This window comes from Pseudomonas sp. MT3, assembly GCF_054720805.1.
In genome coordinates this window covers 108221-217415 of record NZ_JBTVPY010000001.1, presented here as the reverse complement: position 1 = coordinate 217415, position 109195 = coordinate 108221, and the positions used below count along the sequence as shown (strand labels likewise).

Genomic DNA, 109195 nt, shown 5'->3' with positions numbered 1-109195 from the left:
AGTCAGCAGGATGCCTTCCTGCCCTATGTGGAAGACGGCACCCTGATCTTCATCGGAGCGACCACCGAGAACCCGTCCTTCGAGCTGAACAACGCGCTGCTCTCCCGCGCCCGCGTCTATGTGCTGAAAAGCCTGGACGAAGCGGCCCTGCGCCGGTTGGTCGAGCGTGCGCTGACCGAAGAGAAGGGCCTGGGCAAGCGCAACCTGAGCCTGCCCGACGACAGCTTCGCCATCCTCATGGCCGCCGCCGACGGCGATGGCCGGCGCCTGCTCAACCTGCTGGAGAACGCCTCCGACCTCGCCGAGGACAATGGCGAGATCAGCGCCGAGCTGCTGCAGAACCTGCTGGGCGACTCGCGCCGGCGCTTCGACAAGGGTGGCGAGGCCTTCTACGACCAGATCAGCGCGCTGCACAAGTCGGTGCGCGGCTCCAGCCCTGATGGCGCGCTGTACTGGTATTCGCGCATGCTCGATGGCGGCTGCGATCCGCTGTACATCGCCCGTCGCGTGGTGCGCATGGCCAGCGAAGACATCGGTAACGCCGATCCGCGTGCCCTGACCCTGTGCCTTCACGCCTGGGATGTGCAGGAGCGCCTGGGCAGTCCGGAAGGCGAACTGGCCATTGCGCAGGCTATCGTCTACCTGGCCTGTGCGCCGAAGAGCAATGCCGTCTACAACGCCTATAACACGGCGCGCCGGGACGTGGCGGAGAGTGGCTCGCTGGAAGTGCCGCTGCACTTGCGCAACGCACCGACCAAATTGATGAAGAACCTGGGCTATGGCGACGAGTATCGTTACGCCCATGATGAGCCGGATGCCTATGCGGCCGGAGAAGACTACTTCCCCGAGTCCATGGAGCCGCGCCAGTATTACCAACCCGTGCCGCGCGGGCTGGAGCTGAAGATCGGCGAGAAGTTGCGCCACCTGGCGAATCTCGACCAGAGCAGTCCGCGCAAGCGCAGAAAATCCTGAAGTGGCGCCCGCGAGCGCCGCCTGACACTAGACACGAGAAGACAGCATGCTCGATTCCAAACTGGTTCGTACCCAGCCGCAGGAAGTGGCCGAACGCCTGGCCACCCGTGGCTTCACCCTGGACGTGGCGCGCATCGAAGCGCTGGAGAGCCAGCGCAAGTCCGTGCAGACCCGCACCGAGACCCTGCAGGCCGAGCGCAACTCGCGTTCCAAGGCCATCGGCCTGGCCATGAAGAATGGCGAAGACGTCGCGCCGCTGAAGGCCGAGGTCAATCGCATGGCCGAGGAGCTGGAATCCGGCAAGCGCGAACTGGACGCCATCCAGGCCGAGCTGGACAGCCTGCTGCTGAACATCCCGAACCTGCCGCACGAATCCGTGCCGGTGGGCGCCGACGAGGAAGAGAACGTCGAAGTCCGTCGCTGGGGCACCCCGCGCACCTTCGATTTCGACATCAAGGACCACGTCGCCCTGGGCGAGCAGCACGGCTGGCTGGACTTCGAGACCGCCGCCCGCCTGTCCGGCGCCCGCTTCGCCCTGATGCGCGGCCCGATCGCCCGCCTGCACCGCGCCCTGGCGCAGTTCATGATCGACCTGCACACCCGCGAGCATGGCTACGAGGAGGCCTACACCCCCTACCTGGTGCAGGCTCCGGCGCTGCAGGGCACCGGCCAGCTGCCGAAGTTCGAGGAAGACCTGTTCAAGATCCAGCGCGAAGACGAAGCCGACCTGTACCTGATCCCCACCGCCGAAGTCTCGCTGACCAACATCGTTGCCGGGCAGATCCTCGACGCGAAGGAGCTGCCGCTGAAGTTCGTCGCCCACACGCCCTGCTTCCGCAGCGAAGCCGGTGCATCGGGCCGCGACACCCGCGGCATGATCCGCCAGCACCAGTTCGACAAGGTCGAGATGGTGCAGATCGTCGAGCCGTCCAAGTCCTGGGAGGCGCTGGAGAGCCTGGTCGGCAACGCCGAGAAGGTCCTCCAGGCCCTGGAGCTGCCATACCGTGCCTTGGCACTGTGCACCGGCGACATGGGCTTCGGCGCCGCCAAGACCTACGACCTCGAAGTCTGGGTGCCGAGCCAGGACAAGTACCGCGAGATTTCCTCCTGCTCCAACTGCGGCGACTTCCAGGCCCGCCGCATGCAGGCGCGCTACCGCAACCCGGAAACCGGCAAGCCGGAGCTGGTGCACACCCTCAACGGCTCGGGTCTGGCCGTGGGCCGCACGCTGGTCGCCGTGCTGGAGAACTACCAGCAGGCCGACGGTTCGATCCGCGTACCGGAGGCGCTCAAGCCGTACATGGCGGGCATCGAGGTCATCGGCTGAGATGGACTTCCTGCCGCTGTTCCACATCCTGCGCGGACGTCGCGCGCTACTGGTCGGCGGCGGTGATGTCGCACTGCGCAAGGCGCGTCTGCTGAGCGACGCCGGCGCAGTGCTGCGAGTCGTGGCTCCGGAAGTGCATTCGGAGCTGCGTGAGCTGATCGAGGAGGGCGCGGGCGAATTGCTCCTGCGCCCCTACGCTCAGGGTGATCTTCAGGATTGCGTTCTGGTCATCGCCGCCACCGACGACGAGCCGCTCAATGCCCAGGTTTCCCGCGACGCCAACGAGCGTGGCGTTCCGGTCAATGTCGTCGATGCGCCGGCCCTGTGCAGTGTGATCTTCCCGGCCATTGTCGACCGATCGCCACTGGTGGTGGCGGTTTCCAGTGGCGGCGATGCGCCGGTGCTGGCTCGCCTGCTGCGCGCCAAGCTGGAAACCTGGATTCCCGCGACCTATGGCCAGTTGGCCGGCCTCGCCAGCCGCTTCCGCGAGCGCGTGAAACAACGCCTGCCGGACCTGCAGCAGCGCCGCAAGTTCTGGGAAGAGGTGTTCCAGGGCCCGGTCGCCGAGCGCATGCTCGCCGGCCAGCCGAGCGAAGCCGAATGCCTGCTAGCGGACAAGCTGGAAGCACCGCAGGCCGAGTCTCGCGGTGAGGTCTATCTGGTCGGCGCCGGTCCGGGCGATCCCGATCTGCTGACCTTCCGCGCCCTGCGCTTGATGCAGCAGGCCGACGTGGTGCTCTACGACCGACTGGTTGCGTCGGCTATTCTCGAGCTGTGCCGTCGCGATGCCGACCGACTCTACGTCGGCAAGCGCCGCGCGGACCACGCCGTGCCGCAGGACGAGATCAATCGCAAGCTGGTCGAGCTGGCCCAGCAGGGCAAGCGCGTGCTGCGCCTGAAGGGCGGCGATCCGTTCATCTTCGGCCGTGGTGGCGAGGAGATCGACGAACTGGCGGCCAATGGCATCCCGTTCCAGGTCGTGCCGGGTATTACGGCGGCCAGCGGTTGCGCGGCCTACGCCGGTATTCCGCTGACTCATCGTGACTACGCGCAGTCCGTGCGCTTCGTGACGGGCCATCTGAAAGACGGCAGCACCGACCTGCCGTGGAACGATCTGGTCGCCCCCGGGCAGACCCTGGTGTTCTACATGGGCCTGGTCGGCTTGCCGGTCATCTGCGAGCAATTGGTGCGTCACGGTCGTTCCGCCGATACGCCGGCGGCGCTCATCCAGCAGGGCACCACGGTGCACCAGCGCGTGTTCACTGGCACCCTGGCGAACCTGCCGCAGCTGGTGGCCGAGCACGAAGTGCATGCGCCGACCCTGGTGATAGTCGGGGAAGTGGTGCAACTGCGCGACAAGCTCGCCTGGTTCGAAGGGCAGCAATGAGGACGGTGCATGGGGTGGCACTGGGCGTCGCTTGCGCCCTGGGTTTCGTCGTGTTGCCGGCCTCCGCCGCCAGCTTCGACTGCCGCAAGGCGAAACAGGCTGATGAGAAGGCCATCTGCGCCGACCGCCAGCTGTCCGAGCTGGATGTGCAGATGGCCACGACCTATCGCCTGCTCAGAGGGCTGTTCGCGATGGGCATGCGCGGCAATCTGGGCGATTCGCAACTCGCGTGGCTGGAGCAGCGTCGCGCCTGTGGTACGAACAAGGCCTGCCTGAAACAACGCTACCAGGAGCGCCTCGACGCGCTGCAGAAGGTCTACGACGGCATCGACAAGCCGATCTGATGCCTGGCGCCGCCCTAGCTGGCTTTTGCAGGAGCGGATTTGCCCGCGATTTCGACACGAGCATCGCGGATGGACTCCGCTCCTACGATTGCGTTCATCCCACACGCAGTGATCAGCGTTTGCGCGCGATGCCCTTGCCCGGCAGATGCTCCCGCCCGTGCGGCCCGGTGAAGTCCTGCTGCGGCCCCAGCGGTACGACGCCGGTGGGGTTGATGGTGCGGTGGCTGGCGTAGTAGTGGTTCTTGATGTGCTGGAAGTCCACGGTTCCGGCAACGCCCTCCAACTGATACAGCTCGTGCAGCCAGCCGGACAGGTTCGGGTAGTCCGCCAGGCGCCGCAGGTTGCACTTGAAGTGGCCGTGGTAGACCGCATCGAAGCGGATCAGCGTGGTGAACAGGCGCACGTCGGCTTCGGTCAGGTACTCGCCGGTCAGGTAACGCTGCTTGCCAAGGCGCTCGTCCAGCCAGTCCAGTTCGCTGAACAGCGTCTTGAAGGCCTCTTCGTAGGCGTCCTGCGTCGTGGCGAAGCCGGCGCGGTACACGCCGTTGTTCACCGCCGGGTAGATGCGCTCGTTCAATTCGTCGATCTGCGTGCGCAGCGGCTCGGGGTAGAGATCCAGGCGGTTGCCGGTGATCCCGTCGAACGCTGAGTTGAACATGCGGATGATCTCCGCCGATTCGTTGCTGACGATGCGCTGCTCGTGCTTGTCCCACAGTACCGGCACGGTGACGCGGCCGGTGTAGTGCGCATCGTCCCTGGTGTAGCGCTGATGCAGGAAGTCCAGGCCGTCCAGCTTGTCGCCGGTGGAGCCGAGGGTCTTGTCGAACGTCCAGCCATTTTCCAGCATCAGCCAACTGACCACCGATACGTCGATCAGCGACTCGAGGCCCTTGAGTTGACGGTAGATCAGCGTGCGGTGCGCCCAGGGGCAGGCCAGGGACACGTAGAGATGATAGCGGCCGGCCTCGGCGCGGAAGCCGCCTTCGCCGCTGGGGCCGGGCTGGCCATCGGCGGTGATCCAGTTGCGGCGCTGCGCGTTTTCGCGCTGGAAACGACCGTCCTTGCTGGTGTCATACCACTGGTCATGCCAGCGGCCATCGATCAACTGTCCCATCTGCGTGCTCCTGAAAGCGGGGGAGATGGGATCAGTCTATCGGCTAAGAGTCGATTGATTGGCGCAAAAACAGGATTCCAGGTATCGATTAAATCGATCTATCGCGCGCGGCCCAGCGTTTATCAGCTTCCGCGAAGGCTTCATCTCGCGAGAGTCCCATCGTGCGCAGGGCGAGTGCCATCGTTGCGCGTACCGCCAGTTCGCCGTAGGCGTCCTCTACTTCATTGCGCCAGAAGGCGACCAGATGGGCAGGGGCGAGGGTTTCGGGCTTGACGTGGCGAAGCGGCGAAAGGGCCGGCCACTCCTCGTCCCAGGCCTCGCCCTCGCGGCAGCCGTACAGATGCGAAGTGGCGTCGGGATTCATCTCGATCTCGCCGCCTTCGCCCTTGATGACGATGGTGTAGTCGCCGAGCAGGCGGCTGCCCTCGCGGTGCACCTCCTGATAGCCGGGGTGGAAGATGCTCTGCAGCACGCAAGTCGCACCCAGCGGGTTGAGCAGGCGCACGGCCGAATGCATTGGCGAGCGCAGGCCGAGGGTGTTGCGCAGGTCGATCATGTGCTGCAGGCGCGGCATCCAGTCGACCAGTGGAGCGAAGGCGATGCCCTTGGCGTCCAGCGCTTCGCTGACCGAGCTCCAGTCGCGGCACAGCGGCAGGCCGAGCTGTTCCAGCAATTGCTCGGTGTAGAGCCGGCCGGCGGTATGGGCGCCGCCACCGTGCAACAGGATGCGAGTGCCGCTGCCGCCGAGGCATTTGGCGGCCAGCAGGAACCAGGGCAGGTGGCGCTTCTTGCCGGCGTAGCTAGGCCAGTCCAGGTCCACGGCGATCTTCGGTGTCTGCAGGCGACTGCGTACGGCTTCGGTGAAGCCGGCCAGTTCCTCGGCGCTTTCCTCCTTATGCCGCAGCAGCATCAGGAAGGCGCCCAGCTGGGCTTCCTCGACCTTGTCGTCGAGGATCATGCCCAGCGCTTCGCGGGCTTCCTCGCGGGTCAGGCTGCGCGCGCCGCGCTTGCCCTTGCCGAGGATGCGAACGAACTGGGCGAACGGATGTTCTTCAGGTGTCTGCAGGACGAGCGGGGAGGCGGTCATAGGCAGTTGGTCGGCTTCGGCAGGCCGGCGAGCTTGGCGGCAAGCTTGGCCGGGGTGCCCTTGAACAGGAGGTTGAGGTGCAGGCTGCTGCCTTTTTCCGTGCCCAGGCGCTGGGCGACGTACTTGATCAGTGGCCGATTGGCCGGGGAGAGCTGGAACTCGCCGTAGAACTCACGCAGCAGTAGGAGGATTTCCCAATGCTCGGGTGTCAGGTGGATGCCTTCGTTGTGCGCCAGGGCCTCGGCGGCGGCGTCGCTCCAGTCGTCCAGCTGCGCCAGGTAGCCGTCCTTGTCCAGCGGCAGGGATTGTCCGTTGACCAATAGGGTGCTCATAGCCAGGCGTTCACCTTGTCGAAGCGGGTGCAGAGTTCGACGAAACCGGGATAGTCGACCGCGATGACGCGGGCGGGAACATCATCCATGCCGCGCGCCTGCAGGTCTTCCAGCAGGGCGAAGAGTCCGTTGGTTGCGGGCATCAGCTCCAGCACCTGGCAGGGCGCGGTGCCGTCGCGCAGGGCGTAGACGGCCTCGCCGCTCAGCAGCAGGCCGTCGTCCGGGCCGAGCAGGTGCAGGCAACTGGCGAGCCGGCCGTCATTGAAGGGGGAGTGCGAGAGCAGGTGGAGAGTAGCCATCAGATCGTGATCACCTGGTCGTGGGTTTGCAGCAGATCGCGCAGGGCGGCGGCGTCCAGCGCTTGCGCGGGGAGTGTCAGGCTGGCGGCGTCCAGGCCGCGCTCACCGAGGCTGAGCTGGCTGACATAGAGGGCTTCCACGCCGAACAGCGGCAGGGCTTGCAGGTTGGCCTGCAGGTCCTTCTGTTCAAGATTGCTAGGGCGTTGGCCGGGGGCGAGCTGGAAGACGCCGTCGTCGAGGAACAGCATCGAGATTGGCAGATCGAAGGCGCCGCCGGCCAGGGCGATGTCCAGTGCTTCGCGGGCGGCGGGGCCGGCCCAGGGAGCCTGGCGGCTGATGATCAGCAGGGACTTGGCCATCAGTCGCCTCCGAAGCAGACCAGGCGGTCCGCCAGTTGCGCCGCTTCATGCAACTGGCCGAGACCGGAAAGGTCCCAGGGCGCCTGCAGGTTGGCGGCGGGGCGGGAATAACGGTTGGCTTCCTCGTTGTTCAGCACGCCACGGCGCAGGGCGGCGGCGATGCAAACTACGCCATCCAGTTGATTGTCGGCGACGAAACGGGACCAGGCAGCGGCTACGTCCAGTTCGTCCTGGCCGGCGACAGCATTGGCCGAAGCGCTGTACACGCCGTCCTGGTAGAAGAACAGCCGGGTGATTTCATGCCCGCCGGCCAGCGCAGCCTCGGCGAAGCGCAGGGCGCGTCGGGCTGCCGGTGAATGCGGCGGGGAGAAGAGGGCGATGACGAACTTCATGGAGCAGGCCTTGGCGGCGGATTTCGCAGGATGATACGGCACTGCGTCGTTTTTTGCCGCGCAGCAGAAACGCAAAGGCTATGTCTTAGTTATGTGTTGTGTCGGGCTGCAGCCCTTTGTAGGAGCGAGCTTGCTCGCGAAAGCCGGCAACGCAAAAGCATCGCCGGCAATCCCGCTGCCACAGGCGCTGCGTTCTTCTGAAGGATTTTCCGCAACAGTTAACTCAGACATAGCCTTTTACAATCACCGTCACCGTCACCGTCACCGTCACCGTCACCGTCACTCGACGCTGGGCTATCTCAGCCCGATGGAGTTCGAGCGACGAAATGCGAGCAGTAGCTCTTAACTACCTGTCCACCAGTTCCGGGGCAGACCGGTGAGGAGGATAGTAGGGTGCCCAGGGCGGGCGAGGGGGGGAGAGGATCTGGCTAAAAGTTGTGGGACCCGTGCCGTTTTATTCTGGGATTCATCAAGAAATCAGCCTTCTGGAGAAGGCCGAATAGCGTTGCCCAGGAATGAAAAAGGCCCTGAAAATCAGGGCCTTGAATAATGGCGGAAGCGCAGAGATTCGAACTCTGGGACAGTTTCCCGTCGACGGTTTTCAAGACCGTTGCCTTAAACCACTCGGCCACACTTCCGCATGAGCGGGGCGCCATAGTACCGGATCGCAACACACTGTCAAACTCTGGTGATTCGAGGTCCATTTGCCTCTGTTATGATGAGTGGCACTACGGTTATGGACCCGTATCCCGCTTAAACAGGAGTGTCTCGACATGCAAGAACGGCAATATCTCGACTCCACAGCCGTGGAGCAGAAAGAGGTCAGCGGCGTCCTGCGCAATACCTACGGCCTGCTCGCGCTGACGCTGGCCTTCAGTGGACTGGTGGCTTTCGCCTCGCAGCAGATGCGTCTGCCGTATCCGAGCATCTTCGTGGTGCTGCTGGGCTTCTACGGCCTGTTCTTCCTCACCGTGAAGCTGCGCAACAGCGCCTGGGGCCTGCTCAGCACCTTCGCCCTCACCGGATTCATGGGCTACACCCTCGGCCCGATCCTCAATCTGTACCTGGGCATGGCCAATGGCGCGAGTGTGATTTCGTCGGCCTTCTTCATGACGGCACTGGTGTTCTTCGGTCTGTCCGCCTATGTACTGACCACTCGCAAGGACATGAGCTTCCTGTCCGGCTTCATCACCGCGGGCTTCTTTGTACTGATGGGTGCCGTACTGGTCTCGCTGTTCTTCCAGATCAGCGGCCTGCAACTGGCGATCAGCGCCGGTTTCGTGCTGTTCTCCTCGGCGATGATTCTGTTCCAGACCAGCGCAATCATCCACGGTGGCGAGCGCAACTACATCATGGCTACCATCAGCCTGTATGTGTCGATCTACAACCTGTTCCTCAGCTTGTTGCAGATATTCGGCATCATGGGTAGCGACGACTGATCGCCACGCAACCCCAAAGAGCCCGTTTCGACGGGCTCTTTTTATTTTGGGTGTAACACGGGCCTCATGAGCTTGCGGCTATGAGTGGGGTCAGGTCCTTATTCGCTGCCATACTGCTCAGTCTCATCGCATGGATGAGGAGGCTGCCCCTTGTTTTTCAGGGCGTTGATATTTGCTGCGGCGTGGATCTGCTTCTGGTATGCCAGTAGCTGGGTTGTCACTCACTACATCACGTCGGCATCCGGGACATACTGGTCGCTGGGGCTGGTGGTGTTTCCCGTTATTTTCCCGTTGTACCTCGCGACCGATTTCCGGATTCAGGACTCCTATGCGGTCACCTGGCCTCGCCTCTCTCTGGCCTTGATTTGCCTCGCAGGGATGCTGCTCTACTATCCGGCGCTGCTGGCACTGCTCTGGCTGATTCGGATGTTGCGGTTGCTCGTTGTCTGAGGAGGTGACCTGGCATTCTGCCAATGCTGCTATCCGTACTGTTCGTCCTCTCGGGGCTGAGCGGGCGGGGCGAGTATTTTGCCCAGGAAGGTTCAGACTCTACGTTGGGATATATCTGCATGGCTGTGCCTTCTTTCGCGAAGAGCCCGTCATAGACGTTCTGGCGCATGTCTGTCAGCATTTGTCGGCGCGTTGGATGCAGTTCTCTGGCGCTTGCATTTTGACGAGCCTGCACCAAGCTAGGTCGAGAGGGGGCTTTCTGTTAAGGTTCGCGAGTTTCAAGAAGCTTTCGCTGGATCTTCACAATTCCATTTCTGTGCAAAGGGGTGCTGTGTGATCAAGGTGCTGGTGGTCGATGACCACGATCTGGTGCGCACCGGAATTACCCGCATGCTGGCCGATATCGACGGCCTGCAGGTCGTCGGTCAGGCTGACTCTGGCGAGCGTGGGCTGCAACTGGCTCGAGAGCTCAAGCCCGATGTCGTGCTGATGGATGTGAAGATGCCCGGTATCGGTGGGCTGGAGGCGACTCGCAAGTTGCTGCGCAGCCAGCCCGATGTGCGCGTGGTGGTGGTGACCGTGTGCGAGGAAGATCCGTTCCCGACACGGCTGATGCAGGCCGGCGCTGCCGGATACCTCACCAAGGGTGCGGCGCTCGAGGAAATGGTCCAGGCCATTCGCCAGGTATTTGCCGGCCAACGCTACATCAGCCCGCAGATCGCCCAGAACCTGGCGCTGAAATCCTTCGAACCCGAGAAAAACGCGTCTCCCTTCGACACGCTGTCCGAGCGGGAAATCCAGATTGCCCTGATGATTGCTAATTGCCACAAGGTACAAAGCATCTCGGACAAGCTCTGCCTGTCGCCCAAAACCGTCAACACCTACCGTTACCGTATCTTCGAGAAGCTCTCGATCACCAGCGACGTGGAACTGGCGCTGCTGGCCGTTCGGCACGGCATGGTCGATACCAACAACTGACGATGGCCGCAGTATTCGATTCGGCGGCGTTCCTGGCCACCTGCAGCGGGCGGCCGGGCGTCTATCGCATGTTCGATGCGGACGCCAAGCTGCTTTATGTCGGCAAGGCGAAGGATCTCAAGAAGCGGCTTTCCAGTTATTTCCGCAAGTCTGGCCTGGCACCGAAGACCGCTGCACTGGTGGCGCGGATCGCTCAGGTCGAAACCACCATCACGGCCAACGAGACCGAGGCGCTGCTGCTGGAGCAGACGCTGATCAAGGAGTGGCGGCCGCCATACAACATCCTGCTGCGGGACGATAAGTCCTATCCCTATGTCTTTCTCTCCAGCGAGGACGCGTTTCCCCGGCTGACGATCCATCGCGGCGCGAAGAAGCAGAAGGGGCGCTACTTCGGTCCGTACCCCAGCGCAGGGGCCATCCGTGAGAGCCTGGCGCTGCTGCAGAAGGCTTTCTTCGTTCGGCAGTGTGAGGACAGCTACTTCCGCAATCGCACGCGCCCCTGCCTGCAATACCAGATCAAGCGCTGCAAGGCGCCCTGTGTCGGGTTGGTCAGCGAAGAGGAATACGCCGAAGACGTGCGCCACTCGATCATGTTCCTCGAAGGACGCAGCAACGTGCTGGCGGATGAACTGTCCACCAGCATGGAGCAGGCGGCCATGCGCCTGGACTTCGAGAAAGCCGCTGAGCTACGTGACCAGGTGGCCATTCTGCGGCGTGTGCAGGACCAGCAGAGCATGGAGGGTGGCAGCGGCGATGTCGATGTGATTGCCGCTATCGTCACGCCGGGTGGCGCCTGTGTGCACCTGATCAGCGTGCGAGGCGGCCGGGTGCTGGGCAGCAAGAATTTCTTCCCGCAGGTGGCGATCGAGGAGGAGGTGGGCGACGTGCTGCTGGCCTTCCTCGGACAGTACTACCTCAGCCATCGCGAGCGCGATCTGCCGACCGAACTTATCGTCAACGCCCTGCACGAGGATTTTCCGGTGCTGGTGTCGGCTATCGAGACGTCTCGTGGAAAGTCGCTGGAAATCAGCCATCGCGTGCGCAGTACCCGCGCGCGCTGGCAGCAACTGGCCGTGACCAACGCCGAGCAGGCCTTGGCGGCGCGTCTTGCCAATCGTCAGCACATGGCTGCGCGCTTCGAGGCGCTGGGCGATGCGCTGGACCTTGCGGAGCCGCCGCAGCGACTGGAGTGCTTCGATATCAGTCACTCCAGTGGCGAGGCCACCGTTGCTTCCTGCGTGGTGTTCGGCCCGGAGGGGGCGTTGAAGTCGGACTACCGTCGCTTCAATATCGAAGGTGTAACGGCTGGCGATGACTATGCCGCCATGCATCAGGCATTGACGCGGCGTTTCAGCCGCCTGAAGGAGGGCGAGGGCAAGATGCCTGACATCCTTCTGGTCGACGGCGGCAAGGGGCAGTTGGCGATGGCGCAGGAGGTGCTCCAGGAACTGGCAGTGGCCGGCCTGACGCTCCTCGGTGTGGCCAAGGGTGTGACACGCAAGCCGGGGTTGGAAACGCTCTACCTGAACGACGCCGAACATGAGTTCACGCTGCCGGCGGATTCCCCGGCGCTACATCTTATCCAGCAGATCCGTGATGAAGCGCACCGCTTCGCAATCACGGGCCATCGTGCTCGACGAGGAAAAGCGCGCCGTACCTCCACGCTCGAGGACGTGCCGGGTGTGGGTCCCAAGCGTCGTCGCGACCTGCTCAAACACTTTGGTGGGTTGCAGGAACTGTCGCGTGCCAGTATTGATGAGATTGCCAAGGCACCCGGTATTAGTAAAAAGCTGGCTGAGCAGATTTATGCGGTTCTTCACAGCGAGTAGAATGCCGGCTCAACTCGAAGACTTCCTGACCCGATGAATATCCCGAACCTGCTCACACTGCTCCGCGTTCTACTTATCCCGATCTTCATCCTGCTGTTCTACTTCCCGTTCCCTGCCAGCCATCTGGCCGCCAGTGCCGTGTTCGCCCTGGCGGCTGCCACCGATTGGCTGGATGGCTACCTGGCGCGCAAGCTCGGGCAGAGCACGCCGTTTGGTGCCTTCCTCGATCCGGTGGCGGACAAGCTGATGGTAGCCACCGCGCTGGTGCTGCTGGTGGAGGAGCATGCGAACCTGTGGCTGACACTGCCGGCGGCGATCATTATCGGTCGCGAAATCGTGGTGTCGGCGCTGCGTGAGTGGATGGCCGAACTGGGGGCGAGGGCGCATGTCGCTGTTTCCAATCTCGGCAAATGGAAGACGGCAGCCCAGATGGTGGCGCTGGTCATCTTGCTGGCCAATCCGCCACTGATGACCTTCTGGGTGATTGTGGGTTATGTACTGCTGATCATTGCCGCCGTACTGACCCTGTGGTCGATGCTGCACTATCTGCTCGCGGCGTGGCCCCATCTCAACACCACCCCGAAAGAGAAATAAGTTTTTTTGAATCAAGGAGTTGACAGGGCTTTTCGAAACGATAGAATGGCGCCCGTCAACACGACGCGGGAATAGCTCAGTTGGTAGAGCACGACCTTGCCAAGGTCGGGGTCGCGAGTTCGAGTCTCGTTTCCCGCTCCAGATTTTGACGGTTCGCGATGCGAGCCGTTTGTTTTGCGGCTGAGTAGCAGAGTGGTTATGCACCGGATTGCAAATCCGTGAACGCCGGTTCGATTCCGACCTCAGCCTCCAATAGAAAAGCCCTGTAAATCCACGATTTACAGGGCTTTTTCTTTAGCAGACAATTGCGCCTGCGATAAGATCCGCAGGTTGCAATTATCGAAGGAGCCAGCGTACAGTCCGGCCCGCTTCCGGCTCGTCAGAGCCTCTCACCGCTGAACAGCGCTACCGCCCGGATGGCGAAATCGGTAGACGCAAGGGACTTAAAATCCCTCGTCCGTAAGGGCGTGCCGGTTCGATCCCGGCTCCGGGCACCATTTCCCTCTCTTCTTTGAACTCTCCGTTCGCTCCTGTCGACCACCGCTCGATGCGCGCGGTCACTTGGCTCATGCGCTGAGGTGCGCCAAGGCTCGCAGTTTTTCCCCGGCGTTCACGATGTAACGCTTGCGTAGCGGCTCGGATGACTCGCGGAAGTTCTGCAGTTGGACCGGATCCTTGAAGTGATCTGCATCGGCCGCCTGCAGCGGGCCTTCTTCGGTCGCAAGATCCCGGCGAATACGGCTGACCAGGCTGTCCAGCAATTGCGCATCGTGCTGCTCATCGATCTGAACGACACGGCAGGCCACTTGCCCGCCTGCAGAATCGTTGAGTGTCATGATGAGGTTGCCATCCGGCCGTGAGCTGAACGCCACCTCGAACTCCGGAAACTGACGACAGAGATAGCGTGTGGCGGGAAGTCGTTCGATCTTCATGGCAGCGTCCTCGGCAATGAGTGATGGAATCCATCCGTACTCTTTGCAGGAGATCGTTGCAGGTGGCGTACCAAGGGTGATGGTCGAGAAAAGCCTTTCAGATCATGGGCCTGAAGGGGCTGATTGAAAAATGCGTCGTGCAGCTTGCAGGAACAACAGTGAATCGCCGGGCAATTTGCACGATCATCGAGATCAATGAGGAATCGGGTTCTGCCGCGTTGTGGTGGCCGGTTTTGCCTTGGGTTTCTGCAATCGAGCCCGTCGCATGGGAACTCGCAGAATCGCCCACAGCGTCACCACTGCCAGCAACAGCCAACCCAGGATCATGAGAGTCACGAACGTGCCCGGATTCATATCGAATGTCCTCGCCCCTTGCTAAGGGTAGACCACCACGGATTACGTCGCGCCCTTTCGATTGAGTGCCTGTGGGGCTCGAGGTTCCGGTAAATGGCTTGAACGTCAGGTTTCTATCTGATATCTGTATGTATATACAGTATTGAGGTGAGCCATGCACCAGGTATCGGAATCCGTCCACAACACCGTACCCACGCACCCGCAGCGGATGCCATCCCACACATACATAGTGCGTGCGCATGGCGATGGCATGACGGGGGCGGGGATTCATCACAACGACCTGCTGCTGGTCGATCGATCGGAGTTGGCAACGGCAGGAGATATCGTTGTTGCGGAGCTCAATGGAGAAGCGTTGATTCGCCGATTGGCAATCATCGAAGGTGCTTTTGTCCTGTTGCCAGCCAGTGATTGCTTTCCGTCCATCAAGGTTCGTGAGGGGGACGAGTTGACGATCTGGGGTGTGGTACGGCGGCGCCTGCCAGTAGAGAGCGCCGGCTGGTGACAGGCATGCCTGTCCGGGAGCTGGGTGCGATACTGACTTTTTGCCATTAGCGGCGAACTCGGGGCCGGGGCTATTGTCAGATCCGCTGCCGCCGGCCTTCGAAGCGGGTTCGCAAATGCTCGTAGGAGCACGCATCGCCGCTTGCCGGGGCATTGTAAGGTGGCTGCAGCCTGATTAGACTGCGCGCAATTCGCACCCCTGTCCCCCTCGAAGGACTCCCATGATCAAGAAATGTCTGTTCCCGGCCGCTGGCTACGGTACCCGCTTCCTCCCGGCCACCAAGGCCATGCCCAAGGAAATGCTGCCGGTGGTGAACAAGCCGCTGATCCAGTATGCAGTGGAGGAGGCCCTGGAAGCCGGCCTCGGTGAAATCGGCATCGTGACTGGCCGTGGCAAACGCTCCCTCGAAGACCACTTCGATATCAGCTATGAGCTGGAACACCAGATTCGCAACACCGACAAGGAAAAGTACCTGGTCGGTATTCGCCGCCTGATTGACGAATGCACCTTCTCCTACACCCGTCAGATCGAGATGAAGGGCCTGGGCCACGCCATCCTGACTGGCCGTCCTCTGATCGGTGACGAACCCTTCGCCGTCGTGCTGGCGGATGACCTGTGTCTGAACCTGGAGGGCGACAGCGTCCTCAAGCAGATGGTCAAGCTGTACAACCAGTTCCGCTGCTCCATCGTGGCGATCCAGGAAGTGCCGCCGGAAGAAACCAACAAGTACGGTGTGATCGCTGGCGAGATGATTCGCGACGATATCTATCGCGTGAACAACATGGTCGAGAAGCCGAAGCCCGAAGAGGCTCCGTCGAACCTGGCGATCATCGGTCGCTACATCCTGACGCCGGACATCTTCGACCTGATCGAGCAGACCGAGCCGGGCAAGGGCGGTGAGATCCAGATCACCGACGCCCTGATGAAGCAGGCCCAGGATGGTTGCGTGCTGGCGTACAAGTTCAAGGGCAAGCGTTTCGACTGCGGTAGCGCCGAGGGTTACATCGAGGCGACCAACTTCTGCTACGAGCACCTCTACAAGACGGGCAAGGCCTGGTAAGTCCAGGGCCCTTTCCGGTTCGTCGAAAAGCCACCTGCGGGTGGCTTTTTCGTTTCCGGGTGTCCGTTACATCGACTGCGGAATCGGCATGGCTTCTGAGCCCGGGCCCAGCGGTTGGCCGTAGCTGAACTCGACGTAGTTGCCGGCTGGGTCGCGCAGGCCACAGTAGTAGCCCACCGGATAAGGCTCTTCCCGCGGGGCCCAGATCAGGCAGCCCGCATCCTGTGCTTCCTTGGCGATCCGGTCCACTTCCGCGTGGCTGTCGACGGCGAAGCCGAAGTGACTGTAGTCATCGCTGGCCAGGTGACGCGCCACGCCGCCTGGCATGATGACGAAGATGAAGCTGTGCTCCTTGCCCGGCTCGGCCATCCAGACGATCCGCGAGCCCTTGCCTTCGCGCTGGTGGATGATGCGCATGCCGCAGAAGTGTTCGTAGAACGCGACACAGGCGTCCAGGTCGGGAACGTGCAGGGCCAGGTGAGTCAGGTTCGGTCGCATGGGATGCCTCCTTCGGTTCCTGGCAGGATAGGTCAGGCTGTATAGGGTATGCTGCCTCGCATATTCACGCGGAGAAGCATGATGTCTTTCGATTTTGACCTGTTCGTCATCGGCGCCGGTTCCGGCGGTGTGCGCGCTGCGCGTTTCGCCGCGGGCTTCGGTGCGCGGGTCGGTGTCGCGGAGAGCCGCTACCTGGGCGGCACCTGCGTCAACGTCGGCTGTGTGCCCAAGAAGCTGCTGGTCTATGGCGCTCACTACCAGGAAGACTTCGAGCAGGCGGCGGGTTTTGGCTGGACGGCCGGGGGCGCGAAATTCGACTGGCCGACCCTGATCGCCAACAAGAACCGCGAAATCCATCGCCTCAATGGCATTTACCGCAACCTTCTGGTCAACAGCGGCGTAACGCTGCTGGAAGGCCATGCCCAGCTGCGCGATGCGCACACGGTTGAAGTCGACGGGCAGCGCTTCACGGCCAAGCATATCCTGCTTGCCACCGGCGGTTGGCCACAGCTGCCGGACATTCCCGGCAAGGAACATGCGATCACCTCCAACGAGGCATTCTTCCTCGAACAGCTGCCGCGTCGCGTGCTGGTGGTGGGTGGCGGTTACATCTCCGTGGAGTTCGCCTCGATCTTCCACGGCCTGGGCGCCCAGACGACCTTGCTGTATCGCCGTGACCTGTTCCTGCGCGGTTTCGACCGCAGCGTGCGCGAGCACCTGCGCGATGAACTGGTCAGGAAGGGGCTGGATCTGCAGTTCAATGCCGATATCGCCCGGATCGACAAGCAGCCCGACGGTACGCTGCTGGCCACTCTCAAGGATGGTCGGGTACTGGAAGCCGACTGCGTGTTCTACGCCACCGGTCGCCGACCTATGCTGGACAATCTCGGCCTGGAGAACGTCGCGGTCGAGCTGGATGATCGCGGCTTCATCAAGGTGGACGAGGCATATCGCACCAGCGAGCCTTCCATCCATGCCATCGGCGATGTCATCGGCAAGGTGCAGTTGACGCCGGTCGCGCTGGCAGAGGGCATGGCAGTGGCGCGGCATCTGTTCCGCCCGGCGGAATACCGTCCGGTGGACTACAAGCTGATTCCGACCGCCGTGTTCAGTCTGCCTAATATCGGCACTGTCGGCCTGACCGAGGATGAGGCGCGCAGCGCCGGCCACAAGGTGAAGCTGTTCGAGAGCCGCTTCCGCCCGATGAAGTCGACGCTGACCGAGAGCCAGGAAAGAACCCTGATGAAGCTGATCGTCGATGCCGACAGCGACAAGGTGCTGGGTTGCCACATGGTTGGTCCGGAGGCCGGAGAAATCCTCCAGGGGATCGCCATTGCGCTGAAGGCCGGGGCGACCAAGCGGGTCTTCGATGAAACCATCGGTATCCATCCGACGGCGGCGGAGGAGTTCGTCACTCTGCGTACGCCGGTCGGGACCTGATCGCCACAGCAGGAACGAAAAAGCCGGTGCACTGCACCGGCTTTTTCGTGGGTGGCGTCTCGCCCCGGACAGGCGCCGTCAGTTGGCGCGCTCCAGTTGGGTGTGAGTGCTTTCCTGGCGCTGGGCATAGCGCTGGGCGAGTACCGCGCAGACCATCAGCTGGATCTGGTGGAACAGCATCAGCGGCAGCAGGATCACCCCGACGGTGCTGCTGGCGAAGAGTACCGAGGCCATCGGTACGCCGGTCGCCAGGCTCTTCTTCGAGCCGCAGAAAACGATGGTGATGCGGTCTTCCAGGGAGAAGCCGAGGTAGCGACCGAGCAGATTGGTGGAGATCAGCGCCAAGGCCAGCAGCACGCAGCAGGCGACCGTCAGGCCGGCCAGCGCGGGCAGCGGGATCTGGTGCCAGAGGCCTTGGATCACGGCAGCGCTGAAGGCGGTGTAGACCACCAGCAGGATCGAGCCCTGGTCGACGTAGCGTAGTACCGGCTTGTTGCGCTCGACCCAGGCGCCAATCCAGGGGCGCAGCAGTTGGCCGGCGATGAAGGGCACCAGCAGTTGCAGGGTGATCTTGCCGATGGCGTCGAGGGTCGACATGCCGGTTTCGCCCTGGGTGCCGAGCAGCAACTGCACCAGCAGCGGAGTGAGGAACACGCCCAGCAGGCTGGACGCCGAGGCGCTGCAGATCGCCGCCGGCACGTTGCCGCGCGCCAGCGAGGTAAAGGCGATCGACGATTGCACGGTGGCGGGCAGGGCGCACAGGTAGAGCATGCCCAGGTACAGGTCGGGCGTGACCAGCGGCGACAGCACGGGCTTGAGGGCCATGCCGAGGATCGGGAAGAGGATGAAGGTGCAGGCGAACACCAGCAGGTGCAGGCGCCAGTGGGTGGCGCCGGCGATGATCGCCTGGCGCGACAGCTTGGCGCCGTGCAGGAAGAACAGCAGTGCGATGCCCAGGTTGGTGACCCAGCCGAAAATCACCGCCACCGTGCCTTCGCAGGGCAGCAGGCTGGCGGCCGTCACGGTGGCGATCAGCGCCAGGGTGAAGTTGTCGGGAAGCAGGCGTGGGCGAGCCATAGGCACATCTCTCATGTTGTTGTGTGACAGACCACCAGGGTCAGGCTCGCACTCTAGCCAGGGAGGGAGGTGCCGGCTAACGCCAGATGGCCAGATTATGTCGCCGAGCGGACAGTTCGCGGTTCATCGACATGAAGGTCGACCGAACACACGCTGACCATCCCGCGCATGCGTTGGGCGATCACCTCGGCGCGATACCGGGGCAGGCTGTTCACTCGTAGCGCGATATCCAGCCACTCCTCCCGCCGCGAGGCCCCGACCTCCACCGGTACATGGCCTTGCAGGGCGAACTGGTTGAGCAGTCGGCAAAGGATGTCGGCGTCGATCTCGGCGCGGATCAGATAGCGGACATCGGCAGCGGCTTCGGTCGGAACCGGGCGATCCTGGGAAACCAGGGAAAAGTCGGGAAGGGTGAGTGCGGGAAGAGTCATGGCAGCCGGTCGCTCGGGTAGGAAGTGTGGAAGATTGTGCAGGGCGCCCGAGGGATTTATTTGCCTGTTTTCTGCTTGCCTGATGAGATTTATGCATTAATGATTCTTTGTATTGATTTTTGGAGAATCATTAATGCTGGTTTCCCTGGATGCCCAAGACAAGAAGATCCTCGCCCTGTTGCAGGAGGAGGCGACGCTTTCCACCGCCGAGATTGCCGAGCGCATCGGGCTGTCGCAGTCGCCGTGCTGGCGCCGGATTCAACGGCTGAAGGATGAAGGCGTGATCCGCAAGCAGGTGACCCTGCTGGATCGCAAGAAAATCGGCCTGAACACTCAGATATTCGCCCAGGTGAAGCTCAACGCCCACGGGCGCAATCACCTGACGGACTTCGCCCGGGCCATCGGCGAGTTCCCCGAGGTGCTCGAGTGCCATGTGCTGATGGGTGCGGTGGACTTCATGCTGCGCATCGTCACCGAGGACGTGGATGCCTACGAGCGCTTCTTCTTCGAGCGGCTGTCCCAGGTGCCGGGCGTCCAGGAAATCAACTCCATCGTGGCACTCTCGGAAATCAAGTCCACCACCAGCCTGCCGCTGCCGCGCGGCTGACGGGCGCCGGGAGGACCGGCGCCCGGACGATCACACGCCGCCGAGGTAATCCATCTTGCCGACTTCCACGCCGTTGTGACGCAGGATGTCGTAGGCGGTCGTGACGTGGAAGTAGAAGTTCGGGTTGGCGAAACCGAGCAGGAAATCGGCGCCCTTGAAGCTGATCTCGCGGGTGCGCAGCTTCAGTTCGATGGTGCGGTTCTCGGCGCCTTCGAATTGCTCGGGCTTGAGGGTCTTGAGGAAGTCGATGGTCCTGGTGATTCGTGCCTGCAACTCTTCGAAGGTGGTTTCCTCGTCGGCAAAGTTCGGCACGTCGACGCCGGCCAGGCGCGCACCGCAGCCCTTGGCGGCATCGCTGGCGATCTGCACCTGGCGCGCCAGGGCGAACATGTCCGGCGCCAGACGGGCGTTGATCAGGACGGAGGGGTCGATGGACTTGGCTTCGGCATGGGCGGCAGCCTTGGCGAGGATAGCCGAGAGATTGCCAAGCATGCGGATGAAGACGGGAACGGAGGCCTGGTAGATCGAGAAGGACATGCTGCGTACTCCAGACAGGAAATAGGGCGCTCGCCACGCGGGACGGCTGTCGGAGTCTAGTGCCGGGCCCGCGTGCTGTCGCCTGGCTTCAGCGCTCGGCGACTCGGGGCGAGGGGCAGCGACTGATGTCGATCTCGCCGACGTAGGGATTGCCCCAGCCCATCACGCAGCCAACCATCTGGTTGCGCTGGCGCTCCCAGGTTTCCACCGGGTACTGCTTGCTCCATGCGGTGTACAGCTGGCGGTCCTGCTTGGACAGCCTCAGGCCGTAGCGGTCGCTCATGTAGAAGTAGGTGCGGGCGATCATCCCGCGAATCTGCGGACGGGGCATCGCCTTGCGCGCCTTGAAATCCACCACCATCGGACAGGCGCCGTACTGCGAGGGTTTCTGCGACAGCCAGCCGAAGCTGTAGTTGGCGCGGTCGCCGTTCACCTCGCCGATGCTGGGCACCAGGTTGTGCAGGTCCGCTTCGGCCTTCTGGTATACGCGGTCGTTACGCGAACAGTTCTTGCGACCGCCACTCTGCCAGCATTGGCGCTGATGGCCGATCGCCCAGGCCGGGACGATGTGCTCCCATTCGATGCGTGATGCGCGATTGGCATTCTTGCGCGGGGTATAGCCGCAGCTCTTGAGGTCGACCTTGGTGCCGCTGTAGCGGCAGCCGCAATAGAACTCCACCGACTGCCGGGCGTAGAGCTTGCGACCGACCTTCTTGGCTTCCTCGAAGGTGCGCGGGGCGGCGGCAAAGGCAACGGCGGGAATGGTGAGAATCAGCAGCAGGGACAGGCAGCGTCGGAACATTAGGTATTCCTTACGAAATTAGCTGCATCTTACTGATTAAGAACGAGTTGCCAATCGTGGCAATCGAATGGCAAGGCTGCGTTGGGCTTGCCGGGCGGAGGTATTGGACGAGTGGTGTGGGTTTGCGGCGCCGGGAGGGTTGCGATCAGCAATGTTTTTTAATTTTAAGGATTAACTATTTGTCATAACTATATGAAATAAAACATATTACTTTCTAGGTGTAGACTGAAAATTGATCTACGCGGTCCCCGGAGGGATTGATATGCTGAAACCTTTCCAGTCATCCCGGAGCATCCCATGAATGGTCCCGCAAGCGTGGCGCTCATTGCCTGCTGCGCCTTGGCGGCACCGGTGCTGGCCCAGCAGCAATTCCCTGGCGAGCAGCCCCGCTACCCGCCACAGTCCTCGTCTCAAACGCAATGGCAGCCATCGCCGCCGACGATTCAACGGATCTATGTCAGTCCGGGGGCCAGTGGCAGCGTGAACAGTTCGTCGAGCTGGCAGCGCTATGACGGATACGGTGGCGTGCAGGTGCCGCGCGGCTATGGTGAGTCGCATTCGGGCACGGTGATCATCGATCAATCCGGAGGGGGCATCCGGCAGAGCGTCGAATACCCCAATGGCGCGGTATACCCGCCCACGCGGCCCTGATGGGTCAGTCGGTCCGGTCGTCGCGGGTCAGGCGGGATTTGCGCAGGCCACCGTGGCTGTAGAACAGCCCGGTGTCGCCGCGCCAGTGGAACAGTGTGGCCAGAAAAGCGGAACTGATGCGGCCGACGTCCCAACTGCGCAGTTTGCGGTAGGCCCAGTGCCAGCTGTCGGCATTCGATGAGTTGCCCATTGAATCGTCCTTGATTCGGGAAGCGGGAATGCAGGGGACATTAGTGCGCGGGACGGGGCTGCGCAAGTTTCCGCTCCCGCGCACAGCCCAGCGGCAGGCTCAGCTGGCCGCAACCTCCTCGACATACTCCTTGAGCCAGCGCAGCACGTCCACGGCCTCCCAGCGGCTGGGGTCGAACATCGCGTACGCCTGCCCCTGGTACCCGACCACATCCAGCGGACGGTGATAGCCGGCGCGTTGCAGCAGCGCCTCGATCTCGGCGAAGCAGGTGTTGAAGTGCGTGCGGCTGAAAGGGGTCTTCCCTTCGGTGACCAAACCTTCGAGGAGCAATTCCTCGACGGCTTCGCGCACGTCATCGATGGCCATGTGGTTCACGGTGTACTTCAGCTGATGGATACTCACCATCGCTCTGCTCCTCAGAGGGCCCGGCCCTCGTTATACGGCGTTCCGCAGTTTCGGCGTGTCGCGCCTTTCGTCGTCGTTGAGTGAATATTCTCAAAATACTGTATGCATGAACAGTATCTTGTGATTACTATTACCTCGCTGTCTGACTGAATCCAAGGAAGCCCTGTGCTGCCGGAGCGCTGGCAAGGGCCCGTCGACGAATGAGGAGGGTGTAGCGATGCTGGGAAAACTGATGGCGTGCTCGATGCTGGCGGTACTGGCTGGCTGCGCGGAACCACCGATGGACGTGCCCAGGGCCAATGGCGCCTATCTGATCATCGAAGGCCGCGAGGCCTGGGCGGTGCTGATCGCCGACGGCAAGCGCATCGAGGAGCGCGGCACGGTACATGACGCCATTCGCCTGCCGAAGGCGCGTTCCAGCATCGCGGCCAGCTACGTGATCGATACGCCCAACTGCGGCCGGCTGCAGTGGCTGACCGAGGCGGAAGGTGATTCGATGGTGCGCCTGACCCCCGGTGCCGATGAGCAGGATCTGTCCGCCTGCCGGATCAGCGGTGGCCTCAGCCGGGTCTGGACGGCGCTGGATTACTCGAGCTGACGACGCTTCGTCGGGCGACGGAATTTGTTGCAATTGGGGCCGAGGTCTTCACGTTTTTTTCACAAGTGCGAGGGGAGTATGGTTCTCAGCTAAAGGATTAGCTCCCCAATGAAAAAGCCCGCGCATACGAGCGGGCTTTTTTATGCCTGTCATTCGGCCCGGCATCACCGCCGGCTGTCGCGGCGATGGATCAGTCCCGCGCAACCTGGAAGGCTTCGCCAGTGGCGAAGAAGGCGCCGCCAGCCTGGTAGTGAATGGTGCGCAGGTCGTCGTTCGGGAAGTGCCAGCGACCGTTGGAGAAGGCGCGTTCGTCAGCATAGGCGGCGATGACTTCGGCGATGAACAGGTCGTACTTCTCCTGGTTGTTCGGTTCGCTGATCACCTTGCATTCCAGATAGGCCACGCAGCCATCGACGATTGGCGCCTCGATCTGCTGCGCCCGCGAGGTGCGGATATCCAGTTGTTCGAACTTGTTCATCTCACCGCCATTGCTGGAGCCGACCGCCAGGGTCAGCTCCGCCTGCCGGCGCGACGGCAGCTGGATGGCGAAGGCCCCGGAGCCTTCCACCAAGTGGCGCGACCAGGTGTTGCGATCGAGTACCAGCAGCAGCTTGGGCGGGTCGAAGTCCAGCGGCATGACCCAGGCCGCGGCCATCACGTTGGCGACACCGTCGTGCTCGCTGGTGACGAGTGTGCTCGGGCCGTGGTTGAGCAACAGGTAGGCCTTGGCCAGCGGCACGTCTTTCAGGTGACTCATCGGTTGTTCCTCGGGGCCGGGATCAGAGCAGCAGGCCGTTCACCGGTTGCAGCGGTTCGGGCAGGGGTGTCTCGCCGAGGATTTCCAGCACGGCGATTTCCAGGTTGCGGCTCATGGCGTCCAGCGGCAGGTCGTTGGGTTGGGTGTCGAACGGATTGGCGATCTGGTCGCCCAGGGCGTCCAGGCCGAAGAAGGTGTAGGCCAGCACGCACACCGCCAGCGGGGTGAACCAGCCAATGCTGTCGACCAGGCAGAACGGCAGCAGGAAGCAGTAGACGTGGACGATGCGGTGCAGCATCAGGATGTAGGGGTAGGGAATCGGTGTGTTGTGGATCCGCTCGCAGCCGCCGAGCACGTAGGAGAGTCGGGTCATCTGCTGGTCGATGGCGGCCAGGGTGATGTCGCCGGCGCCAGTCTCGCGGGCGTGTTCGGCGAAGCGCTGGCCGATGCTGGCCAGCAGCGCGTTGGTCGGGGTGGGAGTGGCGTCCAGGGTGGCGGCTTCGTCGGCGCCGAGCAGGCGGCGCACGTCCTCGCTCTGCGGGTTGCCGCGCAGATGGTCGCGCAGCACATAGGCAAAGGCGATCAGCGGGTTGCACAGGTGGCGGCGGGCCGCCGGATCGAGGTCGGGCAGCAACGAACGGGTCTGCCGGGCCAGGTTGCGGGTCACGATCAGCAACTCGCCCCACAGGGTGCGTGCTTCCCAGAACCGCTGGTAGGCCACGTTGTTGCGAAAGCCCAGGAAGATGGCCAGCGTCAGACCCCAGAGCGTGAAGGGCGTGGAGGTGATGACCACCTTGTAGTGGTACAGCGTGCCGTGGGTGGCTACCACCAGCGAGCTGAGCAGCACGGTGTAGAGTACCTTGCGCCAGATGGCCGGGATGATCGAGCCCTTGAGCGAGAACAGCAGGACCCAGAGCGTCGGGGTTTGCGGGCGGAGGATCATGCGGCGGTTTCCGGTCGGGCGGAGCGCGCATGATAACGGAGATAGGCAGGGGGCTGGGGCCCCTTGTAGGAGCGAGCTTGCTCGCGAACCTCCTCGCTGCGGGGCTGTTCGCGAGCAAGCTCGCTCCTACGAAAAGTGCCCGTTGAGGAGCGGCTCAGCCCTGCTCGTAGAGCTTCACGATGGCTGAGAAATCCAGCTGGCCGTTGCCCTGGTTGCTGAAGGTCTGGAACAGCTGCTGGGCCAGTGCGCCTAGCAGCACTGGCTGGCGCACCTGGCGCGCGGCCTCGCTGGCCAGGCCCAGATCCTTGAGCATCAGGTCGGTGCCGAAGCCGCCGCTGTAGCCCCGCGCCGCCGGGGCGCCGGTGAGCGGGTTGTTCACCTCCGAGCTCCAGCAGCGGCCGCTGGAGGTGTTGATGATGCCGGCCAGCACGTCCGCGTCCATGCCCAGCTTCACGCCCAGGGACATGGCTTCCGCCACGCCGATCATGGAGATGCCCAGCAGCAGGTTGTTCGCTACCTTGGCCACCTGGCCGTTGCCGGCGCCGCCGCAGTGCACGATGTTCTTGCCCATCGCAGCCAGTGCCGGGCGGGCGCGCTCGAAGTCGGCCGGCTCGCCGCCGACCATGAAGGTCAGGGTGCCGGCTGCCGCGCCGGCGGTACCGCCGGAAACCGGTGCGTCGAGCATCGGGTTGCCATGAGCCAGGGCGGCGGCGGATACCTCGCGAGCATTCAGCGGGTCGATGGTGGACGAGTCGATCAGCAGCACGCCCGGCTGCACGTTGGCCAGCAGGCCGTCTTCGCCGAGGAAGACCTGTTTCACGTGGGCGGCGGCAGGCAGCATGGTGATGATCACCTCGACGTCATCGCGGGCCACTTCGGCGGGCGAGGCGAGGGCGCGGGCGCCGAGGGCGACGGCCGCTGCCACGGCCTTGGCGGAGAGGTCGAAGACGCTCAGGTCGAAGCCGGCCTTGAGCAGGTTGGCGGCCATGGGGCCGCCCATGTTGCCGAGTCCGATGAAACCGATGCGCATGGGGTTGTCCTCTTGTTCTGATGGTCGGGCGCGAAAGACGTATCCGCCCAGGCCCGGGCCAGCATCCTTGCTGAGTCCGGGGTGGCTGGGGCGGGTAGGCGGGGGCTTACTTGAGGTGGATGGTGGTGTTCACCGCACCGCCGACTTCGTTCTCGTCGAACCAGCGCTCGGTGACGGTCTTGGTCTGGGTGTAGAACTGCACCACCTGCTTGCCGTACGGCCCGAGGTCGCCCAGCTTGGAGCCGCGCGAACCGGTGAAGGAGAACATCGGCACCGGCACCGGGATCGGCACGTTGATACCGACCTGGCCGACGTCGATTTCTTCCTTGAAGTGCCGTGCGGCGGCGCCGGAACGGGTGAACAGGGCAGTGCCGTTACCGTTGGGGTTGGCGTTGATCAGCTCGATGGCCTCGTCGAAGGTCTTTACCGACACCACGCAGAGCACCGGGCCGAAAATTTCCTCGCGGTAGATAGTCATCTGCGGGGTGACGCCGGAGAACACGGTCGGGCCGACGAAGTTGCCCTTGGCGTAGCCATCCACCTGCGGGTTGCGGCCATCCAGTTCCAGCTTGGCGCCTTCCTGGGCACCACGCTCGATCAGGCCGCTGACGCGGTCCAGGGCCGCGCAGGAAACCAGCGGGCCGACGTCGGTGTTGGCTTCGGTGCCGCCGCTGACCTTGAGGGTCTTGGCCTTGGCTACCAGGTCGGGAATCCACTCGTTGGCCTCGCCCACCAGGATTGCCACCGACAGCGCCATGCAGCGTTGTCCGGCTGCGCCGAAGGCGGCGCCGGCAATGGCGTTGAGGGTCTGTGCCTTGTTGGCGTCGGGTAGCACGATGGCATGGTTCTTCGCGCCCATCATGCACTGCACGCGCTTGCCGGCCTGGGAGGCGCGGTTGTAGACGTGGGTGCCGACGCGGGTCGAGCCGACGAAGGAGACGGCCTTGATGTCCGGGTGATCGCAGATCGCGTTCACCACGTCCGGGCCGCCGTGGATGACGTTGAGCACGCCCGGCGGCACGCCGGCTTCATGGGCCAGCTCGACCAGACGCATGGTCACCATCGGGTCCTGTTCGGACGGCTTGAGGACGAAGGTGTTGCCGGTAGCGATCGCCATCGGGAACATCCACAGCGGGATCATCGCCGGGAAGTTGAAGGGGGTAATGCCGGCGCAGACGCCGATGGGTTGCAGCAGGGTGAAGGTATCCACACCGCCGGCCACGTTGTTGGCCAGCTCGCCCAGCTGCAGGTTGCCGATGCCGGCCGCGTGCTCGACCACTTCCAGGCCGCGGAACACGTCGCCCTCGGCGTCCGGCAGGGTCTTGCCCTGTTCGGCGGTGAGGATCGCCGCCAGCTCCTTCATGTTCTCGCGAATCAGTTGCTGGTACTTGAGGAAGATGCGCGCGCGGGCGCCGATGGGGGTCTTCTTCCAGGTCTTGAACGCGGCCTTGGCGCTGGTCACGGCGCGGTCGACTTCCTCGGCGGTGGCGAAGGGCACGCGGGCGAGGACTTCCTGGGTGGCGGGGTTGATCACATCGCGCCATTCGGAGGTGGTGGACTCGACGGGCTTGCCGTCGAGGAACAGTTTGACGGTCGGGGCAGTTGCGGTCATCGGGATTCTCCCAGCCTGTGGCTTTTTGTTGTCTGGATCGATCCTAACAGTGCATTTTTGATGTACTCAATGCGGTGATGTGCAAGTATGGTCTGCGTTTTTGCACATTCGAGGTGCGCTGAGGCTGACATGGACTGGGACAACCTGCGGTTTTTCCTCGAGCTTTCCCGCGCCGGCAAGCTCACCGTTGCCGCCCGTCGACTGGGCGTGGACCACACCACGGTCGCCCGTCGTCTGCAGGCGCTGGAGAAGAGTATTGGCGCGCAACTGCTGGTGCGCGAGCCGGGCGGCTACCGGTTGACCGAAGCCGGCCACGGCCTGCTGCCCCAGGCCGAGGCGATGGAGAGTGCCTGCAAGGTGATCGAGAAGCGCCTGGCGGGAACCGAGGACAATCTCTCCGGCAAGGTGCGCATCGGCGCCACCGAAGGCTATGGCTCGACCCTGCTGACCTCGCAACTGGTGGAGCTGAACCGGCGCCACCCGCACCTGGGCGTGGATCTGCTGGCGGTGCCGCGCGCGTTGCAGCTGTCGCGCCATGAGGCGGACATCGTGATTACGCTGGAGCGCCCTGGCCGCGGGCCTTACATCATCACCCGGCTGACCGATTACGTGCTGCGCCTGTATGCCTCGAAGGACTATCTGGCCGAGCGCGGACCGATCCGCAATCGCGACGATCTGCGCGAGCATGCGCTGGTCGGATACGTCGATGACCTGCTGTACAGCAAGGAGCTGCAATACCTCGACGAGATCGGCCGGCCGTTGCACATGGCGCTGCGCTGCACCAGCATCCTCGCCCAGCAACGCGCGGTGGCGGAGGGTGCGGGGCTGGCGATCCTGCCGGCATTCGCCGCAGCCGAGGACTCCTCGTTGCAGCCGGTGCTGGCGGGGGAGATCGAGTTCGTGCGGACCTTCTGGATGCTGATGCCGACCGAGCTCAAGGACATCGCGCGGATGCGCACCACCTGGGATTTCCTGCGGGAGAAGGCGGAGGGGAGCCAGGAGGCGTTGATGGGGCGGGGAATGTAGGGCGCATAAATCGGAACGATTTATCCGTCGAAAGGCTGCTGGTAGAGGGGAAATGTTACGACTGCGTGCCGGGACGGCGGATAACGCCTGGGGCGTTATGCGCCCTACGGGGCCACCAAGTGATCGGGTGTGGCTGCCAGATATCCGCCGGGTGCTCTTGTGGGAGCGAGCTCGCTCGCGAACCCGCCTCACGCCCGCCATTACGGGTGACCTTGGTTCGCGAGCGAGCTCGCTCCTACAGTTCATGCACACGCTGAATGAAAACGGGCAGCCCATTGGCCGCCCGTTTCGTTTCGTCTTACGCCAGGCCGACGTAGAGGTTCTGCACGTCGTCGTTGCCGTCCAGGGCATCGAGGAAGGCTTCGACCTCTTCCAGCTCCGCGCCGGACAGGCTGACCGGGTTCTTCGCCTTGTAGCCCAGCTTCGCCGAAGCGACGGTGAAGCCGTGCTCCGGCAGGGCGCGGCAGACGGCGTCCAGGTCGGTGGAGTCGGTGAGGAACAGGGTGTCGCCGTCTTCCTCGCCCGGCTCGAAGTCCTGGGCGCCGGCTTCGATGGCGGCCAGTTCCGGGTCGGCGTCGGCGCTGGCCGGGGTGGCCTCGACCAGACCCAGGTAGTCGAAGTCCCAGGCGACCGAGCCGGAGGCGCCCAACTGGCCCTTGCGGAACAGCACGCGGATTTCCGCGACGGTGCGGTTCACGTTGTCGGTCAGGCACTCGACGATCACCGGCACGCGGTGCGGGGCGAAGCCTTCGTAGACCACGCGCTCGAAGCTGGCGCCACCGTCCAGCAGGCCGGCGCCTTTCTTGATGGCGCGCTCCAGGGTGTCGCGGGGCATCGAGGCCTTCTTGGCCTGCTCGACGACCAGGCGCAGTTTCGGGTTCATGTCCGGATCGGCGCCGTTACGCGCGGCGATCATGATTTCCTTGGACAGTTTGCCGAAGATGCGGCCCTTGGCGTTGGCTGCGGCTTCTTTGTGTTTGGCTTTCCACTGGGCGCCCATAGTGATCTCTAGCTGGCGGTGACTGATGGGCGGCAAGTCTAAGGGCTGGCGCGCCCGCTGGCGATATCTGACAGACCGGCGAGGCTTTTGGTAGGAGCGAGCTTGCTCGCGAACAGGGTTTCAGGCGGCTCCGCTGTTGGGCTGTTCGCGAGCAAGCTCGCTCCTACAGGTAGCCTTCTCCCTGGGCGGAGAGGAATGCGTACAGCCGTTCATCCAGCGAATGTGCAACGTTGAAACGCATCCACGGCACGCTGCGGCCATCGGGCATGAACAACTGGCCGGGGAACAGCAGGATCTTCGCTTCCTTGGCGCGGCCGGCGAGCAGGGTGGCGTCGTCCACCGCGCGGTGCCGGGCCCAGAGGAACAGACCGGCGCGGGGCTCGTGGAAGATTTCCAGGCCGGCGGACTCCAGGCGCCGCGCCACGCTGTCGTGGGCCTCGCTGAGCTGGTCGCGCAACTGCTTCACGTGCTTGCGATGGCGACCCTGCAGGAGGATGTCCAGGGCCAGGGTTTCGGTGAGCTCCGAGCTGGTCAGGCCGCTGACCATCTTCAATGGCACCAGTTCCTCGATCAGCTCCGGGTGGGCGGCGATGAAGCCGGTGCGCAACGCCGGGGCGATGACCTTGGACAGGCTGCCGATGTAGATCACCCGCGCCAACTGGTCGAGGTTGGCCAGCAGCAGTTGGCCGGCGGGGTCGAGGTCGGCATAGATGTCGTTCTCGACGATGAGGAAATCATACTTCTCCGCCAGTTGCAGCAGGCGGTGCGCGGCGGCCAGCGACAGGCTGCCGCCGGTGGGGCTCTGCAGCCGCGCCTGGGTGAAGTAGACCTTGGGGCGATGTTCGCGGGCCAGTTGTTCCAGGCGGTCGAGGTCCAGGCCGTCGGCGCTGCGCGGTACGCCGAGCAGCTGCGCGCCCTGCAGGCGCAGGTTGAGGAACAGGTTGTGGTAGCCGGGCTCGTCCACCAGCACGGGGTCGCCGCGCTGCACCAGGTAGCGCACGGCCAGGTCCAGCGCCTGGCTGGCGCCGGCGGTCAGCAGGATCTGTTCGGGGCTGGCCGCCACACCCGCATCGCCCAGGCGGTCGGCGAGCTTGCCACGCAGCCTGGGGTTGCCCTTGCTGTGGCCGTAGTTGCCGAACTGTGTCGGCTCCTCCCGCGCCAGGCTGCGCAACCCGCGCAGCAGGCCTTCGCCGTCCAGCCAGTGCTCGGGCAGCAGGCCGACGCCGGGGCGCAGCTCCATGCCCAGTGGCTGGAAGACCTTGTGCAGCAGCAGGTGGGCGTCGAAGTCGAACTCCGGCGGCGCCTCGCTGCCGGTGCTGTCCTCGACCAGCGGGCCGCGTACGTAGAAGCCGGCGTTGGGTACGGCGTTCAGGCAGCCGCGCGCCACCAACCGGTCATAGGCCTCGACCACGGTGAAGTGGCTGACACCGTTGGCCTCTGCGAATTTGCGGATCGAAGGCAGCTTGGCGCCGGGGCGCAGGCGTTGCTCGTCGATGGCCTGGGCGATGCCTTCGACGATCTGGGTGACCAGGGGAATGTCCGAGGTGGGGTCGAGCAACAGCATCCGAAGGTCCGATTCTCGTGGGGAAGGATCTGTACAGGTCCGCGGACCATAACAGCACTGCAATTTCTGCGTTGTCCCTGTGCATGGTGCGGGCCGGGCGTGCCCAGCACACTTGGTCCCAGACGGCGGCAAAACGCCGCACAGCCTGAACAAGAACAAGGGACAGCCGTCATGCGTGACACAGCTTACAACATCGATCCATCGAGCATTTCCGCCGAAGAGTGGCAGGCCCGCTGCGACCTCGCCGCTCTGTACCGGCTGATCGCGCACTTCCGCTGGACCGACCACATCGACACCCACATCTCCGCGCGGGTGCCGGGCGAGCCGGGCCATTACCTGATCAACCGCTACGGCGTGCTGTTCCACGAAATGCGCGCCTCCGACCTGGTGAAGGTCGACCACGCCGGCGACGTCATCGACCCGCGCTTTGGCCCGAAAAGCGTCAATCGTGCCGGCTTCAACATCCATTCCGCGGTACACGCCGCCCGCGAGGACGTGGCCTGCGTGATTCACACCCACACCGCCGCCGGCATCGCGGTATCTGCCCAGGAAGAGGGCCTGCTGCCGATCAGCCAGCACGCGCTGAAGTTCCACGACCGCCTGGGCTACCACGACTACGAAGGCATCGCCCTGGACCCGGACGAGCGCTCCCGCCTGGTGCGCGACCTGGGGGGCCACATGGTGATGATCCTGCGCAACCACGGTCTGCTGGCCACCGGCCGCTGCATCGCCGAAGCCTTCAACCAGATCTACTTCCTCGAACGCGCCTGCCAGGCACAGGTCCAGGCCCTGGCCGGCGGCCGCCAGTTGCGCTATCCGCCGCAGGCCGTGTGCGAGCGCGTCGCCGTGCAGGAAGAGGAAGCCCTGGCCGACGGCCTGCACCTGCTGGCCTGGGAGTCGGCCCTGCGCCTCATCGCGGAGGGCGAGGCCGACTATCGAAGTTAAGTGCAACGGGGCGCAACTGCCCCGGTCATCGTGCTCCGGCCCGCAGAGGCCGGGCGCCTGCGTGCGTTAACCATCTGCCAACAACAAAGCCAAGAGGTGGAAATGAAGAACCCGATTCTGGGAGCCCTGCTCATGGGCGTGGCATCCGGCGCCGTGGCCGCCGACCTGACCGTGATCTCCTTCGGCGGTACCAGCAAGAACGTACAGACCGAAGCCTTCTATAAACCCTTCGAGAAAGCCGAGGGGATGAAAGTGATCGCCGGTGAGTACAACGGCGAGATGGGCAAGATCAAGGCGATGGTCGACACCGGCAGCGTCAATTGGGACGTGGTTCAGGTCGAGGGCCCGGAACTGCTGCGCGGCTGCGAGGACGGCCTGTTCGAACAGCTGGACCCGGCGACGCTGGGCAAGGTCGAGGACTACGTGCCGGGCACCGTTTCCGATTGCGGCGCCGGCCTGCTGGTGTGGTCGATGGCGATGGCCTACGACGCCAAGCGCCTGCCCAATGGCCCGACCGGCTGGGCGGATTTCTGGGATACGCGGAAATTCCCCGGCAAGCGCTCGCTGCGCAAGGGCGCCAAGTACACCCTGGAAATCGCCCTGCTGGCCGATGGGGTGAAGAAGGATGACCTGTACAAGGTGCTGGCGACGAAGGAGGGCGTGGACCGCGCTTTCAAGAAGCTCGACCAGATCAAGCCGTCGATCCAGTGGTGGGAGTCCGGCGCGCAGCCGATGCAGTTCCTCGCCAGCGGCGACGTGGTGATGAGCACCGCCTACAATGGCCGCGCGTTCGCCGCCCAGGAAGAAGGCGCGCCGATGAAGGTGGTGTGGAACGGCAGCCTGTACGCCATCGACTCCTGGGCCATTCCCAGGGGCAGCCCGAACAAGAAGGCCGCCGAGGACTTCATCGCCTTCTCGCTCAAGCCCGAGCAGCAGAAGATTCATACCGTGAAGCTGGGGTACGGTTCGGTCAACCTGGGCACTACCCAGCTATTGGATCCGAAGCTGGTGGAGCGCCTGAACACCGCGCCGGCGAACCTGGAACAGGCGGTGCCGGTGAACTTCGCCTTCTGGGTCGATCACGGTGAGGACCTGGAGCAGCGCTTCAACGCCTGGGCGGCGAAGGGCTGATCCTGGAGGGTGGCGCGGGCGGGACGCCCGTGCCATGCCTTGCTGGACCTACTGCGGACAAAGTCCGCTCCTGCAAAACCGTAGGAGTGGACTTTGTCCGCGATCGCCTCATCTGTCGTGCAATTTGCGGGCAGGGCCGGCGTCAGGCGGGTTCGCGAGCAAGCTCGTTCCTGCAGGTATGTGCCGCTGCGTTTTTCGTAGGAGCGAGCTTGCTCGCGAACCACCCCCGCACCACGATCAGACCTTGCGCCAGACACTCGCCAGCCACGGCTGTTGCTCCCGTGGCAGCCCGGCGGGGCGGTAATAGTGTTCCAGCTCGCGGAACCCCGCGTCCTCCAACAGTCGCATCCAGTTCTCCAGGTCGTGGTAGGACCCGTAGCGCCCGCCATTCCAGCCTTCCTGGTTTTCCCCGCGCGGGTTGGAGCTGAACAGCACGCCCCCCGGCTTCAGCGCCGCATGCAACTGGCCCAGCACGCGCGGCAGTTCGCTGCGCGGGACATGGAACAGGCTGGCGTTGGCATAAATGCCATCGAAACGCCCGGCGGGCAGGTCGAGGGCGAGGAAGTCCTGCTGCCAGACCTCGCAGCCGCTGGCCTCGCGAGCCATGTCGACGAAACTGGCACAGCCGTCCAGGCCCACCGGCGCGTGGCCCATGCCCTTGAACACACACAGGTCGCGACCCGGACCGCAGCCGAAGTCGAGCAGCGCGAAAGGCGCCTCGCCCTGGATATGCCGCAGCAACGCAGTGATGTTCTGGGTGACGTCGTGGTCCCAGGTGCCTTCGCGGAAGGACTGGGCGCTGTCCTGATAGTGCTGCAGGGTGACGCGGGAGATGTCGCGCAGGGTCGGATCGGAGGTGCTCATGACGCAGACCGGTGGCAAGTGGATGCCTTCATTCTACGTGGGCTCCCCCCATCCGCCGAGGCGAAAAAAGCGCGGCACAGCCCCTCAGGGCTGGCCACGCAATCACACTCAACAGAATGGTGGGTCCGCCGGCCGTCAGAATTGCTCGGCGCGCAGCTCGAACAGGCTGTCGCTGCCGGCGCGGATCGAACTCGCCAGGGACTCGGTGCGCGGCAGCAGGCGGGCGAAGTAGAAGCGCGCGGTGGCCAGTTTGCCGCCGTGGAAGTCATCGTCCCGACCCAGGCTGGCCTGCGCCATGCGTGCCCAGAGGTAGGCATAGGCGGTGTAGCCGAACAGGTGCAGGTACTCCACCGAGGCGGCGCCGATCTCCTGCGGCGCACTGGCGGCGCGTTCGCGCACGTGGCGGGTGACGGATTCGAGCAGGTCCAGCGCATCCAGCAGCGGCGCGGTGAAGGCGCTCATGGCCACCCCGTCGGCGGCATCGGCGAAGGCGCGGATTTCCCCGGCGAACAGGGCGAGCGCCTGGCCGCCGTCGGCGATCACCTTGCGGCCCAGCAGGTCCAGCGCCTGGATGCCATTGGTGCCTTCGTAGATCTGCGCGATGCGCACGTCGCGCACCAGCTGTTCCTGGCCCCATTCGCGGATGAAACCGTGGCCGCCGAACACCTGCTGGCCGTGGATGCAGCTTTCCAGCCCGGTGTCGGTGAAGAAGGCCTTGGCGACCGGCGTCAGCAGCGCCACCAGCGCCTGGGCGGCGTCGCGTTCGGCGGCGTCTTCGGCGTACTTGGCCACGTCCAGCTGCTGGCCGACGTAGGTGGAGAAGGCCCGGCCGCCTTCGGTCAGGGCCTTCATGGTCAGCAGCATGCGGCGCACGTCGGGGTGCACGATGATCGGGTCGGCGACCTTGTCCTTGGCCACCGGGCCTGTGGCGGCACGGCTCTGCAGGCGCTCGCGGGCGTAGCTGACGGCGCTCTGGTAGGACATCTCGGCGCAACCGATGCCCTGGATGCCGATGGACAGGCGCTCGTAGTTCATCATGGTGAACATCGCCGCCAGCCCCTTGTTCAGTTCGCCCACCAGCCAGCCGGTCGCGCCGTCGAAGTTCATGACGCAGGTGGCGGAGGCCTTGATGCCCATCTTGTGCTCGACCGAGCCGCAGGACACGGCGTTGCGTGCGCCGAGCGAGCCGTCGGCCTGTACCAGGAATTTCGGCACGAGGAACAGAGAGATGCCGCGCGAGCCGGCGGGGGCGTCGGGCAGCTTGGCCAGCACCAGGTGGACGATGTTGTCGGTGAGGTCCTGCTCGCCGCCGGTGATGAAGATCTTGGTGCCGGTGACGCGATAACTGCCATCGGCCTGCGGCTCGGCGCGGGTGCGGATCAGTCCCAGGTCGGTGCCGGCCTGCGGCTCGGTCAGGCACATGGAGCCGGCCCATTTGCCGGCATACATCTTCGGCAGGTAGGAGGTCTTGAGCGCTTCGTCGGCGTGGGCGTCCAGCGCCAGGCAGGCGCCGGCCGAGAGGGTGGAGTACAGGCTGAAGCTGGCGTTGGCGCCGTACATCATTTCCTCGAACTGCACCGAGAGCATCTTCGGCATGCCCATGCCGCCGTACGCGGGGTTGCCCGCCAGGCCGACCCAGCCGCCCTCGGCATAGGTCGCGTAGGCCTCGCGGAAGCCGACGGGCGTGTGCACGGCGCCGTTGGCGAACCGCACGCCTTCCTCATCGCCGCTGCGGTTGAGCGGGGCGAGCAGGCCGCCGGTGATCTTCGCCGCCTCTTCGAGGATGGCGTCGGCGGTGTCGGCGTCGATGCGCTCGGCCAGCGCCGGCAGGCGCGCCCAGAGGGCGGGGGCGTCGAACACTTCGTCGAGCAGGAAGCGCATGTCGCGCAGGGGAGCGTTGTAGTCGGGCATGGCGAACTCCGGCGCTCCCCGCTGCGGGGAGCGCACGATGGCTGGCGGAGGGTGGGGTCAGAGGGCGTTGGCCCAGTCGCGCAGGACGAACTTCTGGATCTTCCCGGTGGAAGTCTTGGGCAGGTCGGTGAATACCACGGTGCGCGGCACCTTGAAGCCGGCCAGGTGCTCGCGGCAGAAGTTCATGATGTCCTGTGGCTCGACCGCCGCGTGTTCGCCCTTGAGGGTGATGAAGGCGCAGGGCGTCTCGCCCCAACGCTCGTCGGCGCGAGCCACCACGGCGGCCTCCATCACGGCCGGGTGGCGATAGAGCACGCCCTCGACCTCGATGGTGGAGATGTTCTCGCCCCCGGAGATGATGATGTCTTTCAGGCGGTCGCGGATTTCCACGTAGCCGTCCGGGTGCCAGACCGCCAGGTCGCCGGTGTGGAACCAGCCGCCGGCGAAGGACTCCTCGGTGGCCGTGGGGTTCTTCAGGTAGCCCTTCATCACGGTGTTGCCGCGCATGAAGATCTCGCCGATGGTCAGACCGTCGCACGGCACCGGCTCCAGGGTCTTCGGGTCGGCGACCATCACGCCTTCCAGGGTCGGGTAGCGCACCCCCTGGCGCGACTTGATGCGGGCGCGCTCGTCCAGCGGCAACGCGTCCCATTCCTCGTGCCAGGCGCAGACCGTCACAGGGCCGTAGACCTCGGTCAGGCCGTAGACGTGGGTGACCTTGATGCCCATTTCCTCCACTGCGCCGATCACCTTGGCCGGCGGCGCCGCACCGGCGACCATCGCGTGCACCGGGTGGTCGATGGCAGCCTTGGCCGATTCGGGCATGTTGATCAGCGCGTTGAGCACGATGGGCGCGCCGCACATGTGGGTGACCTGGTGCTCGCGGATCAGGGTGAGGATCTTCTGCGGATCGACCCGGCGCAGGCACACGTGGGTGCCGGCCAGCGCGGTGACAGTCCAGGGGTAGCACCAGCCGTTGCAGTGGAACATCGGCAGGGTCCAGAGGTAGACCGGGTGCTGGCCCATCGACCAGGTCATCTGGTTGCCCAGCGAGTTCAGGTAGGCACCGCGGTGGTGGTAGACCACGCCCTTGGGATTGCCGGTGGTGCCGGAGGTGTAGTTGAGGGAGATGGCGTCCCACTCGTCCTGCGGCCACTGCCAGGCGAACTCCGGGTCGCCCTCGGCGAGCAGCGCCTCGTAGTCCAGCGGGCTGACCGCCTGGCCTTCGCCGTACTCGGGGTCGTCCACGTCCACCACCAGCGGCGGGTGGTCGAGCATGCCCAGGGCGGCGTGGATCACGTCGTGGAATTCGCGGTCGGTGATCAGCACCTTGGCTTCGCCGTGCTGCAGCATGAAGGCGATGGCCTCGGCGTCCAGGCGCACGTTGAGGGTATTGAGCACCGCGCCGATCATCGGCACGCCGAAGTGCGCCTCGACCATCTGCGGGGTGTTGGGCAGCATCACCGCCACCGTGTCGCCACGGCCGATGCCGCGGGCGGCGAGGGCGGAGGCCAGGCGGCGGCAGCGCTGGTAGGTTTCCTTCCAGGTGCGGCGCAGACTGCCGTGAATGATGGCGGTACGTTCGGGGTAAACGTGGGCGGTGCGTTCGATGAAGCTCAGCGGCGACAGCGCGATGTGGTTGACGGCCGCGCGCGGCAAGCCCTGTTCGAAGATCGACATGTGGACACCCTGTGGCTGATTGTTAGCTCATTGTTCTGTGGTGACCCGTGGAGCACTTGGCGGCAGGCGGGTCGTGACCGGTGCGGCAGGCTGTCGCCCAGTCATTGGGGCGTTTTATAGCAATGTCGTATCTGATATGGAAGTTAAACCTAAGGTGTATGGTATAAATACTATACTCATCAAAGGCCCCATCGAGTCTTTCCCATGCCCCACCTGAATACCCTGGTGCGCCTGGTGCGCGAGCAGGCCCCCGTCGCGGCGCAGGCTGAGGTGCTGCAGCGGCTGTGCCTCGAACGCGACGGCGTGGCGCGTGCGCTCTACGTCGAATGGCAGCCGCGCAGCCACAGCTTCGAAGCGGTTGCCGGCGCCTCGCGTCTGCCGCCGGGTAGCGGCGATCCGCTGCAGGCCAATGACCTGGCCCTGGCGGCGCACCTGGAAGGCCGGCAGCGCCTGCCGCTGGACGAACTGATGAGCGTGCCGTGCTGGCTCGCCGGCCGGTTGCGCCGCGCTGGCTGGGGACAGGGGCTGGCGCTGGTGCTGTCGCTGGATGCGCAGCGTCCTGGATTGCTGTTGGTGCAAAGTCCCGCCGACCAGGCCGGGAGTTGGCTGGACTGGATTGGCGAGCTGCTCGGGGAAGTGCTCGTCCTGGCCCGCCACGCGCATCGCACCGCGCCGCTGCTCAGCGCCGATCCGCAGCCGGCGCTGGTGCTGGACGAGTCGGCGACGCTGGTCGACTGCAACCGGGCCCTGCGCCAGTGGCTTACGGAGTTCGCCGGCGCCGAACCGCGCGACCTGCTGCCCAGCAACCATGCGCAACTGCTGCGCACTTGCCTGGAACAGGGGCGGGCGGTGCACGAGGTGGTCGGTGAGCGCGAAGACCGGCAGTTCCTCTGGACCTTCGTGCCGATGCTCGCGGAGCGGCAGGTGCTGGTCCACGGCCGCGAGGTCACCATGCAACAGCGCGAACAGCGCGAAGCGGCCACGGCCAGCCGGCTGTACCGGCAGATCATCGAGAACACCACCGACCTGATTTCCCGCCGCACCCTCGACGGCCAGTTGCTCGATGTTTCGCCGGCCTCCTGGACGCTGCTCGGCTACTGGCCCGAAGAGCTGCGCGGCAAGGCGCTGCTGCCGATGCTCCACGAGCAGGACCGCCAGCGCGTCGCCGAGCGCACCCGTGACGCGCTGGTGCAGGACGGCTACGTGACCCTGACTTACCGCCTGCGCCACCGTGACGGCCATTACCTGTGGTTCGAAACCGCCAGTCGCGCGATCCGCGAGACCTACACCGGCCAGGTGATGGAGGTGGTCAGCGTGTCCCGCGACATCACCGCGCGGGTACAGGCCGAGGAGGGCCTGCGGCGGCTGGCCGAAGTGGTCGAGGCCAATACCGACCTGGTGCTGTTCGTCGACCCGGCCGGTCGCGTTACCTATCTCAACCCATCGGCGCGCCGTGCCCTCGGGCTGGAGGATGAGGCGTTGCCGGCGTCCGTCGCCGACGTGCTCGACGACGGCCTTGCGGAAAAACTTGAAGGCGAAGGCTGGGACACCGCCCGGCACAGCGGCGTGTGGAGCGCCGAAGGCCGGCTGCGCGCCGGGGCCGGGCGGAGCGCTGCGCCGCTGTCGCTGGTCCTGCTGGCGCACCAGGCGGCTGGTGGCGAGCGCTACTACTCGCTGGTGGCCCGCGACATGACCGAGCGCGAACTGCGCGAAAACCAGCAGCGCCGGCATCAGGAAGAACTGGCCCACACCGCGCGCCTGGTGACCCTGGGCGAGCTGGCCTCGGGCATCGCCCACGAGATGAACCAGCCGCTGGCCGCCGTGATGAACTACGCCAGCGCCAGCCAACGCTACCTGAAGACTCTCGACAGCCAGCCGGAAGCCGCGCATCGCGTGGCCCAGGGGCTGGCGCAGATCGTCGAGCACACCGCCCACGCCTCCGAAGTGATCCGCCGTCTGCGCGCCTTCCTGCGCAAGGGCCAGCGGCGCATGCAGGCGCTGGACATCAACGAAGTGGCGCGCGCTTCGCTGGGCCTGTGCGCCTGGGAAGCCGCCGGCGCGGAGGTGGCGGTCAGCGAAGCGTTGACGGAGAATCTGCCCCCCATCTACGCCGACCGCGTGCTGCTGGAGCAGGTGTTCCTCAACCTGCTGCGCAACGCCATCGAGGCGAATCGCGAGCGCCATGCCGGCGAACCGTCGCACATCCGCCTCGGCAGCCATCGCGAAGAAGACGGGCGGCTCTGCGTCTGGGTGGAGGACGAAGGGCCGGGGGCCAGCGGCGAAGCACTGGAGCAGATGTTCACGCCGTTCTTCACCAGCAAGCCGGACGGGCTGGGGTTGGGGCTGTCGATGAGCCGTGGCATCGTCGAAGGTTTTGGCGGCACGCTGGATGCCCGTGCGGTGGCCACCGGCGGTCTGCGCCTGGCGTGCCGGCTACCGGCGGGAGGAAGAGGGCAATGACGGAGACAACGATGGAACGGGCAGTGGTGTACGTGGTGGACGATGACCGGGGCATGCTCGACTCGACGGTCTGGCTGCTGGAGTCGGTCGGCCTGAAGGCGCTGCCGTTCACCAGCGGCCGCGAGTTCCTCGACGCTTGCCCGGCCGACGCCCACGCCTGCGTACTGCTCGACGTGCGCATGCCCGGTCTGGGCGGCCTGGCGGTGCAGGAGGAGATGCGCCAGCGCGGTGTCGAGCTGCCGGTGATCTTCGTCAGCGGCCACGCCGACGTGCCCATCGTGATCCGCGCTTTCAAGGCCGGCGCGGTGGATTTCATCGAGAAGCCCTACAACGAGCAACTGTTGCTCGACAGCGTGCAGCAGGCGCTCAGCTCCCGCGAACGCCAGCATGCCTCGCGCTCCGGACTGGGGGAGCTGGAGGAGCGCCTCGCCGCCCTGACGCCCCGCGAGCGCGATGTATTCCTGCCGCTGGTGCGCGGCTACACCAGCCGCGAAGTGGCCGAGCAACTGGAGATCAGCGTGAAGACCGTGGACCTGTACCGCGCGCGGGTGATGAGGCGCATGCAGGCCGGGACCCTGTCCGACCTGGTAGGCATGGCCATTGCCGCCGGACTGGTCGACCCCCTGCAACTGCGCCCCATGTAGGGGGAGCAGGCTCGCTTGGGGCTGTCGGGGGTGGAGGGATCGTCCTACGGCTCCCCCAGGGCCGTTGTTTCCACGGACAGAAAACTGTCGCCCCGCAGGAGTGGACTTTGTCCGCGGTCCGCCGGCAAGGCCGGCGTCAGGCGGTCTGCGCGGGTGCCGGGCGGTTCGCGAGCAAGGGGGCGCTGGAAAGTGGGTCCTGGGACGGGGTGGTCTTCCACGTCGCGCTCTGAGCGTTATCCTCCGCACTGCCTGGCACAAGGAGAACGGCATGCGGTACGACGTCATCCAGCCCCATCGCGGTGAGTTTCCCGAGCCGATCGCTTTCACCCGGGGCACGATGCTGAGGGTGGGGGAGCGCTATGAGGGCGAGGCAGGCTGGCAGGACTGGTATTTCTGTTCGACGCCTGGGCAGGAGGATGGCTGGGTGCCGGCGCAGGTCTTCCGGCTGACGGCTCCGGGTGTCGCAATGGCCCTGGAGGACTACAGCGCCCGCGAACTCGATGTCGAGGTCGGCGAGCGGCTGGAGGGCGCCAGGGTGCTGGGGGGCTGGTGCTGGTGCAGTCGGACTGGCGGCGAGTCCGGCTGGGTGCCGCTGGCGTGCCTGCGCGCTTCGCCCGATCGAGCCTGATGGGCGCGCCGCTCCGGACCTGTTCGATTCAGGTCTTGTAGCGGCGCCCGGCATACTGCTTCAGCCAGGCCATGATTCCGCGTTGCGGCACCGCCACCGGTTGCTCCACCAGCAGCGCGGCGCTGGCCTTCTGGCGGAAGTCGAGCAGCCGGGTCATGGCTTCGGCGATCTCCTGGCGGGCTTCCAGGCAGGGGGCGAGCACGGCCTTGTCCAGGCGATAGACCGCGCCGTCGCTGAGGGCGGTGAACTGCGCGTGCCAGGCGGAGCCGGTCAGCACGCCGGCTTCGCCGATCACCTCGCCGGGGCCCATGCGGCCGGCTTCGAGGGTCTGTCCGTCGCGAGGCAGGGTGACGCTGATCACGCCGGTGTCGATGATCAGCAACTGCTCGCTGACATCGCCGACCGCCAGCAGTACGTCGCCGGCCTTGAAGGGCCGGCGCTGCATGGACGCCGCCAGTTCGTCGCGTTCGGCGTCGGCCAGGGCGTCGAACAGGCCGGAGCGCACCAGCAGCGCGCGGGCGCGGGAGGCGTGTTCGCGGGCAGGTACGTCGGCATCGCTGAGCGGTTCGATGCCGGCGGCCTGCAGGTGGCGGAAGGCCAGGTCGTAGAGCTGGTTGCGCGCCTCGCGCTTCTCGCTCATGGCGGCGACGAATCCGCTCATTTCGTACTCCACGCCCTCGGGGGCGGACTTGCGCACGCTCACCGTCGGCGCCGGGCTGGTCAGCAGCATGCGGCAGCCGCCCAGGGCGCGCTCCAGCGCGTCGATGGCCTTGCGCGGACGCACCCGCGGGCTGAGGGTGAGGCTCAGGCTCAAGCCATAGAGGTTCGCCGGCCGGCTGAGGTTGAGCAGCTTGGCCTTGGCCGCCAGGGAGTTGGGCACCACCGCCAGGCTGCCCTGGCCGGTTTGCAGGTAGGTGGAACGCCAGTCGATCTCCACCACCTTGCCTTCGATGCCATCGATGGAGATCCAGTCGTCCAGCTGGTACGGCTTGGTGGTGTTGAGCACGATGCCGGAGAACACGTCGCTCAAGGTGCTTTGCAGCGCCAGGCCAAGGACGATGGCGACCACCCCGGAGGTGGCCAGCAGGCCCTTCACCGGCAGCTCCAGCACGTAGCCGGCGGCGGCGATGCTGGCGATGAGGAAGATCAGCGCGCCGACCACGTCCTGTAGCAGCCGCCCGGCGTGGCCGACGCGCTGCACCAGGAGGAAGCCGAGCACCACGGTCAGGCAGCGCGCGGCGAACATCCACCAGAGGATCTGCACGCCGGTGGCGACCATGTGGCTGGGCAGGTCGTCGGCCCAGGGCGCGGCGCGCAGCGGGTTCATCCCGGCGTTGAACAGCAGCAGGCTGAACAGCAGGAAACAGAGCACGCGCAGCGCCAGGCGCCAGTGCGAATGAGCCGTGCCGGCCAGGCGCCAGAGCAGCAGGTCGAGCAGCAACAGCGTCGGGGCGGCGAACAGGGGGTGCTGGATGAGCAGGGCGGGCATCGCGCCTCTCCGTGGGACGATGCGCAAAAGATGGCACAGAAATGCGCTTCTGGCAGCCGGCTCAGCCTGCGTTGGGGTGACGCCGCAGCTCGGTCCAGTCCGGGACTTCGATTTCGCCGGCGATCCACGGCGAGCGACTGTGATTGTCGAACAGCACCAGCGTTTCGCCGTACTCGGGCGTTTCGCCTTCGGGCTTGTCGAGGTTTTCCATCAGGCGGTCGAAGCACTCGCTGTGGGTCACCAGCACCAGGTTGCGGTGGGTGGTCTTGTGCCGGCGGATATGGCCCAGCAGGTCGTTGTCCTTGCAGGTGAAGAGCCAGTCCTGGCGCGTCACGCTGTAGTCGAACATCAGGTCCGCCGTCTGCGCGGTGCGGGTCAGCGGGCTGCTGTAGATGTCCGTGGCGGCGAGGCCGTAGCGGCTGATGGCCTGGCCCAGGCCCTTGGCCAACTGGGCGGCACGGACGGTGATGCCGTCGGCCGCACCCAGGCAGGGTGCGCTGGAACGGTCGCAGCGCTCCAGGTGGCGGATCAGCAGGATCACCCGGCCCTGCATCCAGCGGTGCTGGAAGGCGCTACGGTCGGGGTTGTCCAGTGATTCGGGGAGGATCGAGCGCCAGGACGATGCCGATCAGCAGGAGGAGGGCCAGGTACGGGCTTCTGGCGATGGATCGTACGGCGTGTGTGGGGTTCACAGCGATCCCTGGTCAGAGTGTGAATGGACTCATGTTGACCGGGATGAGTGACAAACGTGCTACGAGTCGGTGCTGCCTTGGCTTCCTAAGGCTTGGACTCCTCCACGCTGACCGTGGCCGTGGTGCCGGCGCGCAGGCGGTCGCGCCCGGCGTAGGCGGGGTCGATGGCGATGCGCACGGGGATGCGCTGGGCCAGCTTGACCCAGGTGTAGGTCGGGTTGATGTTGGCCAGCAGGCGACTGCCGGGCAGGTTTTCGCGGTCGGTGATGGCGAAGGCGATGCTTTCCACGGTGCCGTCGAAGCGTTCTCCGCTCATCAGTTCGACATGGACCCGGTCGCCTTCGTGGATGCGCGGCAGCTTGGTTTCCTCGAAGTAGCCGCTGACGTGGAAGGAGTCGCTGTCGACCACCGCGACCAGCGCGTTGCCGGCGGTGGCGTAGTCGCCGGCGCGGGTCAGCAGGTTGGTCACGTAGCCGTTCACCGGCGCCAGTACGCGGGTGCGCTCAAGGTCCAGGCGCGCCTGGCGCAGCGCCGCTTCGGCCAGGCTGACGTTGGCCTGCGCCAGGTCCAGGTTGGCCTGTTCGCGGAGCAACTGGGCCTCGGCCACGGCCACGTCGGTGCTGGCTTTTTCCCATTCCTCGTTGGAGATCGCCGAGCGCGCCTTCAGCTCCCGCCGGCGGATTTCCTCGCTCCGCCGCTGGTGCAGCAGCGCCTGGTTGGCGACGATGGCCGCCCGCGACTGGCCCAGCGCCGCCCGCGCCACTTCCACCGCGCGCTCGGCGTGCTGCACCGCCAGCTCGTAGCGGGCGGGGTCGATCTGCAGCAGCAGGTCGCCCTTGTTCACGTGCTGGTTGTCCTGCACGCGCAGGTCGACGATGCGCCCGGTGACGTCCGCCGACAGCGACACCACCTCGGCCCGCACGCGGGCGTCGCGGGTCCAGGGCGCGCGGGTGTAATAGACCCAGGCGTAGCTGCCCAGCACCAGGGCGAGCGCCACGACGGCGAGAGTGGTCAGTGGCGCAAGCGCCTTGCGAATGTCAAACATGTCAGTGCAGTGTCCCCATGAGCAGGATCAGGCTAGCGCAGATGCAGGCGTAGAGCGCGCCTTCGAAGAGTGCTTCGTGCCAGACCCGGTGCAGCACGCCCAGGCGGCGCAGCGTCCAGTCCAGCAGCAGGAAGATCGGCAGGGCCAGCAACAGGGCCTGGGCCAGCGGCGGCAGGTAGACGCCGCCGACTTCGATATCAACGGGCATGCAGCGGCTGTTCCCCGTGGTCGTCGTGGAAGGGGGCCGCTTCGCTGTAGAGGTCGCGGAAGCGTTCCAGCAGGGCGGCGGCGACCAGCAGCGCCACGCCGCTGACGAACACCGGACGCAGGGGCTCGCCGCCGGCGCTCGCGCCGTGTCCGTGCAACTCGTCCAGCTCGGCGCCCAGCTCGCGCATGGCCGGCAGCACCCGTTGCAACGGCGCCGCGGGCGGCTGATCGAGGCAGGCGGCGAGTTCGTCGAGCACCAGCGACAGGCGCTCGCGCAGCGGCTCCGGCAGGCCGCTGGGGTTGAGGCTTTCGCGGCGCAGCTGATGCAGCACCACGCCCAGGGTCATGCTCGCCAGGCTGCACTGGAAGCGCTCGCCGGATTGGCTGTCGCGGGTCGCCGGCAACAGCCCGAGCATGATCGCCAGGCGGTCGACCATGCGGCTCTCGAAGAGGAAACGGCGCGCTTCGCTGGGCGTGGACAGCAGCACCGCGCGCACCTCGGCGCGGGTGCGGCGGGACTGGCGGCGCAGGCGCGCGTCGGCGTCGAAGGGGAACACCCAGGCATACACCAGCAGCGCCAGCACGCCGGCGCTGACGTAGCCGCCGGCGAACTCGAACCACTGCACCGCCGTGTTGATCCAGGCGCCCTGGTTCTGCGGTCCCACCAGCAGGAAGGTGGAGAGCCCCAGGCCAATGCCGATCCCGGCGGTCTGCGGGCTGGCCAGGCCGACGGCGATCACGTAGAGCAGCGGGGTGAGGAATAGCGCGAGCATTTCGAAGTCGCCGACGCTGGGTAGCAGCAGGAACTGCAACAGCGCTGCCGCCACCAGCGCCAGCCCCAGCCCGCGCAGGTAGGCCTGGCTTGCGAGCAGCGGGCGGGGGAAGGTGGCGAGCAGGGAGCAGAGGATGCCGATCAGGATCATCCCGGCGCGGGCGCCGTCCCAGGCGGTTTCCACCCAGATCCAGCCGGCGCAGCAGAGGGCGATGAAGGCCCGCGTGGCGTTCATCGCGGCGAGGTGAAAGTCCAGGTGCAGCGCATGGGCCTGGCTCTGCGGATAGGAACTGCTGCCGGGGCGGCCTTCCTGGATCGCTTCGCTCAGCTCGATCATCTCGTCCAGCTGTTGCATCAGCCGCGCCTGTTCGAAGCGCAGGGCCCAGGCCAGGGAGCGCAGCGACGTGGGCAGGCCGTCGGCCAGTTCCTCGGCCTGCTGCGCGGCGGCGTCGAAGCGCTGGCGCAACTGGGTGATGCGCTTGCGCGTGCCGCTTGGCAGGGCGCGGCCGTACTCGGCCAGTTCGGCCAGGCAGGCCAGCTCGTCCTCGCGCAGGCGACGCACGGACTCGGGCAGCGGACCGTCCAGGCGAGCCTCGATCAGCTTGCGCTGGCGCCGCAGGATGGCCAGGCGGGAGGTCATCAGCACCAACTGGTTGGCCAACTGCTGCACCAGCTCGTCGGCGCCACGCAGGCGCGGGGCGTCGAAGTAGAGGTGGCGGCGCAGCATCTCCAGGGAGGCGATCTCGCCCAGCAGTTGCTTCTGCCGCTGCTGGAAATCCTCTTCCAGCTCCTCGCCGCGGATCACCGCCGCCGCGTGCACGGCGATCAGGCGGATCAACTGGTCGACCTTGGCGAAGTAACCCCGCGCCACGCTCTGCGGCCGGGCGAAGAACAGACTGACCAGGGTCACGCAGGCCACGCCCAGCAGCGTCTCGGTGACGCGGGTGATGGCCAGGGTATAGGTGGATTCCGGGTCGGGCTGGGCGAGCAGCGCAACGATCACCGCGGTGAAGCCGCTGAGGACGAAGGCGTGCGAATGGGTGAAGCGCATCAGGGTGCCGCCGGCGGTGCAGATCGCCAGCCACAGCGCCAGGGTGACGATGAAGGGCATCGGCGCCTGGGGGAACAGCGCCATGATCGCCACCGCCACCATCGCGCCGACGGTGGTGCCGATCACCTGGGCGAAGCTCTTCTGCAGGGTCATGCCGGCCAGCGGGGTGCTGATGATCACCACCGTCATGGTCGCCCACTTGGGTTGGTCGAGGTCCAGCAGGAACGCCAGGTACAGCGTCAGCAGCCCGGCCAGCACGGTGCGCAGGGCGAATAGCAGGGTGTCGCGGCCCGGATGGATGACGGCGCGCAGGTACAGCAGCAGTGGCGACATGCCAAGCCCCTCGATCTCGGCGGGCCGACACGGCGTTGCAGCGGCGTGTCGGCGAGTCCTATCCAGTGTGGTCGAGGAATGACGAAGTTGCGGAATTTCTTCGCGCGTCAGCCGGCGCTGTCCAGCGATTGCGCCAGGCGTTGCTGGATGAAGTCGAGGAAGCACTGGATGCGCAGGGCCAGCTGCGAGTTGCGGTAGTACACCGCGTGGATCGGCTGGCGGCGCTCGCTGGTCAGTTCCGGCAGTACCCGTACCAGGCGCCCGGCCTGGATGTCGGTGCAGGTCATGAAGCTCGCCAGGCAGGCGATGCCCTGGCCGCTCAGGGCCAGCTGGCGCAGGGTCTCGCCGCTGGAAGCGGAGAGCCGCGGAGTGATCGCCAGGGTGTCGCCGCCGGCATGGCGCAGCGGCCAGATGTTCAGCGCCTCGGGCTGGGTGAAACCGAGCAGCGTGCGGCCCAGCAACTCGTCCAGATCGCCTGGCATGCCGTGGCGTTCCAGGTATTGGGGCGCCGCCAGCAGGTTCAGCCGGCTGCTGCCCAGGGGCCGGGCGTGCAGGCTGGAGTCGGCGAGCTGGCCGATGCGGATGGCGACGTCGGTGCTCTGTTCCAGCAGGTCGATGTTCAGGTCGTTGGTGTTGAGCTGCAGTTCGATGTCCGGGTAGCGCTCGCGGAAGGCACCGATGTGTGGCACCACCGCGTGCAGCATGAACGGCGAGGCGGCGTTGATCCGCAGGCGCCCGGCGGGGGATTGCTGGCGCAGGGCGAGGCGTTCTTCGAGGGCGTCCATCTGCTCGAGGATGTGCCGCGCGTGTTCGAGGAAGAACTCGCCTTCCTCGGTCAGCTTCATCCGCCGCGTGGTGCGGTTGAGCAGGGTGGTGCCGAGCTTTTCCTCCAGCTTCGACAGCGCGCGGCTGACCGCCGAGGGGGTCAGGCCCAACTGCTCGGCGGCGGCGGTGATGGAGCCGCAGTCGATCACCGTGGCGAAGGTCTTGAGTTCGTCGGAATGGGCTTTCATCGGCGGGCCTGTTCGGGAGCGGCGGGGTAATTGTAGAGGGTTGGCTGGGCGGAGCGGCTGCTGCTCTGTAGGAGCGAGCTTGCTCGCGAACGGCACGGCACTGGAGCTGCTGGTTGAATCGGTTCGCGAGCAAGCTCGCTCCTACAAAGAGCAAGGAGCCGTTGCGCATCGATGTATTCGCGCTCGGGGCGGCAGCGCTCAGAACGTCCCCGGATACGCCCCGCCATCGAGCAACAGGTTCTGCCCGGTCAGATACCCCGCATGCGCACTGCACAGGGTCGATCATCTTCCAGTCCACCGGGTTGAGGGCGATGGCGGTGTTGGCCACCAGCACCTCGTCCGGGACGGGCAGCGGCAGGCGGGCGAGGTTCAGGCCATCGAGACCGGCGCCGGGCGTTCAGGTCCAGACGGCGTAATCGTTAGCACTCATGAAGACTCCTTGGCAAAGGGCAAGGCCGCCCAGGTCGGACGGCCGGTTGGGTCAGTCCCAGGCGGGCGCCAGGCTTTCCGGGCTGGTGATGCGTTGGTTGCGATCCAGCGTGGCGATGGCGGCCATGTCGGCGTCGCTCAGGCGCAGGTCGACCGCGCGCAGGTTGCCTTCCAGGTTCTCGCGCTTGGTGGAGGACGGGATCACCGAGTAGCCCAGTTGCATCGCCCAGGCCAGCGTGACCTGTGCCGGGGTGGCGTTGTGGCGCTTGGCGATTTCAGCGATCAGCGGGTCGTGCAGCACCTTGCCATAGCCCAGGGTCATGTAGGAGGTGAGGTGAATGCCCTGGCTCCTGGCGAAGTCGGCCACCTTGCGGTTCTGCAGGTAGGGGTGCAGCTCCACCTGGTTGGTGGCGATCTGCCCGGCGCCGACGGCGGCGATGGCTTCGCGCATCAGCGCGACGGTGAAGTTGGACACGCCGATCTCGCCGGTCAGGCCCTGGGCCTTGGCCTCGGCCAGGGCGCCCATGAACTCGGCGACCGGCACCGCGCCCTTGGGCGAGGGCCAGTGGATCAGGGTCAGCTCGACGCGGTCGGTGCGCAGCTTGTGCAGGCTGTCCTTGAGGCTGGGGATCAGCTTGTCGGCGGCATAGTTCTCGGTCCAGATCTTGGTGGTCAGGTACAGCACGTCACGCGGTACGCCGGCAGCGGCGATGGCTTCGCCGACATCCGCCTCGTTGCCGTAGATCTGCGCGGTGTCGATGGCGCGGTAGCCCAGGTCGATGGCGCTGCGGATCGAGTCGATGACGGTCTGGCCCTTGAGGCGGAAGGTGCCGAGGCCGAAGGCGGGTACGCTCATGGGAATCTCCTTGGTCGATCAGTGAGTGGGAAGCGCGCCGGCGGCGGTCGGTTCCGTGGCCGTGCGACGGTCCAGGCGGCCGCTCAGGGCGGTCAGGCCGAAGGCGGCGAGCGTCACCACGGCGGCGATCCAGGGCGTATGGCCCAGGCCCAGGTGGCTCACCACCAGGCCGCCGGCCCAGGAGCCGCCGGCCACGCCGAGGTTGAAGGCGGCGATGTTGAAGCCCGAGGCCACGTCCACCGCATCCGGCGCCACGCGCTCGGCCTGTTGCACGACATACACCTGCAGGCCGGGCACGTTGCCGAAGGCCACGGCGCCCCAGGCCAGCACGGTGAGCACCACCAGCCACGGGTTGCCGACGGTGACGGTCAGCACCAGCAGCACCGCCGCCAGCAGGCCGAAGATGATCTTCAGCGCGCTTACCGGACCGCGTTTATCAGCCAGGCGACCGCCCCAGATATTGCCGATGGCCACCGAGATACCGTAGGCCAGGAGGACCACGCCGACCATGTTCGGGCTGAAACCGGCCAGGTCCTGGAGGATCGGCGCGAGGAAGGTGAAAGCGATCAGCGAGCCGCCGTAGCCCACCGCCGTCATCGCGTAGACCAGCAGCAGGCGCGGTTGCAGCAGCACGCGGGCCTGGCGCAGCAGCGGCGCTGGCGGGGTGTGCTGGATGCTCTTGGGCACGAGCAGCAGGCTGCCGAGCAGGGCGACCACGCCAAAGGCGGCCACCACCAGGAAGGTCACGCGCCAGCCCAGGTGCTGGCCGATGAAGGTGCCCAGCGGGATGCCGGTGACGAAGGCCACGGTCATGCCGCTGAACATGGTGGCGATGGCGCTGGCGGCCTTGTCCTTGCTCACCAGGCTGGTGGCGATGATCGAACCGACCGAGAAGAACACGCCGTGGGCCAGGCCGGTGAGGATGCGCGCGATGATCAGCGATTCGTAGCCGGGAGCCTGCCAGGCCACCAGGTTGCCGACGGTGAACAGCGCCATCAGGCCGACCAGCAGCGCCTTGCGCGGAATCCGCCCGGTCATGGCGGTGAGCAACGGCGCGCCGATGGCCACGCTGAGGGCGTAGAGGCTGACCAGCAGGCCGGCGGAGGGCAGGGTGACGCCCAGGTCGGTGGCGATGGTCGGAATCAGGCCGACGATGACGAACTCCGTCGTGCCGATGGCGAAGGCGCTCAGGGTCAGCGCCAGGAGTGCGAGGGGCATGGGGTGGGACTCCGGGTCATGGAATGCGATGGGCGGCATTGTCCCGACGCGGGTCCTTGAGAAAAACGCGGCAAACGACAAAGGATAGTTGATCTGGAGTCACGAATCGATCGTTCCTCCAGGCATTGCGTCGGTACTGGCCCTGTGTCCTGTACCGGTGTCATGGTCGCGAATCGCCCGGCATCGCGCGCCGGGGGCGCAATCGAACTTAACGCAGGTAACTGATCGGCGAGCCGTCCACCGGATTGGCCAGCACGCCCATAGGAATGCCGTAGATACCTTCCAGCGTCTCGCCGTGCATCAGTTGCGCCGGGCTGCCCTGGGCCAGCAGGCGGCCGCCGTGCAGCGCGATCAGGTGGTCGCAGTAGCGCGCCGCCATGTTGATGTCGTGCAGCACCACCAGCACGCCCAGGTCCAGCTCGCGGCTGAGTTCGTGGACGCGGGAGAGCACTTCCACCTGGTGGGCGATGTCCAGTGCGGACGTCGGCTCGTCCAGCAGCAGGAAGCGGCTGTTCTGCGCCAGCAGCATGGCCAGCCAGACGCGTTGGCGCTCGCCGCCGGAGAGCAGGTCCACCGGGCGGTCGGCGAAGACCTGGGTGTCGGTCAGCTCCAGGGCGCGGTCGATCTGCTTGCGGTCCTCGCCGGTGATGCGGCCCAGCGCGCCGTGCCACGGATAGCGGCCGAAGGCGACCAGCTCGCGCACGGTCAGGCCGTCGGTTTGCGGCAACTGCTGCGGCAGGTAGGCCACCTGGCGCGCGAAGTCGCGGTTGCCCCAGTCCTGCAGCGGCTTGCCGTCCAGGCGGATGCTGCCGCCGCTGGCCTGCTGCTGGCGGGCCAGCAGCTTGAGCAGGGTCGATTTGCCCGAGCCGTTGTGGCCGATCAGGCCGATCATGCTGCCGTGGGCGAGTTGCAGGCTCAGCGGTTGCAGGAGCGTGCGGCCGGGGACGCTGAAACTGACATTTTCCAGTTCGAACATGGGGTCATCCGTAGACCGGCGGGGCCGGGAAAAGCGGGGAGACCGACTCTAATGCAATCGCTAATGCTTATCAATTTTGGAGTTCATCGCGGAACGCTCGCAACGATTGCCTGTCCCTGTCGAAAAGCACTTATGATTCAACGCTGTAACTGATCTGGTAGGGCCAATGGAGTCTGCTGTCGAACGCTATAAACGGCTGGTCGCCGAAGCTCTTGCGCGGTATTTCCCCCGCACCACCGAATACCTGCGCGCCGAACGCGAAGCGGCGCAGCCGCAGCCCCGTGGGCGCGGCAAGGCCAAAGGCAAGGGCAAGGCCCCGGCCAAGCGCGGCCCACGCACGAAGAAGAAAGATGCCGAGGGGCCTGCGCCCGCGCGCCCGCGCACTGCCGCTGCCGGCATCTATGGCACGGCCGGGGCGCCCGACGAGCAGCAGGCCACCGCCATGCGCGAACGCGTCGCCCAGGCGGCGGCCGCCGGGGTGATCAGCCTGCCGTCGGACGAGCAGTGGGCGATGATCCTCGCGCCCGATCCGTTGCTCCGCATCTTCGCCGGCGCCGGCTCCGGCAAGTCCACGACCCTGGTCCTGCGCGTGGTCTACCTGCTGTGCCACCTGGGTATCGAGGCCGAGCGAGTGACGGTGATTTCCTTCACCAACGCCTCCTGCGCGCAACTGCGCGAACAGTTGCTGAAGGTGCTCGGCTACTGGGGGCATTCGTTCGACGCGGCTCAGGCACGCCAGTGCGTGCGTACCTTCCACTCGGCGATGGGCACCCTGGCCAAGGTGGCGCTGAAGAACCCCCGCTGGTTCGAGCAACTGGACGAGCGCGACCCCGCCAGCGAACTGGACAACCCCTTGCTCGCCGGCCGCCTGCGTCCGGCGCAACAGCGCCTGCTCAAGCAGGTCTATCAGCAGTGCTATGCCGAACAGGCTGAGTTCCGCATGCTGGTACATCAACTGCTCGACCTGCCGCCGCCGCCCGAAGCCGGCGAAGACGGCAAGCCGCCGCGCATTGGCAAGGCGCCGCTGGATGCCTTCAAGCTGGCCGGCGAGTTCACCGCGCCGCCCCTGTTCGAAGCCTTCTACGCCCAGGCCGGGTTCATCGAGAGCATCGGGCTGCGCATCGACCAGTTGCAGCCGAAGAAACTGGACTGTCCGCCTCGCGAGCGACGTTTCATCGAGGCGCTGCAGCGGTTCTGGACCGCCTTCGACGCCGCGTTGCAGGCGCAGGGATTGCTGACCTTCAACCTGGCCTTCCAGCGCCTGACCGATCAGCTCGGCGATGGCAAGCTGCCGGCCGAGGCCCTGGCGCCGTTCCAGCACCTGCTGATCGACGAGTTCCAGGACGTCTCGCCGCAGATCGTGCAATGGCTGCAGGCGCTGCACCGCGACCTCGCCAAGCGCGGCGAAGCGGTCAGCCTGATGGCCATCGGTGACGATTGGCAATCCATCTACGCCTGGCGCGGCAGCTCGCCGGAGCTGTTCATGGACTTCGACCGGCACTTCCCCAGCAAGGGCCGGCGCAAGAGTCGCGTGCTGCTGCTGGAAACCAACTACCGCAGCATCGACCCGGTGATCCGCGACGGCGAGCGGGTGCTGGTGGGCGTGGCCAGCAAACAGGCCAAGACCTGCCGCGCCTTCAAGTCGGCAGAGGCGGGCGATCACGGGGTGAAGCTGGTACAGCGCTTCGACGCGCGCAACAACCTGCCGGTTCTGCTGGAAGAGATCCGCAAGCAGTGCGAGCACGTTGCCGCGCGTGGATCGCGGGAGAAGACCGCCGTGCTGCTGCTCGGTCGGCGCAACGAAACCCTGCAGACGATCCTCGGCGAGCTGGACCGCACGTTGCCGGTGAAGGGCATGACCATTCACCGCGCCAAGGGGTTGCAGGCGGAAGTGGCGATCATCGTCGACGACTGCGCGCCGCCGGAGAAACACCCGCTGCGCAGTGCGCTATACGCGGCTTGCGGGTTCTTCGCCAGCAGCTACGACCAGGCCCAGCAGGACGAACAGTTGCGCCTGGCCTACGTGGCGATCACCCGGGGCGTGAGCCGGGTACTCTGGTTCACCCGCAAGGCCCAGGGGCCGACTGCGATCCTGGCGCTGCGGCGCAGCGTGGAAGCCGCGCCGGCTTGAGCGTCGGCGTGAGGATCAGTCGTCGCGGGTGAGGACTTCCAGCAGCTCGATCTCGAACAGCAGGTTGGAATTGGGCTGGATGTGCGCGCCGATCTGGTGCTCGCCGTAGGCCAGGTGCGCCGGTACGAACAGCTTGCGCTTGCCTCCCACCTTCATGCCCATCAGGCCCTGGTCCCACCCCTTGATCACGCGACCGGTGCCGATCACGCACTGGAAGGGACGGCCCTTGCCGTAGGACGAGTCGAAGACGGTGCCGTCTTCCAGGGTGCCGGTGTACTGGGTGGTGATCAGGGCGCCTCTGACCACGGCCTTGCCGTCGCCGACGACGATATCTTCGATCTGCAGTTCGTTGCTCATGGCGTTCTCCCGTGACGCGCTGGCGGCACGACGGCCGCAAGGGCGTGGGTTTTCGCAGGAAAGCCCGGTGTTTGCAAGTCGCCCGCGTCGATCAGCCGTTGGCCATTTCCCCGAGGATCCATTCGCGGAAGGCCTTGACTCGCGGATCGTCGCCGTTGGCCAGTGGGTAGACCAGGCTGTAGGCATAGTCCTCGGCCACCGGTACGCCCAGTTCGAAGGGCTGTACCAGCAGGCCCTGTTCCAGTTCGCGGGCGACCATTGCGCGATCGGCCAGGCCGACCGCGCCACCTTCCAGCACCGCCTGCACCACATGGCTGGTGTCGTCGAAGGCGACGCAGTTGCCGGGGTCGAAGTCCTCAACGCCCGCCGCCGCCATCCAGCGTGCCCAGTCCGGCCACACCGCGCCTTCGGTTTCGCAATCGACGAAGCACAGGGTATGGGCCAGCAGGTCGCGAGGTTCGCGCAGGGGAGGGCCTTGTTCCAGCAGGCTCGGACAGCAGACCGGCACGATCAGGGTGTCGAACAGCCGCTCCGCCTGCAGTCCCGGATAGCGCCCGCTGCCGAAGCGGATGGCCAGGTCGAGGTCATCGACGGCGAAATCCCGCAGCTCGTCGCTGACGTCGAAGCTGAGCTTCAACTCAGGATGCAGTGTGCGAAACGTCGGCAGGCGCGGCAGCAGCCAGTGGGTGGCGAAGCGGGCGGTCAGCGATACGCGCAGTTGCTCGGCGCTGCGCGACAAACGCCGGGCGCGCGCGGTCGCACGGCGCAGCAGGTCGAGGGATTCCGCCGCCGCTTCCAGCAGTAGCGCGCCCGCCGGGGTCAGCTGGATGCTGCGGCTGGTGCGCGAGAACAGGCTGAGGTCGAGCTGGTCTTCCAGCTCCTTGATCTGATGACTGACCGCCGCCGGGGTCAGCCCGAGCTCTTCCGCGGCACGGGTGAAGTTGAGGTGGCGGCCGGCGGCCTCGAAGGTGCGCAGGGAACGGATTCCGGGAAAGGAGCGGCTCATTGATCTTCAAATTATCCTTGATGATCCTTCGAGAAATACTCGTTTCTCCTGGCATCGTCAAAGCCCGATAGTTGGCTCACCTTGAAGATCACAGCGCAGAGGAAGCCAACGCCATGTCAGCCGCCACTCATCCCTACATCACGCAACGCAACGCCCAGCCCGCCAGTGCTGCCGACCTCGCGCCTCTGGCCTTCGCCGGCTATGCCCACTTCACCGCCATGCAGGTACGCGACGGCGGTATTCGTGGCCTGGACCTGCATCTGGAACGCCTGCGCAATGCCTCGCAGCGGCTGTTCGGCCAGAGCCATGCAGACGAGGAAATCCGCGCTGCCTTGCGCGCCGCGCTGGAGCAGGCGCCGGCGGATACGTCGCTGATGGCGACGGTGTACTCGCCCGCCGGGGAGTTCACCGTCGCCGGCCCCGAGCACCGGCCCGAGCTGCTGGTGCGCACCGCGCCGCCATCGGACGGGCCACAGGGGCCGCTGTCGCTGGCCATCGCCGGGCACGAGCGGGTGCTGCCGGAGATCAAGCACGTGGGCGAGATCGCCAAGACCTGGTATCTGCGCGAAGCGGTGGCCGCTGGTTTCGATGATGCGATCTTCGCCGACCAGCGTGGCCGCCTCAGCGAAGCGACCATCTGGAACCTGGCGTTCTGGGATGGCGAATCGGTGATCTGGCCGCGGGCGAAGATGCTCGCCGGGACCACCCAGGGTATCCTGCAGCGTCAGTTGGCCGCGCTCGGCGTGCGCCAGTCGGTGCTGAGTATCGACCGCCAGGACCTGCCGCGCCTGGCCGGCGCCGTGGTGATGAACTCCTGGACGCCGGCGGTGCCGGTGAACCGCATCGCAGAGGTGGAAATCCCGCCGGCGCCGGCGTTCGTCGAGTTGCTGCGCAGCGCCTTTGAGGCGGAGCCGCGTGTACGGCCCTGAGGAAAGTCCGCCTCTCACTGAAGCTGTCGCGGGTCTGTTCGCGAGCAAGCCCGCTCCTACAAAAAGAACGTCGGGGAGTTGTGGTGACGGGGCATCCCGCGGTCACCCCAGGGCCGTTGTTTCTACGGATGAAAACCGTGCCGCCGCGTAGGAGCAACTGTCTACTTCTGGACGATCTGTGCCAGCGCTTCCCCCTCACCCCAACCCTCTCCCTCAGGGAGAGGGGGCAGACCGTGCCGGCTGAGACCGGGATTTCCTCCTGCACCGAACGGTCCCCTTTCCCCCGGGGAGACGACTGCATGGATGTAGGAGGTAGAGCGACGCAGGATGCCAAAGCCGAGGGCTGGGGTGGGGCCGCCCCGAGCGCAGATGTATCTCGTAGGACTTTGTCCGCGATGCTGTTCATGGGGGAATGAGGCACAGCGCTCTCGCGCTACGGCGAGCAATGTCGCTCGCGAGAACAGAACGAAGGCCCCGGAAGCGGGGCCTTCGTGTTCAACTCAGTGGCTTGCCGGCGTGAACGCAGGCTGGGCAGCCAGCGTCGTGGGTTGCGAGTGGGTGTGCGGGGGCCGCCACTGACTACCCTGTGGACGCTTGCGTGGTTGATGGCGGAGCCGCCGGGATGACGCGGGGTGTCCGGGTCTGGCTGTCCGCATGGCCGGTGTCGCTGCCCTCGGTGCGGAGCGAGGCGCTCCAGGTGTCGAGATAGGCATCGTCATTTCGCTGGGCGATGCCCGAGTCGTCGCCGTCAACTGCGAAGGTCATGCCGGCTGGGAGAGGTCCGGTCTTGGTGGAGGCGTCGTTGACGGTGAGGGTGCAAGTGCTGGACGGCGTTGCGCTGCCAGCGGCGTGGGCGTGCTGAGCGTTGGGGACGGCAGCCGCCTTGTCGTTCTTGGGTGGGGGGTGATTGTCGCTGGTCGCCGGAGCCCGGAGGTTGCCCGCATGGCCTGGCAGCGGATTGCCCACGTTCGCCGTGTCGGCGGTGGCACAGAAACCCTCTGCCAATAACGAGCGGGATGCAACGACCTTGGCAATGCTCCCCGGCATGACGGTGGCTCCTTTTGTGGTGCGCTGATCCGTGATCGGCGATACAGAATCGAGGCAGTTGCCGTGCCGGAATTAAGTTGCCTTTTAGAATCAATGGCTTGGAAAATATCGACGTCATCGTTGTGGTGAAGGTGTTTCGTGCCCGTTACACCGGTCCGGGACGGGAAATTCCCGGCGAGGCCTCTGGAACCGGGGCTGGATCAGGGAGGGGGCAGTCCCTGTATCACGCTTGAGACACTGCGCTGGACAGGGGCGGGCATTTCCCGGTACGTCGGGCGTTGCGGCGGGGTGACCTGTTTCACCGGCGTGACAGTCGGCTGCGGGCATCGGCGTTGTAGCGCGGGCGGGTCATCGGATCTCCAGGAACCGACCATTTTTCGCGGGTCGGCGAACGCAACCCCCCTCGGGTTGTCTGCTTCACGCGAGCCAGAGTCCCGGCATCCCGAGGTGGGCAAGTGGATTTCCAGGAGTCCGGGGCTCGTGGGGCCGGTCGGCACCGGGGTAATCGGTACCGCTGGCGGTGAGAGAATTTTTCGTTAAATCCGGCGGAAGCCACGGCCAATGCATTAGCATGCCAACGCCTTGTCGGGGTTCCGGACCCTGTGTCCCGGCCTCGTCGGTCGGCCCAGCCGGAGTACATCATTAGAAAGGGCGTGCCATCGAGCCGCGCGGGGGAAGCAGTATGGATTTGTGGAGTGCCTTCCAGGCATTCGTTCTCGGGGTGGTCGAAGGGCTGACGGAGTTCCTGCCGATCTCCAGTACCGGCCACCAGATCATCGTGGCGGATATCATCGGCTTTGGCGGGGAACGCGCCCAGGCTTTCAACATCATCATTCAGTTGGCGGCCATCCTGGCGGTGGTCTGGGAGTTTCGCCGCAAGATTCTCGACGTGGTCGTCGGCCTGCCTACCCAGGCGCGGGCCCAACGCTTCACCGCCAACCTGCTGGTCGCCTTCGCGCCGGCCGTGGTGCTGGGCGTGGCCTTCGCCGACCTGATCCACCATTACCTGTTCAACCCCATCACCGTTGCCGTGGCGCTGGTCATCGGTGGCGTGGTGATGCTCTGGGCCGAGACCCGCGAGCACCGCATCCGCGCCGAAACGGTGGACGACATGACCTGGAAGGACGCCCTCAAGGTCGGCTGCGCCCAGTGCCTGGCGCTGGTACCCGGCACCTCGCGGTCGGGCGCCACCATCATCGGCGGCCTGCTGTTCGGCCTGTCGCGCAAGGCGGCCACCGAGTTTTCCTTCTTCCTGGCGATGCCGACAATGGTCGGCGCGGCGGTCTACTCGGGGTACAAGTACCGCGATCTGTTCCAGCCCGATGACCTGCCGGTATTCGCCGTGGGCTTCGTGACCTCCTTCATCTTCGCCATGATCGCCGTGCGCGGGCTGCTGAAATTCATTGCCAATCACAGCTACGCGGCGTTTGCCTGGTACCGTATCGCCTTCGGCCTGCTGATTCTGGCGACCTGGCAGTTCGACCTGATCGACTGGAGCAGCGTCAAACCCTGAGACTAAAAGGCGATGGAAAAGAACGGCATCATCAGCCGCTGGGACGATGACAAAGGCTTCGGCTTCATCCGTCCGCAGTCCGGCGGCGAAGAACTCTTCCTGCACATTTCGGCTTTTCGCGGCGATCGTCGCCCGCAGAGCGGTGATCAGGTGTGCTACGTCCCGGGAAACGACAAGCAGGGCCGGCCGCGCGCGGAGCATGCGCGCCTGGCGGGCCTTGCCATCGACATGCCCGACATTCGCCGCAAGCCGGGCGCAGCGGCGACCCGTGAGCGGGTCCGCAGCGGGCGTGAGGTGGCCTTCCCGGGGCCGCCCCGGCGCTCCATCGGCCGAGCCCTGCTGCTGTTGGCGGTGCTGCTGGTGCTGCCTGTCAGCGGCGCGCTGGTCTGGCTGAAGGATGGCTACTTCGTCTGGTTCCTGCTGCTCTATCCGCTGTTCAGCGTGCTGGCGTTTTTCGCCTACTGGCGCGACAAGCGCCGCGCCGAGCGGGACGAATGGCGCATCTCCGAACAGCATCTGCATGTGCTGGAGCTGTTGGGCGGCTGGCCCGGCGCGCTGCTCGCCCAGCAACTGTTCCGCCACAAGACTCGCAAGCTGTCGTTCCAACTGGTGTTCTGGGCGATCGTGGCGGTGCACCAGCTGTTCTGGGTCGACTGGCTCAGCGGCGGTCGCCTGCTGGGTTGGATCGGCATCCTGACGGGGCTGGGGCAGGGCGCCTCATAACGGCGAGTCGTCCTTCGAGAACCCCTCTTCCAGATAGTCCAGCAACGCCCGCACCGCCGGCAGGATGCCACGCCGGTGCGGGTAGACGGCCTGCAGATTCGCCTCGGGCTCGCGCCATTCCGGCAGCACCCGCACCAGGCGTCCGTCCGCCAACTCCTCGATGCAGTAGTAGTTCGGCAGTTGGGTCACGCCCAGCCCGGCGAGGGCAACGTTCTTGCGCAGGTTGAAGTCTTCCGCCGCCAGGCGTGCGTCCAGCGCCAGTTCGCAGACTTCCCCCTGCGGCCCGAGCAATTTCATATGGACTTTCCGGTCGCTCCCGATCGCCCCGAGGATGGGCAGGGCCGCGAGGTCTTCGGGGTGGGTCAACTGCCGTCCGTGCAGGAGCTCGGGCGCCGCCACCAGCGCGGTCATCGCCTGGCGCAGGCGGCGGGAAATCAGCGACAGGTCTTCATCGCCCGGCGCACGGACACGCAGGGCCACATCGACGCCCTCGTTGAGCAGGTCGACGCGACGGTTGGTCAGCAGCAGCTCCAGGTTCACCTGCGGATAGGCTGCCAGGAAGCCGGGCAGCATCTCGTTCAGCGAGGTTTCCGCCAGGGCGACGGGGCAGGACAGCTTGACCCGTCCACGCGGTTCGGCGCTGAGCTGGGCGGCCACTTCATCGGCCATTTCCGCCTCCACCAGCATCGCCTGGCAGTGCCGGTAGTAGCGCTCGCCCAGGTCGGTGAGCGCCAGCTTGCGCGTGGTGCGCTGCAGCAGTCGGACGTTCAGGCGCGCTTCCAGCTCCGCCACGCGCCGCGACAGACGCGACTTCGGCAGCCCCAGCAGGCGGCCGGCGGCGGCAAAGCCTCCGCACTCCACTACCTTGGCGAAATAGAAGAGATCATTGAGGTCTTGCATGGGATTGTCCTGCTGGTGAGACGAATCATCACATTTTTGCCGACTTATCGAGTATTGGCTACATGCGTAGTCTTGGCTCCAACGACGAATTACTCCGCCAGTCAGCTGGCTTACCCGCTTGGAGAACGCACACATGAAACTTCTGCACATCGATTCCAGCATCCTCGGCGACAACTCCGCCTCCCGTCAGCTCAGCGCCGAACTGGTTGCCGCCTGGGCTGCCGCCGAGCCGGGCATTAACGTCACTTACCGTGACCTGGCCGCCGATGCCATCAGCCACCTGTCGTCCGCCAGCCTGGTCGCCGCCGGCACTCCGGCCGAAATGCGCGATGCCGCGCAGCAGCACGAAGCCGCCCTGGGCGAAACCAGCATTGAAGAGTTCCTGGCCGCCGACGCCATCGTCATCGGTGCGCCGATGTACAACTTCTCCATTCCCAGCCAGCTCAAGGCGTGGATCGACCGCATCGCGGTGGCCGGCAAGACCTTCCGCTACACCGAAAGCGGCCCGGTCGGCCTGGCCGGTGGCAAGAAGGTGATCATCGTCTCCACCGCCGGTGGCATCCATGCCGGTCAAGCGACCGGTGTCGCCCACGAGAACTACCTGCAACTGGTGCTGAACTTCCTCGGCGTCACCGACATCGAGGTGGTCCGTGCCGAAGGCCTGGCCTACGGCGAAGAGCCGCGTCGCAACGCCATCGCCGGCGCCCAGGCGAGCATCGCAAGCCAGTTCGCCGCCGCCTGATCGGCCCCGCAACACGAAGAAGCCCCGCGTTGCGGGGCTTTTTCATTTCCGACCCGGACGGCGTGATTTGCAGGGCAGCGGGGGGCTCCCAGCCCTTGCTCGCGAACGATGTTTGCCAATCGCTACGATGCTGGGGCGGTTCGCGAGCACGCTCGCTCCCACACGGTAGGCCGGTTCCCACGGCGGCTCGATCCTACGAAACTGAACCTGGCACAGGCCCGCCAAATCGGGCCTTGAAAGCTGTAAGGCCATTTCAGGACTCTTTGATAAAGGAGGCCGTTCATCTGCCAATCCCGGGGGCTCCGGGCTGGCGCGTAGTATGCGGGGAATCTCCCAGGCGGCGCCCGGAGCCCCGCACGGTGTGCGGTGGAGTTCCGCGGCGCCGGGGCTGGATGCGCGTCGGAGCGGATTGCGATATGGCGAGGCGTCTGTTGTGGGTTCTGTTGCTCGTTACCTTCAGTGGCGGCGCCGGGGCGGTGTCGGGCTGGAACGTGGGCTTCCATCGCCTGCAGGTGAGCGATCCGCTGGACCAGGAGCCGATGAAGGCCATTGCCTTCTACCCGACGCGGGCTCCTGAGCGGCCGCTGCACCTGGGCAATTTCATCATCGATGTCGCCTATGAAGGCAAGACCGCCAATGGCCGGTTCCCATTGCTGGTGATGTCACACGGCAACTACGGCACGCCGCTGGCGCACCGCGACCTGATCCAGGCGCTGGTACGCAAGGGGTTCGTCGTGGTGACGCTGCTGCACCCCGGCGACAACCTGCATGACCACAGCCGCCTGGGCGCATTGAGCAACCTCTATGGGCGGCCGCTGCAGGTTTCGGAAGCCATCAGCGCGGCGCTGCTCGACCCCGGGATGGCGGGCATCGTCGACCCGCACAAGGTTGGCGTGATCGGCTATTCCGCCGGCGGCGAGACGGCACTGATCCTCGCCGGCGCCCAGCCGCGCCTGGACCGCCTGCTCAAGTACTGCCGCAAGTATCCGGACGACCGCGATGCCTGCAGCGACCGAGGCGAGCTGCGCGCCGACCGCAACGACCTGGTGCCGATGGCCGACCCCCGTGTTGGCGCGCTGTTGCTGCTGGCCCCGCTGAGCCTGATGTATGGTGCCCGCGAGCTGGAAGACGTGCGGGTGCCGGTGCTGCTCTATACCGGCAATCAGGACCGTATCCTCGACTGGAAGAAGAATGCCGGCGCCCTGGCCCGCAAGCTGCCGCAGCAGCCGGATCTGCGGGTGCTCGACGGCGCCGGGCACTTCGTGTTCATGGCACCCTGTTCCGAGGAGGAGAAGGAGGCCACTCCGGACCTCTGCACGGACACCCAGGGGCTGGACCGCCAGGCCATCCACCGCGACCTCGCGGCGTCGGCGGCGGAGTTCTTCGATGTCAGCCTGGGCCGCGCGACGATGCATACCTCGGGACGGTAAGGGCGCCGCGCGCCGGAGGTTCCCGCAGGGGCAGACCGTGCCGGCTGAGACCGAGATTGCCTCCTGCACCGAACGGTCCCCTTTCCCCCTGGGAGACGACTGCATGGATGCGGGAGGTAGAGCGACGCAGGATGCTAAAGCCGAGGATTAGGGTGAGGACTGCCCCGAGCGCAGATATATCTCGTAGGAGCAACCTTGTCCGCGAAGTCCTGGCCCCGCAGAAGAGCATTGCAGACTACGGGAGCCGTTCGATTGCCGGCGTGGTGCCCTTCTGTGGGAGCGAGCCTGCTCGCGAACGAGGGCCGGCCACACCGGCGTCATGTGGGTTCGCGAGCAAGCGCGCCCCTGCGAAGATCGGCAGCGCGCAGAAAAAAGCCCTGCACATGGCAGGGCTCTTTCATTGCGGCGGGGCCGTGATCAGACGATCACACCCTGGCTGCGCAGGTAGTCGTCATAGCTGCCGCTGAAGTCGGTCACGCCGTTCTCGCTCATCTCGAGGATGCGGGTGGCGAGCGAAGATACGAACTCGCGGTCGTGGCTGACGAAGATCAGCGTGCCCGGATAGTTCTCCAGTGCGAGGTTCAGCGCTTCGATGGACTCCATATCCAGGTGGTTGGTCGGCTCGTCCATCACCAGCACGTTGGGGCGCTTGAGGATCAGCTTGCCGAACAGCATGCGGCCCTGTTCACCGCCGGAGATCACCTTCACCGACTTCTTGATGTCGTCGTTGGAGAACAGCATGCGGCCGAGAGTGCCGCGCACCAGCTGCTCGCCGCCCTGCGTCCACTGAGCCATCCAGTCGAACAGGTTGTAGTCGTCCTCGAAGTCCTCGGCGTGGTCCTGGGCGAAGTAGCCCACGTCGGCGCTGTCGGTCCATTTCACTTCACCGGCGGTGGGTGTCATATCGCCGACCAGGGTGCGCAGCAGGGTGGTCTTGCCGATACCGTTGGGGCCGATGATCGCGATACGCTCGCCAGCTTCCACCTGCATGCTCAGATTCTTGAACAGCGCGGTACCGTCGAAGCCCTGGCTGACCTTCTCCAGCGTCACCGCCTGGCGGTGCAGCTTCTTGTGCTGCTCGAAGCGGATGAACGGGCTGACGCGGCTGGATGGCTTGACCTCTTCCAGCTGGATCTTGTCGATCTGGCGCGCGCGGCTGGTGGCCTGCTTGGCCTTGGAGGCGTTGGCCGAGAAGCGGCTGACGAAGGTCTGCAGCTCGGCGATCTGGGCTTTCTTCTTGGCGTTGTCCGAGAGCAGGCGCTCGCGGGCCTGTTCGGCCGCGGTCATGTACTCGTCGTAGTTGCCCGGGAACAGGCGCAGCTCGCCGTAGTCCAGGTCTGCCATGTGGGTGCAGACGCTGTTCAGGAAGTGGCGATCGTGGGAAATGATGATCATGGTGCTGTTGCGCGCCGTGATGACGTTTTCCAGCCAGCGGATGGTGTTGATGTCCAGGTGGTTGGTCGGTTCGTCGAGCAGCAGCAGGTCCGGGTCGGAGAACAGCGCCTGGGCCAGCAGCACGCGCAGTTTCCAGCCCGGAGCGACGGCGCTCATCGGGCCGAAATGCTGCTCGAGCGGAATGCCCAGGCCCAGCAGCAGCTCACCCGCACGGGACTCGGCGGTATAGCCGTCGAACTCGGCGAACTGGACTTCCAGCTCGGCCACGGCCATGCCGTCTTCTTCGCTCATCTCCGGCAGGGAGTAGATGCGATCGCGCTCGGCTTTGACCTTCCACAGTTCCTCGTGGCCCATGATCACGGTGTCGATCACAGTGGACTCTTCGTAGGCGAACTGGTCCTGGCGCAGCTTGCCCAGGCGTACGCCGTTCTCCAGCATCACCTGGCCGCTGGACGGCTCCAGTTCGCCGCCGAGGATCTTCATGAAGGTCGACTTGCCGCAGCCGTTGGCGCCGATCAGGCCGTAGCGGTTACCGTTGCCGAACTTGACGGAAACGTTTTCGAACAGCGGCTTGGCGCCAAACTGCATGGTGATGTTAGCGGTAGAGATCAAGACCTTATCCTGCGGGCTTTCCAGAGGTGTTTAACTGCCTTCCTCTGCTTCCTGTACCAATTCCGTACCATTTTTGATTCTGGCAGGTAGCTTTTCGAGTTCGCTCCAAGTCGGAGGCAGAGCTCAGCCATTTGGCGTAGGTCGAGAGCAACATCTGAACGCTATGGCCAAGCTGTCCCGCGATGAATGCTGGATTCATCCAGGCCGTTAGGCGCATGGTTGCGTAGGTATGTCGGGCGTCGTATTGCCGGCGTCTGCGGATGCCAAGGACATCAAGAGCGGCGTGAAAGTGCCTAATGGTAACACTTGGCTCCTTGATCCACAGCCCACCCTTGCTCCGCGTTTTCCCGAGTGGTCGTCAGCTCAGTGGAAAACCGAGCTTCAGAAATGGAAAGCCCGCTCTCGTGGGCTCAGGGGGCGGCGCTAGGCGGGGCAGACTGACCCAGGGTGGTATCGCTTGTCCTATGACCGGATTCCGGACTAGAATCTCCCAAAACGGGAGAAATGGCGCGAATGCGGGTCATTGCAAAGAGCACGCTGGTGAAGTACTGGGAAGTCCCGGGCCAGGAAGACGCCAAGGCTCCCTTGGAGAGCTGGTACGAAGCAGCTACTAAAGCTGAATGGAAGACGCCGCAGGATGTAAAGAATCAGTTCGGGAATGCGAGCATCTGCGGCAACAACCGCGTGGTGTTCAACATCGGCGGCAACAAGTACCGCCTGGTTGTCGAGATGCAGTACCGCTGCGGTATTGCTTGGGTGAAGTTCATTGGCACCCATGCCAGGTACGACCAGATAGACGTGGAGACGGTGAATGAATATCAAGCCCATCCGAAACGATGAAGACCTGCGCGCAGCTTTCCAGCGCCTGGAGGCCATCTTCCAAGCAGAAGAGGGCACGCCTGAGGCCGATGAAATGGAAGTGCTTGTGACGCTGATCGAGGCCTACGAGGACAAGCACTATCCTATCGGCCCCTCCGACCCCATCGAAGCCATCAAATTCCGTATGGAGCAGCAAGGGCTGACCCCGCGCGATCTGGAGCCCTTCATCGGCAGCAGCGGGCGCGTGTCAGAAGTCCTGAACCGGAAGCGCGGCCTTAGTCTGGCAATGATCAAGCGGCTGCACGACGGCCTGAAGATACCTTATGAGAGCCTGCTGGCCGGAGCTGCCTGACGCTCATTAACGGCCAGCTCCGCTCTCCCGCGCCATCGATGGCGAGTACGACCCGGAAACCGGCGGATCGAGCGGCACAACGCAGATCGAAATGGCAAACGTCGTTGTCCTGCCTGCAAGCAATGGCACGGTCCAGGCGTTTGGCATCAAGTTCGACAACGGCACCATAGTGGAATCGAACCTCTGCGCGATGGTGATAGCTGCAAAAGGCCTTGGCTGAATGCCGTCAGCCGGTGACAAGGCCAGGGGGAGCAAACGAGGGAGTTGAAACCCCCCATTGTCCTGCCTCAGAATTTGACCGTTCAAAATTCTGGTGGGGGCTGTATGAAAATCCTTAACGCGCAACACTCGCTCAAGCAGTACCTGGAGCAGGTCAGCGACAAACTGATCACCATCGCCTCGGCCTCCGCCAGTGAAACCGAGTCACTGATCGAAACCCTGGTGGAGAAGGGCAATCGCCTGGATCTGCTGGTCGGCACCATCAATTCCTTCACCTCGCCGGACTTCATCGATTTCTGCGTGCGCGACACCGATGCGCGCGTCTCGCTGCATGTGGACTTCCGCGCGCAGAACAGCGTGCACTGGAAGCTGGTCCTGATCGAGCCGGACGTGGTGATCCTCGGCAGCGCCAACTTCACCGAGATCGGCCTGAGCCTCACCCGCGACACTTGCACCGTGATCCAGGACGCCGTGCTGTACGCCGACTACCTGGCGAGCGTGACGGCCGTCAAGGGCATCGAAGGCGTGATGCTGGGCGAGGACAGCCCGGCCTTCGACGAGGCGCTGGAGGAGTACCGGCAGCGCCATCGCCGCATGCAGGCGAGCCTGGCGCGCGGCGCGCAGTACCTGGACGGCGAGAGCTGGCTGGGCGACGAGACCAACCAGAGCATTCCGCTGTTCATCTGGTACAGCGACCACTCCGACGAGTCCGAGGAGCAGGCGGAGGCCTTCCTGCATGCCAGCAGCGATGGCGTGGCCTGGGACGACGTGCGCGAGTTCTTCACCTACGACTGCGCCGAGGGCGTGCTGCCCTACGAAGAGGGCGACATGGTGCTGACCGCGCGCTGCAACGGCACGCACATCGGCTTCTACACCTTCGACCGCATCCTCTACCGCAATGGCACCTACTACATCTACTCGTACCGCAAGAAGCGCTACACCCAGCCGTTCAAGCTGGAGGATGCCAAGGAGCGTCTGAAGGAAATGATTCCGGAGTGGTACGAGGAAATGCGTACTTCGCTCAACCGCCACGACATCAACAGCGTGGTGCGCTGAACCCCGCCGTTCGTCGGTTGGCGCCGCCGCGGGCCCGAGTCGGCGGCGGCGTCTTGGCATTTTTCCTGGGGGGTGGCTAGCATACTGCCAGTATGTCGACGCTAATGGGTTCATCGAGCCTGCGTTGACGGAAAACTGACAGGAGGCAACGGACCATGCCCAATCCTCCCGCCGATGAGGTTCCCCCGCGTCGGCGCATGCGCTGGCACTGGCGTCTGCTGACCCTGAAGGTCTACATCCTCTCGATCTTCCTGCTGGCCTGCATGCTGGGTGGCAGCGCGATGCTGTTCCTCAACACCCTGAACGAGACGCTGGAGCCGGGCCAGCGCCTGGGCTCCTTCATTGCCGGCGCGCTGATTCTGCTGTTGTCCTTGCACATCCTGCGCCTGTCGTTGCCGCCGCTGTGCCTGCTGCGCTCGCGCAACCGCCGCGGACGGGAATGAAAAACGCCCCGTGGCATCGCTGCCGCGGGGCGTTGTGCATCAAGCGTCGATCAGCGCATCAGAAGATGTTGACCGGGTACTCGACGAAGACGCGGACTTCGTTGCCGTCGTCGTTGTAGGAGCGGGCGTCGTTCGACACGCGCAGCCAGGAACCGCGCAGTTTGACCGACAGGTCCTTGGCCGGGCCGCTCGGTACCACGTACTTGAGCTGGTTGAAGATTTCGCGCTCTTTGCCGTTGCTGGTCTCGTCGGTCTTGATGTTGTCGCCGTAGACGTAGGCCACGGTGTAGCTCAGACCCGGAACACCGTATTCGGAGAAGTCCAGGCTGTAGCTGCCCTGCCAGGAGCGCTCGTCCTCGCCGTTGAAGTCCGACCAGTAGGAGTTGGCCAGCCAGATGGTGGTGCCGCCGTCGCCCAGGCCGCCCTGGTTCTGGTACCAGCCGTACTGGTAGCCCGAATCGCCGTTGTTGCGCTGGTGCGCGACCATGAAGGTGTGGGCGCCGATGTTGTAGGCGGCCGACAGGCTCCAGATGGTGTTCTTGGTGCCGTCGATACCGTTGTCGGCAGCGAAGTCTTCGTTCACACGGGTGCGGTAGCCGTTGAAGTCGAAGGTCAGCGACTCGCGGTCGGCCATCGGGATGACGTAGTTCAGGTTCATGTACTGCTTGCGGGCGACGTCTTCGCTCTCGTAGCCGTACAGCGAGCCGCTGAAGGTGTCGGTGAGCTTGTAGCTGCCGCCGAATACGTCGATGCGATTCAGGCCGCCGCTGTCACGCCCTTCGGCGCTCTTGCGGGTTTCCGAGGTGAAGCGGCCGACGTTCAGTTCCAGGCCTTCGATCTCCTTGGAGGTGATCAGGGTGCCGGTGAAGCTTTCCGGCAGCAGGCGGGAGTTGTCGTAGCTGAGTACCGGCAGGGCCGGCATCTGGTCGCCGTACTTGATCACGGTGTTGGAGAAGCGGGCTTTCACCGCGCCACCGGCGCGGGCCAGGTCGTCGGCAGCCTCGCCGCTGTCGCCCTGCTTGAAGAAGTCGATGCCGGCGGCACCGCTCTTGCCCCGGCCGCCGTCCAGGCGCACGGCGTACATGCCGAATGCGTCGACGCCGAAGCCCACGGTGCCCTGGGTGAAGCCGGAGGTGAAGGTCGCGGTGGCGGCCTGACCCCACTCGGCCTTGTCGTCACGACCGTGCTTGTAGTCGCGGTTCATGTAAGCGTTGCGGAAGAACAGGTCCATGTGGCTGTCTTCGACGAAGCCCTTGGCGGTGGACTGGTCCTCGGCCAGAGCGGCGGTGGACGCGAGAATGCCCAGTGCGAGCAGGCTGATCCGGTGGTGCAGCATATTGTTTTCCTTGTGCTAATGGTGCAGCGCCGACAAGACGAAAAGGCGTCCCGCCCCGATGTCTGTCATCGGAGAAGTGGCGTCCTGTGTTGGCTAGTTGTTTTTGGTTGTAGTCGGTCCCTGAGGACCGCAGCGGCGCGATGATAGCAGAGGATCGAAACTTTTCGGACTAGATGCTTCAACTGTTGACTGTGCGCCGGATCAGTGGCGACGGGCGCTTTCCCGACGCCTTCGGACCCCCCACTTTTTTTGCAGATTTTCTTCACGAAAGATTGACGGCGGCATTCCTAGCATCCCCTTCGCTCGCCTGCCGGGGATGTTGAAAGCCACGGTTCACGGGCACTTCCCGCAGTCCCGGAACCCAGCCCCCGATGTCCAAGCTTTCTCCGTTTCGCCCTGAATGGGTCACGTTGCTCACCAGCGTCCTGCTGCTCGGAGGCTACAACCTGCCGCTCTGGCGGCATCTGCTCGACATCACCCCGGCGGGATGGTCGGGGCGCCTGCTCGTGGGGGCGTTCGCGCTGCTTCTGCTGGTCTGCTTCAACCTGATCCTGACCCTGTTCGCCTTCCGCGGCGTGCTCAAGCCGGTGCTGGGTGCTTTGCTGCTGCTCAGTGCCGGAGTGGCGTATTTCATGAACCAGTACGGCGTGCTGATCGACGTCGAGATGCTGCGCAACGTGCTGGAAACCGATCCGTCGGAAGTGCGCGACCTGCTGTCGTTCAAGCTCGGCGCCTATCTGTTGCTGCTCGGGGCGCTGCCGGTAGCGCTGCTCTGGCGCCTGCCGATCGCTTACCGGCCGTGGCCCCGAGAGCTGCTGAGCAAGGCCGGCGTGGGTGTCGCGTCGATGCTGATGATCGGTGGCATCGCCTTGGGCAACTACCAGGGGCTGTCGTCGATGCTGCGCAATCACCATGAGCTGCGCTTCCAGATCACGCCGAGCAATACCGTCGGCGCGCTGTTCAGCCTGGCCAAGGGCAAGACGGTGGCAAGCCACGCGCCGCTGCGGCCGGTCGCCAGCGACGCCGAACGCTCGGCCAGTTGGCGGGCGCACCCGCGCAAGTCGTTGACGGTGCTGGTGGTCGGTGAAAGCGCGCGGGCCGAGAACTTCGCCCTCAACGGCTACGGCCGCGACACCAACCCGCGACTGAGCGCGGAGCAGGGCGTGATCAACTTCAGCGACGTGCATTCCTGCGGGACCGAGACTGCCGTGTCGGTGCCTTGCATGTTCTCCGACCTGACCCGCCAGCATTACAGCGATTCCGAGGCCAAGAGCCAGGAAGGGCTGCTCGACGTGCTCAAGCGCGCCGGGTTCCAGGTGCTGTGGCGGGACAACCAGTCCGGCTGCAAGGGCACCTGCGACCGCGTGAGCTTCCAGGACATGAGCCATTCGAAGGACCTGGCCCTGTGCGGCGACGGCGAATGCCATGACGAGATCCTGCTCAAGGACCTGCAGGCCTACATCGACGGGCTCGACCGCGACACCGTGCTGGTCCTGCACCAGATGGGCAGCCACGGCCCGGCCTACTACAAGCGCTACCCGAAGGACTTCGAGAAGTTCACCCCCGTTTGCCAGAGCAACGACCTCAGCGCCTGCTCGCGGGACAGCATCGTCAACGGCTACGACAACACCGTGCTGTACACCGACCACGTGCTGGCCAACCTGATCGACCTGCTGCGCAGCAACCAGTCGAAGCTGGACACGGCGATGATCTACATGGCCGACCACGGCGAGTCGCTGGGTGAGTACAACCTCTTCCTGCACGGCACGCCCTATGTGCTGGCGCCCGACCAGCAGAAGCACGTCGGCATGCTGGCCTGGTTCTCCGAGGGCTACCAGCAGTCCTTCGCGCTGGACGGCGCCTGCCTGCGCCAGCACAGCGCCCAGCCGCTGTCCCAGGACAACCTGTTCCATTCCATGCTGGGCCTGCTGGAAGTGCGCACCCGCACCTACAACGCCGGCCTGGACATGTTCGCCGGCTGCCGTGAGCCGTCGGTACGCCAGGCCCTGGCGTTCGACTAACGGGTGAAGGAGCGCTGGTACAGCACCAGGCTGAGCGCCAGACCGCTGAGCGCCGCCAGCGCGGCGAAGAGGAAGATCGAGCCGAAGCCGAAGGCGCCCGCGATGGCACCTACCAGCGGGCCGGTGATGCCCAGCGACACGTCGATGAACAGCGAGTAGGCGCCCAGCGCGGCGCCACGGTTGGACGCGGGCACCAGGCCGACCGCTTCTACGCCGAGGGCCGGGAACACCAGGGAGAAGCCGAAACCACTCAGCGCCGCGCCCGCCAGCGCCAGCCAGGGCGAAGGCGCCAGCCACAGCAGCGCCAGGCCGAGACTTTCCACCGACAGGCAGGCGATGGCGACACGGAAGCCGCCGTGGCGGTTGATCGCGTTGGCGAACAACAGGCGCGCACCGATGAAGCAGCCGCCGAAGGCCGTCAGGCAGTACACCGCATCGTTCCAGCCGCGGCTGCCGTAATACAGGGTGATGAAGGTGGCAATGGTGCCGAAACCGATGCCGCCCAGCGCCAGCCCCATGCCGTGGGGCAACACCCGGCCGAGGACGTGGTGGAACGGCATCCGCTCGCCGTGCAGCAGCGCCGCCGGCCGCTTCGGCCAGGCCAGCGCGAAGCCCAGAGCCGCCAGCAGAATGATGCTCGCGCCCATGCTGGCCAGCCCCAGGTGCTGCACCATCAGCACCCCGAGCGGCGCGCCGACGGCCAGTGCGCCATAGCTGGCGATGCCGTTCCAGGAAATCACCTTGGCGGTATTCGGCGCGCCGACCCGGTCGATTCCCCAACTGATCGAAGCGCTGCCCACCAGGCTTTCCGATGTGCCCAGCACCAGTCGCGCCAGCATCAGCAGCGTCAGGCTGGTCCACGGCACACCCTGGGTCGCCCATGACGCGAGCATCAAGGCACCGCTGCCGGCGCATCCGGCCATGCCATAGAGCACCGCGCGTTTGGGCCCGAGGGTGTCGATCACCCGGCCGGCATAGGGGCGGGTGAGGAGGGTGGCCAGGTACTGGATACTGATCACCAGGCCCGCCAGCACCGAGCCGAAGCCCAGGTCGGTGTGCACGTAGCCGGGCAGCACCGCCAGCGGGATGCCAATAGTCAGATAGGCGAGGAAAGTGAAGATGACGACGGACACCACCTGCAGGGTGGTGGAGCGGGATTGGGCGGACATGTGCAGCTTTAGATCGGGACGGCGGGTGGGCACGACATGATGGACTCGCCTCGGCGTGTAGGAAAGTACGCTCGCGAACTACCTTGACGGGCTGTGGGCGTTACGGTCTTGCCTGGGGCTGCTCTTGCAGGAGCGAGCTCGCTCGCGAACAGTAGTGCTAGCCAGTTGCTCCGTAGCTATGCGGTTCGCGAGCAAGCTCGCTCCTACAGGAAGGCGACTGCGCATGAGGGGGGTAATGCTCCTGCAGGGCAGGTTGCCCAGGTTGGATGAGAGGATAGGCGATCGGTCGGGGGTATCGGCGTAAACCGTGAACGGTTGGACGCCGATTGACCTCAGGTCCGCCGGAACAGCGTCGGGTAGTCGAGCACCAGTCCATCCTCGTCCACCGTCAGCAGTGCCTGGAAGTTCGTACCCTCGAGGTTCTCGTAGCGATAGTGCCGCGCATCGACCCGCGTATAGCCCTGGCGCATGCGCACCGGCTTCAGCGCCGGAGCCTCCAGGTAGACCACGGCCAGCTCCGCACGCTGGCCGTCGGCGAGCCGCAGACGGCGAATCGGGAAGGTATTGGTGAACGGCGTGGGCCAGATATCGATATCCAGGCAGCCGTCCAGAGCGCTCAGCGTTTCACCTTCGGCGGTGCGCCAATGGCCTTCGCCGTCGGCCAGCAGGTGCAACTGGCGTACGCCACGCTCGTTCTCGACGCCGAAGCGCGCCTCGCGCAGGCGCCAGTCATCGTCCCAGTCCAACTGGTATTCCAACTGATAGGACGAGGCGCCGCCCTCGCCGACGGCGCGCAACTGGCTTTGCGCGCAGCCATCGCCCAGTTGCAGCGACTCCCAACTGGCAGTCGGCACCTGCCAGAGGCCTTCCCAGTTGAAGCTCTTCACAAGACGTCGTCCAGCAGCAGGCCCAGGCGCTGGCGCTTGGGCAGGCGGGCCACCACCAGTTGGTGCGAGCGGGTCAGCGCTTCGCGCAGTTCGGCTTCGCCCATCGGATAGGGACGCTGCATGGCAATCCAGAAGGCCCGCGCAAGATAGGGCGCCGGACGGATGCCGGGGCGGTCCACATAGCCCAGGAACAGCTCTGGGCCGACCTTGAAGGCCAGGCCGCCGGCGCCTTCGTCGAGAAAGTCGAGGATGGCGAACATCTTGTTGCCGGCCACCGAGAACACGCGGTTGCTGCCCCACTTGATGTCTTCGCGGGCGCCGGGCAGTTGCAGGCAGAATCGGGCGATCTGTTGTGGGGTCATACCGGGCTCAGTCGCGGAAATAGACTTCGACCAGATGGTAGCCGAACTGGCTCTTCACCGGGCCGTGCAGCACGCCGACCGGTTTCTTGAAGATCACCTGGTCGATGCTGCGCACCATCTGCCCCGGGCGCACTTCCCCCAGGTCGCCGCCGCGCTTGGCGGAAGCACAGGTGGAATGCTTGCGCGCCAGCGCGGCGAAATCCTCGCCACGGGCCAGGCGCTGCTTGATCTGCTCGGCTTCGGCGGCGGTCTTGACCAGGATGTGACGGGCCATAGCGACGGGCATCGGGATTACCTCGGAAAGTCAGGCGGGATGGGCATTGTACGGGAGCGGTGACGTACGTCGCATTTTACCGTGGGTGGCATTGTGCCCTACCTGGCGGCTCCCTAGAGTCGACGGAAAATTCCTACCTATAGGACGCGGCTGAACCAGCGGCGTCCGCCCCTCTTCCTTGCGAACGGATGCAGTTCTAATGGATATCCAGTCGATGCTGAAGATCCTGGCCACCCAGGATGGTTCCGACCTCTATCTTTCCACCGGTGCGCCGCCTTGCGCCAAGTTCAACGGCGTACTCAAGCCGCTGTCCAACGATCCGCTCAAGGCCGGCGACGTGGCGCGCATCGGCTACAGCCTGATGGACGAGGAGCAGCGCGCCGAATTTGAGCGCGAACTGGAGATGAACCTGGCCATTTCGCTGCAGGGCGTGGGTCGTTTCCGCATCAACCTGTTCAAGCAGCGCAACGAAGTCTCCATCGTGGCGCGCAACATCAAGCTGGACATCCCACTGTTCGCCGACCTGAAACTGCCGGACGTGCTGCTCAAGGTGGTGATGGAGAAGCGCGGCCTGGTGCTCTTCGTCGGCGGCACGGGCTCGGGCAAGTCCACCTCCCTGGCGGCGCTGATCGACCACCGCAACCGCAACAGCGGCGGCCATATCATCACCATCGAAGACCCCATCGAGTACGTGCACCGGCATCGCAAGTCGATCATCAACCAGCGCGAGGTGGGCGTGGACACCCGCAGCTTCCACGCCGCGCTGAAGAACACCCTGCGCCAGGCGCCGGACGTGATCCTGATCGGCGAGATCCGCGACCGCGAGACGATGGAGCACGCCCTGGCCTTCGCCGACACCGGTCACCTGGCGATCTCCACCCTGCACGCCAACAACGCCAACCAGGCGCTGGACCGCATCATCAACTTCTTCCCCGAGGAGCGCCGGCCGCAGTTGCTCAACGACCTGGGCAACAACCTCAAGGCCTTCGTCTCCCAGCGCCTGGTGCGAACCCAGGACGGCAAACGCCGCGCCGCAGTGGAGGTGCTGCTGGGCACGGCGACCATCAGCGATATCATCAAGCGCGGCGACTTCAATTCGATCAAGGAGATCATGGACAAGTCCCGCGCGCTGGGCATGCAGACCTTCGACCAGGCGCTGTTCGACCTCGCCGTGGAAGGGGCGATCACCGAGGACGAGGCGGTGAAGAACGCCGACTCGGCGAACAACCTGCGCCTGAAGCTCAAGCTCTACAAGGACAACCCGGCGATGACGACCCACTCCGTCGCCGCCAGCCCGGCACCGGCGCCCGTCGCGGCGCCTGCCCCGGTGCTGGAGGCGTCCAATTGGGGGCTGGAGCTGGCGCTGGAAGAAATCGAGGCCGAGGACGCGGAAGGCAAGCCGGTCGGGCAATAAAGCGCGGCATCCGTTCAGGGCCCCGGCATGCCGGGGCTTTTCATGGGGAGTGGTTCCGCACGGAGCGTTGCTTTTCGTAGGAACGGAGCTTCTCCGCGATGCTCGTGCGCAAGGCTGGCTGTTCGCGGACAAAGTCCGCTTGTACGAGATATATCCGCGCTCGGGGCGGCCTTCACCCTAATCCTCGGCTTTGGCATCCTGCGTCGCTCTACCTCCTGCATCCATGCAGTCGTCTCCCAGGGGGAGAGGGGAAAACGCTGGTACGGATTTCCTCGATGGAAGACAGTTGCTCCCACGGGCGGTGTACCACGGCAACGACAGGCATGCTTCGAACGGGTCGGTTGGAAGATTCAGCACCGCCGAGCCAGCAACCCCGCAGCGGGCCCGCGAGGTCTTGCCGCAGCCGAGGGGCAGGTTGTTTCCCCGGCGCTTCTTGGTAGGCTGTCGTGCTCCGCCCGCTGTCCGTTCCGCCCTCTGATTCCGTGACCCGATGAGTACCAGCCAATTGCCGTTGTCCGGCGTCCACCAGCCCTTCAAGGGCATCCTGCTCATCGTCCTGGCGACTTTCCTGTTCTCCAGCCACGACGCGCTGTCGAAATACCTGGCGAGCATCTACCCCATCGTCATGGTGGTGTGGGCGCGCTATGTGGTGCACACGCTGCTGATGGCGGGCATCTTCCTGCCGCGCGCCGGCCTCGCCGTGTTGCGCACCCGCCATCCGTTCCTGCAGACGGCCCGCGCGCTGTGCCTGCTGGGCACCAGCTTCCTGTTCACCACCGGCCTGCAGTACATCCCGCTGGCCGAGGCGACCTCGGTGAACTTCCTCGCGCCATTGCTGGTGACGGCGCTGTCGGTGCCGCTGCTGGGCGAGAGGGTGAGCCTGGGGCAATGGGCGGCGGTGATCGTCGGCTTCGTTGGCGTGCTGATCATCGTCCACCCCGGCGGCGACCTGTTCACCCCGGCGGTGCTGCTGCCGTTCGGCTCGGCGCTGTGCTTCAGCTTCTATCAGTTGCTGACCCGCAAGCTCAGCCAGGTGGACAGCCCGACCACCAGCAACTTCTTCGCCGGGCTGTGCAACACCCTGATCGTCAGCGCGCTGGTGCCGTTCTTCTGGCAATGGCCGGGGCTGGTGCATGGCCTGATGATGCTGGCCCTGGGCACCTGCGGGATGACCGCGCACCTGTTCCTGACTCAGGCGTTCAAGCATGCCGCGCCGGCGCTGCTGGCGCCGTTCAGCTACTGCCAGATCGTCTTCGCTGGGCTGCTGGGCTTCGTGATCTTCGGCCATACGCCGGAGCCGTCGGCGCTGCTGGGTATCGCGGTGATCTGTGGCAGCGGGCTGGCGGCGGCGTGGTTGCAGAGCCGGAGGAAATAACGCCCGCGCGCTTTTCCTGTAGGACCGAGGGGGACGCCCAGTCCTTGCTCGCGAACGGATTCTCGGGTGGCTCCAGTGCTGAACGGTTCGCGAGCAAGCTCGCTCCTACGAAGAGCCCTTGCTACTCGATCTCGAACAGCCCGTGTCGGATCGGCCCGACCTGCAGGCGCTGGCGCACGTCGTCGTCGATGCGCGGATCGTCCGGCTGGTACAGCTTCACCTGGCGGTAGGCGCTGATGCGGTTGATCTCCGGCCCGAGGTATTCCCAGACCACGCGGGTGCAGGCCGGGGTGCGCCGGTCGCCGCTGGAAACGCCGGTCTTCAGGCCGTTGAGGCGGGTGATGCGGCTCTTGAAGCTGGGGATCAGGATGGTCTGGCTCATTTCGTTGACCGTGATCGATTCGTAGTCCATCAGGAACACCCGGTCCTGCAGCTGGAAGGCCGCGCCCAGGTAGCGGCAGCGCACCCAGTCCTCGGCCTGCACATCGGTGCTGCTGGAGCGCTCCTGGCGTTCCTGGCGCTCGAAAAGGAAGTTGCCGTCCTCTTCATACAGGTGCACCAGCGACAACAGGATCGAGCCGGGCACCGACATGCAGTTCGAATACTCGAAGTAGTAGCCGCAATAGCGCGACAGGTTCCCCGCGTGCTCGCGCAGCGGGCGGAGCATCTCCAGCAGTGGGTCGTTGCGTTGGGTGTTGGCCGGCGAAGTGCCGCGCGCACCGATCAGGCGGGCGAACTGCTCCGGCGGCAATTGCAGCTCGTAGTCCTCGACGCCGAAGAAATCGCCGATGCGCTTGAGGTTGTACGCCGTGGGCTGGCTCTGCCCGCCGAGGTACTTGTTGAACTGCGCGCGGTTGATCGAAAGCTTGCGGCAAACCTCCGAGATAGAGCGGTAATGAGCGCAAAGCAGCTTGAGATTGGGGCCGAGATTCTCGGACATGCGTACCAGGTCCAGGTGATGCGAGTGGCGCCATTATAGCGTCAGGTAGCATCAATTCGTAGCAAGCCGCGAAATTGTTTCGAGACGCTACGGGCGCAACCATGCGCCCCCAGTGAGCGGGCCAGCCCCAGGTCCGTGCTCCGACAATAACAATCGAGGCCACAGCACATGCTCGACGCGATCAACGATTTCCTGTCCGGGAAAGTCCTCATCGTCCTCATCGTAGGACTCGGCGCGTATTTCACCATCCGCTCCCGTTTCGTCCAGTTCCGCCATTTCGGCCACATGTTCGGCGTGTTCAAGGAATCGATCCGCGGCCAGTCCGGCCAGCTGAGCTCGTTCCAGGCGCTGATGTTGAGCCTCGCCGGCCGCGTGGGCGCCGGTAACATCGCCGGTGTCGGCATCGCCGTGACCCTGGGTGGCCCCGGCGCCGTGTTCTGGATGTGGGTCACCGCGCTGGTGGGCATGTCCAGCAGCTTCTTCGAGTGCACCCTGGCCCAGGTCTACAAGCGCAGCGACGGCGACGGCCTGTATCGCGGCGGCCCGGCCTACTACATCCAGCACGGCCTGAAGCTGCGCTGGATGGCCATGACCTTCGCGGTCCTGCTGCTGGTCACCTACGGCTTCGCCTTCAACGGCCTGCAAGCCTTCACCGTGACCCACTCGCTGCAGAACGCCTTCGACATCCCGGTCCTGTACTCGGGCATCGCCCTGGCCGTGCTGCTGGCCGTGGTGTTCTTCGGCGGCATCCAGCGCATCGCTGCCGTGTCCGACCTGCTGGTGCCGGTCAAGACCCTGGCCTACATCGCCGTCACCCTGTACGTGATCGTCACCCAGATCGAGCTGGTACCGGGCATGCTGACCACCATCGTGAAAAGCGCCTTCGGCCTGGAACCGGCCTTCGCCGGCCTGCTGGGCGCGGCCATCGTGATGGGCGTGAAGCGTGGCGTGTTCGCCAACGAAGCGGGCCTGGGCAGTGCGCCGAACGTGGCCGCCGTGGCCGCCGTGCGTCACCCTGCGTCCCAGGGCGTGGTCCAGGCGTTCAGCGTGTTCCTTGACACCTTCGTCATCTGCACCTGCACCGCGCTGCTGATCCTCCTCTCGGGCTTCTATACCCCGGGCTTCGAAGGCGACGGCATCACCCTGACCCAGAACTCGCTGGCCGCCGTGGTCGGTGACTGGGGCCGGATCTTCGTCAGCGTCGCGCTGTCGCTGTTCGTGTTCACCTGCATCACCTACAACTACTACCTCGGCGAGAACGCCCTGCAGTTCATCGTCGGTCGCAGCCGTACCGCGCTGATCGCCTTCCGTGTCCTGGTACTGGGCCTGATCCTCTGGGGCTCGATGCAGAACCTGGGCACCGTGTTCGCCTTCGCCGACATCACCATGACCTGCCTGGCCTTCGTCAACCTGGTGGCCCTGGCGATGCTGATCAAGACCGGCCTGCGGGTGATGCGCGACTACGACGAGCAACGCGCCGCCGGCATCGAGCGCCCGGTGTTCGACGCCAGCAAATTCGCCGACCTGGACATCGACCACGACGCCTGGCGCGATGCCCACAAGGTCAACTCGACCGCTCCGGCCCACGGCAGCCTGCCGGCCCAGGGCTGATCCACCTCTGGCCTGATCCTTCGGACCAAGGTCTGACACGCGAGGCCGGGACTTCTCCCGGCCTCGCGGTTTATCCTGTGAACTTTCCTACAAGAGCACTGGCATGCGTCGAGTGAAGAACCTCTTCGTCCTCTATACCGGCGGCACCATCGGCATGCTGCAGACCGCCGAGGGCCTGGCGCCGGCTGGCGGTTTCGAAGCGCGCATGCGCGAACAACTGCAAGGCCACGGCGAGATTCGCCTCGACTGGTCCTTCGCCGAGCTGCAACCGCTGCTCGACAGCGCCAACATGACCCAGGCCAACTGGCTGGCCATGCGCGACGCCATCGTCGACGCGGTGGAGCAGGGCGGTCATGACGGCGTGCTGGTGCTGCACGGCACCGACACCCTGGCCTACAGCGCCGCCGCGCTGTCCTTCCTGCTGCTCGGTCTTGAGGTGCCTGTCGTTCTCACCGGTTCCATGCAGCCGATGGGCGCACCGGGCAGCGATGCCCCGGCCAATCTCCTGGGTGCCTTGAAGGCGCTGGAGTCCGGCGTGCAGCCGGGCGTCTGGCTGTACTTCAACGGCGACCTGATGCACGGCGCCCGCGTCACCAAGCTGCGCAGCGAGGCCTTCGACGCCTTCGCCGTGCTGCCGCGCGAGCGTCATGGCGAGCGCGCCGAGTCGATCCCCGTGGCACTGGACTACCGCCAGCCACGCCAGCCGGTGAACCTCGCGGTGCTGCCGCTGTTTCCCGGCCTGCGCGCCGAGCACCTGCGCGCATTGCTGGGCAGCGGTGTACAGGCGCTGCTGCTGGAGTGCTATGGCAGCGGCACCGGTCCGTCGGACAACGAGGAGTTGCTGGCCGTGCTGCGCGATGCCCATGCGCGCGGTGTGGTGCTGGCGGCGATCAGCCAGTGCCCGCAAGGGCATGTGGCGTTCGATATTTACGCTGCCGGCAGTCGCCTGCGTGATGCGGGATTGGTCTCCGGCGCTGGCATGACCCGCGAAGCCGCGCTGGGCAAGCTGTTCAGCCTACTCGGCAGCGGCCTGCCGACAGCCGAGGTGGAGCGACTGTTCGCCCTCGACCTGTGCGGTGAGCGGGTCGACGGCTGAACCTCGTTAACACCCCGCTCAGGGGTGGGTATGAACCTGTAGGAGCGAGCTTGCTCGCGAACGCATTGCACCGGGCAGGCCGGCGTGACGCAGGTTCGCGAGCAAGCTCGCTCCTACAAAATCGGCTAGCCCCTCGCGGACCAGGCCCGCTTGTATGCATCCATCGCGCTAGAACCCCACCATCTCCCCCACGACGCTGGCCTGCGGATCGTCGCTGCGGCTCACCACCGCATAGTTGTACCCGCCCTGGCTCCAGTAGCGCGTCAGCAGGTCGCCGTCGGTGCGCTGGCCCTGCGGCAGCATCTCATGGCGCGGGCCGGGTGGGCGGATGAAGAAGGTCAGGCGGCGGCCCTGGCCGTCCTCGTAGATCACCAGCGCCGCCGCACCCTGTTCGGTGGCGAGCAGGCGCGCGCCGACGGTCTTCAGGCCGACCCGATCCAGCGCCGGCGGCGGCGGGGCGTCCTTCAGGTAGCGGGCCAGCCAGGTGCGCAGGTCGCCGCCGTCGCGCAGGTCGAGGCCGTTCTGGTTGACCTCGGCGAACAGCCGGTACGCCTGCACCGCGTCCTGCATCGGCACTGTGTTGCGCGCCAGGCTATCGCCACGCATCTGCCAGCCGCTCATCCCGCCGATGCCCAGCGCCACCAGCAACGCCGCCGCCGTGGCCAGCCGCGACCGCCGCCGCTGCCGGAGGTCCCGGCGAATCCGCGCCGGATCGAGCGCCTCGGGCACAGGCCCGCGCCCCTGGCCGGCGAACGCGGCGCGCAACTGCTGGGCATCCTGTCGCCAACCCTCCACGCGGCGGGCGTCCTCGGGATGGGCCGCGAGCCAGGCTTCCACCCACTGGTGGCGCGCCGGGTCGAGCTGGTCGTCGAGGTAGGCATGCAGATCGTGCTCGTCGGGAATGCGTTCGTTCATTTCAGTACCCGCAAAGAAGGAGTCACCACCTGTCCTTCGCTCAACGCGCGCAGCGCCTGGCGGGCGCGCGACAGGCGGGACATGACGGTGCCCAGGGGAATATCCAGTGCTTCGGCCGCCTCGCGGTAGCTCAGGCCTTCGACGCTGACCAGCGCCAGCAGCGCGCGCTGCTCGGCGGGCAGGCGCTCGAAGGCTTCCAGGGTCGAGCGGGCGCTGACGATCTCCTCGGGCGAGGCGCTTACCGCGCTGTCCGCGCCGAACAGGCTGAGGAGGCGTGCGTAGCGCCGGGCGCGGCGCTGCCCATCGATGAAATGGCGGTAGAGGATCGAGAACAGCCAGGCGCGCAGGTCGCCGTCCGCGCGCCGGCCGGTCCAGGCCGACAGCGCCTTCTCCAGGGTCGCCTGGACCAGGTCGTCGGCGCTGCTCGCGCTGCGGGTCAGCGACAGCGCGAAGCGCCGCAGCCGGGGCAGCAGTTCGCGCAGTGAGTGGTCATCCAGTGAGTGCATCGCAACGTCAGGCAGTGGTGGGTTCGAGCGGTAAGGACGAACGCCCAGGCGATCTATTCCCGCCACCCCCGAAAAAATTCTTTGGCGGCCTGCGGGAATAACCCGTCCCGCGGTGCGTCGTACCGGCTCAACGCATTCAGCCTAAGCCTGAGGAGCTGGAAATGACAGGAACTCCGCCCAACGCCCCCCTGCGCCTGGCCGCCATCGGCGCCGTGGTGCTCGGCGTGGCCGCCGTCTTCGCCTACGTGGCCGGCTGGCTCGACCCGCAACGGCTCACCCCGGCCAAGCTGGTCGACACTCTGGAAGCCAACAGCGGCGTGCACCCCGGTTACCGGCGCAACCATGCCAAGGGCCTGTGCGTGATCGGCCACTTCGAGAGCAACGGCGCCGCCGCCGCGCTGTCGCGGGCCAGTCTTTTCGCGCCGGGCAGCGTACCGGTGGTGGGGCGCCTGGCCATTCCCGGCGGCAACCCGGCGGCCAGCGACGGCGCCGCGCCGATCCGCAGCCTGGCCCTGCGCTTCCTGCCCAGGGACGGACAGGAGTGGCGCACCGGCATGAACGCCATGCCGGTCTTCGTGGTGCGCGACGTCGCCAGCTTCTACGACCTGCAGAAGGCCACCGCGCCGCAACCGGGCACCGGCAAGCCGGACCCGGAAAAGGCCGGCGCCTTCTTCAAGGCCCACCCGGAAACCCAGGCCTTCCGCGACTGGGCGAAATCCTCGACGCCGTCCTCCAGCTACGCCAACAGCGCCTACTACGGCCTCAACGCCTTCTACCTGGTGGACAAGGACGGACGCGAGCAGCCGGTGCGCTGGTCCGTGCAGCCCGTCGCGCCCTACGAGCCGCTGGCGGCGGACAAGCGCGGCGACGCCAACTTCCTCGCCGACGAAGTCGCCCAGCGCCTCGCCGCCGGCCCATTGCGCTGGCGCCTTCGATTCACCCTGGGCGAACCCGGCGACAGCACCGTGGACGCCACCCAGGCCTGGCCGCAGGAGCGCCGCCAGGTGGATGCCGGCGAACTGGTGATCGAACGCCTGCAAGCGGAAATCGGCGGCGACTGCCGCGACGTCAACTACGACCCGCTGATCCTCCCCGACGGCATCCGTGCTTCCGACGACCCGCTGCTCAGCGCGCGCTCGGCCGCCTACTCGGAATCCTTCAATCGCCGCACCCGTGAGCAGGCCCAGGAGACCCACTGATGAAACCGACCTATTTCCCGCTCTCCCTGCGCGTCCTCCACTGGGTAATGGCGCCGCTGGTGCTGGCCATGCTGCTGATCGGCCTGGGCATGGTTGCCAGCGTTTCCCCGCGCCACGCCGAGCTGGTGGCCATCCACAAGCCCCTCGGCGCCGCGCTGCTGGTCCTGGTCCTGCTGCGCATCGCCGTGCGCCTGACCCACCGCGTCCCACCGCTGCCCGACGACATGCCCGGCTGGCAACGTGGCGCCGCGCATCTCTCGCACCTGGCGCTCTACGGCCTGCTGCTCGCCCAGCCGCTGGTGGGCTGGACCATGCAGTCCGCCGGCGGCTACCCGGTGGTGCTCTGGGGCGGCTTCGAACTGCCCGCGCTGGTTGCGCCTTCGGTGGAGCTGCACACCCTTCTACGTGGCGCCCATAGCGTCCTTGCCTGCATCCTGCTGCTCACCATCCTCCTGCACCTTGCCGCGGCGCTGTTCCACGGGCTGATCCGCCGCGATGCGGTACTGCCGAGCATGACCGGCGCGCCGATGCCCAGCGATCCCTCAGGAGAACACCGATGAAAGTACCGATCGTACTGGGCGGCCTGGCCTTCGCCGGCGCCGCCCTGGCCGTCCCTGAAAACCCGCCCGCGCAGGATTACCATTACGGCCAGAGGCTCGACATCCAGCGCGTGGTGCAGCCGCCGGACCTGAACTTCTGCGGCATTCGGGAGGTGGAAATGCTCTATGAGGACAGCGCCGGCCGACTGCATCGCCTGCGCTATCCCGTGTGGGGGTTGTTCTGCGGCAACGAGAACTGAGCCTTTGCCGCTCAGGCGGCCTTGCGCTTGCCGGCGAGGATCAGCGCGATGCCGCCCAGCACCGCCAGGGTCGAGAGGCCCAGGCGCAGGGTCAGGTGCTCACCCAGCAGCAGCGCGCCGCCGAGCGCGGTGAAGACCGGTGCGCTGAGCTGTACTGACGCGGCCTGGAGCGCGCCCAGGCCGGTCAGCGCGCTGTACCAGATGGCGTAGCCGACGCCTGAGGCCAGCGCGCCGGAAAGCACCGCGTAGATCGCACCGTGCAGGTCGAGATCGAGCTTCATCGACAGCGCCAGGCACATCGCGGCGGCCAGCGGCACGCTGCGCAGGAAGTTGCCGGTGGTGGCCGCCAGCGGATCGCCGCCACGCCGCCCGCGCAGGCTGTACAGTGCCCAGGCCAGACCCGCGAGGATCATCAGCGCCGCACTGCCCATCGGCGGCGCACTGGCACCCGGCAACAGCAGCACGACGATCCCGCCCAGCGCCAGGACCAGCCCCGGCAACTGCCAGCCGTGCAGTCGCTCACCGTGCAGATAGCCCGCCACCAGCATCCCCACCTGCACCGCGCCGAACAGCAACAGCGCCCCGCTGGCCGCGCTCATCTGCACATAGGCCAGGGAAAACGCCGCCGCATAGACGAACAGCGCGCAGGCGCTGCGCCAGTCACCGCCGGCGCGCCAGCCGCCGCTGCGCAGGCGCAGCAGAACGGCGAGCGTGAACGCCCCGGAAACCAAGCGCAGCCCGGTGAAGCTGGCAGCATCGATACTCGTCTCGCGTAACGCGAGGCGGCACAGCAGGGAATTGCCGGCGAACGCCAGCATGGCGAGAAGCGTCAGCAGCAGATAGCGGGGGTGAGGCATGGGGCGTCCTGGCTCGCGGGGTCGCGTCGCGTACGCCGGCATCGGTTCGCGGCAAGGCAACGGCCCCGATTGTTGTTCTTCGGTGCCGCGCAGAGTGCCATGAATGGAGGGCGAGGGGATGTGGCGGATAGTCGAATGGGCTGTTTCGGCTCGCTCCCTACAACCACCACCGCAACAGGTAGAACGCCCCCATGCTCAGCATCACGCTGAGCAGCACGTTGCGCGTCCACAGCACCAGCGCCACGGCGACGATGGCGCCGAGCAGGTAGGGGTTGTCCGGTCTCAGGTTCAACTGGTGTTCCGGGAGGAACACGATCGGTCCGCAGATCGCCGTGAGCATCCCCGGCACGGCGAAGCCGAGGAACTGCCGCACGTTGCTGCTCAGGCGGATCGGCAGGCGCGGCTCCAGGAACACATAGCGGTTGAAGAACACGATCAGGCCCATGCCGAAGATCACTGCCCAGACCATCATGCGCGCACCCCCGAGTACTTCTGGCAGATGAAGCCGGCGAACATCCCCGCCAGCCCCGACAGCACCAGCGCCGACCCCACCTGCCAGTAGCTGAACAGCACCGAACAGAACAGCGAGACGGCCACGCAGACCACCGTCGGCACGTTCTTCACCACCGGCGCGATCAGCGCGACGAAGGTGGCGGCGATGGAGAAGTCCAACCCCAGGTGCTCCAGCCCCGGAATGCTGCTGCCGACCAGTACGCCGGCGAGGGTGAAGAGGTTCCAGGCGATATAGAAGGTCAGGCCCACGCCCAGGGCGTACCAGCGGTTGAAGGTCTCGCGGTCGTGGCCGCTGGTGAGGGCGAAGAACTCGTCGGTGAGCAGGAAGCCCAGTGCTGCGCGCCAGCGGCCGGGCAGCTCGGAGATCACCGGGCGCATGGTCATCCCGTAGAGCAGGTGCTGCGAGGTCAGCAGCAGGGTGGTGATCATGATCGAGAAGAACCCGGCGCCGCCCTTGAGCATGCCGATGGCGACCAGTTGCGCGGCGCCGGCGAAGACGATGGCGGACAACCCCTGGCCGTGCAGCGGCGAGAGTCCTGCGTCGATGGCCAGCGAGCCGGCAAGCAGCCCCCAGGGCAGCACCGCCAGGGACAGCGGCATGATGTCGATGGCGCCCTTGAGGAAGGCACGGGAGGGAAGCGTGGTGTGGGACATGGCGGTTCTTGGCAGTCTTTCGTGCAGACAGAGTGACAGAGTGGAGCGCGGGCTGGCTTGAACAATCTTGCTGCGCCGGGCGATTTCCCCGCCGGGAATGAAAAGGGGAAGCTCCCCGGGCTTCCCTTGACGGACGCTTCCCGCGTCATCCTTCAACAGGGTGTCCGAGGCGTTCCGGGCGCAATCGATTGCGCTGATCTTGCCTTGCGTACCGTCTCCACAAACGGCGTGACGATCAGGCTGTAGATCGTCAGGTGACGATCATCATCCCGCTCCCCGGCGCCGAACCGGATGCACTGGGGCGTCGGGCGGGTGACGTAGAGCGTGCCGAACATCCAGTCCCACAGCGACAGGTTGATCGCGAAGTTCTTGTTGAAGTGCCGGGGCGCATCGCTGTGGTGGATCTGGTGCTGGGCCGGGCTGTTCAGCACATGCTCGACCACCGGTCCGGACGACAGCCATACATGGCTGTGCCGCAGGTTCACCGCCAGCGCGTTGAAGATGAAGAACAGGTAGGTCACCCCCGAACAGCGTGTAACGACTGATCTCCCCACCACAGGCATAGCAGAAGGCCCCGCGCAATGGACGCACGGGGCCGCCGGGCTTCACCACGGGAAACCACGGGACTGCACAAGCAAGGGGAGGGGCGAAGCAGGGTAGGGAACTACCAGAGGGCGAAGGCGTAGCTGAAGTAGAGCCGGTAGTTGTCGCGGTCGGCGGCGTAGGTGGAGCGCGAAACCGAGTGGCGCAGTTCCGTCCCCAGCCCCCTGAGCGGACCGCTCTGGACCACGTACTTGAGGTTGGTATTGGTTTCGTGCTCCCTGGCCGCCTGGTCCTTGTACACGCCGTGGTCGCCCTTGTAGTAGCGGACCATCAGGCTCAGGCCCGGGATGCCCTGGGCGGCGAAGTCGTAGTCGTAGCGCAGCATCCAGGTCTGCTCCCCGGCCTGGATGAACTTGCTTACCGACGCGTTGCTGAACGAGTAGACGGTACTGACGCTGGCGTAGGGCAGGGCGGTGTCGCCCCACAGCTTCTGGTAGCCGAGGCCGACGGAGTGGCCGCCGAGGGCGTAGGTGAACAGGCCGCTGAACATGTCCGCATCGACCTCGCCGTTGCGCGCGGCGCCGGCATCGCTGCTCATGAAGTAGCGCAGGTCGCTGGTCAGGGAACCGATTTCCAGCGGCTGGCGATGTACCATGCCGAAGAACTGCTGGCGATAGAACTCGCGCATTTCGCCGTAGTAGCTGGTTAAACTGAGCTGCTTGCTCGGTGTGAAGGTCGCCCCGGCGAAGTCGAAATCGGTCCCCTGGTTGCCCGTGTAGCCCTGGGGAAAGATGTCGACGCTGTCGGTGGAGTTACGTGCCTTGAACTGGTCGAGGTGGCCGGCGTGCAGGTACAGCCGGTCGAAGCCGCGGTACTCCACCTGGGTGCCGCGGAAGGTCTGCGGCAGCAGGCGGCCGTCGTTGTAGACCAGCACGGGAGTCTTCGGCAGCAGGGTGCCGGACTTGACCAGCAGGTCGTCGAAACGGGCCTTGGCGGTGACCCCCAGGCTGCCGAATTCCTTCGCCGCGCGGCCGTCGTCATGCACCGGCAGCAGGCCGGTGCCTTCGCGTCCGCGCCCGGAATCGAGGCGTACGCCGGACAGGCCCAGGACATCGACGCCCAGCCCGAGGCGGCCCTGGGTGAAACCGGATTGGAGGTCGAGCAGGAAGCCTTGCGCCCACTCCCGGCGGTCGTCGCCGCCATCGCGGTAGCCGTCGTTGAAGTAGTAGTTGCGCAGGGTCAGGCGACCCTGGGCGTCCTCGATGAAACCGGCCGCCTCCAGGCCGAACGGAAGGGCGCATCCGGCCAGGCCGAGACAGGCCATGACGCCGGTGGTGGTGAACGCTCGCATGAATGACTCCTCTGCTGGCTCTTGTGTTGTTGTGGCAGCGGGAAAGCGGGAACCGGACCGGTGGGGCGAGGCTGCCGCACAGGGCAAGCCGCTGGACGCGGTCGCGATTCGCGGCAGACACTAACGGCCCCGAACGGGCGCCACAACGATATGAGCGATGCGCATTGGGCTATGCGTCCAGCGCGTCGCAGTCGCCAACCGAGAGAGGAGCGAGCGGTGAATCTGAAGCAGCTGGAGGCCTTCCTGGCCATCATGGAAACCGGCTCGACCATCGGCGCGGCCACGCGCCTGGGTCTGTCGCAGTCGGCGGTCAGCCGGCTGCTGGGACAACTGGAGGAGCACCTGGGCTTCGCCATGTTCCTGCGCCGCAAGGGGCGCCTGATGGTGACCCCGGAGGCGGAAGCCTTCCTTCCCGCGGTGAGCGACCTGGTCGACCGCCTGCAGCGGGTCCAGCGCCTGGCCGACGACCTGCGCCACGGCAGCTCCCAGCGGACCCTGCTGAAAGTGGGCGTGCCCAACAGCATGGCCCAGCACCGCCTGCCACCTATCGTCGCGAGCTTCCTGCGGGAACGTCCCGACGTGGTGATCGAGCTGCTCAGCGGCGGCTACGACACTCTCGAACGCGCCGTGCTGGATCGCGACGTGGATTTCGCCTTCGTGCGCCTGCCCACCGAGCTGCAGGGTTTCGAGGTGATTCCGCTGCTGGAGGCGGAGGGCGTCTGCGTGCTGCCCGAGGGGCACCCGCTGTGCGCGAAGGACGAGATCCATGCCGCCGACCTGCGCGGTCAGCCGCTGGTGCTCCTGGGGCGGCAGCGCAACCTGCGCCACGAGCTGGAACTGGCGCTGCGCCGCGCCGGTTTCGCGCCGCAGGTGCGGGTCGAGGTGCATTCGGTCGGCGCCGCCTGCAGCTTCGTCGCCGAAGGCATCGGGCTGTCGATCATCAACAGCCTGCTGGCCAGCGACTTCGCCCACCTGCCCATCGTCACGCGGCCGTTCCGGCCGCTGCTGTCCTACTCCTTCGGCCTGGTCTTGCGCAGCGACGTGCCGCCCTCGCTGGTCAGCCGCAACTTCGCCGAGCACCTGCGCGAGGCGCTCGGCGCATAGCCTTACCCGCTTCGCGCATAAGATTGTGGGGCTCTCCGGCGTTGTTCTAGTGTTCGCTCCGCTTTACCGGCAGACCATAAAAACAACTCGAGGGCTGAACATGCCAACCGTCCATCAACACCTGGGTGACCCGACTCCCGCCAGCGCAGCGCAGGATTCCACCGGTTCCCGGAAGAGCACTCCGGTCAACCCGGCGATCATCCTGCTGGTGATCGTGCTGCTGGCCGTCTTCCTGACCTACGTGGTCGATTCCGGCACCTTCCGCCGCGACGGCATCGCGGTGGTTCCCGGTTCCTTCGCCACCCTGGAGAAGGACAGTTCCATCAGCCAGCTGTGGTCGTTCGAACCACGCGGCAAAGACGACGCGGCGACCCGTCCGGTGTCCCTGGGCGAGGCGTTCATGGCCATTCCCCAGGGCATCGAGAAGCGCGCCGGGCTGATCTTCATGGTGCTGTTCATCGGCGGCATGTTCGGCGTGCTGAACAAGATCGGCACCATCGAGCTGGGCCTGGAACGATTGCTCGGGATGACGCGGGGCAACCTCTATGTGCTGGTGCCCTGCCTGATGCTGGTGTTCTCCGCCGGCAGCACCTTCATGGGGCTCGCCAAGGAATACATCCTGATCGTTCCGCTGATGGTCGCCATGGCCAACCGCATGGGCCTGCCGAACATCATCGGGCTGGCCATAGTCGCGATCTCGGTGAAGGTCGGCTATCTCGGCTCGATCTCCAATCCGGTGGTGCTCGGCGTCGCCCAGCCGCTGGTCGGCCTGCCGGTGTTCAGCGGCCTGCCGATGCGCGTGGCGACCTACCTGGTGTTCCTGCTGGTATCCATCGCCTTCGTCCTCTACAGCATCCGCAAACTGGGCTTCAGCGGCAGCGCGCAGTTCGACTTCCAGGCCGCGCCGCTGGGCCTGCGCCACGCTTCGATCCTGCTGGTGCTGGCGGTCGGCATCGGCTTCCTGGTGTATGCCTCCAACCGCTGGCACTGGAAATACCCGGAACTGTCGGCCTACTACCTCGCCCTCAGCGTGGCGTTCGCCGGCCTCGCGCGACTGGCGCCGAGTGACGCCGCGGCGGCGTTCGTCGACGGCATGAAGAAGGTGCTGATGGCCGGCGTGCTGATCGGCCTGGCGACGGCGGTGGAGATCATCCTCAGCACCGGGCAGGTTCTCGACAGCATCGTCCAGGGCCTGTCCTCGCTGATGGGCGACCACGGTTCGCTGGTTTCCGCCTACGGCATGTTCTTCGCCCAGCTCGGCCTGGACGTGCTGATCCCGTCCACTTCGGGGCAGGCGGCCGTGACCATGCCGATCTTCGGGCCCCTCGGCCAGCTGTCCGGGGTCAGCGCGCAGAGCACCGTCTACGCCTTCCTGCTCGGCAACGGCCTGACCAACCTGATCACGCCGACTTCCAGCGGGCTGCTGGTCCTGCTCGCCACCGCCCAGGTCGGCTGGGGCCAATGGGCGCGCTTCGTACTGCCGCTGTTCCTGGTCTTCCTCGTGATCGCCCTCGTCCTGCTCAGCGTCGCCGTGTCCATCGGTTACTGAGCCCGTTCCACCGACTTCGAGCGTTACCCATGCAGATACTCAAGGACCGCATGGTCAGGATGCGCGACGGCGTGCGCCTGGCCACCGACATCTATTTGCCCGCCGTTGGCGTAGGCCCCTGGCCGGTGGTGATCGAGCGCACGCCGTATGACAAGAGCAAGCCTTCCCGCTCGGAAAAGCGCCTGGACGGCCGGCACCTGTCGCGCGAGGACATGGCGCTGAAGCTCACCGAAAGGGGCTTCGCCGCGGTGTTCCAGGACTGTCGCGGGCGGCATGGCTCGGAAGGGCACTTCATCAAGTACGTCAACGAGGGGCAGGACGGCTACGACAGCCTGGCCTGGATCGTCGAGCAGCCCTGGTGCAATGGCCGGGTGGGCAGCATGGGCCTGTCCTATGCGGCCCATACCCAGCTGGCGATGGCCTGCCTCGCCCCGCCCGGGCTGCGCACTATGGTGCTGGACTCCGGGGGCTTCGCCGACGCCTACCAGTGCGGCATCCGCCAGGGCGGGGCGTTCGAGCTGAAACAGGCCACCTGGGCCTTCAGGCAGGCCAAGGAAAGCCCGGCGGCCAAGGCCGACCCGGCGCTGCGCGCGGCGCTGGAGGCCGAGGACATCCACGCCTGGTTCGCGCGGATGCCCTGGCGGCGCGGCGACTCGCCGCTGCGGCACCTGCCCGAGTACGAGGACTACCTGTTCGAGCAGTGGGAGCGCGGCGAGTTCGACGATTACTGGCAGCAGCTGGGCATCTATGCCAAGGGCTTCTACTCGCGGATTCCGGACATGCCGATCCTGTTCATGTCCAGCTGGTACGACGCTTACGTCAGCTCCACGCTGGACAACTACCTCGGCCTCAGCGCCGTGCACGACAGCCGTCACTGCCTGGTGATGGGGCCCTGGCTGCACGGCGACCGCAACATCAGCCACAGCGGCAACGTCGAGTTCGGCCCGGCGGCGAACTTCGACGGCAACATCGCCGAGGACTGGCTGGCCTGCCGCATCGACTGGTTCGAAACGCATCTCGCCGGGCGCCCGGGCGCAGGATTGGCGGCGCCGGTGCAGGTGTTCCTGATGGGCGGCGGCAGCGGCCGGTGCACCGGGGAGAAGCGGCTGGAGCACGGCGGGAAATGGATCGGCGCCGAGAGCTGGCCGCTGCCCGGCAGTCGGCCACTGGAGCTCTATCTGACGGCTGCCGGCGAGCTGCGCGAGGAACCGTCGGCCGCTGACGGCGCCACCCTCGGCTATCGCTTCGATCCGGACGATCCGGTGCCGACCATCGGCGGGGCGCTGACCTCGGGCGCGCCGGTGTTCGCGGGCGGGGCCTTCGACCAGGTGGATGCGCCAGGCTTCTTCGGCACCCGCGGTACGGGGCGTCCCCTGAACGAGCGGCCCGATGTGCTCAGCTTCAGCACGCCGCCGCTGGAGCACGACCTTCTGGTGGCCGGGCCGGTCACGGTCGAGTTGTGGGTGGAGAGCGACTGCCCCGACACGGACTTCACCGCCAAGCTGCTGGATGTCTATCCGCCCAGCGAGGACTACCCCGACGGCTACGCCATGAACCTCACCGACGGGATCTTCCGCTGCCGTTACCGCAACGGCTGGAGCGAGCCTGCGGCCATCGTTCCCCACGAGCGCTTCAGGGTGACGATCGAGCCGTTCGCGACCTGCAACCTGTTCCGCAAGGGCCATCGTCTGCGCCTGGACATATCCAGCAGCAATTTCCCGCACTTCGACGTGAACCCCAACAGCGGCGAGGCTCCCGGGCATGCGCAACACAAGCGGGTAGCGCGCAACACCCTGCATCTGCATGCGGACGCGGCCTCCCGGCTGCGGCTGGTGGTGCTGCCGGCCGAGGCTTCGCCTGGGCACCATCCGTCCCGCTCCGCTTGCCCGCAGTGAACTCCAGCGGCCCGACCGACGGGCGCCGTATCCTCGGCACGCTCGCCTCGGGGCAGAAACCGGAATGGCCGGGCAGCCAGGCGCGCAGCGAGAGCGGCAGGATCGTGTGGATTCCGATCCGCGACCTGGAGGGAGTCCCCGGCAAGGCCGAGTGCCTGCCGGAACCGGAAAGGAAGGTGGCGGAGCGGGCAAGCTCGTCTACGAAGAGCTTTGCGGCCAAGGACTGGGCCGCTGCCCTGACCCCGGCCCTCTCCCAAGGGGAGGAGGCCGTTTGCCGTTAACCGGAGAGGTTGGCTGACTAGAAGATGTAGTCCGTGGTCAGGAAGCTGGAGTCGCGGTCGCGGATGATCTGGCTGATCAGTTCCTTGTTCGCGTCGGTGAAGCGCGTGGCGACCAGGGTGCGGATGGAGAAGGTACGCAGGGCGTCGTGCACGGAGAGGGTGCCTTCGGCGGAGTTCTTGCGGCCGTTGAAGGGGTAACTGTCCGGGCCGCGCTGGCACTGGGCGTTGATGTTGATGCGGCCGACCTGGTTGACGAAGGCGTCCACCAGCGGGCCGATCTGCGCCGGGTCGTCGCCGAACAGGCTGAGCTGCTGGCCGTAGTCGGACTGCAGCACGTAGTCGATCACTTCATCCAGCTCGCGGTAGGGCACCACGGGCACCAGCGGGCCGAACTGTTCTTCGTGGTAGAGGCGCATGTCCGGGCTCACCGGGCTGAGCAGCGCCGGGTAGAAGAAGCTTTCGCGGCTTTCGCCACCGCCGGAGTTGATGACCTGGGCGCCCTTGGCCAGCGCGTCCTGCAGCAAGGTATTGAGGAAGTCGACCTTGCCCGGCTCGGGCAGCGGTGTCAGCGCTACGCCTGGTTCCCAGGGCATGCCGGGTTTGAGTTCGGCGAGCTTGGCGCTGAGCTTGTCGAGGAAGCGGGGTAGCACGTCTTCATGGACGAAGAGGATCTTCAGCGCGGTGCAGCGCTGGCCGTTGAAGGAGAGGGCGCCGGTGATGGCTTCGCTGACGGCGTTGTCGAGGTCGACGCTGGGCAGGACGATGCCGGGGTTCTTGGCGTCCAGGCCGAGGGCGGCGCGCAGGCGGTGCGGGCGCGGGTGGAGCTTCTTCAGGTCGGCGGCGCCGGAGTGGGTGCCGATGAAGGCGAAGACGTCGACCTTGCCGCTGGCCATGAGCGCGCTGACGGTCTCGCGGCCGCGCCCGTAGATGACGTTGATGACGCCCGGCGGGAAGCTGTCGCGGAAGGCTTCGAGCAACGGGCGGATCAGCAGCACGCCGAACTTGGCGGGCTTGAAGACCACGGTATTGCCCATGATCAGCGCCGGGATCAGCGTGGTGAAGGTTTCGTTCAGCGGGTAGTTGTACGGGCCCATGCACAGCGCGACGCCCAGCGGCACGCGGCGAATCTGCCCGAGGGTGCCCTGTTCCAGTTCGAAGCGGCTGGAGCGGCGGTCCAGCGCCTTGAGCGCCTCGATGGTATCGACGATGTAGTCGCAGGTGCGGTCGAACTCCTTCTCCGAATCCTTGAGGTTCTTGCCGATCTCCCACATCAGCAGCTTGACCACGGCGCTGCGCTGTTCGCGCATGCGGGCGAGGAAGCGTTCGACGTGGGCGATGCGCTCGGCCACGCGCAGGTTGGGCCATTGGCCCTGGCCGTTGTCGTAGGCGTCCACGGCGGCGTCCAGCGCGGCGAGGGCGGCGTCGGCATCGAGCAGCGGGGTGCTGCCGAGGATCACCTGCTCATCGCCCTGCCCGGTGGCGAGAAAGATCGGGCTGCGCACCGGGGCCAGCGGGCCTTCCCAGCGGCGTAGTTCGCCGTTGACCAGGTATTCGCGCTGCTCGACGGGGGCGTCGGGGCGCCAGGCCTCGGGGATGTCGGCAAGGCAGGGGAACAGGCGGTCGAGTTTGTTGTTGTCAGGCATGACTCATCCTTCGGGAGCGGTGGGTAACAGGTCTGTTTTAGTCCGCATGGGTGATCAGGTAAATCGATTCAGCAAGCGATGCGACGAATGGGCCGGAGTGGGGGCCCTTCGTGGGGCGAATAGCTGCATTTGATTATTCGCCGGTGGTTTCGGGGGGGATTCGGCGGATAACGCCTACCGTGTTATGCGCCCTACGGGTGCGAGGGCGTGGGAGTTGGCGCGGGGGCCGGTTGCAGCAGTTCCTGCTGCTCGGCGTAGCGGGCGCGGATGTCGAAGTCGCGGGGCCAGGTGGGTTGCGCGGGTTGGGCTTGCGGAGTTGCGGAGGAAGTCATGGGCGATACCTCGTTGCAGGAATCCGGTAGGCGGATGACGCTTCGGAGTCATCCGCCGGTTGTCTCATGGCCGGGTTGCGGCGGCGGGCGCGCGCAACCCGGCTGGGTTCAGACGAACAGCGACAGCAGCAGGATGAAGCCCAGGCCGACCACCGAGAGGATGGTTTCCATCGCCGTCCAGGTCTTGAAGGTCTCCATCACGCTCATGTTGAAGTACTGCTTCACCAGCCAGAAGCCGGCGTCGTTGACGTGGGAGAGGATCAGCGAGCCGGCGCCGGTGGCCAGCACCAGCAGTTCGCGGTTGACGCCGGGGATCAGGTCGATGACCGGCACCACGATGCCGGCGCCGGTGATGGTGGCGACGGTGGCGGAACCGGTGGCGATGCGGATCACCGCGGCCACCAGCCAGGCCAGGAGGATCGGCGAGATCTGCGCCTGCACCGCCATGTGGCCGATCACGTCGCCCACGCCGCTGGCCACCAGCATCTGTTTGAAGCCGCCGCCGGCGCCGATGATCATCACGATGGCGGCGGTGGGCGCGAGGCTCTGGTCGAGCAGCTTGAGGATCTTCTTCGAGTCGAAACCGCGGGCGTGGCCGAAGGTGTAGAGCGACAGCAGCAAGGCCAGGAGCAGGGCGGTGATCGGGTGGCCGATCATGTCCAGCCAGGCGCGGACGACGTGGCCGTCGGCGAGCATGACGTCGGCGAAGGTCTTGAGCAGCATCAGGAACACCGGCAGCAGCACGGTCACCAGGGTGACGCCGAAGCTGGGCAGGTCGCTGGTGTCCGGCTCGTGGGCAATCTGCGCCACCAGCTCTTCATTTGGCTGGCCGGGAATGTACTTCGCGATGAACTTGCCGTAGATCGGGCCGGCAATGGCGGCGGTGGGCAGGGCGACCAGCAGGCCGTAGAAGATGGTCTTGCCGATGTCCGCGCCGAACACGCCGATGGCCAGCAGCGGGCCCGGGTGCGGCGGCACCAGGCCGTGCACGGCGGAGAGGCCGGCGAGCAGCGGGATGCCGATCTTGATCAGCGACACGCCGCTGCGGCGGGCGACGATGAACACCAGCGGCACCAGCAGGATGAAGCCGATCTCGAAGAACAGCGGGATGCCGACCAGGAAGGCGGCGAGCATCATCGCCCAGTGCACGCGCTGCTTGCCGAAGGCCTGGATCAGGGTACGGGCGATCTGATCGGCGCCGCCGGACTCGGCCATCATCTTCCCGAGCATGGTGCCCAGGGCGAGGATGATGCCGACGAAGCCGAGCACGCTGCCGAAGCCGTCCTGGAAGGACTTGACGATGGTCGCCACGGGCATGCCGGAGGTCAGGCCGAGGAAGCCGGCGGCGATGATCAGGGCAATGAAGGGGTGAATCTTCAGGCGCGTGATCAGCAGGATCAGGCCGATGATGGTGGCCACCGCATCCAGCAGCAGATAGGTGTCGTGGGACATGCCGAGCATGGGGCTCTCCTGTTGTTGTCGTTGTGCCGGAGCGGCTTTCTTCTGTAATGAATCGAGATAGCGCTACCTTTCGAGGGCAGGCGCTATCGCGTCAGTCGTTGATGTGCTGTCGCCACCAGAGATGTGCGGCTTCCGCCAGTTCGTCGAGCGGACGGGTGGCGTCCAGGCGCAGGGTCAACGGTTCGCTGGTCGGCACTTCGAGGGCGGCGAACTGGCTGTCGATCAGGCTCGCCGGCATGAAGTGGCCGGGGCGGGTGGCGACGCGCCGGGCAGCGGTTTCCGGGGTGAGTTCCAGGAACACCACGCCCAGGCCGGGCACGGCGCGGCGCAGGCGTTCGCGGTAGATGAGCTTGAGTGCGGAGCAGGTGAGCACGGGGCGCTGGCCGGCGGCGATGGCCTGCTGCAACTGTGCGGCGAGGGTGTCGAGCCAGCCGGCGCGGTCCTCGTCGGTCAGCGGGATGCCGGCGCTCATCTTCTGGATGTTGGCTTCGGGGTGGAAGGAGTCGCCTTCGATGGCGAACGCGCCGCTGCGCAGGCACAGGGCCTCGCTGACGCTGGACTTGCCGCATCCGGCGACACCCATGATGAGTACGGCATCGATGGCGGGGAGCATGCAGGGCCTCGGAATTGAGACAGCGCTATCTTTGGTGGGCGTAACGAAAAGCATCGGGCTGCCTCCGTATTCTTATCATTTTAGTCGGTCTGTCTCGGGCTTTCGGCGGTAGTGCTCCACCGACGGGCGGGGGACCGCTGGGAGCGGCCTCAGGCAATTGCCCTGTTCGCGAGACAGCGCTACCTTATTGCTTCGATTTTTGTTTGGCAAGCCGCCCGATGACCGCTCCCAAAAATAACAAAAGTAACGACAAGAATTCGCGCACCACTGGCAAACCTACCCTCAACGATGTCGCGCACCGAGCTGGCGTAAGCCCGATCACCGCCTCGCGCGCCCTGCGTGGGGTTAGCACGGTGGCCGAGGCGCTGGCGGAAAAGGTCCGTCAGGCCGCCGCCGAGCTGGGCTACGTGGCCAACCCCGCCGCCCGCGCGCTGGCCTCCAAGCAAAGCCCCAACGTCGTGGTGCTGGTACCGTCGCTGGCCAACCAGTTGTTCATCGAGACCCTGGAAGCCATCCATGCCGTGATGCACCCGCGTGGCCTGGAAGTGCTGATCGGCAACTATCACTACTCCCGCGACGAAGAAGAGAACCTGCTGCGCAACTACCTCGCGTACCAGCCGCGCGGCCTGTTGCTGACCGGTTTCGACCGCACCGAGAGCGCACGGCGGATGATCGAGGCCAGCGGTGTGCCGGCGGTCTACATGATGGACCTGGACCCCGGCGCTGGCCTGCACTGCGTGGGCTTCTCGCAGATTCGCGCGGGGGAGGCGGCGGCCAGGCACCTGCTCAAGAGTGGGCGCAAGCGGCTGGCCTACATCGGCGCGCAGCTCGATCAGCGCACGTTGCTGCGGGGCGAGGGGTACCGTCGCGCGCTGCAGCAGGCGGGCTGCTATGACCCGGCGCTGGAGGTGCTGACGCCGCGTCCGTCCTCGGTTGGTTTGGGTGGCGAGCTGTTCCGCCAGTTGCTGGCCAGCCAGCCGCAGGTGGAAGGCATCTTCTTCGGCAATGACGACCTGGCCCAGGGCGCGTTGCTCGACGCCGCGCGCCACGGCATCCGGATTCCCGAGCAGGTGGCGGTGCTGGGCTTCAACGACCTGCCCAGTTCGGAATTCATGGTGCCGCGCCTGTCGAGCATTCGGACACCGCGCAAGGCCATCGGGACTCATGCGGCGGAGCGCCTGCTGGACCTGATCAACGACAAGGTGGTGAGTGAGCCGGTGATGGACCTGGGGTTCGAGTTGATGGTGCGGGAGAGTAGCTGAAGGTGGGCCGATAACGGGGAGCGCCTCTCAGACGCTTTTCGCGGACAAAGTCCACCCCGTGGCCGGCTCGGGGCGCGATTCCTGTAGGAGCGAGCTTGCTCGCGAACCGCCCGGCCACGAGATCGGCTTGCACTGTTCGCGAGCAAGCTCGCTCCTACGAAAAGCAAAGCGATCAATGTGCCGGCAGAATCCGCCCACGGCATTCGCCGAAGCCGATCGACGGGTAGCCGTCGCGGCGGCAGCGGGCGCGCAGGATGATTTCGTCGCCGTCTTCGAGGAAGCGGCGTTCCTCGCCGTTGCTCAGCACCACCGGCTGTTTGCCGCCGGTGGTCAGTTCCAGCAGGCTGGCGAAACTGTCCGGGGTTTCGCCGGAGAGGGTGCCGGAGCCGAACAGGTCGCCCGGTTGCAGGCGGCAGCCGTTGACGCTGTGGTGGGCGACCATCTGCGCCACGGTCCAGTACATGTTCAGCGTGTTGCTCAGGGCGATGCGTTCCGCGGCCTGGTGTTCGTGACGCATGCGCGGGGTGAGCAGCAGCACTTCCAGTTCGATGTCCAGCGCGCCGTGCTGCTGGTCGGCCTCGTCAAAGAGGTACGGCAGCGGCTGCGGGTCGCCTTCCGGGCGGGCCGGCTGGGCGGTGCGGAAGGGTTCCAGCGCTTCGGCTGTGACTACCCAGGGCGAGATGGTGGTGGCGAAGCTCTTCGACAGGAAGGGGCCTAGCGGCTGGTATTCCCAGGCCTGCACGTCGCGCGCGGACCAGTCGTTGAGCAGGCAGAAGCCGGCGATATGCCCGGCGGCGCCGGCAATCGGGATGGCCTTGCCCTGTTCGTTGCCCTGGCCGATCCAGATGCCCAGCTCCAGCTCCAGGTCCATGCGCGCGCAGGGGCCGAACACCGGCACGTCGACCCCGGCGGGCAGGGTCTGGCCGTTGGGACGGCGCACTTCGGTGCCGGAGGGCACGATGGTGGAGGCGCGGCCGTGGTAGCCGATGGGCACGTACTTGTAGTTGGGCAGCAGCGGGTTGTCCGGGCGGAACAGCTTGCCGACGTTCTGCGCGTGGTGGATGCCGACGTAGAAGTCGGTGTAGTCGCCCACCTTGGCCGGCAGGTGCAGGCGGCACGCGGCCTGGGGCTTGAGCAGGCGGGCGCCCAGGCTTTCCATGCGCTTCTGCTCGCCGCAGCCTTCACTGAGCAGGGCAATGAGCGCATCGCGCAGGGTGCGACGGGCGGTGGCGCCGGCGGCGAAGAAGGCGTTGAGGCTGTCGCCGCTGGCAGCCAGCGCGGCCTGGTGCGCCGCACCGTGGAAGAGGCCGGCTTCGCAGGCGGTCTTCAGGTCGAAGATGTAGTCGCCGATGGCGACGCCGCCGCGCGCCGAATCGCCCGGCGGGCTGAAGACGCCAAAAGGCAGGTTCTGCAGGGGGAAGTCCGGGTGGCCGTTGGCCGACTCGATCCAGCTTTGCGCGGTGTGGGATGCGCTCATTTCATTGCTCCGGGGAAGGGTCGAAGGTCTTCTGCATGCCGCTCCAGCAGGCGTCGTAGTCGCGCTGCAGTTGCGGACAATCGAGAGCGAAGCGGCTGGGGCGCAGCACGCGACAGGTCTCGAACATGAAGGCCATGGTGTGATCGATCTTGTGCGGTTTCAGGTCGGCGGCGATCGCCTGCCGGGTGGTGGCGTTGTCCGGGCCGTGGGCGCTCATGCAGTTGTGCAGCGAGGCGCCGCCGGGGACGAAGCCGTCGGCCTTGGCGTCGTACACACCCTGGATCAGGCCCATGAACTCATTCATCAGGTTTCGGTGGAACCACGGCGGACGGAAGGTGCTCTCGGCCACCATCCAGCGCGGCGGGAAGATCACGAAGTCCATGTTGGCCATGCCGTGGGTGTCGCTGGGCGAGGTGAGCACGGTGAAGATGGACGGGTCGGGGTGGTCGAAGCTCACCGTGCCGAGGGTGTTGAAGCGGCGCAGGTCGTACTTGTAGGGCACGTTGTTGCCGTGCCAGGCGACCACATCCAGCGGCGAGTGGTCGAGCTGGGTGGCCCAGAGTTCGCCGAGGAATTTCTGCACCAGTTGCACCGGGCCTTCCACGTCCTCGTAGCGAGCCACCGGGGTGAGGAAGTCGCGCGGGTTGGCCAGGCCGTTGCTGCCGATGGGGCCGAGGTCGGGCAGGCGCAGGGCGGCGCCGTGGTTCTCGGCGACGTAGCCGGCGGCGGAGCCGTCCAGCAACTCCACACGCAAGCGCATGCCGCGCGGGATCACGGCGATCTCCAGCGGTTCGACTTCCAGCACGCCCAGTTCGGTGAACAGGCGCAGACGACCGGCTTGCGGGACGATCAGCAACTCGCCATCGGCGTTGAAGAACGCCCGGTTCATGGAGGCGTTCGCACGGTAGGCGTAGATGCTGACCCCACTGGTGGCCTCGGCTTCGGTGTTGGCGACCATGCATAGCAGGCCGTCGATGAAGTCGGTAGGCTCCACCGGCATCTCGAAACTGTTCCAGCGCAGGCGGTTGGGCGTGACCGGGCCCAGGGCGGTGCCGGTGATCTGCCGCTCCAGGCGTTCGTAGCGCGGGTGCCCGGCGGACGGGCGGATGCGGTACAGCCAGGTGCGCCGGGCCTCGCTGCGCGCAACGGTGAAGGCGGTGCCGGAGAGCAGTTCGGCGTACAGGCCGTAGGGAACGTGCTGCGGTGAGTTCTGCCCGGCGGGCAGGGCGCCTGGCAGCGCCTCGCTGGCAAATTCGTTGCCGAATCCGGATTGGTAGGCCGGGGCGCGGGAGGAGGTCATGGTGGTTTCACTCTTTTTATCGTAATTGAATTACGATAAACGTAATTTCAGGATGGCAGGCCGTCAAGCCCACCAGGGAGTCCTTTTAAGTTGAAGACCATGAACGAACCGCAAGAGTCCGCCCCGACGAAGGGCAAGAAGGTGCAGTCCGCCGAGGTCGGCACCGAAATCCTCAAGGCACTGGCGGACCTGGCGCCAAGCACTTCGCTCAAGCGCCTGGGCGAGTACCTGGAGATGCCGGTGGCCAAGGTTCATCGCTATCTGCAGGCGCTGATCGCCAGCGGCTTCGCCGAGCAGGACCCGGCCACCAACCATTACGGGTTGGGCCGCGAGGCGCTGTACGTGGGACTCGCGGCGATCCGTCGGCTGGATGTGGTGAAGGTCGCCAGTCCCGTGCTGGCCGAGCTGCGCGACAACCTCGGGCAGACCTGCTTCCTGGCCATCTGGGGCAGCCACGGGCCGACCGTGGTGCAGGTGGAGCCGGCGCAGGGGATGGTCACCTTGGTGACGCAGGTGGGTTCGGTGCTGCCGGTGCATGGATCGTCCACCGGGCTGGTGTTCGCGGCGTTCCGGCCGGGGCTGGAGGAGGGGGCGGATCAGTCAGTGCTGGAGAGCATTCGTGCCGAGGGGCTGCATTCGATCCACGGGCTGCTGATGCCGGGGGTGAATGCGCTGTCGGTGCCGTTGTTCGCCACTGGGCGGGAGCTGGCGGGGGTGATTACCGTGGTCGGATCAGAGGCCAGTTTTGCCGCCGAACCCCAGGGCGAGGCGGCGCGGCAGTTGCTGGCAGCGGGGCGGGAGATCAGTTTGCGGATGGGGGGAGAGGTCTGACGGTTCGCTGCCGGGGACGCGTGTTCCCACTGGCGTCGGCATTCGGCGAATGCCGTTAGGAGATTCCGCCGGCGCACTGATCACCCGAACAGCCTGCTTTCGCAGGAGCGAGCCTGCTCGCGAACCAGCTCTCGCTGCGAAGCCGTTCGCGCGCAAGCTCGCTCCTACAGTGATTGCTCCATCTCCGCCCAGTCCGTCCCGTTCACCAGCACATCGCTCAGCGCCTGCGCGGCGCTGGAGAGCTTGTGCTCCGCCAGGCAGAACAGCCCCACACGCCGCTCGATGCAGGGTTCGTCGAGCGCCACGCAGCGTGCCCCCAGTTCTTCCATCTGCTGTCGGCACAGACGGGGCACGGCGCTGACGCCCAGGCCCTCGGCCACCATCCGCCCGACCGTCACCAACTGGTGGCTCTCGAACGCCACCGGCAACCGGCCGTGCCGTGCCGCCAACCGGTCTTCCAGCAGCAGACGCACGGCCGACGGGCGTTGCAGGGCGATGAAGTGGTCCTCCAGCAACTGCTCCCAGGTGATTGTCGCCTCGCCCGCCAACGGTGAATCCGCCGGCAGCACGGCGATGAAACGGTCGGTGTAGAAGGGCGTGAAGCTCAGGCCGTCCAGGCTGTCCGGCTCCAGGGCGATGCCCAGTTCGACACGGTGGTTGCGCACCATCTCCAGCACTTGCTCGTTGATCACGTCGTGCACTGCGACGTTCACCTTCGGGTGGCGGTCGCGGAAGGTGCGCAGCACGGCGGGCAGCAGGTTGCCGGCGAAGGAGGGCATGGCGGCGATGGAAACCTTGCCCAGTTGCAGGGTGAAGTGCTGGTGCATCAGCTCCTCGGCGTTGTCCCAGTCCGTCAGCAGGCGGCGGGCCAGCGGAAGCAGCGTCTCGCCTTCGGGGGTGAGCGCCACGCTGCGGGTGGTGCGCACCAGCAACTGGCCGCCGAGGGACTCCTCCAGGCTCTTGATCGCCAGGCTCAGCGCCGGCTGCGACAGGTGCAGGCGCTCGCAGGCCTGGGCGAAGCTGAGCGTCTGGGCGACGGCCAGGAAGGCGCGCAGTTGCTTGACTGTCATTGATAGGTAAACCGGATTAATCAATTGGAAAAACAAACTTAACAAATCAGTCCTCACCGGTGAAGCTGCAACCGCTCTCTGACCGATGGGTCGGACATTCCAAATACAAGAGGCAGCAGCAACATGGCAGGACTCGACAAGCGCGTAGGCAGTTACGAGGAAGCCCTCGCCGGGCTCACCGACGACATGACGGTACTGGCGGGCGGCTTCGGCATCTGCGGCATCCCGGAAAACCTCATTGCGCACATCCGCAAGCTGGGCGTGAAGGGCCTGACCGTGGTCTCCAACAACTGCGGCATCGACGGCTTCGGCCTCGGCGTGCTGCTGGAAGACCGGCAGATCCGCAAGATGATCGCGTCCTACGTCGGCGAGAACGCGCTGTTCGAGCAGCAGTTGCTGTCCGGTGAACTGGAGGTCGAACTGACCCCGCAGGGCACCCTGGCGGAAAAACTCCGCGCCGGCGGTGCCGGCATCCCGGCCTTCTTCACCGCCACCGGCTACGGCACCCCGGTCGCCGACGGCAAGGAAGTGCGCGAGTTCGACGGCCGTCACTACGTGATGGAGCGCGCCATCACCGGCGACTTCGCCATCGTCAAGGGCTGGAAGGCCGACCACTACGGCAACGTCATCTATCGCCACACCGCGCAGAACTTCAATCCGATCGTGGCCACCGCGGGCCGCATCACCGTCGTCGAGGTGGAGGAGATCGTCGAACCGGGCGAACTGGATCCGACCCAGATCCATACCCCTGGCATCTACGTCGACCGCATCATCCAGGGAACCTTCGAAAAGCGTATCGAAAAACGTACCGTTCGTTCCTGAGCCCACCGGACAAGAGAGACAAGAAGATGGCATTGACCCGCGAACAGATGGCTCAGCGCGTGGCGCGCGAGCTGCAGGATGGTTACTACGTGAACCTGGGCATCGGCATCCCGACCCTGGTGGCCAACTACGTACCCGAGGGCATGGAGGTGATGCTGCAGTCCGAGAACGGCCTGCTCGGCATGGGCGCCTTCCCCACCGATGACGAGGTGGATGCCGACATGATCAACGCCGGCAAGCAGACCGTGACCGCCGTGAAGGGCGCGTCGATCTTCTCCTCCGCCGAATCCTTCGCGATGATCCGCGGCGGCCACGTCGACCTCACCGTGCTCGGCGCCTTCGAAGTGGACGTGCAGGGCAACATCGCCTCCTGGATGATTCCCGGCAAGCTGGTCAAGGGCATGGGCGGCGCAATGGACCTGGTGGCCGGCGCGGACAACATCATCGTCACCATGACCCACGCGTCCAAGGACGGCGAGTCCAAGCTGCTGGAGCGCTGCTCGCTGCCGCTGACCGGCGCCGGTTGCATCCGCAAGGTGCTGACCGACCTGGCCTACCTGGAGATCGAGGACGGCGCCTTCATCCTGCGCGAGACCGCGCCGGGGGTAAGCATCGCCGAGATCGCCGAGAAGACTGCCGGTCGCCTGATCGTGCCGGATGATGTAAAGGAAATGACTTTCTGACTCTGCTTTCGTAGGAGCGAGCTTGCTCGCGAAGGCTCTTGCCGATGGGCTCGGAGTTGTTCGCGAGCGAGCTCGTTCCCACAAGAACGGTCCGCTTTGGAGTGAAACTCATGCAAGATGTCGTCATTGTCGCCGCCACCCGTACCGCCATCGGCGCCTTCCAGGGCAGCCTGGCGAACATCCCGGCCCACGAGCTGGGCGCGCTGATCATCCGCTCGCTGCTCGAACGCAGCGGCGTCGCCGCCGAACAGGTCGATGAGGTGATCCTCGGCCAGGTCCTCACCGCCGGCGCCGGGCAGAACCCCGCGCGCCAGTCCGCGATTGCCGCCGGCCTGCCCAACAGCGTGCCGGCCATGACCATCAACAAGGTCTGCGGCTCGGGCCTGAAGGCGCTGTTCCTCGGCGCCCAGGCGATCCGCTGCGGCGACGCCGACATCGTCATCGCCGGCGGCCAGGAGAACATGAGCCTGTCGCCCTACGTGCTGCCCAAGGCCCGCACCGGCCTGCGCATGGGCCACGCGCAGTTGCAGGACAGCATGATCGTCGATGGTCTGTGGGATGCCTTCAACGACTACCACATGGGCATCACCGCCGAGAACCTGACCGAGAAGTACGGCATCAGCCGCGAGGCGCAGGACGCCTTCTCCGCGCAGTCCCAGCAGAAGGCCGCCGCGGCCATCGAGGCCGGGCGCTTCAAGGACGAGATCACCCCGGTGCTGATCCCTCAGCGCAAGGGCGATCCGCTGTCCTTCGACACCGACGAGCAGCCGCGCGCCGGCACCACCGCCGAGTCCCTGGGCAAGCTCAAGCCGGCGTTCAGGAAGGACGGCAGCGTCACCGCCGGCAACGCCTCCACCCTCAACGACGGCGCCGCCGCCGTGCTGCTGATGAGCGCCAGCCGTGCACGCGAACTGAACCTGCCGGTTCTGGCGCGCATCCAGGCCTATGCCAGCAGCGGCGTCGATCCGTCGATCATGGGCATCGGCCCGGTATCGGCCACCCGCCGTTGCCTGGAGAAGGCCGGCTGGTCGCTGGACCAGCTCGACCTGATCGAGGCCAACGAAGCCTTCGCCGCCCAGGCACTGTCCGTGGGCAAGGAACTGGGCTGGGACGCCGACAAGGTCAACGTCAACGGCGGTGCCATCGCCCTGGGCCATCCCATTGGCGCCTCGGGTTGCCGGGTGCTGGTGTCGCTGCTGCACGAAATGCTCCGCCGCGATGCCAGGAAAGGTCTGGCGACCCTGTGTATCGGCGGCGGCCAGGGCGTAGCACTGGCCCTGTCCCGGGACTAACGCTCTATTGGCGAGCGCTGGACGGCATGCCCCCATGCCGTTCCGGCAGGCGGGATGAACGGTGGGCACACCGACAGACGCCATCCCGCCACGGTTCTGTGATGTCCCCCGGCATCGACAGCAACCCTTGCGTCACCGCTCGACCCCACGCAGGCCGGGCGGTTTTTCATTCCAGAACGGGCATGCCACGAGCGCCCTTCGACGATGAACCATTACAAGAACAACGAGGTAGACTTTTATGAACTCCCACGTGCACACCCCCGGCACAGCCTTGCAGGACAGCCGTTCCGCGCGCTTCGCCATGGCCTGCTCCAACTGGGCCGAACGCTGGTTCCCCGATTCCTGGGTATTCGCCGCCCTCGCGGTGCTGATCGTCAGTATCGCCGCCCTGGCGATGGGCGCGCCGGCGACCGCCACGGCCAAAGCCTTCGGTGACGGCTTCTGGAGCCTGATTCCTTTCACCATGCAGATGGCCTTCGTGGTCATCGGCGGTTACGTGGTGGCCAGTTCCGGCCCCGCCTCGCGACTCATCGACCTGTTCGCCCGCGTGCCGAAGAACGGCCGCTCGGCGGTGGCCTGGGTCGCCCTGATCTCCATGCTTGCCTCGTTGCTCAACTGGGGCCTGTCCCTGGTGTTCGGCGGCTTGCTGGTGCGCGCCCTGGCGCGCCGCGAAGACCTGAAGATGGACTACCGCGCCGCCGGCGCCGCCGCCTACCTGGGCCTGGGCGCCGTGTGGGCGCTGGGCCTGTCGTCTTCCGCCGCGCAGTTGCAGGCCAACCCGGCCAGCCTGCCGCCGTCGATCCTGGCGATCACCGGGGTGATTCCCTTCACCCAGACCATCTTCCTCTGGCAGTCCGGCCTGATGCTGCTGGCCCTGGTGCTGGTATCGCTGGTCATTGCCTACATGACCGCGCCCGGCGCCAGCAGCGCCCGTGACGCCAAGGCCTGCGGCGTGGACGTCAGCTTCACCCCGCCGAGTACGCCCAAGCCGAACCGGCCAGGCGAATGGCTGGAGCACAGCCCGCTGCTGATCCTGCTGCTGGTGGCGCTGGCCGCCGGCTGGCTGGTCAACGAGTTCAGCACCAAGCCGGCGATCCTGGCGATCTCCGGCCTGAATACCTACAACCTGCTGTTCCTCATGCTCGGCGCGCTGCTGCACTGGCGCCCGCGCAGCTTCCTCGACGCCGTGGCCCGCGCCGTGCCGACCACCACCGGGGTGCTGATCCAGTTCCCGCTGTACGGCTCCATCGCGGCGATCCTCACCACCGTGAAGGGTGGCGACGGCTCGACCCTGGCGCACCACATCTCCACCTTCTTCGTGCAGATCGCCTCCCACGACACCTACGCGCTGCTGATGGGCGTGTACTCCGCCGTGCTGGGCTTCTTCATCCCCTCCGGCGGCGGCAAGTGGATCATCGAGGCGCCGTACGTGATGCAGGTGGCCAACGACCTGCAGTTCCACCTGGGCTGGGCGGTGCAGATCTACAACGCCGCCGAGGCGCTGCCGAACCTGATCAACCCCTTCTACATGCTGCCGTTGCTGGGCGTGCTGGGCCTGAAGGCGCGCGACCTGATCGGCTTCAGCTTCGTCCAGTTGCTGGCCCACGTGCCCCTGGTGCTGTTCCTGCTCTGGGCACTGGGCACGACCCTGCAGTACCTGCCGCCGGTCCAGCCGTAGCCACTCAGTCGGCGCCGCTGGCAGCAGCCCGGATGTCGCAAGACATCCGGGCTTTTTTGTGCGGCGTCAGGCGCGGCGCTCCCGATGCATCAGCCAGAGGAAGTACGGGCAGCCGATGAACGCCGCCAGCAGTCCCGCCGATACCGGCCAGGGGTAGGCGATGTTGCGCCCCAGCCAGTCCGCCACGACCATGATCAACGCACCGGCCACCGCGCTCATCAGCAGTTGCGGCGCGGCGCGGCGGAGGCCGAGGTGGCGGGCGATGTGCGGGCCGATCAGGCCGACGAAGCTCAGCGGACCGACGATGATGGTCGCCGTGGCGGTGAGCACCGCCGCCGTCAGCAGGATCGCCAGGTGGCTCAGGCGCAGGCGCAGGCCGAGCGCCGTGGCGGTGCCGTTGCCCAGGGTCAGCAGGTCCAGCGGGCGGGCCAGCAGCAGGCTGACGCCGATCATCGCCGCGCCGACGACCAGGCCCGTGCTCGCCGAGGCGGTATCGACCTGGTAGGTCGAACCGGTCATCCAGCTCATCATCGCGGTCATGCGTGGGTCGCCACTGGCCAGCAGCAGGGTGCTCAGCGAATGCAGCAGGGTGGTCAGGCACACGCCGGTGAGCAGCAGGCGTTCGGCATTGAAGGTTTTGCGCCAGGCCAGCCAGAGCAGAAGGCCGAGGGCGAGCAGGGCGCCGAGGCTGGCGGCGGGGACCATGTAGGCCTGCGGCTGCGGCAGCAGCAGGAACAGCACCAGCACGGCGATGGCCGCGCCCGAGGTGGCGCCGAGGACTTCCGGGCTGGCCATCGGGTTGCCGGCCAGGCGTTGCACCAGCAGGCCGGCCACGGCGAGCATGGCGCCGGCCGCCAGGGAACCGAGCACGCGCGGCAGGCGCCACTGCGCAATGGCGTCGCTGAGCCCGGCGTCGCCCCAGTGCCAGCCGTTGGCGTCGACGGCGAAGTAGATCGCCGGAAGGGTCAGCAGCGCCAGTACGATGGCCGCGCCGATGATCAGCCGCCAGGGATGTTCGCGCTGCGGCCTGGCCGGCGTGGGTCGCGGCAGGATGCCGCCGCTGCGTTGTCGGCTGAGCAGCCAGAGCAGCAGCGGCACGCTGAAGACGCCGGTGAGGATACCGGCGGGAATCTCCCCGGCGAGGCGCGACAGCTCGCGGGCGATCTGATCCACGACGCAGAGTAGCGCGGCGCCCAGCAGCGGCGCCCAGATCAGCCGTTGGCGCAGCGTGCGGGCGCCGCACAGGCGGGCAATGGCCGGGGCGGCGAGGCCGACGAAGGCGAGCATGCCGACGGCGCTGGTGACGAAGGCGCTCAGCGCCACGGCCACGGCCAGGCCGAGCACGCGGGTGCGCAACAGGTTGACGCCCACGGCGGCCGCCCCCTCGTCATCCAGCCCGAGCGCCGCCAGCGGGCGCACCATCAACAGGGCGGCGACCATCGCCACGGCCAGGCGCGGCGCGAGATAGAGCACGCCGTCCCAGCCGCTCTGGTTGAGCGAGCCGGCCTGCCAGAGCAGCAGGTCGATCAGGTAGTCATGGTTGAACAGCACCAGCAACGCGTTGAGCGATACGCAGTAGAGGCTGATGACCATGCCGGCGAGGATGAAGCGCAGCGGCGACAGCGTGCGGCCCCAGGCGAAGGCGAACAGCAGGCCGGTGGCCAGCGCGGCGCCGGTCAGGGTGACGGCTTCCAGGCCGTGCACCAGCAGGGGCGGGGCGAAGATGGTGGCGGCGGACAGCGCCAGGTTGGCGCCGGCGGAGACGCCCAGGGTCACCGGTTCGGCCAGCGGGTTGCGCAGGATCTGCTGGAACAGCGTGCCGGCCAGGGCCAGCGCGGCGCCGGCCATCAGGCTCACCAGCAGGCGAGGGTAGAAGCTGAAGTGCATCAGCACCTGGCGCACATCGTCCAGGTCCGGCGACCACAGCGCCTGCCACCAGAGTGCGCGGGGCAAGGCGGCCTGCAGGCCGTGGCCGACCAGCAGCGCGGCGAGCACCGCCAGCACCAGGGTGCAGAGCGCGGGGCCGGCGGGCAGACGCCGGCGCGGAGCGGAGAGGCCAAGGGTCGATTCAGGCATGGGCGGCCTCCGGGGCGCTGTCGAGGTAGGCTGCGATGCGCTCGGCGAGGTCCAGCACCGAGGCGGCGCCGGCATAGGGGTAGAAACGCGCCAGGGTCAGGGTGTGGCCCTGGCGTACGGCGGGCAGGTTGGCCCACAGGTCGTTGGGCTGCCGCAGGCTTTGCAGACGTGCCGAGGTGGTGGGGATGTCGACGTAGACCAGGTGCGCTTCCGGCCGCTCGGCCAGGCGCTCGATGCTGACCATCGCCAGGCCCACCGGCCCGACCGGCCCCTGCCAGGCGTTGACCAGTCCGAGGCGGTCGAGCACGTCCTGCACCATGCTGTTCCTGCCGTAGACGGCGGCGTGGCGGCCATCCTGGTTGAGCACCGCGACGCTGATCGGCGGCTGCGGGCGGGCTGCCAGCTTCGCCCGCAGCTCGGTCAGGCGCCGTTCGCCGGCGGCGATGTAGTCGGCGGCGACCTGCTCGACGCCCAATCGTTGCGCCAGGCGGCTCATGAACCCGCTGGTGGCGCGCCAGGCGCCGTCGGCGGCCGGGTAGATGGCGACCCGCTCGGTGGGCGCGATGCCGTTCAGGCGCCGCTCCAGGGTCGGCGTCATCGGGTCGCTGAGGATCAGTTGCGGGCGCAACTGCTGGATCAGTTCCAGGTTCGGCTCCCAGTAGGGACCGACGTCACGCACGCTCTCGGGCAGTGGCTGAGTGGGCATGCGCACCCGGTAGTAGCGGTCGTCGGAGATCGCCAGCGGCGGGACGCCCAGGGTCAGCAGCGTCTCGGCGGCCACCCAGTTGAGGGCGACGATCCGCGTCAGGCGTTCCCCGGCGAGGAGCGGCAGGCCGGTGGCACAGGCCAGTCCGCCGGCGGCGAGGTGCTTGAGCAGGTGGCGGCGGGTGAGGGGCATGGGCTTCTCCACGTCCGTTGAAACGACAACGGGCCCCCTGCGAACAGGGAGCCCGGTGAAGCGGGGGGACGTCCCCCCGCAAAATCGTTTCCCCACCGCATTTCCCGCTGTCTCTCACGACTCGTCGCAAGCCAAGATAATAGGGGATGGCGCTGTCGCAGGTGTCTAG

107 protein-coding genes, 4 tRNA genes and 1 pseudogene (1 of these 112 only partly in view) are annotated in these 109195 nt (G+C 65.9%); 52 read left to right on the top strand and 60 right to left on the bottom strand.

The window, feature by feature from the left end:
* The 4 genes in view from ACYCAX_RS00900 to ACYCAX_RS00885 are tightly spaced (at most 46 nt apart) and all read left to right on the top strand, a layout consistent with a single transcriptional unit that may run on beyond the window.
* A protein-coding gene (locus tag ACYCAX_RS00900) for a replication-associated recombination protein A (RefSeq protein ID WP_294972524.1) crosses the window boundary here: on the top strand, positions 1–972 show its 3' portion. It extends 354 nt beyond the left edge of the window; only the last 972 of its 1326 coding nucleotides appear in the window; its start codon lies off the left edge, out of view; it ends in the stop codon at positions 970–972.
* 46 nt (positions 973–1018) lie between these two features.
* Positions 1019–2299, top strand: coding sequence for a serine--tRNA ligase (gene serS / locus ACYCAX_RS00895; RefSeq protein WP_015477454.1), 1281 nt, complete (start codon positions 1019–1021; stop codon positions 2297–2299).
* Between the two features lies 1 nt (position 2300).
* Positions 2301–3686 (top strand): siroheme synthase CysG, encoded by a 1386-nt coding sequence (cysG, locus tag ACYCAX_RS00890; protein WP_294972529.1) that lies wholly within the window; start codon positions 2301–2303, stop codon positions 3684–3686.
* Entirely contained in the window at positions 3683–4030 is a 348-nt protein-coding gene (locus ACYCAX_RS00885) for a lysozyme inhibitor LprI family protein (protein ID WP_294972532.1), read from the top strand. The genes cysG and ACYCAX_RS00885 overlap by 4 nt, the downstream gene beginning before the upstream one ends.
* Before the next feature lie 112 nt (positions 4031–4142).
* On the opposite strand, the gene ACYCAX_RS00880 is transcribed toward ACYCAX_RS00885, so the two are convergent.
* From ACYCAX_RS00880 to ACYCAX_RS00850, 7 genes are all read right to left on the bottom strand, one after another.
* A complete protein-coding gene (locus tag ACYCAX_RS00880) occupies positions 4143–5144 on the bottom strand; it encodes a glutathione S-transferase family protein (RefSeq protein WP_294972536.1) in 1002 nt (333 codons plus the stop codon).
* Between the two features lie 88 nt (positions 5145–5232).
* Positions 5233–6231, bottom strand: a complete 999-nt coding sequence (locus ACYCAX_RS00875) for a glycosyl transferase family protein (RefSeq protein WP_294972539.1) — start codon at positions 6229–6231, stop codon at positions 5233–5235.
* On the bottom strand, positions 6228–6563 hold the full coding sequence (locus ACYCAX_RS00870) for a TusE/DsrC/DsvC family sulfur relay protein (RefSeq protein WP_015477449.1): 336 nt from the start codon (positions 6561–6563) through the stop codon (positions 6228–6230). Before ACYCAX_RS00870 ends, ACYCAX_RS00875 begins: the two co-directional genes overlap by 4 nt.
* On the bottom strand, positions 6560–6862 hold the full coding sequence (tusB, locus tag ACYCAX_RS00865; RefSeq protein WP_015477448.1) for a sulfurtransferase complex subunit TusB: 303 nt from the start codon (positions 6860–6862) through the stop codon (positions 6560–6562). Before tusB ends, ACYCAX_RS00870 begins: the two co-directional genes overlap by 4 nt.
* Positions 6862–7221, bottom strand: a complete 360-nt coding sequence (tusC, locus tag ACYCAX_RS00860) for a sulfurtransferase complex subunit TusC (RefSeq protein ID WP_294972545.1) — start codon at positions 7219–7221, stop codon at positions 6862–6864. The genes tusB and tusC overlap by 1 nt, the downstream gene beginning before the upstream one ends.
* Positions 7221–7613, bottom strand: coding sequence for a sulfurtransferase complex subunit TusD (gene tusD, locus ACYCAX_RS00855; protein WP_015477446.1), 393 nt, complete (start codon positions 7611–7613; stop codon positions 7221–7223). The genes tusC and tusD overlap by 1 nt, the downstream gene beginning before the upstream one ends.
* A gap of 550 nt (positions 7614–8163) precedes the next feature.
* Positions 8164–8251 (bottom strand) — tRNA-Ser (locus tag ACYCAX_RS00850).
* A gap of 135 nt (positions 8252–8386) precedes the next feature.
* Between ACYCAX_RS00850 and ACYCAX_RS00845 the strand changes: the two genes are divergently transcribed.
* The 8 genes from ACYCAX_RS00845 (at position 8387) to ACYCAX_RS00810 (ending at position 13400) form a co-directional block, all read left to right on the top strand.
* Entirely contained in the window at positions 8387–9052 is a 666-nt protein-coding gene (locus ACYCAX_RS00845) for a Bax inhibitor-1/YccA family protein (RefSeq protein ID WP_015477445.1), read from the top strand.
* A gap of 150 nt (positions 9053–9202) precedes the next feature.
* Positions 9203–9502, top strand: a complete 300-nt coding sequence (locus ACYCAX_RS00840; RefSeq protein WP_015477444.1) for a hypothetical protein — start codon at positions 9203–9205, stop codon at positions 9500–9502.
* A 333-nt stretch (positions 9503–9835) separates the two neighbouring features.
* Positions 9836–10480 carry a response regulator transcription factor GacA gene (gene gacA, locus ACYCAX_RS00835; RefSeq protein WP_015477443.1) on the top strand — a complete coding sequence of 215 codons (645 nt, stop codon included), beginning with the start codon at positions 9836–9838 and terminating at the stop codon, positions 10478–10480.
* A 2-nt stretch (positions 10481–10482) separates the two neighbouring features.
* The gene (uvrC, locus tag ACYCAX_RS00830; protein ID WP_294972553.1) at positions 10483–12309 is read left to right on the top strand and encodes an excinuclease ABC subunit UvrC; all 1827 of its coding nucleotides are present in this window, start codon (positions 10483–10485) and stop codon (positions 12307–12309) included.
* A gap of 33 nt (positions 12310–12342) precedes the next feature.
* On the top strand, positions 12343–12903 hold the full coding sequence (gene pgsA, locus ACYCAX_RS00825; protein WP_015477441.1) for a CDP-diacylglycerol--glycerol-3-phosphate 3-phosphatidyltransferase: 561 nt from the start codon (positions 12343–12345) through the stop codon (positions 12901–12903).
* A gap of 65 nt (positions 12904–12968) precedes the next feature.
* Positions 12969–13044: transfer RNA gene (locus ACYCAX_RS00820), tRNA-Gly, on the top strand.
* A gap of 37 nt (positions 13045–13081) precedes the next feature.
* Positions 13082–13155, top strand: a tRNA-Cys gene (locus tag ACYCAX_RS00815).
* Positions 13156–13313: 158 nt separating this feature from the next.
* Positions 13314–13400 (top strand) — tRNA-Leu (locus ACYCAX_RS00810).
* A gap of 69 nt (positions 13401–13469) precedes the next feature.
* On the opposite strand, the gene ACYCAX_RS00805 is transcribed toward ACYCAX_RS00810, so the two are convergent.
* Positions 13470–13835 (bottom strand): DUF3509 domain-containing protein, encoded by a 366-nt coding sequence (locus ACYCAX_RS00805; protein WP_460247249.1) that lies wholly within the window; start codon positions 13833–13835, stop codon positions 13470–13472.
* Between the two features lie 508 nt (positions 13836–14343).
* On the opposite strand from ACYCAX_RS00805, the gene ACYCAX_RS00800 reads away from it, so the two are divergent.
* Together ACYCAX_RS00800 and galU are read left to right on the top strand one after the other, a co-directional pair.
* A complete protein-coding gene (locus tag ACYCAX_RS00800; protein ID WP_015477430.1) occupies positions 14344–14691 on the top strand; it encodes a LexA family protein in 348 nt (115 codons plus the stop codon).
* A 220-nt stretch (positions 14692–14911) separates the two neighbouring features.
* Positions 14912–15751, top strand: coding sequence for a UTP--glucose-1-phosphate uridylyltransferase GalU (gene galU, locus ACYCAX_RS00795; protein WP_015477429.1), 840 nt, complete (start codon positions 14912–14914; stop codon positions 15749–15751).
* A gap of 66 nt (positions 15752–15817) precedes the next feature.
* On the opposite strand, the gene ACYCAX_RS00790 is transcribed toward galU, so the two are convergent.
* Positions 15818–16249, bottom strand: a complete 432-nt coding sequence (locus ACYCAX_RS00790) for a VOC family protein (protein ID WP_460247248.1) — start codon at positions 16247–16249, stop codon at positions 15818–15820.
* An 81-nt stretch (positions 16250–16330) separates the two neighbouring features.
* On the opposite strand from ACYCAX_RS00790, the gene gorA reads away from it, so the two are divergent.
* Positions 16331–17689 (top strand): glutathione-disulfide reductase, encoded by a 1359-nt coding sequence (gorA, locus tag ACYCAX_RS00785; protein ID WP_294978414.1) that lies wholly within the window; start codon positions 16331–16333, stop codon positions 17687–17689.
* A 78-nt stretch (positions 17690–17767) separates the two neighbouring features.
* On the opposite strand, the gene ACYCAX_RS00780 is transcribed toward gorA, so the two are convergent.
* Both ACYCAX_RS00780 and ACYCAX_RS00775 read right to left on the bottom strand, forming a co-directional pair.
* Positions 17768–18766: a bile acid:sodium symporter family protein gene (locus tag ACYCAX_RS00780; protein WP_015477426.1), complete on the bottom strand. Its 999-nt coding sequence runs from the start codon at positions 18764–18766 to the stop codon at positions 17768–17770.
* 95 nt (positions 18767–18861) lie between these two features.
* Positions 18862–19197 carry a hypothetical protein gene (locus ACYCAX_RS00775; protein WP_294978409.1) on the bottom strand — a complete coding sequence of 112 codons (336 nt, stop codon included), beginning with the start codon at positions 19195–19197 and terminating at the stop codon, positions 18862–18864.
* A gap of 133 nt (positions 19198–19330) precedes the next feature.
* On the opposite strand from ACYCAX_RS00775, the gene ACYCAX_RS00770 reads away from it, so the two are divergent.
* Entirely contained in the window at positions 19331–19804 is a 474-nt protein-coding gene (locus ACYCAX_RS00770) for an Lrp/AsnC family transcriptional regulator (protein WP_015477424.1), read from the top strand.
* 30 nt (positions 19805–19834) lie between these two features.
* Here ACYCAX_RS00770 and ACYCAX_RS00765 read toward each other — a convergent pair whose 3' ends face one another.
* Together ACYCAX_RS00765 and ACYCAX_RS00760 are read right to left on the bottom strand one after the other, a co-directional pair.
* Entirely contained in the window at positions 19835–20341 is a 507-nt protein-coding gene (locus ACYCAX_RS00765; RefSeq protein ID WP_294978406.1) for a DUF1993 domain-containing protein, read from the bottom strand.
* 88 nt (positions 20342–20429) lie between these two features.
* The gene (locus tag ACYCAX_RS00760) at positions 20430–21143 is read right to left on the bottom strand and encodes an endonuclease I family protein (RefSeq protein WP_294978403.1); all 714 of its coding nucleotides are present in this window, start codon (positions 21141–21143) and stop codon (positions 20430–20432) included.
* A 297-nt stretch (positions 21144–21440) separates the two neighbouring features.
* On the opposite strand from ACYCAX_RS00760, the gene ACYCAX_RS00755 reads away from it, so the two are divergent.
* The gene (locus ACYCAX_RS00755) at positions 21441–21794 is read left to right on the top strand and encodes a hypothetical protein (RefSeq protein ID WP_294978400.1); all 354 of its coding nucleotides are present in this window, start codon (positions 21441–21443) and stop codon (positions 21792–21794) included.
* Between the two features lie 4 nt (positions 21795–21798).
* On the opposite strand, the gene ACYCAX_RS00750 is transcribed toward ACYCAX_RS00755, so the two are convergent.
* Both ACYCAX_RS00750 and ACYCAX_RS00745 read right to left on the bottom strand, forming a co-directional pair.
* Positions 21799–21984 (bottom strand): hypothetical protein, encoded by a 186-nt coding sequence (locus ACYCAX_RS00750; protein ID WP_015477421.1) that lies wholly within the window; start codon positions 21982–21984, stop codon positions 21799–21801.
* A gap of 99 nt (positions 21985–22083) precedes the next feature.
* Complete coding sequence (locus ACYCAX_RS00745) at positions 22084–22389, bottom strand: hypothetical protein (protein WP_015477420.1); 306 nt, start codon at positions 22387–22389, stop codon at positions 22084–22086.
* A 217-nt stretch (positions 22390–22606) separates the two neighbouring features.
* Here ACYCAX_RS00745 and ACYCAX_RS00740 point away from each other — a divergent pair, with 217 nt between their 5' ends.
* Positions 22607–22987 carry a hypothetical protein gene (locus ACYCAX_RS00740; protein WP_294978395.1) on the top strand — a complete coding sequence of 127 codons (381 nt, stop codon included), beginning with the start codon at positions 22607–22609 and terminating at the stop codon, positions 22985–22987.
* Positions 22988–23177: 190 nt separating this feature from the next.
* Here the strand turns inward: ACYCAX_RS00740 and ACYCAX_RS00735 are convergent, their stop codons facing one another.
* From ACYCAX_RS00735 to ACYCAX_RS00720, 4 genes are all read right to left on the bottom strand, one after another.
* Positions 23178–23744: a flavin reductase family protein gene (locus ACYCAX_RS00735; protein ID WP_294978392.1), complete on the bottom strand. Its 567-nt coding sequence runs from the start codon at positions 23742–23744 to the stop codon at positions 23178–23180.
* 22 nt (positions 23745–23766) lie between these two features.
* Positions 23767–24687 carry a bestrophin family protein gene (locus ACYCAX_RS00730; RefSeq protein ID WP_294978389.1) on the bottom strand — a complete coding sequence of 307 codons (921 nt, stop codon included), beginning with the start codon at positions 24685–24687 and terminating at the stop codon, positions 23767–23769.
* A gap of 154 nt (positions 24688–24841) precedes the next feature.
* Positions 24842–25717 carry a 3-hydroxyisobutyrate dehydrogenase gene (gene mmsB, locus ACYCAX_RS00725; RefSeq protein WP_294978386.1) on the bottom strand — a complete coding sequence of 292 codons (876 nt, stop codon included), beginning with the start codon at positions 25715–25717 and terminating at the stop codon, positions 24842–24844.
* A 106-nt stretch (positions 25718–25823) separates the two neighbouring features.
* Positions 25824–27329: a CoA-acylating methylmalonate-semialdehyde dehydrogenase gene (locus tag ACYCAX_RS00720; protein ID WP_460247247.1), complete on the bottom strand. Its 1506-nt coding sequence runs from the start codon at positions 27327–27329 to the stop codon at positions 25824–25826.
* 129 nt (positions 27330–27458) lie between these two features.
* Here ACYCAX_RS00720 and ACYCAX_RS00715 point away from each other — a divergent pair, with 129 nt between their 5' ends.
* Positions 27459–28355, top strand: a complete 897-nt coding sequence (locus ACYCAX_RS00715; protein WP_015477414.1) for a LysR family transcriptional regulator — start codon at positions 27459–27461, stop codon at positions 28353–28355.
* A gap of 298 nt (positions 28356–28653) precedes the next feature.
* Here ACYCAX_RS00715 and ACYCAX_RS00710 read toward each other — a convergent pair whose 3' ends face one another.
* The gene (locus ACYCAX_RS00710; RefSeq protein WP_294973061.1) at positions 28654–29355 is read right to left on the bottom strand and encodes a YebC/PmpR family DNA-binding transcriptional regulator; all 702 of its coding nucleotides are present in this window, start codon (positions 29353–29355) and stop codon (positions 28654–28656) included.
* A 163-nt stretch (positions 29356–29518) separates the two neighbouring features.
* Positions 29519–30919, bottom strand: a complete 1401-nt coding sequence (locus ACYCAX_RS00705; protein WP_294973059.1) for an aminotransferase-like domain-containing protein — start codon at positions 30917–30919, stop codon at positions 29519–29521.
* Positions 30920–31090: 171 nt separating this feature from the next.
* Here ACYCAX_RS00705 and ACYCAX_RS00700 point away from each other — a divergent pair, with 171 nt between their 5' ends.
* Positions 31091–31864, top strand: coding sequence for a class II aldolase/adducin family protein (locus ACYCAX_RS00700; protein ID WP_015477411.1), 774 nt, complete (start codon positions 31091–31093; stop codon positions 31862–31864).
* Positions 31865–31966: 102 nt separating this feature from the next.
* On the top strand, positions 31967–32995 hold the full coding sequence (locus tag ACYCAX_RS00695; RefSeq protein WP_294973057.1) for an ABC transporter substrate-binding protein: 1029 nt from the start codon (positions 31967–31969) through the stop codon (positions 32993–32995).
* Positions 32996–33232: 237 nt separating this feature from the next.
* On the opposite strand, the gene ACYCAX_RS00690 is transcribed toward ACYCAX_RS00695, so the two are convergent.
* From ACYCAX_RS00690 to ACYCAX_RS00680, 3 genes are all read right to left on the bottom strand, one after another.
* Positions 33233–33859, bottom strand: a complete 627-nt coding sequence (locus tag ACYCAX_RS00690) for a class I SAM-dependent methyltransferase (RefSeq protein ID WP_294973055.1) — start codon at positions 33857–33859, stop codon at positions 33233–33235.
* 135 nt (positions 33860–33994) lie between these two features.
* Positions 33995–35770 (bottom strand): acyl-CoA dehydrogenase C-terminal domain-containing protein, encoded by a 1776-nt coding sequence (locus ACYCAX_RS00685; RefSeq protein ID WP_294973053.1) that lies wholly within the window; start codon positions 35768–35770, stop codon positions 33995–33997.
* A gap of 57 nt (positions 35771–35827) precedes the next feature.
* Positions 35828–37450 (bottom strand): acyl-CoA synthetase, encoded by a 1623-nt coding sequence (locus ACYCAX_RS00680; RefSeq protein WP_015477407.1) that lies wholly within the window; start codon positions 37448–37450, stop codon positions 35828–35830.
* A 204-nt stretch (positions 37451–37654) separates the two neighbouring features.
* On the opposite strand from ACYCAX_RS00680, the gene ACYCAX_RS00675 reads away from it, so the two are divergent.
* The 3 genes from ACYCAX_RS00675 (at position 37655) to ACYCAX_RS00665 (ending at position 41182) form a co-directional block, all read left to right on the top strand.
* Positions 37655–39910 (top strand): PAS domain S-box protein, encoded by a 2256-nt coding sequence (locus tag ACYCAX_RS00675; protein ID WP_294973050.1) that lies wholly within the window; start codon positions 37655–37657, stop codon positions 39908–39910.
* 11 nt (positions 39911–39921) lie between these two features.
* Positions 39922–40554 (top strand): response regulator transcription factor, encoded by a 633-nt coding sequence (locus tag ACYCAX_RS00670; RefSeq protein WP_015477405.1) that lies wholly within the window; start codon positions 39922–39924, stop codon positions 40552–40554.
* Positions 40555–40822: 268 nt separating this feature from the next.
* The gene (locus ACYCAX_RS00665) at positions 40823–41182 is read left to right on the top strand and encodes an SH3 domain-containing protein (protein ID WP_294973048.1); all 360 of its coding nucleotides are present in this window, start codon (positions 40823–40825) and stop codon (positions 41180–41182) included.
* Between the two features lie 28 nt (positions 41183–41210).
* On the opposite strand, the gene ACYCAX_RS00660 is transcribed toward ACYCAX_RS00665, so the two are convergent.
* The 9 genes from ACYCAX_RS00660 to ACYCAX_RS00620 form a co-directional block, all read right to left on the bottom strand.
* Positions 41211–42671 carry a mechanosensitive ion channel family protein gene (locus ACYCAX_RS00660; protein WP_294973046.1) on the bottom strand — a complete coding sequence of 487 codons (1461 nt, stop codon included), beginning with the start codon at positions 42669–42671 and terminating at the stop codon, positions 41211–41213.
* Positions 42672–42732: 61 nt separating this feature from the next.
* Positions 42733–43263 (bottom strand): lipopolysaccharide core heptose(II)-phosphate phosphatase PmrG, encoded by a 531-nt coding sequence (pmrG, locus tag ACYCAX_RS00655; protein WP_460247313.1) that lies wholly within the window; start codon positions 43261–43263, stop codon positions 42733–42735.
* A 185-nt stretch (positions 43264–43448) separates the two neighbouring features.
* Positions 43449–44408, bottom strand: coding sequence for an HlyD family efflux transporter periplasmic adaptor subunit (locus ACYCAX_RS00650; RefSeq protein WP_015477402.1), 960 nt, complete (start codon positions 44406–44408; stop codon positions 43449–43451).
* A gap of 1 nt (position 44409) precedes the next feature.
* Positions 44410–44616 carry a DUF1656 domain-containing protein gene (locus ACYCAX_RS00645; protein WP_015477401.1) on the bottom strand — a complete coding sequence of 69 codons (207 nt, stop codon included), beginning with the start codon at positions 44614–44616 and terminating at the stop codon, positions 44410–44412.
* The gene (locus ACYCAX_RS00640; protein ID WP_460247246.1) at positions 44606–46771 is read right to left on the bottom strand and encodes an FUSC family protein; all 2166 of its coding nucleotides are present in this window, start codon (positions 46769–46771) and stop codon (positions 44606–44608) included. The genes ACYCAX_RS00645 and ACYCAX_RS00640 overlap by 11 nt, the downstream gene beginning before the upstream one ends.
* A 107-nt stretch (positions 46772–46878) precedes the next feature.
* Positions 46879–47784, bottom strand: a complete 906-nt coding sequence (locus ACYCAX_RS00635; protein WP_460247245.1) for a LysR substrate-binding domain-containing protein — start codon at positions 47782–47784, stop codon at positions 46879–46881.
* Positions 47785–48265: 481 nt separating this feature from the next.
* Positions 48266–49069 carry a 2,5-didehydrogluconate reductase DkgB gene (gene dkgB, locus ACYCAX_RS00630; RefSeq protein ID WP_294973037.1) on the bottom strand — a complete coding sequence of 268 codons (804 nt, stop codon included), beginning with the start codon at positions 49067–49069 and terminating at the stop codon, positions 48266–48268.
* Between the two features lie 18 nt (positions 49070–49087).
* A complete protein-coding gene (locus ACYCAX_RS00625) occupies positions 49088–50287 on the bottom strand; it encodes an MFS transporter (protein ID WP_460247244.1) in 1200 nt (399 codons plus the stop codon).
* Positions 50288–50495: 208 nt separating this feature from the next.
* Entirely contained in the window at positions 50496–51263 is a 768-nt protein-coding gene (locus ACYCAX_RS00620; protein WP_015477396.1) for an ATP-binding cassette domain-containing protein, read from the bottom strand.
* A 166-nt stretch (positions 51264–51429) separates the two neighbouring features.
* Here ACYCAX_RS00620 and ACYCAX_RS00615 point away from each other — a divergent pair, with 166 nt between their 5' ends.
* Positions 51430–53394 (top strand): UvrD-helicase domain-containing protein, encoded by a 1965-nt coding sequence (locus ACYCAX_RS00615; RefSeq protein WP_460247243.1) that lies wholly within the window; start codon positions 51430–51432, stop codon positions 53392–53394.
* 15 nt (positions 53395–53409) lie between these two features.
* Here the strand turns inward: ACYCAX_RS00615 and ACYCAX_RS00610 are convergent, their stop codons facing one another.
* Complete coding sequence (locus ACYCAX_RS00610) at positions 53410–53751, bottom strand: FKBP-type peptidyl-prolyl cis-trans isomerase (protein WP_460247242.1); 342 nt, start codon at positions 53749–53751, stop codon at positions 53410–53412.
* A 91-nt stretch (positions 53752–53842) separates the two neighbouring features.
* Positions 53843–54757 carry a transcriptional regulator GcvA gene (gcvA, locus tag ACYCAX_RS00605; RefSeq protein ID WP_460247241.1) on the bottom strand — a complete coding sequence of 305 codons (915 nt, stop codon included), beginning with the start codon at positions 54755–54757 and terminating at the stop codon, positions 53843–53845.
* A gap of 113 nt (positions 54758–54870) precedes the next feature.
* On the opposite strand from gcvA, the gene ACYCAX_RS00600 reads away from it, so the two are divergent.
* Entirely contained in the window at positions 54871–55686 is an 816-nt protein-coding gene (locus ACYCAX_RS00600) for an aminotransferase class IV family protein (RefSeq protein WP_294973026.1), read from the top strand.
* 579 nt (positions 55687–56265) lie between these two features.
* Here ACYCAX_RS00600 and ACYCAX_RS00595 read toward each other — a convergent pair.
* The gene (locus ACYCAX_RS00595; RefSeq protein ID WP_460247240.1) at positions 56266–56733 is read right to left on the bottom strand and encodes a hypothetical protein; all 468 of its coding nucleotides are present in this window, start codon (positions 56731–56733) and stop codon (positions 56266–56268) included.
* 682 nt (positions 56734–57415) lie between these two features.
* Between ACYCAX_RS00595 and ACYCAX_RS00590 the strand changes: the two genes are divergently transcribed.
* Together ACYCAX_RS00590 and ACYCAX_RS00585 are read left to right on the top strand one after the other, a co-directional pair.
* Entirely contained in the window at positions 57416–58246 is an 831-nt protein-coding gene (locus ACYCAX_RS00590) for an undecaprenyl-diphosphate phosphatase (RefSeq protein WP_015477390.1), read from the top strand.
* 12 nt (positions 58247–58258) lie between these two features.
* Entirely contained in the window at positions 58259–58969 is a 711-nt protein-coding gene (locus tag ACYCAX_RS00585; protein ID WP_460247239.1) for a DUF1294 domain-containing protein, read from the top strand.
* Here ACYCAX_RS00585 and ACYCAX_RS00580 read toward each other — a convergent pair.
* Positions 58964–59869, bottom strand: coding sequence for a LysR substrate-binding domain-containing protein (locus ACYCAX_RS00580; protein ID WP_015477388.1), 906 nt, complete (start codon positions 59867–59869; stop codon positions 58964–58966). The two genes, ACYCAX_RS00585 and ACYCAX_RS00580, sit on opposite strands and share 6 nt — an antisense overlap.
* A gap of 133 nt (positions 59870–60002) precedes the next feature.
* Here ACYCAX_RS00580 and ACYCAX_RS00575 point away from each other — a divergent pair, with 133 nt between their 5' ends.
* Complete coding sequence (locus tag ACYCAX_RS00575) at positions 60003–60611, top strand: FMN-dependent NADH-azoreductase (protein WP_015477387.1); 609 nt, start codon at positions 60003–60005, stop codon at positions 60609–60611.
* 416 nt (positions 60612–61027) lie between these two features.
* Complete coding sequence (locus ACYCAX_RS00570; RefSeq protein WP_460247238.1) at positions 61028–62041, top strand: alpha/beta hydrolase family protein; 1014 nt, start codon at positions 61028–61030, stop codon at positions 62039–62041.
* Between the two features lie 417 nt (positions 62042–62458).
* On the opposite strand, the gene ACYCAX_RS00565 is transcribed toward ACYCAX_RS00570, so the two are convergent.
* Positions 62459–64048, bottom strand: a complete 1590-nt coding sequence (locus ACYCAX_RS00565) for an ABC-F family ATPase (protein ID WP_460247237.1) — start codon at positions 64046–64048, stop codon at positions 62459–62461.
* 513 nt (positions 64049–64561) lie between these two features.
* Here ACYCAX_RS00565 and ACYCAX_RS00560 point away from each other — a divergent pair.
* The 5 genes from ACYCAX_RS00560 to ACYCAX_RS00540 all read left to right on the top strand — a co-directional run bounded on the left by ACYCAX_RS00560 (position 64562) and on the right by ACYCAX_RS00540 (position 66937).
* A complete protein-coding gene (locus ACYCAX_RS00560) occupies positions 64562–64888 on the top strand; it encodes a type II toxin-antitoxin system HigB family toxin (RefSeq protein ID WP_294973011.1) in 327 nt (108 codons plus the stop codon).
* Positions 64860–65219, top strand: coding sequence for a helix-turn-helix domain-containing protein (locus tag ACYCAX_RS00555; protein ID WP_294973009.1), 360 nt, complete (start codon positions 64860–64862; stop codon positions 65217–65219). The genes ACYCAX_RS00560 and ACYCAX_RS00555 overlap by 29 nt, the downstream gene beginning before the upstream one ends.
* Before the next feature lie 91 nt (positions 65220–65310).
* Positions 65311–65439, top strand: a complete 129-nt coding sequence (locus ACYCAX_RS00550) for a hypothetical protein (RefSeq protein WP_460247236.1) — start codon at positions 65311–65313, stop codon at positions 65437–65439.
* 104 nt (positions 65440–65543) lie between these two features.
* Complete coding sequence (locus ACYCAX_RS00545) at positions 65544–66494, top strand: phospholipase D family protein (protein WP_015477382.1); 951 nt, start codon at positions 65544–65546, stop codon at positions 66492–66494.
* 155 nt (positions 66495–66649) lie between these two features.
* Complete coding sequence (locus ACYCAX_RS00540) at positions 66650–66937, top strand: hypothetical protein (RefSeq protein WP_015477381.1); 288 nt, start codon at positions 66650–66652, stop codon at positions 66935–66937.
* Between the two features lie 58 nt (positions 66938–66995).
* On the opposite strand, the gene ACYCAX_RS00535 is transcribed toward ACYCAX_RS00540, so the two are convergent.
* On the bottom strand, positions 66996–68273 hold the full coding sequence (locus ACYCAX_RS00535; protein ID WP_460247235.1) for an OprD family porin: 1278 nt from the start codon (positions 68271–68273) through the stop codon (positions 66996–66998).
* 371 nt (positions 68274–68644) lie between these two features.
* Here ACYCAX_RS00535 and ACYCAX_RS00530 point away from each other — a divergent pair, with 371 nt between their 5' ends.
* Positions 68645–70294: a phosphoethanolamine transferase gene (locus ACYCAX_RS00530; RefSeq protein ID WP_041711990.1), complete on the top strand. Its 1650-nt coding sequence runs from the start codon at positions 68645–68647 to the stop codon at positions 70292–70294.
* Here ACYCAX_RS00530 and ACYCAX_RS00525 read toward each other — a convergent pair.
* The 4 genes from ACYCAX_RS00525 to ACYCAX_RS00510 all read right to left on the bottom strand — a co-directional run bounded on the left by ACYCAX_RS00525 (position 70291) and on the right by ACYCAX_RS00510 (position 72998).
* Positions 70291–71463 carry an MFS transporter gene (locus tag ACYCAX_RS00525; protein ID WP_460247234.1) on the bottom strand — a complete coding sequence of 391 codons (1173 nt, stop codon included), beginning with the start codon at positions 71461–71463 and terminating at the stop codon, positions 70291–70293. The genes ACYCAX_RS00530 and ACYCAX_RS00525 overlap by 4 nt on opposite strands.
* 332 nt (positions 71464–71795) lie before the next feature.
* Entirely contained in the window at positions 71796–72350 is a 555-nt protein-coding gene (locus tag ACYCAX_RS00520) for a putative glycolipid-binding domain-containing protein (protein ID WP_294973001.1), read from the bottom strand.
* Positions 72347–72712: an MmcQ/YjbR family DNA-binding protein gene (locus ACYCAX_RS00515; RefSeq protein WP_294972999.1), complete on the bottom strand. Its 366-nt coding sequence runs from the start codon at positions 72710–72712 to the stop codon at positions 72347–72349. Before ACYCAX_RS00515 ends, ACYCAX_RS00520 begins: the two co-directional genes overlap by 4 nt.
* Before the next feature lie 7 nt (positions 72713–72719).
* Positions 72720–72998 (bottom strand): peptidylprolyl isomerase, encoded by a 279-nt coding sequence (locus ACYCAX_RS00510; protein ID WP_294972997.1) that lies wholly within the window; start codon positions 72996–72998, stop codon positions 72720–72722.
* Positions 72999–73185: 187 nt separating this feature from the next.
* Here ACYCAX_RS00510 and ACYCAX_RS00505 point away from each other — a divergent pair, with 187 nt between their 5' ends.
* Both ACYCAX_RS00505 and ACYCAX_RS00500 read left to right on the top strand, forming a co-directional pair.
* The gene (locus tag ACYCAX_RS00505; RefSeq protein WP_015477374.1) at positions 73186–74400 is read left to right on the top strand and encodes a PilT/PilU family type 4a pilus ATPase; all 1215 of its coding nucleotides are present in this window, start codon (positions 73186–73188) and stop codon (positions 74398–74400) included.
* Between the two features lie 490 nt (positions 74401–74890).
* A complete protein-coding gene (locus tag ACYCAX_RS00500; protein WP_460247233.1) occupies positions 74891–75775 on the top strand; it encodes a DMT family transporter in 885 nt (294 codons plus the stop codon).
* 121 nt (positions 75776–75896) lie between these two features.
* On the opposite strand, the gene ACYCAX_RS00495 is transcribed toward ACYCAX_RS00500, so the two are convergent.
* Complete coding sequence (locus tag ACYCAX_RS00495; protein WP_460247232.1) at positions 75897–76715, bottom strand: helix-turn-helix domain-containing protein; 819 nt, start codon at positions 76713–76715, stop codon at positions 75897–75899.
* 168 nt (positions 76716–76883) lie between these two features.
* On the opposite strand from ACYCAX_RS00495, the gene ACYCAX_RS00490 reads away from it, so the two are divergent.
* Together ACYCAX_RS00490 and ACYCAX_RS00485 are read left to right on the top strand one after the other, a co-directional pair.
* Positions 76884–78326 (top strand): alanine/glycine:cation symporter family protein, encoded by a 1443-nt coding sequence (locus tag ACYCAX_RS00490; RefSeq protein ID WP_460247231.1) that lies wholly within the window; start codon positions 76884–76886, stop codon positions 78324–78326.
* Between the two features lie 103 nt (positions 78327–78429).
* Complete coding sequence (locus ACYCAX_RS00485) at positions 78430–79422, top strand: asparaginase (RefSeq protein ID WP_460247230.1); 993 nt, start codon at positions 78430–78432, stop codon at positions 79420–79422.
* A 168-nt stretch (positions 79423–79590) separates the two neighbouring features.
* Here ACYCAX_RS00485 and ACYCAX_RS00480 read toward each other — a convergent pair whose 3' ends face one another.
* Together ACYCAX_RS00480 and ACYCAX_RS00475 are read right to left on the bottom strand one after the other, a co-directional pair.
* Positions 79591–80337, bottom strand: a complete 747-nt coding sequence (locus ACYCAX_RS00480; protein WP_460247229.1) for an anti-sigma factor family protein — start codon at positions 80335–80337, stop codon at positions 79591–79593.
* On the bottom strand, positions 80334–80843 hold the full coding sequence (locus ACYCAX_RS00475; protein ID WP_460247228.1) for a sigma-70 family RNA polymerase sigma factor: 510 nt from the start codon (positions 80841–80843) through the stop codon (positions 80334–80336). The genes ACYCAX_RS00480 and ACYCAX_RS00475 overlap by 4 nt, the downstream gene beginning before the upstream one ends.
* A gap of 161 nt (positions 80844–81004) precedes the next feature.
* On the opposite strand from ACYCAX_RS00475, the gene ACYCAX_RS00470 reads away from it, so the two are divergent.
* The 3 genes from ACYCAX_RS00470 to ACYCAX_RS00460 are packed head-to-tail and all read left to right on the top strand — an operon-like array spanning position 81005 to position 82841.
* The gene (locus ACYCAX_RS00470; protein ID WP_460247227.1) at positions 81005–82042 is read left to right on the top strand and encodes a catalase family peroxidase; all 1038 of its coding nucleotides are present in this window, start codon (positions 81005–81007) and stop codon (positions 82040–82042) included.
* Complete coding sequence (locus tag ACYCAX_RS00465) at positions 82042–82602, top strand: cytochrome b (protein ID WP_294972981.1); 561 nt, start codon at positions 82042–82044, stop codon at positions 82600–82602. The genes ACYCAX_RS00470 and ACYCAX_RS00465 overlap by 1 nt, the downstream gene beginning before the upstream one ends.
* Entirely contained in the window at positions 82599–82841 is a 243-nt protein-coding gene (locus ACYCAX_RS00460; RefSeq protein WP_015477365.1) for a DUF2790 domain-containing protein, read from the top strand. The genes ACYCAX_RS00465 and ACYCAX_RS00460 overlap by 4 nt, the downstream gene beginning before the upstream one ends.
* An 11-nt stretch (positions 82842–82852) precedes the next feature.
* On the opposite strand, the gene ACYCAX_RS00455 is transcribed toward ACYCAX_RS00460, so the two are convergent.
* The 5 genes and pseudogenes from ACYCAX_RS00455 to ACYCAX_RS00435 form a co-directional block, all read right to left on the bottom strand.
* On the bottom strand, positions 82853–83698 hold the full coding sequence (locus tag ACYCAX_RS00455) for a DMT family transporter (protein ID WP_294972978.1): 846 nt from the start codon (positions 83696–83698) through the stop codon (positions 82853–82855).
* Between the two features lie 157 nt (positions 83699–83855).
* Positions 83856–84170 carry an AzlD domain-containing protein gene (locus ACYCAX_RS00450; RefSeq protein ID WP_041711989.1) on the bottom strand — a complete coding sequence of 105 codons (315 nt, stop codon included), beginning with the start codon at positions 84168–84170 and terminating at the stop codon, positions 83856–83858.
* Positions 84167–84865 (bottom strand): AzlC family ABC transporter permease, encoded by a 699-nt coding sequence (locus tag ACYCAX_RS00445; protein ID WP_041712603.1) that lies wholly within the window; start codon positions 84863–84865, stop codon positions 84167–84169. The genes ACYCAX_RS00450 and ACYCAX_RS00445 overlap by 4 nt, the downstream gene beginning before the upstream one ends.
* Before the next feature lie 152 nt (positions 84866–85017).
* A pseudogene (locus ACYCAX_RS00440) lies at positions 85018–85441 on the bottom strand (sterol desaturase family protein); the annotation flags it as partial.
* Positions 85442–85529: 88 nt separating this feature from the next.
* Positions 85530–86759, bottom strand: coding sequence for an OprD family porin (locus ACYCAX_RS00435; protein WP_460247226.1), 1230 nt, complete (start codon positions 86757–86759; stop codon positions 85530–85532).
* A 216-nt stretch (positions 86760–86975) separates the two neighbouring features.
* Here ACYCAX_RS00435 and ACYCAX_RS00430 point away from each other — a divergent pair, with 216 nt between their 5' ends.
* The 3 genes from ACYCAX_RS00430 (at position 86976) to ACYCAX_RS00420 (ending at position 91307) form a co-directional block, all read left to right on the top strand.
* A complete protein-coding gene (locus ACYCAX_RS00430; protein WP_294972973.1) occupies positions 86976–87863 on the top strand; it encodes a LysR family transcriptional regulator in 888 nt (295 codons plus the stop codon).
* Between the two features lie 94 nt (positions 87864–87957).
* Entirely contained in the window at positions 87958–89412 is a 1455-nt protein-coding gene (locus ACYCAX_RS00425) for a YfcC family protein (protein ID WP_460247312.1), read from the top strand.
* A 29-nt stretch (positions 89413–89441) separates the two neighbouring features.
* A complete protein-coding gene (locus ACYCAX_RS00420) occupies positions 89442–91307 on the top strand; it encodes a CocE/NonD family hydrolase (protein ID WP_460247225.1) in 1866 nt (621 codons plus the stop codon).
* Between the two features lie 298 nt (positions 91308–91605).
* Here ACYCAX_RS00420 and ACYCAX_RS00415 read toward each other — a convergent pair whose 3' ends face one another.
* From ACYCAX_RS00415 to ACYCAX_RS00400, 4 genes are all read right to left on the bottom strand, one after another.
* Positions 91606–93231 (bottom strand): NADP-dependent glyceraldehyde-3-phosphate dehydrogenase, encoded by a 1626-nt coding sequence (locus ACYCAX_RS00415; protein ID WP_460247224.1) that lies wholly within the window; start codon positions 93229–93231, stop codon positions 91606–91608.
* Between the two features lie 191 nt (positions 93232–93422).
* Complete coding sequence (locus tag ACYCAX_RS00410; RefSeq protein ID WP_294976924.1) at positions 93423–93563, bottom strand: hypothetical protein; 141 nt, start codon at positions 93561–93563, stop codon at positions 93423–93425.
* A 108-nt stretch (positions 93564–93671) separates the two neighbouring features.
* Positions 93672–95024, bottom strand: a complete 1353-nt coding sequence (locus ACYCAX_RS00405; protein ID WP_460247223.1) for a GntP family permease — start codon at positions 95022–95024, stop codon at positions 93672–93674.
* 91 nt (positions 95025–95115) lie between these two features.
* Positions 95116–95637 (bottom strand): gluconokinase, encoded by a 522-nt coding sequence (locus ACYCAX_RS00400; RefSeq protein WP_294976930.1) that lies wholly within the window; start codon positions 95635–95637, stop codon positions 95116–95118.
* Positions 95638–95855: 218 nt separating this feature from the next.
* Between ACYCAX_RS00400 and gntR the strand changes: the two genes are divergently transcribed.
* Positions 95856–96899, top strand: coding sequence for an HTH-type transcriptional regulator GntR (gene gntR / locus ACYCAX_RS00395; RefSeq protein WP_294976933.1), 1044 nt, complete (start codon positions 95856–95858; stop codon positions 96897–96899).
* 172 nt (positions 96900–97071) lie between these two features.
* Here gntR and fahA read toward each other — a convergent pair whose 3' ends face one another.
* Positions 97072–98376, bottom strand: coding sequence for a fumarylacetoacetase (gene fahA / locus ACYCAX_RS00390; protein ID WP_460247222.1), 1305 nt, complete (start codon positions 98374–98376; stop codon positions 97072–97074).
* A gap of 1 nt (position 98377) precedes the next feature.
* Complete coding sequence (hmgA, locus tag ACYCAX_RS00385; protein ID WP_294976939.1) at positions 98378–99676, bottom strand: homogentisate 1,2-dioxygenase; 1299 nt, start codon at positions 99674–99676, stop codon at positions 98378–98380.
* A 99-nt stretch (positions 99677–99775) separates the two neighbouring features.
* On the opposite strand from hmgA, the gene ACYCAX_RS00380 reads away from it, so the two are divergent.
* Positions 99776–100507: an IclR family transcriptional regulator gene (locus tag ACYCAX_RS00380; protein WP_294976942.1), complete on the top strand. Its 732-nt coding sequence runs from the start codon at positions 99776–99778 to the stop codon at positions 100505–100507.
* Between the two features lie 164 nt (positions 100508–100671).
* Here the strand turns inward: ACYCAX_RS00380 and ACYCAX_RS00375 are convergent, their stop codons facing one another.
* Positions 100672–101577: a LysR family transcriptional regulator gene (locus ACYCAX_RS00375; protein WP_015477349.1), complete on the bottom strand. Its 906-nt coding sequence runs from the start codon at positions 101575–101577 to the stop codon at positions 100672–100674.
* 123 nt (positions 101578–101700) lie between these two features.
* On the opposite strand from ACYCAX_RS00375, the gene ACYCAX_RS00370 reads away from it, so the two are divergent.
* The 4 genes from ACYCAX_RS00370 (at position 101701) to ACYCAX_RS00355 (ending at position 106052) form a co-directional block, all read left to right on the top strand.
* Positions 101701–102399 carry a CoA transferase subunit A gene (locus tag ACYCAX_RS00370; RefSeq protein ID WP_015477348.1) on the top strand — a complete coding sequence of 233 codons (699 nt, stop codon included), beginning with the start codon at positions 101701–101703 and terminating at the stop codon, positions 102397–102399.
* 26 nt (positions 102400–102425) lie between these two features.
* On the top strand, positions 102426–103082 hold the full coding sequence (locus ACYCAX_RS00365; RefSeq protein ID WP_015477347.1) for a CoA transferase subunit B: 657 nt from the start codon (positions 102426–102428) through the stop codon (positions 103080–103082).
* A 110-nt stretch (positions 103083–103192) separates the two neighbouring features.
* Positions 103193–104374: an acetyl-CoA C-acetyltransferase gene (locus ACYCAX_RS00360; RefSeq protein WP_460247221.1), complete on the top strand. Its 1182-nt coding sequence runs from the start codon at positions 103193–103195 to the stop codon at positions 104372–104374.
* A 238-nt stretch (positions 104375–104612) separates the two neighbouring features.
* Positions 104613–106052 (top strand): short-chain fatty acid transporter, encoded by a 1440-nt coding sequence (locus ACYCAX_RS00355; protein ID WP_015477345.1) that lies wholly within the window; start codon positions 104613–104615, stop codon positions 106050–106052.
* 66 nt (positions 106053–106118) lie between these two features.
* Here ACYCAX_RS00355 and fhuB read toward each other — a convergent pair whose 3' ends face one another.
* Both fhuB and ACYCAX_RS00345 read right to left on the bottom strand, forming a co-directional pair.
* On the bottom strand, positions 106119–108128 hold the full coding sequence (gene fhuB, locus ACYCAX_RS00350; RefSeq protein ID WP_460247220.1) for a Fe(3+)-hydroxamate ABC transporter permease FhuB: 2010 nt from the start codon (positions 108126–108128) through the stop codon (positions 106119–106121).
* Positions 108121–109026 (bottom strand): ABC transporter substrate-binding protein, encoded by a 906-nt coding sequence (locus ACYCAX_RS00345; protein WP_460247219.1) that lies wholly within the window; start codon positions 109024–109026, stop codon positions 108121–108123. The genes fhuB and ACYCAX_RS00345 overlap by 8 nt, the downstream gene beginning before the upstream one ends.
* Between the last annotated feature and the right edge of the window lie 169 nt (positions 109027–109195).

Coding starts and splice junctions, on each gene's coding strand:
- serS (WP_015477454.1), top strand. CDS start 1,019: ATGCTCGATTCCAAACTGGTTCGTACCCAGCCGCAGGAAGTGGCCGAA.
- cysG (WP_294972529.1), top strand. CDS start 2,301: ATGGACTTCCTGCCGCTGTTCCACATCCTGCGCGGACGTCGCGCGCTA.
- ACYCAX_RS00885 (WP_294972532.1), top strand. CDS start 3,683: ATGAGGACGGTGCATGGGGTGGCACTGGGCGTCGCTTGCGCCCTGGGT.
- ACYCAX_RS00880 (WP_294972536.1), bottom strand. CDS start 5,144: ATGGGACAGTTGATCGATGGCCGCTGGCATGACCAGTGGTATGACACC.
- ACYCAX_RS00875 (WP_294972539.1), bottom strand. CDS start 6,231: ATGACCGCCTCCCCGCTCGTCCTGCAGACACCTGAAGAACATCCGTTC.
- ACYCAX_RS00870 (WP_015477449.1), bottom strand. CDS start 6,563: ATGAGCACCCTATTGGTCAACGGACAATCCCTGCCGCTGGACAAGGAC.
- tusB (WP_015477448.1), bottom strand. CDS start 6,862: ATGGCTACTCTCCACCTGCTCTCGCACTCCCCCTTCAATGACGGCCGG.
- tusC (WP_294972545.1), bottom strand. CDS start 7,221: ATGGCCAAGTCCCTGCTGATCATCAGCCGCCAGGCTCCCTGGGCCGGC.
- tusD (WP_015477446.1), bottom strand. CDS start 7,613: ATGAAGTTCGTCATCGCCCTCTTCTCCCCGCCGCATTCACCGGCAGCC.
- ACYCAX_RS00845 (WP_015477445.1), top strand. CDS start 8,387: ATGCAAGAACGGCAATATCTCGACTCCACAGCCGTGGAGCAGAAAGAG.
- uvrC (WP_294972553.1), top strand. CDS start 10,483: ATGGCCGCAGTATTCGATTCGGCGGCGTTCCTGGCCACCTGCAGCGGG.
- pgsA (WP_015477441.1), top strand. CDS start 12,343: ATGAATATCCCGAACCTGCTCACACTGCTCCGCGTTCTACTTATCCCG.
- ACYCAX_RS00805 (WP_460247249.1), bottom strand. CDS start 13,835: ATGAAGATCGAACGACTTCCCGCCACACGCTATCTCTGTCGTCAGTTT.
- ACYCAX_RS00800 (WP_015477430.1), top strand. CDS start 14,344: ATGCACCAGGTATCGGAATCCGTCCACAACACCGTACCCACGCACCCG.
- galU (WP_015477429.1), top strand. CDS start 14,912: ATGATCAAGAAATGTCTGTTCCCGGCCGCTGGCTACGGTACCCGCTTC.
- ACYCAX_RS00790 (WP_460247248.1), bottom strand. CDS start 16,249: ATGCGACCGAACCTGACTCACCTGGCCCTGCACGTTCCCGACCTGGAC.
- gorA (WP_294978414.1), top strand. CDS start 16,331: ATGTCTTTCGATTTTGACCTGTTCGTCATCGGCGCCGGTTCCGGCGGT.
- ACYCAX_RS00780 (WP_015477426.1), bottom strand. CDS start 18,766: ATGGCTCGCCCACGCCTGCTTCCCGACAACTTCACCCTGGCGCTGATC.
- ACYCAX_RS00775 (WP_294978409.1), bottom strand. CDS start 19,197: ATGACTCTTCCCGCACTCACCCTTCCCGACTTTTCCCTGGTTTCCCAG.
- ACYCAX_RS00770 (WP_015477424.1), top strand. CDS start 19,331: ATGCTGGTTTCCCTGGATGCCCAAGACAAGAAGATCCTCGCCCTGTTG.
- ACYCAX_RS00765 (WP_294978406.1), bottom strand. CDS start 20,341: ATGTCCTTCTCGATCTACCAGGCCTCCGTTCCCGTCTTCATCCGCATG.
- ACYCAX_RS00760 (WP_294978403.1), bottom strand. CDS start 21,143: ATGTTCCGACGCTGCCTGTCCCTGCTGCTGATTCTCACCATTCCCGCC.
- ACYCAX_RS00755 (WP_294978400.1), top strand. CDS start 21,441: ATGAATGGTCCCGCAAGCGTGGCGCTCATTGCCTGCTGCGCCTTGGCG.
- ACYCAX_RS00750 (WP_015477421.1), bottom strand. CDS start 21,984: ATGGGCAACTCATCGAATGCCGACAGCTGGCACTGGGCCTACCGCAAA.
- ACYCAX_RS00745 (WP_015477420.1), bottom strand. CDS start 22,389: ATGGTGAGTATCCATCAGCTGAAGTACACCGTGAACCACATGGCCATC.
- ACYCAX_RS00740 (WP_294978395.1), top strand. CDS start 22,607: ATGCTGGGAAAACTGATGGCGTGCTCGATGCTGGCGGTACTGGCTGGC.
- ACYCAX_RS00735 (WP_294978392.1), bottom strand. CDS start 23,744: ATGAGTCACCTGAAAGACGTGCCGCTGGCCAAGGCCTACCTGTTGCTC.
- ACYCAX_RS00730 (WP_294978389.1), bottom strand. CDS start 24,687: ATGATCCTCCGCCCGCAAACCCCGACGCTCTGGGTCCTGCTGTTCTCG.
- mmsB (WP_294978386.1), bottom strand. CDS start 25,717: ATGCGCATCGGTTTCATCGGACTCGGCAACATGGGCGGCCCCATGGCC.
- ACYCAX_RS00720 (WP_460247247.1), bottom strand. CDS start 27,329: ATGACCGCAACTGCCCCGACCGTCAAACTGTTCCTCGACGGCAAGCCC.
- ACYCAX_RS00715 (WP_015477414.1), top strand. CDS start 27,459: ATGGACTGGGACAACCTGCGGTTTTTCCTCGAGCTTTCCCGCGCCGGC.
- ACYCAX_RS00710 (WP_294973061.1), bottom strand. CDS start 29,355: ATGGGCGCCCAGTGGAAAGCCAAACACAAAGAAGCCGCAGCCAACGCC.
- ACYCAX_RS00705 (WP_294973059.1), bottom strand. CDS start 30,919: ATGCTGTTGCTCGACCCCACCTCGGACATTCCCCTGGTCACCCAGATC.
- ACYCAX_RS00700 (WP_015477411.1), top strand. CDS start 31,091: ATGCGTGACACAGCTTACAACATCGATCCATCGAGCATTTCCGCCGAA.
- ACYCAX_RS00695 (WP_294973057.1), top strand. CDS start 31,967: ATGAAGAACCCGATTCTGGGAGCCCTGCTCATGGGCGTGGCATCCGGC.
- ACYCAX_RS00690 (WP_294973055.1), bottom strand. CDS start 33,859: ATGAGCACCTCCGATCCGACCCTGCGCGACATCTCCCGCGTCACCCTG.
- ACYCAX_RS00685 (WP_294973053.1), bottom strand. CDS start 35,770: ATGCCCGACTACAACGCTCCCCTGCGCGACATGCGCTTCCTGCTCGAC.
- ACYCAX_RS00680 (WP_015477407.1), bottom strand. CDS start 37,450: ATGTCGATCTTCGAACAGGGCTTGCCGCGCGCGGCCGTCAACCACATC.
- ACYCAX_RS00675 (WP_294973050.1), top strand. CDS start 37,655: ATGCCCCACCTGAATACCCTGGTGCGCCTGGTGCGCGAGCAGGCCCCC.
- ACYCAX_RS00670 (WP_015477405.1), top strand. CDS start 39,922: ATGGAACGGGCAGTGGTGTACGTGGTGGACGATGACCGGGGCATGCTC.
- ACYCAX_RS00665 (WP_294973048.1), top strand. CDS start 40,823: ATGCGGTACGACGTCATCCAGCCCCATCGCGGTGAGTTTCCCGAGCCG.
- ACYCAX_RS00660 (WP_294973046.1), bottom strand. CDS start 42,671: ATGCCCGCCCTGCTCATCCAGCACCCCCTGTTCGCCGCCCCGACGCTG.
- ACYCAX_RS00650 (WP_015477402.1), bottom strand. CDS start 44,408: ATGTTTGACATTCGCAAGGCGCTTGCGCCACTGACCACTCTCGCCGTC.
- ACYCAX_RS00645 (WP_015477401.1), bottom strand. CDS start 44,616: ATGCCCGTTGATATCGAAGTCGGCGGCGTCTACCTGCCGCCGCTGGCC.
- ACYCAX_RS00640 (WP_460247246.1), bottom strand. CDS start 46,771: ATGTCGCCACTGCTGCTGTACCTGCGCGCCGTCATCCATCCGGGCCGC.
- ACYCAX_RS00635 (WP_460247245.1), bottom strand. CDS start 47,784: ATGAAAGCCCATTCCGACGAACTCAAGACCTTCGCCACGGTGATCGAC.
- dkgB (WP_294973037.1), bottom strand. CDS start 49,069: ATGAGCGTACCCGCCTTCGGCCTCGGCACCTTCCGCCTCAAGGGCCAG.
- ACYCAX_RS00625 (WP_460247244.1), bottom strand. CDS start 50,287: ATGCCCCTCGCACTCCTGGCGCTGACCCTGAGCGCCTTCGCCATCGGC.
- ACYCAX_RS00620 (WP_015477396.1), bottom strand. CDS start 51,263: ATGTTCGAACTGGAAAATGTCAGTTTCAGCGTCCCCGGCCGCACGCTC.
- ACYCAX_RS00615 (WP_460247243.1), top strand. CDS start 51,430: ATGGAGTCTGCTGTCGAACGCTATAAACGGCTGGTCGCCGAAGCTCTT.
- ACYCAX_RS00610 (WP_460247242.1), bottom strand. CDS start 53,751: ATGAGCAACGAACTGCAGATCGAAGATATCGTCGTCGGCGACGGCAAG.
- gcvA (WP_460247241.1), bottom strand. CDS start 54,757: ATGAGCCGCTCCTTTCCCGGAATCCGTTCCCTGCGCACCTTCGAGGCC.
- ACYCAX_RS00600 (WP_294973026.1), top strand. CDS start 54,871: ATGTCAGCCGCCACTCATCCCTACATCACGCAACGCAACGCCCAGCCC.
- ACYCAX_RS00595 (WP_460247240.1), bottom strand. CDS start 56,733: ATGCCGGGGAGCATTGCCAAGGTCGTTGCATCCCGCTCGTTATTGGCA.
- ACYCAX_RS00590 (WP_015477390.1), top strand. CDS start 57,416: ATGGATTTGTGGAGTGCCTTCCAGGCATTCGTTCTCGGGGTGGTCGAA.
- ACYCAX_RS00585 (WP_460247239.1), top strand. CDS start 58,259: ATGGAAAAGAACGGCATCATCAGCCGCTGGGACGATGACAAAGGCTTC.
- ACYCAX_RS00580 (WP_015477388.1), bottom strand. CDS start 59,869: ATGCAAGACCTCAATGATCTCTTCTATTTCGCCAAGGTAGTGGAGTGC.
- ACYCAX_RS00575 (WP_015477387.1), top strand. CDS start 60,003: ATGAAACTTCTGCACATCGATTCCAGCATCCTCGGCGACAACTCCGCC.
- ACYCAX_RS00570 (WP_460247238.1), top strand. CDS start 61,028: ATGGCGAGGCGTCTGTTGTGGGTTCTGTTGCTCGTTACCTTCAGTGGC.
- ACYCAX_RS00560 (WP_294973011.1), top strand. CDS start 64,562: ATGCGGGTCATTGCAAAGAGCACGCTGGTGAAGTACTGGGAAGTCCCG.
- ACYCAX_RS00555 (WP_294973009.1), top strand. CDS start 64,860: ATGAATATCAAGCCCATCCGAAACGATGAAGACCTGCGCGCAGCTTTC.
- ACYCAX_RS00550 (WP_460247236.1), top strand. CDS start 65,311: ATGGCAAACGTCGTTGTCCTGCCTGCAAGCAATGGCACGGTCCAGGCG.
- ACYCAX_RS00545 (WP_015477382.1), top strand. CDS start 65,544: ATGAAAATCCTTAACGCGCAACACTCGCTCAAGCAGTACCTGGAGCAG.
- ACYCAX_RS00540 (WP_015477381.1), top strand. CDS start 66,650: ATGCCCAATCCTCCCGCCGATGAGGTTCCCCCGCGTCGGCGCATGCGC.
- ACYCAX_RS00535 (WP_460247235.1), bottom strand. CDS start 68,273: ATGCTGCACCACCGGATCAGCCTGCTCGCACTGGGCATTCTCGCGTCC.
- ACYCAX_RS00530 (WP_041711990.1), top strand. CDS start 68,645: ATGTCCAAGCTTTCTCCGTTTCGCCCTGAATGGGTCACGTTGCTCACC.
- ACYCAX_RS00525 (WP_460247234.1), bottom strand. CDS start 71,463: ATGTCCGCCCAATCCCGCTCCACCACCCTGCAGGTGGTGTCCGTCGTC.
- ACYCAX_RS00515 (WP_294972999.1), bottom strand. CDS start 72,712: ATGACCCCACAACAGATCGCCCGATTCTGCCTGCAACTGCCCGGCGCC.
- ACYCAX_RS00510 (WP_294972997.1), bottom strand. CDS start 72,998: ATGCCCGTCGCTATGGCCCGTCACATCCTGGTCAAGACCGCCGCCGAA.
- ACYCAX_RS00505 (WP_015477374.1), top strand. CDS start 73,186: ATGGATATCCAGTCGATGCTGAAGATCCTGGCCACCCAGGATGGTTCC.
- ACYCAX_RS00500 (WP_460247233.1), top strand. CDS start 74,891: ATGAGTACCAGCCAATTGCCGTTGTCCGGCGTCCACCAGCCCTTCAAG.
- ACYCAX_RS00495 (WP_460247232.1), bottom strand. CDS start 76,715: ATGTCCGAGAATCTCGGCCCCAATCTCAAGCTGCTTTGCGCTCATTAC.
- ACYCAX_RS00490 (WP_460247231.1), top strand. CDS start 76,884: ATGCTCGACGCGATCAACGATTTCCTGTCCGGGAAAGTCCTCATCGTC.
- ACYCAX_RS00485 (WP_460247230.1), top strand. CDS start 78,430: ATGCGTCGAGTGAAGAACCTCTTCGTCCTCTATACCGGCGGCACCATC.
- ACYCAX_RS00480 (WP_460247229.1), bottom strand. CDS start 80,337: ATGAACGAACGCATTCCCGACGAGCACGATCTGCATGCCTACCTCGAC.
- ACYCAX_RS00475 (WP_460247228.1), bottom strand. CDS start 80,843: ATGCACTCACTGGATGACCACTCACTGCGCGAACTGCTGCCCCGGCTG.
- ACYCAX_RS00470 (WP_460247227.1), top strand. CDS start 81,005: ATGACAGGAACTCCGCCCAACGCCCCCCTGCGCCTGGCCGCCATCGGC.
- ACYCAX_RS00465 (WP_294972981.1), top strand. CDS start 82,042: ATGAAACCGACCTATTTCCCGCTCTCCCTGCGCGTCCTCCACTGGGTA.
- ACYCAX_RS00460 (WP_015477365.1), top strand. CDS start 82,599: ATGAAAGTACCGATCGTACTGGGCGGCCTGGCCTTCGCCGGCGCCGCC.
- ACYCAX_RS00455 (WP_294972978.1), bottom strand. CDS start 83,698: ATGCCTCACCCCCGCTATCTGCTGCTGACGCTTCTCGCCATGCTGGCG.
- ACYCAX_RS00450 (WP_041711989.1), bottom strand. CDS start 84,170: ATGATGGTCTGGGCAGTGATCTTCGGCATGGGCCTGATCGTGTTCTTC.
- ACYCAX_RS00445 (WP_041712603.1), bottom strand. CDS start 84,865: ATGTCCCACACCACGCTTCCCTCCCGTGCCTTCCTCAAGGGCGCCATC.
- ACYCAX_RS00435 (WP_460247226.1), bottom strand. CDS start 86,759: ATGCGAGCGTTCACCACCACCGGCGTCATGGCCTGTCTCGGCCTGGCC.
- ACYCAX_RS00420 (WP_460247225.1), top strand. CDS start 89,442: ATGCAGATACTCAAGGACCGCATGGTCAGGATGCGCGACGGCGTGCGC.
- ACYCAX_RS00415 (WP_460247224.1), bottom strand. CDS start 93,231: ATGCCTGACAACAACAAACTCGACCGCCTGTTCCCCTGCCTTGCCGAC.
- ACYCAX_RS00410 (WP_294976924.1), bottom strand. CDS start 93,563: ATGACTTCCTCCGCAACTCCGCAAGCCCAACCCGCGCAACCCACCTGG.
- ACYCAX_RS00405 (WP_460247223.1), bottom strand. CDS start 95,024: ATGCTCGGCATGTCCCACGACACCTATCTGCTGCTGGATGCGGTGGCC.
- ACYCAX_RS00400 (WP_294976930.1), bottom strand. CDS start 95,637: ATGCTCCCCGCCATCGATGCCGTACTCATCATGGGTGTCGCCGGATGC.
- gntR (WP_294976933.1), top strand. CDS start 95,856: ATGACCGCTCCCAAAAATAACAAAAGTAACGACAAGAATTCGCGCACC.
- fahA (WP_460247222.1), bottom strand. CDS start 98,376: ATGAGCGCATCCCACACCGCGCAAAGCTGGATCGAGTCGGCCAACGGC.
- hmgA (WP_294976939.1), bottom strand. CDS start 99,676: ATGACCTCCTCCCGCGCCCCGGCCTACCAATCCGGATTCGGCAACGAA.
- ACYCAX_RS00380 (WP_294976942.1), top strand. CDS start 99,776: ATGAACGAACCGCAAGAGTCCGCCCCGACGAAGGGCAAGAAGGTGCAG.
- ACYCAX_RS00375 (WP_015477349.1), bottom strand. CDS start 101,577: ATGACAGTCAAGCAACTGCGCGCCTTCCTGGCCGTCGCCCAGACGCTC.
- ACYCAX_RS00370 (WP_015477348.1), top strand. CDS start 101,701: ATGGCAGGACTCGACAAGCGCGTAGGCAGTTACGAGGAAGCCCTCGCC.
- ACYCAX_RS00365 (WP_015477347.1), top strand. CDS start 102,426: ATGGCATTGACCCGCGAACAGATGGCTCAGCGCGTGGCGCGCGAGCTG.
- ACYCAX_RS00360 (WP_460247221.1), top strand. CDS start 103,193: ATGCAAGATGTCGTCATTGTCGCCGCCACCCGTACCGCCATCGGCGCC.
- ACYCAX_RS00355 (WP_015477345.1), top strand. CDS start 104,613: ATGAACTCCCACGTGCACACCCCCGGCACAGCCTTGCAGGACAGCCGT.
- fhuB (WP_460247220.1), bottom strand. CDS start 108,128: ATGCCTGAATCGACCCTTGGCCTCTCCGCTCCGCGCCGGCGTCTGCCC.
- ACYCAX_RS00345 (WP_460247219.1), bottom strand. CDS start 109,026: ATGCCCCTCACCCGCCGCCACCTGCTCAAGCACCTCGCCGCCGGCGGA.